This is a genomic window from Deltaproteobacteria bacterium (assembly GCA_016875395.1).
GTDB lineage: Bacteria > Myxococcota_A > UBA9160 > UBA9160 > UBA6930 > VGRF01.
In genome coordinates, this window is record VGRF01000008.1 from 1 (window position 1) to 114654 (window position 114654).

A 114654-nucleotide genomic window follows, 5' to 3' on the forward strand; every position below is an offset into this window, starting at 1 on the left:
TACTCGACGATCTCGGCCACGACGCCGGAGCCGACGGTGCGTCCACCCTCGCGGATGGCGAAGCGCTGCTCCTTGTCCATCGCCACGGGGGTGATCAGCTCCACCGTGATCTCCACGTTGTCGCCCGGCATCACCATCTCCGTGCCCGCCGGCAGGTTCGCCACGCCCGTCACGTCCGTGGTCCGGAAGTAGAACTGCGGCCGGTACCCGTTGAAGAACGGCGTGTGACGCCCGCCCTCCTCCTTGGTCAGCACGTAGGCCTGCGCCTTGAACTTCGTGTGCGGCTTGATCGAGCCCGGCTTGGCCAAGACCTGACCGCGCTCCACGTCGTCCTTGCCCGTGCCGCGCAGCAGACAACCCACGTTGTCCCCCGCCTGCCCCTGGTCCAGCAGCTTCCGGAACATCTCCACGCCCGTCACGATCGTCTTCTGCGTCGGACGGATCCCGACGATCTCCACCTCGTCGCCGACCTTCACGATCCCCTGGTCCACCCGCCCCGTCACCACCGTCCCGCGGCCCGTGATCGAAAACACGTCCTCGATCGGCATCAGGAACGGCTTGTCCAGCGCCCGCTTCGGCTCCGGGATGTACGAGTCGAGCGCCGCCATCAGCTCGTCGATGCACTTGTTGTCCGCGTCGTTCTTGCCGTCCTTGAGCGCGTTGACCGCGCTGCCCTTGATGATCGGCGTCGTGTCGCCCGGGAAGTTGTACTTGCTCAGCAGCTCGCGGACTTCCAGCTCCACCAGCTCCAGCAGCTCCGGATCGTCCACCATGTCGCACTTGTTCATGAACACCACGATGTGCGGCACGTTCACCTGGCGAGCGAGCAGCACGTGCTCGCGCGTCTGCGGCATCGGGCCATCCGCGGCGCTCACCACCAGGATCGCGCCGTCCATCTGCGCGGCGCCGGTGATCATGTTCTTCACGTAGTCCGCGTGGCCGGGGCAGTCCACGTGCGCGTAGTGCCGGTTCGCGGTCTGGTACTCCACGTGCGCCGTCGCGATCGTGATCCCGCGCTCCCGCTCCTCGGGCGCCTTGTCGATCTGGTCGTACGCCATGAACGCGGCCAAACCCTTGGTCGCCTGACGCTGCGTGATCGCCGCCGTCAGCGTCGTCTTGCCGTGGTCCACGTGACCGATCGTCCCCACGTTCACGTGAGGCTTGTTGCGCTCGAACTTCTCCTTGGCCATTGCTTGCTCCTGGTCCTAATAAGTCGGGACGATGCTCTTCGCGACCGCCTCGGGAACTTCGGCGTAGTGCGAGAACTGCATCGTGTAGCTGGCGCGGCCCTGCGTCATCGACCGCAGCTGATTCACGTATCCGAACATCTGCGCGAGCGGCACGTCGGCGTGCACGAGCTGCGCGCCCGCGCGCGCCTCGAGGCCGGTGATCGCGCCGCGGCGCATGTTGAGGTCGCCCTGCACGGGCCCCACGAACTCGTCGGGCGTGACGACCTCGACGCTCATCACGGGCTCGAGCAGCGCGGGCTTGCCTTCGCGCAGGCCGTCGCGCATCGCGAGTGACGCTGCGATCTTGAACGAACGCTCCGACGAGTCGACGTCGTGCGCTTGCCCGTCGAGCAGGCGCACCTTGATGTCGACGACCTGGTAGCCCGCGAGCTCGCCGCTCTGCGCCGCCTCTTCGCAGCCGTGCTTGATGGCGGGCACGTACTCGCGCGGAATCGCCTCGCCCTTCAGGGCGTTCTCGAACACGAAGCCGCTGCCGGGCGCGCCGGGCGAGACCTCGATCTTCACCACGCCGTAATCACCGGTGCCGCCGGTCTGCTTGATGTAGCGGCCGGTGACGACGGCGGTCTGACGGATCGTTTCCTTGTACGAGACTTGCGGGCGGCCCACGTTGGCGGCGACGCCGAATTCGCGCTGGAGGCGATCCACCTTGATCTCGAGGTGGAGCTCGCCCATGCCCGCGAGAATCGTCTGGCCGGTCTCGGAGTCGACGGAGACGCGGAAGGTCGGATCCTCGGCGGCGAGCTTGCCGAGCGCGGTGCTCAGCCTCTCCATGTCCGCCTGCGTCTTGGCCTCGACCGCGATCTTGATCACGGGCTCGGCGAAGTCGATCGGCTCGAGCACCACCGGCGCGTTGCCCGCGCACAGCGTGTGGCCCGTCGCGACGTTCTTCATGCCCACCATCGCGACGATGTCGCCCGCGTACGCCGCGTCGATCTCTTGGCGCTTGTTCGCGTGCATCTGGAGCAGGCGGCCCACGCGCTCCTTCTTGCCCGTGGCGCTGTTCAGCACCTGGTCGCCGCTCTTCACGACGCCCGAGTAGACGCGCACGTAGGTGAGCTGCCCGACGTGCTTGTCCGTCGCGATCTTGAACGCGAGACCCGCGAACGGCTCCTTGTCGTCGGCCTTGCGCCTGACGACTTCTCGATCCTTCTCCGGCTTGTGGCCCTCGATCGCCGGCACGTCGAGTGGCGACGGCAGATAGTTCACGATGCCGTCGAGCAGCGGCTGCACGCCTTTGTTCCGGAAGCTCGAGCCGCACAGCACGGGAACGATGCGCAGCTTCAGCGTCGCCTCGCGCAGCGCCTTGCGCAGCGCGTCGACCGCGATCTGCTGGCCCTCGAGGTATTGAGCCATCAGCGCTTCGTCGACGTCGGCGGCGGCTTCGATCGCCTTCTCGCGGTACTCGGCCACGGTCGCGGCGAGCTCGCTCGGCACCGGCTCGTCGTGGAATGCGGCGCCGAGCTCGGTTCCGTCCCACACGATGGCCTTGTTCTCGAGCACGTCGACGACGCCGCGGAAGCCGTCCTCGCGGCCGATCGGCACGTGCAGCGGAATCGGATTCGCCGCGAGGCGTTCGCGCATCATGCGCATCACGCGCGGGAAGTCGGCGCCGATGCGATCCATCTTGTTCACGAACGCGATGCGCGGCACGTGATACTTGTCCGCTTGCCGCCACACCGTCTCGGACTGCGGCTCGACGCCACCGACGCCACAGAACACGGCGACAGCGCCGTCGAGGACGCGGAGCGAACGCTCCACCTCGGCGGTGAAATCGACGTGGCCAGGTGTGTCGATGATGTTGATGCGGTGTTCCTTCCAGAAGCAGGTCGTGGCGGCCGAGGTGATCGTGATGCCGCGTTCCTGCTCCTGCTCCATCCAGTCCATGGTCGCGGTGCCCTCGTGCACCTCGCCCAGCTTGTACGTGACGCCCGTGTAGAAGAGGATTCGCTCGGTAGTCGTCGTCTTTCCGGCATCGATGTGAGCCATGATGCCGATGTTGCGAGTTCGCTCTAGCGGAGCCTGCCTGGGCATTTGGTTTCGACTCGCGCCTTGGCGCTTACGCCGTCTCCAGGGTTCGTCGGTTCTCGGTTACCAGCGGTAGTGCGAGAACGCCTTGTTCGCGTCCGCCATGCGGTGCGTGTCCTCGCGCTTCTTCACCGCCTCGCCGCGCTCGTTCGCCGCGTCGATCAGCTCGTTCGCGAGCTTCTCGCGCATGCTGCGGCCGTCGCGCGCGCGCGACGACTCGACGATCCAGCGCATGGCCAGCGAAGTCGCGCGCTCGGGCCGCACCTCGACGGGCACCTGATAATTCGCGCCGCCGACGCGCCGCGACTTCACCTCGATGCGCGGCCGCACGTTCTCGACGGCGCGCCGGAACATCGCGATCGGATCATTGCGAGTCTTGCTCTCGATCTCGTCGAAGGCGCCGTAGAGGATGTGCTCCGCGGTCGACTTATTGCCGTCGCGCATGATCACGTTCATGAAGCGCGTGACGAGGCGATCGTTGAACTTCGGATCGGCGATCGTCTCGCGCTTGGCTACGACTCGGCGTCGGGGCATCTCGTTCTCTCGAAGCGAAGCGGCGGCTCGAAGGAGCCGCCGCGCTTGTTAGGGATTACTTGGGCGTCTTGGCGCCGTACTTCGACCGGCTCTGCTTGCGATTCGCGACGCCCGTCGAGTCCAGCGTGCCGCGCACGATGTGGTACCGGACGCCGGGCAGGTCCTTGACGCGGCCGCCGCGCACCAGCACCACCGAGTGCTCCTGCAGCGTGTGGCCCTCGCCCGGGATGTAAGCGTTCACTTCGTTGCCGTTCGTGAGGCGCACGCGGGCGACCTTGCGCAGCGCCGAGTTCGGCTTCTTCGGCGTCTGCGTGAATACGCGAATGCACACGCCGCGGCGCTGCGGGGAAGCGCCCAAGTCGGGCGACTTCGACTTCTTGCGGTTCGCGGTGCGACCGGCGCGAAGGAGCTGTTGGACGGTAGGCATTCACTCTCCGGCGATGGCGCCTGCGCTTGTTAGGGCGCGAGCCCCGCATTCCAAGATCCGAAAACCAAAGTGCGAAAAGCCCCTCTCAGCAACGCCCGCGGTGGCGAGGAGGCCGGAACGGGACATCCCAGGGCCGGGTGGGCAGCAGGGATGATCGATTCGGGCTGGCTTCTCGACGTCCGGGGCAGCCGTGGGCCGCGACCCAAATTCCTCAGAAGGCGCGGCAAGATATCGAGGGTCGATTCCGTGTCAACGCGAGTTCCGGGGGACTCGAGAGAAAAAGCGGCGCCCTCCCAGAATGCCGAGGGCCACCCCGCCGCGAGGACGAGGTGGCCCCCTCGATTCTGGACGACGCGCTAGGCCGGAAGCTCGTCCGCGTCCTCCGCGTCGTCGTCGACCGGCCTCGGAACCTCGAGCGGAGGCAGCTCGGGCAGGCTCGAGCTGCTGCCCTCCTCCAGCGCGTACCCGCCGGCCGGCGCATCGATCTGGATGCCGAGGTTCGTGTACCGCGAGAGCCCGGTCCCGGCCGGGATCAGCCGGCCCATGATCACGTTCTCCTTCAGCCCGTGGAGCAGGTCCGTCTTGCCCCAGATCGAGCCCTCGGTGAGGACCTTCGTGGTCTCTTGGAACGACGCCGCCGAGATCCACGACTCGGTCGAGAGCGAGGCCTTCGTGATGCCGAGGAGGATGGGCTCGCCGGTCGCGATCTTCTTGCCCTCTTCCTTCATGCGCTTGTTGGTCTCGTCGAACTCGACCTTGTCCACGTGCTCGCCCACGAGAAGGTCGGTGTCACCGGCCTCCTTCACGCGCAGCTTGCGCAGCATCTGGCGGATGATGACCTCGATGTGCTTGTCGTTGATCTTCACGCCCTGCAGGCGATAGACCTCCTGCACTTCGTCCACCATCCACTTCGCGAGCTCCTGCTCGCCCTCGATGCGCAGGATGTCGTGCGGGTTCGCCGAGCCGTCCATGAGCGGCTCGCCCTTGCGCACGCGGTCGCCCTCGTGCACCGAGACGTGCTTGCCCTTCGGGATCAGGTACTCGCGCTGCTCGCCGTCCTCGGTCGTGACGATCACGCGCCGCTTGCCGCGTGAGTCGGGACCGAAGCCGACCGTCCCATCGACCTCGGTCACGATCGCGGTCTCCTTCGGCTTGCGCGCCTCGAAGAGCTCCGCCACGCGCGGCAGGCCGCCCGTGATGTCCTTGGTCTTGGTCATCTGGCGCGGAATCTTCGCGACCGCGTCGCCTGCAGCGACCTGCTGCCCTTCCGTCGCCGAGAGGTACGCGCCCACCGGCAGCAGCGCCTGGTACACGATCTCGCCGGCGTCGTTCAGCACCGACACGCGCGGCCGCATGTCGGGGTCCTTCGACTCGACGATCACGCGCGAGGAGAGGCCGGTGAACTCGTCCACCTGCTCCTGCATCGTCGAGCCTTCGACGATGTCCTCGAGCTTGATCGCGCCGGACTGCTCCGTGAGGATCGGGTTCGCGAACGGGTCCCACTCGCACAGCACGCCGCCCGCCTTGATCGCCTGGCCGTCGTCGACCTTGATGTGCGCGCCGTACGTGACCGGGTAGCGCTCGCGCTCGCGGCCGCTCGGGTCGAAGATCCCGATCTCGCCGTTGCGGTTCATCGCGATCGCGCGCCCGTCGCGGTCCTTCACGGTGCGCAGGTTCGAGTAGCGCACCGTGCCGTCGCTGGTCGTCTCGTGGTGCGAGGCTTCCACGCGCCGCGTCGCCGCGCCGCCGATGTGGAACGTGCGCATGGTGAGCTGCGTGCCGGGCTCGCCGATCGACTGCGCCGCGATCACGCCCACCGCTTCACCGCGGTTGACCATGGTGCCGCGCGCGAGATCGCGCCCGTAACACTTCACGCACACGCCGCGCAGCACCTGGCAGGTGAGCACGGAGCGGATCCACACCTCGTCGACGCCGGCTTCCTCGATGATCTTGACGCGCTCTTCCGTGATCTCGTCGCCGGCCTTGAGCAGGGGCTTGCGCGTCACGGGGTCGAGCACGTCGAGCAGCGCGGTGCGGCCGAGGATGCGCTCGCCGATGCCCTCGATGATGTCGCCGCCCTCGACGAGCGAGATCATCTTGATGCCGTACTTCTGCGGCGCCTTTTCGCGCGTCGACTGGCGCACGTCCTCGAGGCAGTCGTCGTGCCGGATGATCACGTCCTGCGCGACGTCGACGAGACGGCGCGTCAGGTAGCCTGAGTTCGCCGTCTTGAGCGCGGTGTCGGCGAGGCCCTTGCGCGCGCCGTGCGTCGAGATGAAGTACTGCTGCGCCGAGAGGCCTTCGCGGAAGTTCGACGTGATCGGCGTCTCGATGATCTCGCCCGACGGCTTCGCCATCAGGCCGCGCATGCCGGCCAGCTGACGAATCTGCTGCGCCGAACCGCGCGCGCCCGAGTCGGCCATCATGTAGATGGAGTTGAAGCTCGGGACCTTCTTGTCCTTCGCGCTGCGCGTCTTGTCGATGCCGAGGTTCTCGAGCAGCTGGGCCGCGATCACTTCGCCCGCGTTCGCCCAGATGTCGATGACCTTGTTGTATCGCTCGCCGTCGCTGATCAGACCGTCGAGATACTGGTTCTCGACCTCCGCGACTTGCTGCTGCGCTTCGCTGATGAAGCGCTCCTTGTCCGGCGGAACCATCATGTCGTCGAGGCAGATCGAAACGCCCGCCTTCGTCGCGTTCTGGTAGCCGAGCGTGCGCAGCCGGTCGGCGAGCAGCACCGTCGCCTTGTTGCCGAGGCGGCGATACGCCTGGTCGATCAGCTCGCCGAGCGCCTTCTTGTCCATCACCTGGTTGATGAACTTGAACGGAATCTCCTCGGGCACGATCTCCGAGAGCAGCACGCGGCCGGTCGTGGTCTCGGCCGTGGCGCCGTTCATGCGCACCTTGATGCCGGCATGAATGTCGAGCTCGCCCGAGTCGTACGCGACGCGCACTTCTTCGGGGCTCGCAAAGCGCCGCCCTTCGCCGAGCGCGCCCGGGCGCTCGCGCGTCATGTAGTAACAACCGAGCACGATGTCCTGGCTCGGGTCGATGATCGGGCGGCCGGTCGCCGGGCTCAGGATGTTGTTGGTCGACATCATGAGCACGCGCGCTTCGATCTGAGCTTCGATCGAGAGCGGCACGTGCACGGCCATCTGGTCGCCGTCGAAGTCGGCGTTGAAGGCCTTGCACACGAGCGGGTGCAGCTGAATCGCCTTGCCGTCGATCAGCACGGGCTCGAACGCCTGCATGCCGAGGCGGTGCAGCGTCGGCGCGCGGTTCAGGATGACCGGGTGCTCCTTGATCACCTCCGCGAGGATGTCCCACACCTCGGGGCGCTCGCGCTCGACCATCTTCTTCGCGGCCTTGATGGTCGTGACGTAGCCGCGCTGCTCGAGCTTCGAGTAGATGAACGGCTTGAACAGCTCGAGCGCCATGCGCGACGGCAGGCCGCACTGGTGGAGGCGCAGCTCCGGGCCGGCCACGATCACCGAGCGGCCCGAGTAGTCGACGCGCTTCCCCAACAAGTTCTGGCGGAAGCGGCCCGACTTGCCCTTGAGCATGTCGCTGAGCGACTTCAGCGGACGCTTGCTCGGGCCCGTGATCACGCGGCCGCGCCGGCCGTTGTCGAACAGCGCGTCCACCGCCTCTTGAAGCATGCGCTTCTCGTTGCGGATGATGACCTCGGGCGCGTTCAGCTCCTGCAGCCGCTTCAGGCGGTTGTTGCGGTTGATCACGCGGCGGTAGAGGTCGTTGAGATCGCTGGTGGCGAAGCGGCCGCCCTCGAGCGGAACGAGCGGGCGCAGATCCGGCGGAATCACCGGGATCACTTCCATGATCATGTGCTCGGCCTTGTTGCCGCTCTCGCGGAACGCCTCGAGCACCTTCAGGCGCTTCGCGCACTTCTTGCGCTTCGCCTCGCTGGTCGCCTCGCGCATCTCCTCGCGCAGGCGCATCGACTCTCCCTCGACGTCGAGGTTCGCGAGCATCCCGCGCACGGCCTCGGCGCCGATGCCGTACTCGAACGCATCGCGGCCGAACTTCTCGCGCGCCTGCGCGAGATCGTCCTCGGACAGGAGCTGGCCGACGCGAAGGTCGGTCTCACCCGGATCGACGACGGCGTACGCCTCGAAGTAGAGGACCTTCTCGAGATCGCGCAGCGTGATCTCGAGGATGTTCCCGATGCGCGACGGCAGCGACTTCAGGAACCAGATGTGCGCGACGGGCGTGGCGAGCGTGATCTGGCCCATGCGCTCGCGGCGCACCTTGGCCTGGATCACCTCGACGCCGCACTTCTCGCAGATCACGCCACGGTGCTTCATGCGCTTGTACTTGCCGCAGTTGCACTCGTAGTCCTTGACCGGCCCGAAGATCTTCGCGCAGAACAGGCCGTCTCGTTCCGGCTTGAACGTGCGGTAGTTGATCGTCTCGGGCTTCTTCACCTCGCCGAACGACCACTCGCGGATCTTGTCCGGCGAGGCGAGCGAGATCTTGATCGCCTTGAAGGCGAGCGGGTCGCGGGGCTTTTCGAAGAGGCTGTAGAGATCGCGCAAGGTGTTGCTCTCCTGAGCCTTGTGAGTTTGGGGGTCGCACCAGCCGTTACTGGTGCGACTTGTCCTCGATGAGCTCGACGTTGAGACCGAGCGCCTGCATTTCCTTCACGATCACGTTGAAGGCTTCCGGCAGGCCCGGCTCGAGCTGGCAGTCGCCCTTCACGATCGATTCGTACATGCGCGTGCGTCCGAGCACGTCGTCCGACTTGACCGTCAGGAACTCCTGCAGGCTGAACGCGGCGCCGTAGGCCTCCATCGCCCAGACTTCCATCTCGCCGAGGCGCTGGCCGCCGAACTGCGCCTTGCCGCCCAGCGGCTGCTGGGTGACGAGGCTGTACGGCCCGATCGAGCGCGCGTGGATTTTCTCGTCCGCGAGGTGGTGCAGCTTCAGCATGTAGAGCACGCCGACGGTGACGTCGTTCGCAAAGGCGTCGCCGCTGCGCCCGTCGAACAGAATCGTCTGTCCGCTGGTCGCCTGGCCGCCGCGCGTGAGCTCGCGCTTGATCTCGTCTTCCTTCGCGCCGTCGAACACGGCGGAGGCGACGTGAATCCCGCGCTTCACGTTCTCGGCGATCTTGCGCACCGTCTCGTCCGGCGCGCCGTCGATCATCTTCGCGAGCTTGGGATCGTCGTAGATCTCCTTCAGCTTCGTGCGCAGCGCGGCCGGCCCAGCGTGCTTGTCGATCAGCGCGTTGAGCTGGTTGCCGAGACCGCGCGCCGCCCAGCCGAGATGCGTCTCGAGGATCTGCCCGATGTTCATGCGCGAAGGCACGCCCAGCGGGTTGAGCACGATGTCGACCGGCGTGCCGTCGAGCATGTAGGGCATGTCCTCGTCGGGAAGAATCCGCGAGATCACGCCCTTGTTGCCGTGGCGCCCGGCCATCTTGTCGCCGACCGACAGCTTGCGTTTGATGGCGACGTAGACCTTCACCATCTTGAACACGCCCGGCGGCAGCTCGTCGCCCTTCTTCAGGCGCGCGACGCGCTCGTCGAACACGGCGCGGATCACGTTCGCCTGATCCTCGAAGCGCGTGAACACGCGGTCCACGCGCTCTTGGATCGCAGCGTCGGTGACCTGCACTTCGCGCCAGCGCCGAATCGGCACGCCGCTCAGGCGCTCCGCCGTGATCGTCTCGCCGGCATCGAGCCAGACCTCCGAGCGGCGATCGTCGGCGACGCGATTCGCCGCCTTCTTGCCGACCACGAGCTCCGAGATTTTCGCGTGCGCGTTGTCGCGCAGGATCTTGATCTCGTCCTCCTGGTCCTTGCGCAGCCGCTCGGTCTCCTGCTCCTCGATCGCGCGCGCGCGCTCGTCCTTCTCGACGCCGCGGCGCGAGAAGACCTGCGCTCCGATCACGATGCCGGCGACTCCCGGCGGCACGCGCAGCGAGGTGTCGCGCACGTCGCCGGCCTTCTCGCCGAAGATCGCGCGCAACAGGCGCTCCTCGGGCGAGAGCTGCGTCTCGCCCTTCGGCGTGATCTTGCCGACCAGGATGTCGTCGCTCTTCACCTCGGCGCCGATCCGCACGATGCCGGACTCGTCGAGATCCTTGAGCGCTTCCTCACCCACGTTCGGGATGTCGCGCGTGATCTCTTCGCGGCCCAGCTTCGTGTCGCGGGCGACGCACTCGAACTCCTCGATGTGCACCGAGGTGAACTGATCCTCGCGCACGACGCGCTCGCTGATCAGGATCGAGTCTTCGAAGTTGTATCCGCCCCACGGCATGAACGCGACGACGACGTTGCGGCCGAGCGCGAGCTCGCCGCGATCGGTCGCCGGGCCGTCGGCGATCACCTGCCCGCGCTTCACCTTGTCGCCGACTTGCACGATCGGCTTCTGGTTGATCGCGGTGCTCTGGTTCGAGCGCTGGTATTTGACCAGCGAGATGATGTCGACGTTCGGGCCTTCCGACTCTTCCTCCGTCGGCTTGATCACGATGCGGCTCGCGTCGACGCCGACCACCGTGCCGTCGCGCTTCGCGACCACGGTTACGCCCGAGTCGCGCGCCACGACCGCCTCCATGCCGGTGCCGACGAACGGCGCGTCCGTGCGCAGGAGCGGCACGGCTTGGCGCTGCATGTTCGCGCCCATGAGTGCGCGGTTCGCGTCGTCGTTCTCGAGGAACGGCACGAGCGAAGCGGCCACCGACACGAGCTGGTTCGGCGAGACGTCCATCATCTCGACGTCGTCGGTCCGCAGCATCTGGAACTCACCCATCTTGCGGGCGGTCACCGTCTCGTTGACGAACGTGCCCTCCTGGTCGAGCGGCGAGTTCGCCTGCGCGATCGCGAGGCGCTCCTCCTCGAGCGCACTCAAGTACTTCACTTCGCCCGAGACCTTCTTGTCGCTCACGCTGCGATACGGCGTCTCGATGAAGCCGAAGTCGTTCACGCGCGCGTAGGTCGAGAGCGACGCGATCAGGCCGATGTTCGGGCCTTCAGGCGTCTCGATCGGGCAGATGCGCCCGTAGTGCGTCGGGTGCACGTCGCGCACTTCGAAGCCCGCGCGCTCGCGCGTCAGGCCGCCTGGGCCGAGCGCGCTGAGGCGGCGCTTGTGCGTCACCGCCGACAGCGGGTTCGTCTGATCCATGAACTGCGAGAGCTGGCTCGAGCCGAAGAACTCCTTGATCACGGCCGAGACGGGCTTCGAGTTGATCAGGTCGTGGGGCATCAGCGTCTCGATCTCTTGGAGCGACATGCGCTCCTTGATCGCGCGCTCCATGCGCACGAGGCCGATGCGGTACTGGTTCTCGAGCAGCTCACCGACCACGCGCACGCGGCGATTGCCGAGGTGGTCGATGTCGTCGATGCGCTTGTCGGGATCCGAGCCGTTGCGCAGATCGACGAGGTACTTCACCGCGCCGATGATGTCGGCGGGGCGCAGCGTCTTCAGCTCGCCGAGCGCGCACTCCTCCTCGGGGCTGTTCGGGCCCTTCGTCGAGTACGTCACGCGCTGCTCCGCCGTGAAGCTCAGCTTGTGGTTGAGCTTGAGGCGGCCGACGCGCGAGAGGTCGTAGCGCTCGGGGTTGAAGAACAGGTTGTGGAAGAGGTTCGTCGCCGTGTCGAGCGTCGGCGGATCGCCGGGCCGCAGGCGGCGATAGATGTCGATGATCGCCTCTTCCTTGGTGACGGTCTTGTCCGCGAGCAGCGTGTCGCGGATCGCCGAGCCGCTGCCGACCGGATCGAGGTAGAGCAGCTTGAACTCGCGCAGGCCGCGGTTCTTGAAGTCCTCGAGGTGCGCGGCGGTTAGCTCTTCGTTGCACTCGAAGATCACTTCGCCGGTCGCCTCGTCGACCACGTCCACGGGCGAGACGCGCTTCACCGCGTCGTCGCGCAGCAGGTCGTTCAGCTCGACCTGCACCCACTGCATGCCGTCCTCGACCATGCGGCGCACGGCGGCCTGCGTGAACTTCTTGTCCTTGCGCGCGAGCACGCGCCCGTCCGAAGACTTCACCTCGCGAGTGCAGCGCTGTCCGATCAAGAGCTCCGGGTCGACCTTCTTGAGGATCTGCTTCCCGTCGATCTTGATCGTTTCGGGCTTGTAGAAGAAGCCGAGCAGGTCCTCTTCCGTGTAGCCGAGCGCCTTCAGCAGCACGGTCACGAGGATCTTGCGGCGGCGGTCGATGCGCGCGTAGACGAGATCCTTGTGGTCGAACTCGAGATCGAGCCACGAGCCGCGGTAGGGAATGATGCGGCACGAGTAGATCTTCTTGCCGACGGCGCTGACCGTCGCGCTCGTCGTGGTGTCGTAGAAAATGCCGGGCGAGCGGTGGAGCTGGCTGACGATCACGCGCTCGGTGCCGTTCACGATGAAGGTGCCGTTGTCGGTCATGATCGGGATTTCCCCGAAGTAGACCTCCTGCTCCTTCACGTCGCGGATCGTCTGCGAGCCCTCGGCGTCGTCCCACGCCACGAGCCGCACGGTCACCTTGAACGGCGCGGCGTACGTCATGCCGCGCTGCAGGCACTCCTGCACGTCGTACTTCGGCGCTTCGAGCGTGTAGCCCACGAACTCCAGCGACGCGGTGTCGTTGAAGTCGCGAATCGGGAACACGGACTGGAACACCGCCTGAAGGCCGGTGCGCTCACGCTTCTCAGGGTCGATGCGCGTCTGGAGGAAGCGCTCGAACGATTCCTTCTGGATCTCGATCAGGTTCGGGATGTCGAGGATCCGCGGGATCTTGGAAAAATCCTTGCGGAGGCGAGGCGCGATCTCGGAGAAGTGCATGTGGGCCACTGGACGTGATCCCTCCCGGAGTGGGTTTTCCGACTCGAAACGCAGGCACGCGCGAGCTCACGCCCGCGCTGCGTTTGCGCGCCAACCAGAAACGGCAATGCGCTGCGCGGCGCGCTTGTCAGGCAGCGACCGCGCCGAGCGCATTACTTGATGTCGACCTGGCCGCCCTGCTCTTCGATCTGCTTCTTGATCTTGGCGGCCTCGTCCTTGGAAACGCCTTCCTTGAGGGGCTTGGGCGCGCCTTCGACGAGATCCTTCGCTTCCTTCAGCCCGAGACCGGTGATCGCGCGGACTTCCTTGATCACCTGGATCTTCTTGTCGCCGCCGGAGAGGAGGACCACGTCGAACTCGGTCTTCTCCTCGGCCGGAGCCGCGGCGGCACCCGCGCCACCCGCGCCCGGGATCGCCGCGATGGCGACCGGAGCAGCGGCGGACACGCCCCACTTCTCTTCGAGGAGCTTCGCGAGCTGCGCCGCCTCCATGACGGTAAGGGTCGAGAGCTGATCAGCGATTGCGTTGATGTCGGCCATGGGAACTGGACTCCACTTTCTCTTGGCGGTGCTGGCGGACCTTTGGGGTCCTCCCGCCGGTTGCGAAACATCGCCGGCCGGCGCCGGCAAAACCTGATGACTCGCGAGCGGCTACGCGCCGCCCGCCTCTTCGAGCTTCTTGCTGCGCGCCGAGGCGAGGCGAGCGATCTGCCCGCCGGGCGCCTGCAGCACGCCGAGAATCTTCTGCGCCGGCGCCTGCAGCAGCCCGATCAGCTGCGCGCGCAGCGTGTCGAGGCTCGGCAGCGTCGCGAGGGTCGCGATCTCTTTCTGGTCGAGCGCCTTGCCCGAGACCATTCCGCCGCGGAGCGCAAACTTGTCGTTCTCCTTGGCGTAGTCGATCAGCGTCTTCGCGAGCTTCGCCGGGTCGGCGTACGAGATCGCCACCGCGGTCGGGCCCTTGAAGTGCGGCTTCAGCACCGCGACGTCGTTGCCCTCGGAAGCGAGCTTCAAGAGCGAGTTCTTGACGACGTGGTACTCGTACTTGCCTGCGCCGTCCGCGCGCAGCTTTGCGCGCAGCTTGTCGAGCGTCGCGACGTCGAGGCCGCGGTACTCGGCCACGATCACGCTGTTCGCGCGCGCGAACTTCTCTTTCAGCGCGGCGACGGATTCGGCCTTCTGTGCACGGGTCAGCATGTGTGTCTCCTCACGCCGCCGCCTGCACGACCGAACCCGGATCGATGCGGATACCGGGGCCCATCGTGGTGGAGAGCGAGATCTTCTTGAGGTAGGTGCCCTTCGCGGACGCCGGCTTCGCGCGGACGATCGCGTCGATCAACGCCGTGGCGTTGGCGAGCAGGTTCTCCGCGCTGAACGAGGCTTTGCCGATCGAGCAGTGCACGATTCCGTTCTTGTCGACGCGGTACTCGACCTTGCCGGCCTTGTTCTCGGACACGGCGCGACCGACGTCAGCGGTCACCGTGCCGAGCTTCGGGTTCGGCATCAGGCCGCGCGGACCGAGCACGCGGCCGAGGCGGCCCACGACGCCCATCATGTCGGGCGTCGCGATCACGCGCTCGAAATCGAGCCAGCCCTCGTCCGTGATCTTCTTCGCGAGATCCTCGGCGCCCACGAAGTCGGCACCGGCGGCGCGCGCCTCCTTCTCCTTCTCGCCCTTCGCGAACACCAGAATGCGCACCGACTTTCCCGTGCCGTGCGGCAGCACGATCGAGCCGCGCACCATCTGCTCCGCGTGTTTCGGGTCGACGCCGAGGTTCAGCGCGATGTCGACGCTCTCGTCGAACTTCGCGGTCTTCCAGCTCTTGAGGAGCGCCATGGCCTCGGGCAGCGCGTAGGACTTGTTACGGTCGACCGACGCGAGGCTGGCGACGTATCGCTTTCCGCTCGACATCTCAGCCCTCCACCACGTCGAGGCCCATCGAGCGGGCGGTTCCCGAAATCACCTTGATGGCGGCGTCGACGTCGTTCGCGGAGAGATCGTTCAGCTTCATCTCCGCGATCTCGCGCACCTGAGCCTTCGTCACCTTGCCCACCTTGGTGCGGTTCGGCTCGCCCGAACCCTTCTCCACCTTGGCGGCGCGCTTCAGCAGCACGGAGGCCGGCGGAGTCTTGAGCTCGAACGTGAACGTGCGGTCCGAGTAGATCGTGATCAGCGCCGGAATGATCAGGCCCTGTCGATCCTGGGTGCGCGCGTTGAACGCCTTGCAGAACTCCATGATGTTCACGCCGTGCTGGCCGAGCGCCGGCCCCACGGGCGGTGCCGGGTTCGCTTGCCCCCCCGGACACTGCAGCTTCACCACTGCGGTGACTTTCTTCGCCATTCATTTTCCTCTGTCGGGTGCTGACGGGCGGGTTACGCCCTCCCCGGGTTTGCGAGCGGCGCTCGCTGGCTTCGCGCCGGCTCGGGGCCGCCGCGTGCTTCCCTAATGACTCGCGCTCAGGCCTTCTCCACGCTCGTGTAATCGAGCACGACCGGCGTCGCGCGTCCGAACACCTGCACCATCACGCGGACCTTCTCCTTGTCCGCGATCACCTCGTCCACGTAGCCGTTGAAGTTCGCGAACGGGCCGTTCGTCACTCGCACGCTCTCGCCTGCCTCGAACACGATCCGCGGCCGCGGCTTCGCGGCGCCTTCCTTCATCTGCGCCGTCATGCCGGCGACTTCCTCGTCCGAGATCGGCGTCGGCTTCTCGCTGCCGCCCACGAAGCCGGTGATGCGCGGCGTCTCCTTCACGATGTGCCACGTCTCGTCCGTGAGATTCATGTGCACGAGGATGTAGCCGGGCAGGAACTTGCGGCGCGCCGTGCGCTTCTCGCCCTTCACGACTTCGACGACGTTCTCCTCGGGAATCAGGATCTCGTCGAAATCCGACTCGTGGCCGATCGTCTTCGCGCGCTCGAGGAGGGCCTTCTTGGCCTTCGCCTCGTGCCCCGAATACGTGTGCACGATGTACCACTTCTTGTCAGGCATCACGCTCTCCGACCCGGTGCTCACCGAATCAGCCCTGCAACCACTTGGGCAAACCGTCGATCAGCCACTCGAAGCCGAGCGAGAGCAGCGCGTCCACCGAACCGAGGATGATCGTCATCAGCACGACGATCACGAGCACGCCGACGGTCCCGCCCACGTACTCCTTCTGCGTCGGCCACGTGATCTTGTCGAATTCGGTGCGCACATCGAGCAGGTACTGCCGGAAGTCCTGCACCCAGCCGCTCACGCGATTCGAACTGGCTTCCAAGAGAACCTCGTTTCGGCTTGGCAGGTGCGGAGGGACTCGAACCCCCAACCTCCGGATTTGGAGTCCGGTGCACTACCAATTGTGCTACGCACCTAATAACTGAGCACGCCTCTCGCGCTGCGACTACTCGACGATCTCGGCCACGACGCCGGAGCCGACGGTGCGTCCACCCTCGCGGATGGCGAAGCGCTGCTCCTTGTCCATCGCCACGGGGGTGATCAGCTCCACCGTGATCTCCACGTTGTCGCCCGGCATCACCATCTCCGTGCCCGCCGGCAGGTTCGCCACGCCCGTCACGTCCGTGGTCCGGAAGTAGAACTGCGGCCGGTACCCGTTGAAGAACGGCGTGTGACGCCCGCCCTCCTCCTTGGTCAGCACGTAGGCCTGCGCCTTGAACTTCGTGTGCGGCTTGATCGAGCCCGGCTTGGCCAAGACCTGACCGCGCTCCACGTCGTCCTTGCCCGTGCCGCGCAGCAGACAACCCACGTTGTCCCCCGCCTGCCCCTGGTCCAGCAGCTTCCGGAACATCTCCACGCCCGTCACGATCGTCTTCTGCGTCGGACGGATCCCGACGATCTCCACCTCGTCGCCGACCTTCACGATCCCCTGGTCCACCCGCCCCGTCACCACCGTCCCGCGGCCCGTGATCGAAAACACGTCCTCGATCGGCATCAGGAACGGCTTGTCCAGCGCCCGCTTCGGCTCCGGGATGTACGAGTCGAGCGCCGCCATCAGCTCGTCGATGCACTTGTTGTCCGCGTCGTTCTTGCCGTCCTTGAGCGCGTTGACCGCGCTGCCCTTGATGATCGGCGTCGTGTCGCCCGGGAAGTTGTACTTGCTCAGCAGCTCGCGGACTTCCAGCTCCACCAGCTCCAGCAGCTCCGGATCGTCCACCATGTCGCACTTGTTCATGAACACCACGATGTGCGGCACGTTCACCTGGCGAGCGAGCAGCACGTGCTCGCGCGTCTGCGGCATCGGGCCATCCGCGGCGCTCACCACCAGGATCGCGCCGTCCATCTGCGCGGCGCCGGTGATCATGTTCTTCACGTAGTCCGCGTGGCCGGGGCAGTCCACGTGCGCGTAGTGCCGGTTCGCGGTCTGGTACTCCACGTGCGCCGTCGCGATCGTGATCCCGCGCTCCCGCTCCTCGGGCGCCTTGTCGATCTGGTCGTACGCCATGAACGCGGCCAAACCCTTGGTCGCCTGACGCTGCGTGATCGCCGCCGTCAGCGTCGTCTTGCCGTGGTCCACGTGACCGATCGTCCCCACGTTCACGTGAGGCTTGTTGCGCTCGAACTTCTCCTTGGCCATCTCGCGTCGTCCTTCTTTGCTTTGGAGTGAGTGGGTGTGTCGAGTTGTTAGGGCGGGGAACTGGAGCTCACGACCGGGATCGAACCGGTGACCTCGTCCTTACCAAGGACGTGCTCTACCGACTGAGCTACGTGAGCGTCTCATCCCTCGCGTGATTGGAGCGGGAAACGGGATTCGAACCCGCGACCCCAAGCTTGGAAGGCTTGTGCTCTAGCCAGCTGAGCTATTCCCGCGGTTCACCGTTTTCCGCTGGATTCCAGCGTCGGTGCGGCGTTCGTTCGGTTCGCTGCGCGAGTGGTGGAGAGGGGAGGATTCGAACCTCCGAAGGCGTGAGCCAGCAGATTTACAGTCTGCCCCGTTTGGCCGCTTCGGTACCTCTCCGCTCGGACTCGACGCACGCCGCCGGGCAGCGCGCCGCTCCTTCTCGATCTCCCTGTGGTTGACTTGTTAGGCCGGGAGACCCGAAGAGCAACAGAAAAGGAACGGCAGGAACCGCCGATTCGCACGAGTGACGAATCCGACCCCCGCCTCACGCCTTCACCGCTGCGCTTCGCGACCGCCTCGAGCCGAAAATCCTGTTTGTGTTCGGTTTGTTGCGCGCCGGCTTGCGATCTCTCGAAAGCCATTGCCGAAGGGGCGCCGACTGTAGCGGCCGATTTCCGGGGCGCGCCTCCCTGCGTCGACTTTTTGACGACTTCGTCGGCTTCCGTGGAGAGCCCAGGACGAAGTCGGCCCGGCTGGAGCTGGCGAGGGGACTTGAACCCCTAACCTGTCGATTACAAATCGACTGCTCTGCCAGTTGAGCTACGCCAGCCCGCGTTCGGCGCGCGCATACTAAGTAGGGCGCTCCGACCAGGCAACGAAAGGCGTGGGATTTCGCGGATTTCGGAGTCAGCTCGTCGCCGCCTGCTCGGCTCGACGCCGGACCCACTCGTAGAGAATCACGGCAGCGGCCGCGGACACGTTGAGCGACGCCACCGCCCCGGCCATCGGAATCGAGATGGGCGTGTCGATCTGGCGGGAGAGCCCCGCTCGGATCCCGCGGCCCTCGGCTCCGAGCAGCACCACGATGTCCCCCTCCCAGAACTTGTCGGCGAGCGTGAACAGGCTCTGGGGCGCCTCTGGCTCCGCCGCGAGCACCCAGAATCCTGCGGCTTTCAGCTGCTCGAGGGCGCGCGAGAGGTTCACGACCCGCGCGGCCGGCAGATGCTCGATGGCCCCCGCGCTCGCGCGCGAGACCGCCGGCGAGAGCGGCGCCGAGCGCCGATCCGTCAGTAGCAGGCCGCTGGCGCCGGCCGCGTGCGCCACCCGCGCGATCGCCCCCAGGTTCTGCGGGTCCTCCACGCCGTCGAGCGCCACGACGCAGCGCCGCCCCGGGTCGCCGAGGGCGCTCAGCTCCGCGAGCGCGAGCTCCGGCAGCTCGCCGGCCTCGAGCGCGTACCCCTGCGGCTTCACGCCCGGTGGGAGACCGAGGCCGATCTCGCTTGCGGAGCACTCGACCACGCGCACCCCGGCCGCCGCCGCGAGGGCGCGAAGCGGCTCGACCTCGCGCGGCGCGTCCGGGACGCGCACGCGCAGCGCGTGCAGCACCCGCCGGCGCGCGCGCAGCGCCTCGCGCACGGGGTGAAAGCGCGTGAGCAGATCCATCGCGACACCATCGCAGAGTGCGCGGGGGGCGCCGCTGAGTGCGGCCCGTTACTCGGCGATCACGCGGCGCAGCGGCTCGAGGTTCGCGAGAAAGGCCTGCGCGTCCGCGAGCTTCGGATGGTTGATCACCTCGAACTCGAGGTACGTCACCAGCTCCCCCAGTGCCGAGATCAGCGCGTCCTCGCCAGCGCCCGGAAGACGGGAGGCCCGCTCCGCCAACAGATCCGCGGCAATCGCGCCGGAATCCGCGTGGGCGAGATCGGCCAGCAGCGCGGGATAGCGCCCCGAGAGCTCCCGAAGCTGGCGCCCGATCCGCTCGTCGACCGCGCGGTCACCCTCGGCAGCGGCGATCGCGCTGCGCATCGTGTCGATCAGCTTCGCGAAGGCTTCGACTTTCGCGCGGATCGCGCCGTCGGCGTTTGCGACCGGCGTCTCGCTCAGCCGCATCAGCTTCAGTGCGCCGACGAGGCGCAGGAGCTGGACGCTGCGCGCGGCGCTTTCGGGGTCGAGTCGCAGCTCGGCCACGACGTCGCGGAACGATCGCCCCGTGCCCACCGCCGCGAAGATCACACGCTCGCTGCCGGCGAGGTTCGGCCGCGCGACTGCGCTGGTTTGCGCGAGCTGAACGCGCGCGTCGTCGAGCACTGCAAGAAAGCGGCGCAGCTCAGCGCAGCGCTGCTGGCCCTCGACGATGAGGCGCGAGGTCTCGAGCGAAAGGCGGACTACGTTGTCGGGGCGAATCTCGCCGTCCCAGAACCACATGCGGCCCTCGGGCAGCGAGAACAAGGAGCGCACGATCTCCTCGACTTGGCTGCGCACACCGTTCCACAGCTCGCGCGGCGTGAGGATTCCGCGCTCGACGAGCACGCGGCCGAAACGATCGCCGGGCTTGAACTCGCGCTCCGCTTCTTCGAGATCGGCCAGCTTGATCGCGCCGGTGCGCAGCAGGCACTCACCGAGTCGATCCACGGTCTGATTCGAGCTCGCGAAGACCACCTCGCCCGCTTCGAGGTAGACCTGCTTCTCCTGGTCGCGATAGCGAAACAGCGCGAGGCCCGAGCGCTTGCGCTCGTGGACCGCGGAGAGCAGGCCCGAAGCGGAGAGCACGGCGAGATCCGCCACCAGCGCGGGCGGCGTGGCGAGGGGAAGCGCTGCAGCGACGTCGAAGTGCGGTTGCGCGGCCATGCGAGTTCCCCCGCTGGCGCTCTTCGTCGCGCGTGCGGGGACGCTTGAGGGCGCGCGCGGTTCAAGCCGCGCTTGCGTGCTCCCGATCCCATGAGCGAGAGGGGGAGCGATGAGTGACACACAGCCCACGCGGCGCTTCGCGCGCGTCGATCTCGAGGCGCGCGTTCAGGTCACGAGCCTCGAGCCGCTGCGGGATCCGGCGACCGGTGTGCCCGTGTCTTGGGATACCGACGAGCTGTGCGCGACGCTCTCCGTCGGCGGCGCGTTCATCCCCACCGCCGATCCTCCGCCGCCGGGCAACCGCCTGCTGCTGCAGATCCATCTCCCGAGCGGCGAGTCGATCGAGACGGTCGGTCGCGTTGCGTGGACGCGGTACCCGCTCGGCGAAGCGCACCAGCCTGGCGTGGGCGTGGAGTTCGTGACGCCGACCGGCGAAGCCCGCGGCGCCCTCGAGCGCTTGCTCGTCGCCGCGCAGAAAAATCCACAGCCCGAGAGCTGACTCGCGCTCGACGTCGCGCGATATGCTGCGCGCCCGATGGCCTCGCGACCCGGCAGCTACCGCATCCTCTCGCGCTCGAAGCGCGCCGTGGAAGACCAGCTCGCGCCGGAGCTCGCCGCGGTGCGCCGCGTCGAGCGCATTCTCGCCTCGCTGCTCGAGGAGTTCCGCAGCCCGGCCACGGTCGTGCGAGCGCGCTGCAGCTTCCAGGAGCCGCGCGAAGTGTTCCGGCTCGAAATCTCGAACCCCGAGCTCGGCTACCAGCGCACGACCCTGCTCGACCGCGACGTGCTCGACGAGCTGCTCGAACACCCCGCCGTGCGCGAGCGGCTCACGCTCCAGTGACTGGCCCCAGCGCGGGTTGTTAGGTTCGACCCGCTCCTTCGAGCTTCGCTTCCTGCCCGAGTGGCGAAATGGCAGACGCGGGGGACTTAAAATCCCCTGGCCGCAAGGTCATGCAGGTTCGAGTCCTGCCTCGGGCACCACGCGCTTCGGCGGAGCCGCCGTTACTCAAGCCCCCAGCGCTTGCGCGAACTGCGCCAGCTCGTGCGCCAACTCCTCGTGCGTGAGGCCGTGCGGGGGCTGGGCGGCGGAGGCGGCCGCGTGGCCGAGGCTGGCGAGCAAGAACGTGCGCGGCTCGAGCTCCGCTGCTGCGACGCCCGCCGCGACCAGCGCCGAGCGCGCCTCGCGGCGGCGCCGCGCACGCAGATCTACGAGCTGGGGCCCCTGCGCACCGAGCTCGGCGGCGTCGACTTCGAGCGCGTGAAGGCGTTCATCGCCTCGGTGCTGCACCGCATCCCGCGCTACCGGCAGAAGCTCGCGTGGATCCCGATCGAGCAGCGGCCGGTGTGGGTCGACGACGCGGCGTTCGATCTCAACTACCACGTGCGTCACACGGCGCTGCCGAAGCCGGGCAGCGAGGAGCAGCTGAAGAGCCTCGCGGGCCGCGTGATGGCGCAGCACCTCGATCGCGAGCGCCCGCTCTGGGAGCTGTGGGTGATCGATGGCCTCGAAGGCGACCGCTTCGCGATCATCAGCAAGATCCACCACTGCATGATTGACGGCATGTCGGGCGTCGATCTGAGCCAGATCCTGCAGTCCCCTGACAAGTCCGCGACCGAGATCGGCGAAGCGCCGCGCTTCCATCCGCGCCCGGCGCCGACGAGCGGGGAGCTGCTCACCGACGCCGTGACGTGGCGGCTGCAGACGCCGCTGCGCGCGCTGAAGGGCCTGCGCGAGCTGCAGCGCGAGACGGACGATCTGCGCAGCGAAGTCGAGGCGCGCATTCAGGCGATTCGCGCGATGTACGGCGAGGGCATGGAGAAAGTCTCCGAAACGCCGATCAACGGCGAGAACAGCCCGCACCGCCGCTTCGACTTCTGGCGCCAGCCGCTCGCCGACGTGAAGACGCTGCGCAAAGCGCTCGGCGCGACGGTGAACGACACGGTGCTCACGATCGTCACCGGCGCGTTTCGCGACTACCTCGCGCGCCGCGGCTGCGATCCCAACGAGCTCGACTTCCGCATCCAAACTCCCGTCTCGATGCGCAGCGAGGAGGAGAAGGGCAAGCTCGGCAACCGCATCTCGGCGTGGACGGTGCCGCTCCCGCTCGACGAGAGCGATCCGCGCAAGCAACTCGAGCGCATCCGCGCGACGACGCAGGAGCTGAAGGACTCGCGCCAAGCGCTCGCGGTCGAGACGATGATGAGCGTGATGGACGCGATGCCGACGCAGCTGCTCTCGCTCGCGTCGCGCCAGGCGCAGGGCACGGTGAACTCGATCGTGACGAACGTGCCCGGCCCGCAGTTCCCGCTCTACTTGTTAGGAGCCGAGCTGCACGGCATGTACCCGCAGGTGCCGCTCATGCTCGGCGTCGGCATCGGCATCGCGCTGATCTCCTACAACGGCGGCCTGTGCTGGGGCTTCAACGCCGACGCCGTGAAGGTCCCGGACCTCGGCGACTTCGTGCGCGCGATCCAGGCCTCCGCGCAGCGGGTCGCGGATGCGTGCGAGGTGAAGCTGCAGGCGGAAGCGGCGGCGTGAGGGCCGCCACTAGTCCCTGATCCCGCGCTGCGTCATCTTGCCCATCACTTCGGAGGAATCGCCGTGACCACGATGTCCCCGCGCATCGTCCTCGATCCCACCAGCGAGCGCGCTCCCGCGCAGCGCCAGCGCCTGCCGCGCCTTGCGACACTGGACGGTGTCACGATCGGGCTGCTGGACATCTCGAAGCCACGCGGCGACCTGTTCCTGAACCGCCTCGAAGAGCGCCTCACGCACGCCGGCGCGCGCGTGAAGCGATACAAGAAGCCGACCTTCACGAAGCCCGCACCCGTGGATCTGCGCCACCAGATCGCGAGCGAGTGCGGCGCGGTGATCGAGGCACTGGCCGATTGAGGCAGCTGCACGTCGTGCAGTGTGCACGACATCAGCGATCTGGAGCTGCGTGGCCTCCCCGGCGTGTTCGTCGCCACGGTCGAGTTCGAGGACGGCGCGATCGCGCAGGCGAAGGCGCTCGGCGCCGACACCGCCGCGGTCTACACCGAGCACCCGATCCAGGACCGGACCGACGCGGAGATGCTCGCGATCGCCGATCGCGCGTACGAGGCGGTGGTGAAGCAGCTCACGCGCTAGCAAGCGGCGCTTCGCCGCGCGCAGCGAGGCGGAGCCGAGCGAAGATCGGAAAGTGGCCTCGGTGTCGCTGGACCCTCGAAGTGCGGTGATCGCGTACCTCGAGCCGCACTCCTGGGAGAAACGGGACCCCTCCCGTTTCGCTTGCTAACAAGCCGCAGCGCCCCTGCTTCGCCTTGGTCGGCTGCACCGCCGGGCGAGCGTGCCGGGCGCCGCGTCGTCCGGTCGAGGCGGTGCGTGTCGCTTTCGCAATGAGGTCGTGATGTCCCTTCGAGCCGTTCCTGCAAGGCCTGTCGTCGCCGTGGTTGGAGCCACGGGCGCGGTCGGCGCCGAATTCATGGATTGCCTGCTCTCGCGCAGGTTCCCGATGAGCGAGCTGCGCCTGCTCGCGTCGGCGCGCTCGGCGGGCAAGCGCATGCGCTTCGGAGATCGCGAGCTCACGGTCGCCGAGCTAAACGAGGCGAGCCTCACGGGCGTGGACATCGGCCTCTTCTCCGCGGGCAGCGGCATCTCGAAGAAGTTCGCGCCGATCGCGGTGCGCGCGGGCGCGGTGGTCGTCGACAACTCGTCGGCGTTCCGCATGGATCCCGGCGTTCCGCTCGTCATTCCCGAGATCAACGCCGCCGAGATCCCGAAGCACCGCGGCGTGATCGCGAACCCGAACTGCTCCGCGATCATCTCGATCACGCCGCTCTGGCCGATCCACCAGCGCAACCGCATCCAGCGCATCACGCTCGCGACTTATCAGGCCGCCTCGGGCGCCGGCGCCGCGGCGATGGAGGAGCTGCGCGAGGCGACGCGCGCGTACCTCGACGGCAAGCCCTTCGAGAACAAAGTGTTGCCGCACCCGTACGCGTTCAACCTGTTCAACCACAACACGAAGGTCGATCCCGTCACCGGCTACAACGACGAGGAGACCAAGGTCATCCAGGAGACGAAGAAGATCTTCGGCGACCCGAGCATCCGAATCTCGGCGACGTGCGTGCGCGTGCCGGTGCTGCGCGCGCACTCGGTGGCGATTCACTTCGAGTGCGAGCGGCCGATCACGCCGGACGAAGTGCGCGAGATCGTGGCGAAGGCGCCGGGCGTGAAGGTCGTGGACGACCGCGAGCGCAACTACTTCCCCATGCCCAAGGACGCGACCGGCCAGGGCGACGTGCTGATCGGGCGCATCCGTCAGGACGTGAGCGATCCGTCGGGCCGCTCGATCGCGTGCTTCACGGCCGGGGATCAGTTGCTGAAGGGCGCCGCGCTGAACGCCGTCCAGATCGCGGAGAAGCTGCTGCCCGCGTGATCGGCAAACAGCGCGCGCCATGCAGTGGCCCGAGGTCGCGCGGAACTGAGTCGACTCCTGGCCGAGGGCGCGCGCAGTCGCTTAGCGTCGCGCGCCTATGACGCGCCCCATCGCCTTCTCCGGCAACACGCTCGATCGCGACGAACAACACCGCAGAGACGCGACCTACCTCGCGACGTCGCTGCAAGAAGACAAGACGCGCATCCTCCCGGTGTGGAAGCTCGCGCCGCTCGTGCGCGAGGGCGAGGAGAAGCGGCTCGCCTGGGCGACGCCCGCGATCCTCGACGGGCATACCGGCCCCGAGCCCGTGTTCCTCGGCGTCGCGGATGGGCGCGCGCACTTCGCCGTCGACATCTCGGCGCACGGCGAGCCGCTCAAGGAGTTCGGCTGGGAAGGCGCGGCGTCGTTCCCCGATCTGCGCGCGACCGTGGGCCTGCTCCCGCCCGGCGACGGCGGCATCGCGGCGCAGGCGCGCCACATCGTCGATTGGCACTCGCGCCACGGCTTCTGCCCAGGCTGCGGCGAGAAGACGCGCCCCAAAGACGGCGGCTGGGCGCGCATCTGCACCGCCTGCAGCAGCGAGCATTTCCCGCGTACCGATCCGGTCGTGATCATGCTCGTGGTCGACGGCGACCGCTGCTTGTTAGGGCGCCAACCGGGCTGGCCGAAGCCGATGGTCTCCGCGCTGGCGGGCTTCGTCGAAGCGGGTGAGACGCTCGAAGAAGCCGTGCGCCGCGAAGTGCGCGAAGAGGCCGGCATCCAAGTCGGCGCGATCCGCTACGTCGCCTCGCAGCCGTGGCCGTTCCCGGCGTCGCTGATGATCGGCTGCCAGGCCGAAGCCGTCTCGCGCCGCATCCAGATCGATGCGAACGAGCTCGAGAGCGCGGACTGGTTCACGAAGGACGAGGTGAAGGCCGCGCTCACCGCGCCGACGCAGCGCCTCGGTGTGCCGCCGCCGATCGCGATCGCGCATCACTTGATCAAGGCGTGGGTGGCGGAGTAACAACAGCGCGCGCCTAACGAGCTTCCGCCTCCGCCACGAGCCGCTGCAGCGTGGCGATCGCCGCGGGTGCAGATGCGGCGATGCGCTGGGCAGCGTCCAGCATCGCCGCGTCGGGAGCTGCGGGCGGTAGCCCGAACAGGTTGAGCCGCGAACGCAGGAGCCACGCCGAAAGCCCGGCGTCTTGCGACCAGCGCGAGTCGTTGAGCGCGTTCGCGAGAGTCACGCGGAGGTAGTCCATGTCCGTGTTTGGGTGCGGCACCACGGTGCACAGCTCGTTCTTGAGCGCCTCGTCCGAGTAAGCCGCCTCGACGTGCGCGATGAAGGCTGCGCTGAACACCTGCTGGCATGCGCGCACGGTCTGCAGCGTGATGCGATCCCCCGCGAAGACCGGCGCGACCGGGCGCTTCTCGAGCGCGTCCGCGGAGCAGTCGACGTAGAGCGCGTCCGGCCTTGCAGGCGCCGTTCCGTTCGCGAGCACGATCTCGTTTGCGTCGATGCGCTTCACGCGCCCGAGCCGAATCACGCGGCGAATTCGGCGCAGCTGCTCCGCCTCCGCCGCGGTCACCGTCGCGCAGCGGTACATCGTGGGCTTCACGCGCTCGTCGAGGCGCAGCAGCACGCCGGTCGCGTTCGAGCGCGCGAACACGTCGTCGATCGAAGCGGCGCCCGCGATCGCCTCCATCTGCTTCGCGCCGAACTGCATGCTGCGGCCGAAGAACTCGGCGGGCTGGATGCTCGCGCGATCGAGAATCCAGGAGTCGCGCGGCACGATCCACGCGATCTCGTCCGCGTCGACGCCATTCGCGAGCAGCCACAGGCACGCGTCCATGCCCGTCTTGCCCGCGCCCACCACGACGTAGCCGCCCGCGGGCCGCTCGCAGCGCGGCAGCTCGTTCAGCGGGACGCGGCGCACGCCGGCCGCGACAGCGTACTCCGGCGCGCGCACCGACGGCACTTTGACGCGCATGTACGTCGCATCGACGACATTCTTCGCGCGCACGCGGTGCGTGCGGCCCGATGGAATCGAGCGGAAGCGCCCGTCGCCGAGCCACTCGCAGCGCGGGAAGTACTGCACGCGGCCCGAGGGCAAGAACTGGCGCTGCATCACGTGATCGAAGTAGGCGAGCACCTCGGCGCCAGAAGCCAGCTCGTAGAGACCAGCGTTCCAACCGACGCGATCCTTGACGTCGCCGCCAAGCGCCTTCGAGTTCACGCCGTAGAACGCGGACGGCTGGTGCAAGCGCACGTACGGGTAGGCGTCGTTCCAGTGGCCGCCCGGGCGATGATGCTTGTCGATCATCACGACGGTCGCGCCCGTCTCTGTCAGCAGCGTGTCGACGAACGCCATCCCCATCGCGCCGGCGCCGACTACCGCGTAGTCCGCGCTCACGGTCTCGCTGCTCATCGCCGCTCCCCCTAGAGCCCCTGCACGAGCGCCGCCTGCGCTCGGAGCTTCGCCGGCGTCCCTAACAGCTGGCGCGCCAGCGAGACGCGCTTGAACCAGAGCTGCAGGTCGTAGGCGTCGGTGAAGCCGATGCCGCCGTGCACCTGCGTCGCGGTGCGCACCACGTCCATCGCGATGTCGGCGAGATGCGCCTTCGCGTGCAGCGAGAGCAGCGGCGCTTCGGCGGGAATCTCGTGCGCGGCGTGCGCGGCGTACCACACGAGCGAGCGCGCGGGCTCGATTGCAGCGGCCATCTCGGCGCACAGGTGCTTCACGGCCTGGAACTGCGCGATCACGCGGTCGAATTGCTTGCGCTGCTTGGCGTAGTCGACCGACATCGCGAGCGCGCGGTCGCAAGCGCCGAGCATGTCCGCGGCGAGCGCGACGCGTGCGGCGATCAGCGCAGACGCGATCGCCGCGCGCGCCGCCTCTCCGCGCGCGAGCACCTCCGCGGGCGTGCCGTCGAAGCGCAGCTCCGCGAGCCGCCGCGTGCGGTCGACGGTCGGCATCGCTTCGACAGTCAGCCCCGGGGCGTTCTTTGCGACGAGCGCGAGCGCGTCGCCCGCAGCCACGATGTACGCGTCCGCGCCCACGCCGTCGATCGCGAACAGCGCGAGACCGCGCAGCTTCCCGTCCGCGAGCGAAGCGCCGGCGTCGTCGCGACGCTCGACTTGCTCCGCGATCGCGACGCCGATGCGCGCCTTGCCCGCTGCGAGCTTGGGGAGCCACTCGGTGCGCTGCGCTTCGCTGCCCGCAGCGATCAGGTGGGGCGCGAGGATCGCGCTGCCGAGGAACGGCACCGGCGTCGCGGCATGGCCGAGCGCGGTCGCGATCACCGCGGCGTCGAGCAGCGTCAGCCCTGCGCCGCCGTGCTCCTCGGCGATCAGACAGCCCGCGACGCCGAGCTCCGCGAGCTCGCTCCACAGCTTGGCGTCGTGCGCATCCGGGGTTTCGAGCAGCTCGCGCACGCGCGTCGTCGGCACGCGCTCGGCGAGAAAGCGGCGCAGCGATTCTTCGAGGAGCTTCTGTTCGTCGGACAGACCGAAGTCCATTGGAGCTACCCCTGCGCCTTCAGCTCGCGCGGCATGCCGAGGCCGCGCTCGGCGATGATGTTCTTCTGCACCTGCGCAGTGCCGCCGCCGATGATCAAGCCGAGCTGGAACATGTACGTGAACTGCCAGCGCCCGCCGTCGCGCACGCGCTTGCTGCCGCGGTAGAGCGCGCCGGCTTCACCGGCGGCGTCGATCGCGAGGCCCGCGAGGTCGTGGTTCAGCTGGCAACCGTTGAGCTTCGTCACGAGCCCAGCGATGCCCGGCGGCTCGCCCTTCACGCGCGAAGTGAGCAGGCGCATCGCGTGGCACTTCATCGCGATCGACTTCGCCTGCAGCGCCATCAGCTCGTCGCGCACGAGCGGATCCTCGATCGCGCGGCCTCCGTCGACGCGCTCTTCCTTCAGCGTGGCGACGAGCGCCTGATAGAGCGAATCGCTCGTGGCGGCGCTTCCGAGCATGTCGCGCTCGTGGCGCAGCGTCGTGTTCGCGATCTTCCAGCCTTCGCCGCGCTTGCCGATGATGTTCGCGACCGGAACGCGCACGTCCGTGAAGAACACCTCGTTGAACTCGGCCGCGCCGGTCATCGTCTTCAGCGGCCGCACGTCGATGCCGGGCGTCGACATCGGCACCACGACGTAGCTGATGCCCGCGTGCTTCGGCGCGTCGGGCTCGGTGCGCACCAGCGCGAACATCATGTCCGCGTGCTGTGCGGTGCTGGTCCAGATCTTCTGGCCGTTGATCGTGATCGTGTCGCCCTCGATGCGGCCCGCGGTTGTCAGGCTCGCGAGATCGCTGCCGGCGCCCGGCTCGCTGTAACCCTGGCACCAGACCCACTCGCCGCGAATCGTCGGCGGCGCGTACTTCTGCTTCTGCTCCTCCGTGCCGTGCTCGAGCAGCGTCGGCACGAACATGTCGGGGCCCTGCCCTCCCACGCCCGAGGACACGCGCGCCCGCCCGAACTCCTCGGCGAGGATCGTCGCGATCAGCGGGTCGGGAGCGAAGCCGCCGCCGCCGTACTGCTTCGGGATCGTGCGCGCCGCGTAGCCGTGCTCGATCAGCAGCTTCTGCCACGCGACGATCTTCGCGTCCTTCAGCGTCGTCACTTCGCCGCCGCGCATGGCCGGCGCCTTGTCGCGGTTCGCTTCGAGGAATGCCCGCAGGTCGCGCCGGAACTGCTCGTACTCGGGGCCGTAGCTGAGGTCCATCGCCGCCTCCCGGAAAGACGCGTTGGTAGCGCGGTTCGCCATTGCGAATCCGCGCGCCCCGGATGCAACCTCGCGGGCTCAGAACGGAGCACGCATGCAAGTCGGACTCGTGACGGGCAAGCGCCAGATCACGCTGCGCGAAATGCCGGAGCCGGAGCCGAGCCCCGGCAAGGCGGTCGTCGAGGTCGCGTTCTGCGGCATCTGCGGCACGGACCTGCACGCCTGGGCGAGCGGCGATCCGTACAACCCTGCGATCTGCGGGCACGAGTGGGCGGGGGTCGTGTCGAAGCGCGGCAGCGGCGTGCCCCACGTGAAGGAAGGCGACCGCGTGACGGTCGGCGTCGCGACGCCGTGCGGGCAATGCCCCGAGTGCCGCACGGGCCGCACCACGTACTGCTCCACGGTCTTCATGGGGATGATCGGCGTCGGCCCGATGGCGGCGCCGCACGGCGGCTTTGCGCGCGCGATCGCGATCGATGCCTCGCGGCTGATTCCGGTGCGTGCCGGCCTGACCGACGAGCAGGCCGCGATGATCGAGCCGCTGACGGTCGCGGTGCACGCGGTGCGCCGCACCACGCTGCGGCTCGGCGACGCGTGCGTCGTCATCGGCGCGGGGCCGATCGGGCTGCTCACGCAGCAGTGCGTGCGCGCCGCGGGCGCGGGCGCCGTCGTCGTGGTCGAGCCGCATCCGGTGCGGCGCGCGAAGGCAAAGGCGCTCGGCGCGACGGCGGTGATCGACCCCAAGAGCGAGAACGTGCTCGAGCGCGTGAAGGCGGTGCTCGGGCCGTTCGGCGCGGACGTGGTGTTCGAGTGCGCCGGGATTCCGCAGACGATCGATCAAGCCGCGACGCTCGCGCGGCGCGGCGGCCTCGTCTCGCTCGTCGGCCTCGCGAACGTGCCGGCGCAGATCACGCCCGGCACGTGGCTGATGAACGAGATCCGCATGTCGACGTCGATCGGCTACCTGGGCGAGGAGTTCGATCTCGCGATGGGGCTCGTGCAGGACGGGCGCATCCAGTTGGAGCCGCTGCACACTAAGACGGTCGGGCTCGAGAAGATGAACGACGCGTTCACGGTGCTGAACGACGATCCCGCCGAGATCAAGATCCTGGTGAACCCCAGATGAGCGAGCTGGCGTTCCGCTCCGCGACGGAGTTGTTTCGGGCGCTCGCGCGCCGCGAGCTTTCGAGCGTGGAGCTGCTCGAGCTCTACCTGGACCGCGTGGCGAAGCTGAACCCGCGGACCAATGCGGTGGTGTACCTGGCTGCCGCGAGCGCCCGCGAACGCGCGCGCGCGGCCGACGTAGCGCGTGCGCGGGGCGAGAGCTGGGGTGCGCTGCACGGCCTGCCCATCACGATCAAGGACTCGTTCGAAGTCGCGGGCATGCCGTGCACGTCGGGCGCGCCCGAGCTCGCGAAGCACGTGCCGGCGAAGCACGCCGACTCGGTGCAGCGCCTGGTCGATGCCGGCGCGATCGTGTTCGGGAAGACGAACCTGCCGCTCTACGCTGGCGACTTTCAGTCGTACAACGCGGTCTACGGCACGACGAACAACCCGTGGGACGTGACGCGCGGGCCGGGCGGCTCCTCGGGCGGCTCGGCCGCCGCGCTCGCCGCGGGCCTGACGAGCTTCGAGCTCGGCTCCGACATCGGCGGCTCGATCCGCAACCCCGCGCACTTCTGCGGCGTGTACGGGCTCAAGACCACGCACGGCATCGTGCCGATGCGCGGCCACATCCCGGGCCCACCGGGCGCGCTCGCCCACGGCGACCTCGGCGTGGGCGGACCGATGGGGCGCAGCGCGGCGGACCTCGCGCTCGGCCTCGACGTGCTCGCGGGCCCCGCGCCCGACGACGCGACCGCGTGGCGGCTGCAGCTGCCCCCGCCGCGCGCGAATCGGCTCGCAGATCTTCGCGTCGGCGTGTGGCTCGAAGATCCGCTCGGCCCCGTCGATGCGGAAGTCGGCGACGTACTCTCGAACGCGGTCGACGCGCTCGCCAAGACGGGCGCGCGCATCGACGCGAAGATGCGCCCGGTCGATGCGAGCGAGCAACACCGCACCTACGCGCAGTTGCTGAACGCCGTCATGGGCGCCGGCTCGCCGCCCGACGTGATCGCGCGCGCCGAAGCCGTCGCGCCGACGCTTCCGCCGAGCGAAGACAGCTTCGGCGTGAACGCGCTGCGCGGCCTCGCACTGCGCCATCGCGAGTGGCTCGGCGTGAACGAGCGTCGCACGCGGCTGCGCGCGCAGTGGGCGAGCTACTTCCGCGATGTCGACGTGATGCTGTGCCCGATCATGCCGACGGCGGCATTCGCGCACGATCACCGCGAGATGAACGAGCGCACCCTCACGATCAATGGCAAGGCAGAGCCCTACTTCCAGCTGTTCTGGGCGGGGCTCGCGGTGAACGCGTACCTGCCAGGCGCTGTCGCGCCCGCGGGCCGCACGCGCGGCGGCCTCCCCGTCGGCGTGCAGATCGTCGGACCCTACCTCGAAGACCGCACGCCGGTCGCAGTCGCCTCGCTGCTCGCCGACGTGCTCGGCGGCTTCACGCCCCCGCCAGGCTGGTGAGGCCCCGGTCATTTTGGCCCGGCCAAAACGACCGGTCACTTCGGCCGGGCCAAAATGACCGGCCACAACAGGAGAACCCTCGATGCCCCGCGCCTTCCGCTTCGCCGTGCAGTCCTTCAGCGCCACCTCCGGCAAGGAGTGGCGCGAGCGCGCGCGGCGCGCCGAGGCGCTCGGCTACTCCGCGCTGCACCTCGCCGACCATGTCGTCACGGGCGAGGCGATGGTGAAGAGCAATCACCCGCACCAGGAGCTCGCTGCGGTGCCGGCGATGATGAGCGCCGCGGAGGCGACCACCACGCTGAAGGTCGGCTGCCGCGTGTTCTGCATCGACTACCAGCACCCCGTCGTGCTCGCGAAGCAGGCCGCCACGATCGACTTGTTGTCGGACGGGCGCCTCGAGCTGGGACTTGGCGCGGGCTGGGTGACGGCCGAGTACGCGGCGATGGGCATCCGCATGGACTCGCCGGGCACCCGCATCGCGCGCCTCGAAGAGACGATCGGCGCGTTCCGGCAGATGTTCTCCGGCGCGCCGGTCTCGGTCGCGGGCAAGCACCTCCAGCTCTCGGGCTTCGCCGGCGCACCGAAGCGCGCGTTCCCGCCGCTAATGATCGGCGGCGGCGCGAAGCGCGTGCTCTCGCTCGCGGGCCGCGAGGCGAACATCGTCAGCTTCAACTTCAACAACCGCGCGGGCATGATCGGCCCCGACGGCGTCGGCAGCTCCACCGCGGACGCCACCGCCGAGAAGGTCGCGTGGGTGAAGCAGGCCGCGGGCGCGCGCTTCGACCAGATCGAGCTCGAGATCGGCGCCTACTTCACGTTCGTGCAGCCCGGCGCCGACGCGATCGCCGCGGGCATGGGCCAGGCGATGGGGCTCAGCAAGGACGAGATGATGCGCCACCCGCACGGCCTGTTCGGCAGCGTCGACTTCGTAGTGGACGAGCTGCAGCGCCGCCGTACGCAGTACGGCATCAGCTACGTGACGGTGGGCGACGCCGCGATGGAAGCGTTCGCGCCCGTCGTCGCGCGGCTCGCCGGCAAGTAATTCCGTAACAACTCAGGAGAAACCATGCCGAAGCAAATCATCATCGCGGGAACGATCGACCTCGCCGACCCCAGCAAGCGCGACGAGGCGATGACGATCGCCGCGCCGCTCCAGCAGAAGACGCGCACCGAGGAGCCCGGCTGCCTCGCCTACGTCTTCGCGCCCGACCCGTGCGTGGCCGGCCGGCTGTGCGTGTACGAGCTGTGGGAGGACGAGGCGAGCCTCGCCGCGCACTTCCAGCACGCGAACTACTTCAACATGCGCACGGCGCTCGGCCAGATCGGCCTCGCCGGCGCGGACAACAAGAAGTACCGCATCGATCTGAGCGAGCCGGTCTACGACCCCACCTTCACGCCGCGCGCGGACTTCTTCACGGAGAAGAAGCCGGCGAAGAAGAAGGTGGTGAAGGCGAAGGCCAAGGCGAAGAAGCCTGCGAAGAAAAAGGCGGCGAAGAAGAAGTAGACGCGCTCAGTCTTGGGGCGGGAGCACTTCGGGGCCGCAGCGCTCGGAGACGAGCTCGCCGTCGCGGCGAATCTCTTCGCATGGGAACGGTTTCTTTCTCGATCCGCCCCGAGACCAAATGCGCACGAGATCCTCTCCCCGGTCCGACGTCTCGGTGAGGCGCAGCTGTTCGCCAGCAAGCTCGTATACCCGTCTCTTTGCAAACTCCCCGCCTCGCGTGATGCAGTCGAGCAACAGCCTGCCTTCGTAAGCCCGCCGAGCGAGCGTGCTGTCGGAGTCACATGCGAGTCGCGGCAGAACGAAGCCAGGCGGCGTGTGCGGCGGGTCGAGCACGCGGCCATCCATCAGCTGAACGCGGCGCACGAGGGCGCGCCGCTTCTCGAAGGCGTCGTCGTCGATCAGCACCTCGAGCGCGAGGTAGCGCTGCGAGAAGTCGAGCGCGGCGAGCCCCCACGTCGCTCCGGCGAGCCGCTCCGCGATTGAAACGATCTCCCCCGCAGCGATCTCGCGAATCACGGCGCCTGCGGAGTTGCGGACCGTCACCGCGTCGAACGAGCGGCCCGCCGTCACAACGTACGCTCCATCGTTCGCGACGATGCCCGCGTGCTGGAAGGGCGCCGATTGCACGCGCCACAGAACCTCCCGTCGAGGACGAACGCGCTCCAGGCGATACGACGCCCGGTACTCCGCTTCCCCGCTGTTGCGCTCGACGGGCTCCACAACGAGCTCATACGAGCCGTTTGGGCTCGCCTGCGTCCACGACCAAACTAGGGCTGGGCAGGCGGTCGATGATGCTCGCCGAACTGGAGAGCGAGCCCGATCGAAACTGGGAGCGCGAGCGTTCGGTGCGCCATGACCCAAGCCTCCCTCGACTCGGATCATCCGCCTGCCGCGCCGCGCGCAGAAGCGCGCCTTCACGCTGGCTTCATCCCTACGCGAGCGCCGCGCCCCTAATACATCACGTACACGAACGGCGAGAGCTCCTCGCCCTGCTCCACCATGTCGGCGGCGCACTCGCGCGCGAGGCGCGCGAGCTCGGGCGCGAGTGCCGCGAGCTCCGCGTCGCCGCGTTCCTGCCAGAGCGCGCGCAGCTGCGCCTCGAGCGTGTCTCGGGTGAGCCCGCTCGCGCGCGTGAAGTCGAGGGGCGCCATGTGCGAGCGGCGCGCGGGCTCGTAGTAGGTGGCGGCGGCCGCGTCGGGGCCCGCGGGCAGGCGCTGTTCGCGACGCGCGCGCGTCCGCTCCGCGAGCGGCACCACGCGCTGGCGGAAGAAGGCGCGGAGCTTCGCGTCGAGCTTGTCTTCGCCGCGCTTGCGGTCAGTCATTGCCGTACTCCGCCTTCCAGTCGCCCTCGTCTTCGAACGCGGGCTGCTCGGCCTTCCACAACAAGCAGTCGCCGAGCGCGAGCAGATCCATCTCGGTGCGCATGAAGCACGTGTAGGCGTCCTTCGGCGTGCACACGATCGGCTCGCCGCGCACGTTGAACGAGGTGTTCACCACGACCGAGACGCCGGCGATCTCCTTCAGCGCGGCGAGCACGTCGTGGAACTCCGGCAGCGTCTCGGCGTCGACGGTCTGGATGCGCGCGCTGTAGTCGACGTGCGTGATCGCGGGCAAATCGGAGCGCGGCGCGTTCACGATCGCGAGCATGTCCTCGGCTTCGCTGAGCGCGGCGGGCATCGGGATGCACCGCTCGCTGCGCACCGGCGCGATGATCAGCATGTACGGGCTGTCGGCATCGAGGTCGAAGTACTTCGCCACGTCCTCGCGCAGCACCGCCGGCGCGAACGGCCGGAACGACTCGCGGTACTTGATCTTGAGGTTCACCTTGCTCTGCGCGTCGGGACTGCGCGCGTCGGCGAGGATCGAGCGCGCGCCGAGCGAGCGCGGTCCGAACTCCATGCGGCCCGCGAAGTGCCCCACGACCTTGCCGTCCGCGATCGCCTGCGCGACGCGGCGCGCGCGCTCGGCCGGATCGGTGACGCGCACGTACGGGTAGTCGTGGCGCTCGAGGAACGCGACGACCTGCTCCGGCGGAAACTCGGGGCCGAGGTAGCTGCCGCGCTGGCCGTCGCGCCCATCGGCGCGCGCAGCACGCTTCTCGCCGTAATGACCGTGCGCCACGAGCAGCGCGGCGCCGAGCGCGCCTCCGGCGTCCCCCGCCGCGGGCTGAATCCACACCTCGTCGAAGATGCGCTCGCGCAGCAGCGCGCCGTTCGCGACGCAGTTCAGCGCGACGCCGCCTGCGAGCACGACGTTGCGAGAGCCGCTCTCGCGCCGCGCGTAGCGCGCGATCTTGAGCACGATCTCGGTCGTCACCGCCTGGATCGACGCCGCGAGGTCCATCTCGCGCCGCGTGATGCGGCTCTCGGCCTCGCGCGCGGGGCCGCCGAACAGCTCCGCGAAGCGCTCGCCCACCATCACGGGGCGATCGAGGTACGCGAAGTACGACATGTCGAGCCGGTACGAGCCGTCGTCGCGAACGTCGATCAAGTGCTTGCGGATCAAGTCGGCGTACTTGGGCGTGCCGTACGGCGCGAGGCCCATCAGCTTGTACTCACCCGAGTTCACCTTGAAGCCGCAGTAATAAGTGAACGCGCTGTAGAGCAGGCCGAGCGAGTGCGGGTAGTTGATCTCGCGCGTGAGCTCGATGCGCGAGCCGGCGCCGTGCCCGACGGACGTGGTGGACCACTCGCCCACGCCGTCGAGCGTGAGAATCGCGGCGTCGTCCAACGGCGAGGGAAAGAACGCCGACGCCGCGTGCGCCATGTGGTGGTCCGTGAAGAGCAGCTTCCCCTCGCGGCCGAGCGTGCCGAGCGCGCGCTTCACGTGCTCCTCGACGAACAGCTTCGCGCCGAGCACCGAGCGCGCGGCCTTCACGAACAAGTCCTCGGCGCTCGCGCCCGCGACCATGCAGCTCTGCAGCACGCGGTCCCAGCTGAGCAGGGGATTGTCATAGAACACGACCGCGTCGATCTCGTCGGGATCGATGAACGCTTCCTCGAGGCAGTAATCGATCGCATTGCGCGGGAAGCGCGGGTCGTGGCGCTTGCGCGAGAAGCGCTCCTCCTGCGCCGCCGCCACGATCTCGCCGCCGCGCACGAGGGCGGCGGCGGAGTCGTGATAGAACGCGGAGATGCCGAGCACGGTCTTCATCGCCGCGCTCCCGGCTCGGTGAGCCGCTTCTCCACGAGCGGCGCGAGGATTTCGGCGAGCGCGCGATGGCCCGCGTTGGTCAGGTGGCCGTCGTTCGGGAAGTAGAGCGAGCGGTCTCCGCGGCAGCGCTCGCTCAGCTGCGGGAGCGGATCCCAGTAGTCCGCGCCGCCCGCAGCCGCCGCTTCGCTGAGCCGCGCGCTCACGGCGCTCGCACTGGAGATGCCGTAGGCGTACTGATGCAGCGGGATCGGCACGATCGCCGCGCGCGAAGCGCACTGCTTCGCCCACGCGACGAGCACCGCGCGCATCGTGCGCCACGCCGCGCCGTTCGCGTCGTCGTACTCCGCAAGCGGCTGATACCGCGTCACGCGCTGCAGCGATTCCTTGAGGCCACTCTCGACGACGACGCGCTCGAACAGCGGATGCGCGCGCGCAGCGCTGAACGCGCGCTTCAGCTTCGGGAAACGCGCAACCGCCGCGATCTGCGCGCGCTCCCCGGGAGCGAGCTGCGCTTCACTCAGCGGGCGCTTCGGAACGGGCACGCCGTGCAGCGCGGGCTGGCCGTTCGCATCGAGCTCGAACCACGGCTTCGCGTACAGCACGCGCCTCCCCGCGTCGTCCTGGAACCAGCGGTAGCGAGAGGCGACGCGGCGGATGTTCTCGACGAACACGCCGATCATCACGAAGTCGTGCTCGATGCCCGCGGCGAGCTCGCGCGCGATCAGCCAGTGCTGATCCGTGCCCGTCGCGGGCAGGCCGAAGTTGTAGACCTCGAGATCGGGCACGAGCCGCTCGAGCCAGTCGCTGGTGCGCTGCCCGTTCGAGACTCCCTCGCCGGCCGTGAACGAATCCCCGAACAAGAGCACGCGCCGCTTGCCCGGCGTGCGCTCGCGCTTGAACGCGGCGTCCGCGCGAAAGCCCTGCGCGTTCGTGCGCACGAGATACCCGCCGCCCTCGTGCGGCACGCGCGCCTTCAAGTTCGGCACGAAGCGGAACCCGATGACGGGGTCGTACTGGTAGAGCTGACGCAGCAACGGGGATGGGTCCTACCGAGGAAGACGTTGGAGGGTGCGTTTCAATCGACGCGCCGGCTCGAGCGCCTTCGCTCTTTTCAGCAGGAACGGGAGGTTCGTCTCCTGCTCGGCGCCTGCCGGTGTGTCTGCCCAGATTCGGTTCACCACGAACGGCGCGTCGGCCATCAGGTCGTTCGTGTCGTAGATCGTGTCGATGAACGGGTGGCGCGCGAGCAGGTCGCGAAGCGGCGCGCGCGGCAAGCGCAGCCCGTTGAACGTGATCGCGAACGGAACCTCGCGCTGTCCCGTGAGATCGCGCACGAACGCACAGGACTCGACGATCTCGCGCTCCACGGCGGCGCGATCGAGCAGGTCGAGCTCCGCGTGACGCGTCGTGTGCCCGCCGATCGTGAAGCCCTCGCCTGCGAGCTGCCGGATCTGCTCGCTCGTCATGTACGGGCGCTCGCGCAGCACCACGTCCTCGCGCACGCCGAGTGCTTCACACACCGCGTGCATGCGCGCCTCGTCGCGAATCGAGAGCGCGCGCAGCGCTGCGGCGAGCTCCTCGCGCGAGTCGAAGCGCGCACCGAGCGCGGAGCCCGCGCGCGCCGCGAGCGCCCCGAAGTCCGCCTCGCTCGCGCGCTCGAGCACGTCGAGGCACAGCGACACCGCGCTCTTGTGCATCAGCCGCGCGTTGTCGACGAGATCGCGCACGACGAAGAACGTGCACGGCACGCCGTGCTTCAGCAGCAGCGGCCGCGCCACGTCGAAGCACTCCGCGAGCCCGTCGTCGAACGAGACCTGCGCCGCGTTCGCGGGCAGCGCACGCTCGCCGCGCAGGTGCCGCGCCACGTCAGCGTGCGCGACGAGCGTGAAGCGCGACTTCAGCCACACGAGGTCGCGCTCGAACTGCGCCGCGCTCTTGTAGCCGTAAAGGTGCCGCGCGTGCGCGAGAGGGCGGTCGCTCACCGTGTGGTAGAAGAACGAGTGCAGCCCATTGGGAACGCGCGCGGGCGCCTCGGGCAGCGCGGCGAGGACGCGCTGCAGCAGAGAAGACGACGGCTGCGGCATGACGCGGGTGGGTGGCCTCGGAGACGCGTGGCGTGGCGGCAGAAACCCCGCAACGCGCACGCAACTCTCGAGTCAGCGCCCCTGGAACCTCGGCTCTCTCTTCTCCAGCAGCGCCTTCGTGCCTTCGCGGAAGTCCTCGGTCTCCATCGTGCGCGACTGCACGTGGCCCTCGTAGCGCGCGGCGGTCTTCGGGTCCCACGCGAGGCCCTGATAGATCGAGCGCTTGGTCCAGCGCACCGCTAGCGGCGCGGCGCTCGCGATCTCGCGGGCGAGCTCGCGCGATTTTGTGAGGACCTGTTCGGGCGCGACCGCGTAGTGCGCGAGGCCGCGGCGCGCGGCTTCGGCGCCATCGACGAGGCGGCCGGTCAGTAGCAACTCGATCGCGTTCGGGACGCCCATCAGGCGCGGCAGGATGTAGGTGTTCGCCATGCCGGGGTGCAGGCCGAGCCGCACGAAGTTCGCGCCGTACTTCGCGTCGGTGGCCGCCACGCGCAGGTCGCACACGATCGCGAGGCCGAGGCCGCCGCCGATCGCGTGTCCGTTCATCGCGGCGATCGTCGGCACTTCGAGGTCGAGCAGCGAAAGAAACGGGGCGTAGGTGTTGTACGAGCGCTCGTGCGGCGCGACGAAGGCGCTCGCGTCCTCGCCGCCGCCCGGTGCCGCGCCGCCGCGCGAGCGGAAGTCGGCGCCGGCGCAGAAGCTCTTGCCGCGCCCCGTCACGATCACGCAGCGCACCCCCGCGTCGGCCTTCGCGCGCGCGACCGCGTCGGCGAGGCCGGCGAGCACGTCGGGCGTCATCGAGTTGCGGTTCTCGGGGCGGTTCAGCGTGATCTCGGCGACCGCGTCGCTCACTTCGTACAGCACCGCCGGTTCGATCGTCGTCACGTCACGCGCCTCGCTCGTTGGGGAGATTCACGAGCTGCCGCGCCATCACGATGCGCTGGATCTGGCCCGTGCCCTCCACGATGTCCATCGCCTTCACGTCGCGGAACAGCTTCTCGATCAGGTGATCGCCGCGGCCGCCGACCGCCCCTAACAGCTCCATGCCGAGGCTCGCCGCCTCGTAGGCGACCGCCGGCGCGAGCGCCTTGCACATCGAGGCCTCGAGCTGATTCGGGCGCTCGTGATCCGCGAGCCACACCGCCTTGAGGCAGAGCAGGCGCGCCATGCGCAGCTTGCGCGTGATGCGCTCCAGGCGATCGCGCACGCGCACGTCGTGCAGGCGGTCGTGCTCGCGCGCGAACGCGAGCGCTTCGTCCAGCGCGGCGCGGCCGATGCCGATCGCATTGGCGGCAATCGAGGGTCGGATCGCGTTGAAGGTCTTCATCGCGCCCTTGAAGCCCGCGCGCGCGGCGTACTGCGCCTCGCCCCCCAACAAGTTCTCCGCGGGCACGCGGCAGTCCTGCATCGTGAATGAAGTCGACTCGTAGCCCTTGATGCCCATCTTCTTTTCGATCTTGAAGTTGCCGAGCCCCGGCGTGCCCTTCTCGAGCACGAACGCACGATGGCCCGCGCGGCCCTGCGAAGCGTCGACGGTGGCCCACACCAGGATCCAGTCCGCGCGGCTCGCGTTGCCGCTGAACGACTTCTCGCCGTTCAGTATCCAGTGCGCGCCGTCGCGCACGCAGGTCGACTGGATCGCGGCGACGTCCGAGCCCGCACCCGGCTCCGTCATCGCGAAGGCGCCCCAGCGCGGCTTCTCGGGCTCGACGAAGGGTCCGAGGAAGCGGCGCTTCTGATCCTCGGTGCCCATCGAGAGGATGGTGGGCTCGCTCATCCCCGGCCCCGGCGTCGCCGTCGCCACCCCGCGATCCCAGTACGCCTGCTCCTCCGCGACGTGAATCATCGCCCGCGCATTGCCGGGCCCGCTGCGCTTCTCCGCGGGCGCCTGCTTCGCGGCGACTTCGGGCGGCAGCCAGCGCGTTCGGCCGAGGCCCGCCTTCAGTAACAACTTGAAGTAGTCGTGGTCCGGCGGAACCGGGCGTCCGAGCCGGTCGGCTTCGATGCCGAGCGGCCGAATGTGCGTCGCGCCGAGCTGGCGCACGCGCGCGAGGCGTTCCGCTGCTTCCTTGTCGATCGTGAAGTCCATCAGCGCTCCCCCGAGCTCAGCTGCAGCGGCGGCTCGCTGGCACAGACGTGGTCGCCCGCTTCCTGCCGCGCGACATCGAACCCGCCCAACAAGAGTCCGAGCGCGCGCGCTTCGCGCATGTACTTCTCCTGCGGGTAGTCCTGCATGAAGCCGTGGCCTCCGAGGATCTGGATCCCGTTCGGGCCTACGAAGGTGGAGGCTTCGATCGCCTCGGCGAACGCCGCCGCCGCGAGCGACTCGGCAGGCATCCCCTGATCGAGGTGCCATGCGGCTTCCAGTAACAACTCGCGCGCGCCATCGACGGCCGTGCGCATGTCGGCGATCAGGAACGCGAGCGCCTGGTGGTGCGCGATGGGGCGCCCGAAGGCGACGCGCTGCATCGCGTACTCGCGCGAGGCCTCGGCCGCCTGCCGCAGCACGCCCACGAGCAGCGAGGCGGCGTAGATGCGCGCGTGCGCGAGCGCCTCGCCCACCGCCTCGCCATCGAGCCAGCGCGCGACGATGGGCGCGTCGACGTGCAGCTCACTCGCCCCGGCCGCACGCAACCCGGCGCCGCGCAGCGGCTTCGCGGTGATTCCTTCGCGCGCGACGACGATCTCGTCCTCGCTCATGTAGACGAGCAAATCCGCTCGCTCGGCGGGCACCCACGGCGCGAAGCCGCGCAGACGATCCCCGCGCGCTTCGAGCCGTGCGTCGTGGGCCGTAACGAGCAGGGAGCGGGCGCCGGGGCGCGCGAGCAGCGGAAGGGCGTGCTCGCGCAGCGCGTCCTCGCCGCCAGCTTCGAGCAGGGGATAGAGCGCGGCGCCGAGGGGATCGAGCGCGAGCGCGGCGCCGGGGTCCGCGGCGCCGAGCTCCTCGTTCACGAGCGCGCGTGCGACGGCGCCGAGCTCCGCGCCATCGAGCGCGACGGGCAACTCCAGCGTCGCGAGCCCGAGCTCCGCGTAACGCGCGGCCACCTCCGCCGATATGCGACGCGCGCCTTCGGCCTCGCGCACGTGCGGCGCCAGCTGCGCGCGCGCGAAATCGCGCGTGGTCGCGACGATCAGCTCCAGCTCTTCGGGAATGCTCCAGTCGAACATGCGGTGCTCCGTGGTCGGCACGGTACATCGAGCGGAGGCTCGATCGGGCGCGATGCTCGGCGGATGCAGCGGGCGGCTATCGCCGCCGCTGATCCGCTTCTCGTCGCGAGGAGTTGGGTGCGCTCGTTCGGTCGCGGGTGCGCCATGCTGTCTCGCGCCCGGAGGTGCCGCGGCGATGCAGCCGGACGTGTTCACGCCCGAGTTCCACGAGGATCCGTATCCCACCTACGCGTGGCTGCGCGAGCACGCGCCGGCCTACCGCGAGCCCCGTTACGGGAACGTCGTGGTGACGCGCTTCGCGGACGCGCTGGACGTGCTGCGCGATCACGCGACGTTCAGCAACGCGCGCAGCCAGAACGTCGCGGGGCCGATGCCGCCCTCGCCGACCGTCGCGACGACCGACCCACCGCTTCACGATCAGCTGCGCGCGCTGGTGAGCCGCGCGTTCACGCCGCGGCGCGTGGCGGAGCTCGAGCCGCGCATTCGCGCGCTCGTGCGCGAGCTGCTGGACGCATTGCCGGGCCGCGCGTTCGACGCGGTGCCGCGCATCGCGGTGCCGGTGCCGGTGACGGTGATCGCCGAGATGTTAGGGGTGGAGCCCGAGCGCGGCGCCGACTTCCGGCGCTGGTCGGACGCGCTCGTCGGCCTGATGGAGAAGCCGCCGTCGCCGACGCTGATCGCCGCCGCGCTCGAGATGATCTCGTACTTCCGCGACGAGGTGATCCCGCGCCGCCGCGCCGAGCCGCGCGACGACCTGATCAGCGCGCTGCTCGCGGCCGAGATCGAGGGGCGAAAGCTCACGCAGCAGGAGATCGAGTCGTTCTGCTTGTTGTTACTGGTCGCGGGCAACGAGACGACGACGAACCTGATCGGCAACCAGCTGCGCGTGCTCTCGCAGCGGCCCGCGCTCTGGAAGCAGCTGCGCGACGACCCGAGCCTCGTGCCGCGAGCGCTCGAGGAGACGCTGCGCTGGGACAGCCCCGTGCAGAACCTCGCGCGCGACTGCACCCGCGAGATCGAGCTTCACGGCGTGCGCCTCGCACCGGGCGACCGCGTGATCGTCTCGTTCGCCGCAGCGAACCGCGACGAGCGCGAGTTCGAGGCCGCCGACGAGTACCGCCTCGGCCGCGACAATGCGCGCCACCTCGCGTTCGGTTTCGGCCTGCACTTCTGCCTCGGCGCGGGCCTCGCGCGCCTCGAAGCGCGCTGCGTGCTGGAGGGAATGCTCGCGCGCTTCCGCGAGCTCGGACCGGGCGATGCGCCCGCACGCCGCACGCACAGCACCGTGATCCGCGGCTTCGAGTCGCTGCCGCTGGTGGGCGCGTAGCGGCACAGTTGATTTGAGCACTTCGAGGGGTCAGAGCTCGCACTCGGGGGCGCTCAGTCGCACGTCCCTTCGCCCGCGGCCCAAGCCAGCGCGCCTTCGAGCAGCGCGGTGTGCTCCTTCGTCGCGTAGGCGGCGGCGGTGTGCCCGAGCGCGGAGTAGAAGCTGCGCCCGCGGCCGATGCAATGTGACCACACGACGGGGTGGTCGCCCATCGCGATGCTGCTGAACAGCTCGCGCGGCGAGTAGCTGCTCTCGTCGAGCGTGGCGAGCACGCGCACTCGCCCGCGCGGGCTCGCGGCGAAGCTGTACCACTCGTCGTGCGCGGTGAAGCGCGCCGGCAACGTGCTCATCGCGGGATGCGCAGCGTCTTCCACGACGACGGTGGCGTCTTGCAGCTGCGGGAACACGGGGTGCCCGATGAAGCGCGCCCCGATCAGCGTGTCCTTGTACCAGTCCCAGTACTCGTACCGCGTACCCGCCGCCCCGTGTACGCCGACGAAGCCGCCGCCGCGCTCGACGAACTGCACGAACGCGGTCTTCTGCGCTAGGTCCCAGTTGTCGCCCGTGGTGTTGTTGCCGAGGACGACGTCGAAGTGCGCGAGCAACTCGTCCGAGAACACCGCGCCGTTCTCGGTCGCGAACACGCGCCAGCCGCGACGCGCGGCGATCTCGCGCACGGAACGCTCGCAAGCGGGAATCGCCTCTGCATGGCGGAAGCCGCTCGTCTTCGAGAAGAGCAGGATGCGCACGTCGCCGGGCGAGCGCGGCCCAAACAGCTCGGGGGCAAGCTGCGGCGCGACGGTGTCGTACACAGGCGGCACGCCACCGCGTGCAGCGCGGATGCTCGGCCAGATGCGCCACGCCGCGAAGGCAAGGAAGGCGAGCACGAGGAGCACCGCGAGTCCGAGTGCGCGCTTCACTTCGCCTCCAAAGCAGAACCGGCGGCGGAGTCGCCTCCGCCGCCGGCTGTCAGGGAGTCAACGCTGACTAGATGTCGAGCGTGATGTCGATGCCCCACGTGGCGCCTTCGCCGAACGCGGCGCCGGCAAAGCCGAGCGCGCCGAAGTCGATGCCCGAGAGCATGTAGTCCTCGTCCAAGATGTTCTTGCCGAACACCGAGGCGCGGATCTTCGCCCTGTCGTTGAGCGGGATCTCCGACACCGTGAAACGCACGTCGGTCAGCCAGTAGCTGCCATCGCGCAGCAGGTCGCGGAACGCGGTGACCACGGGCCGGTTGTTCGACCGCTCGTCGTCGAGCGGGCTCCAGATGCGCGAACCGGTGTAGTGCGCGTCGACGCGCGCAGTCAGCACGAATCCGACCGAGCCGATCGGGGCCGTTTCGTACATAGCGCCGAGCGAGGTGGTGATCTTCGGCTGGTAACCGAAGCCCGCCTCGTGCGCGAGGTCGACGGTCGCCCGCGTCACCGAGTCGATCACGGGGTACGAGTTGTACCGCGGACTGATCCAGCCGACGTTGCCCGAGAACGTGAGCCCGTCGATCGGGACGAGCTGGAACTCGGCCTCGACGCCCGGGATCTCCGCCTCGCCAGCGTTGATCGTGATCGACGTGGCTCCCCCCGGACCCGCCGCGAACACGTCGGTCTGCCGGTCTCGCGAGACGCTCCAGAAGCCCGTCAGGTTGAGCAGCGCGCGCCGATCGAACCACTCGGACTTGACGCCGAGCTCGACCGACTTCACGCGCTCCTCGTCGAACGGGGCGATCACCGGCAGAGCCGTGCGGAGGTTGTAACCGCCCGCTCGATAGCCCGACGCCGCTCGTAAGTAGACGGTGATGTCGTCGGTGGCCTCGAAGTTGAGCGAGGCCTCCCAGTCGATGCTGTCCCAGTCTTGCGCGCCGCTCGAGACGATCGGCGCCGAGCGGGCGAACGACTTCTCGTCCGCCGAGTAACGAATGCCTGCGGAGGCCGAGAGCCGGTCCTCGAGGAACGGGAGCGTGTAGTTCAAGTTCGCGAAGAGCGCCCAGGAGCGCGCGTCTCCGCGGTAGCGGAATGGGTTCGTGAGCGAGAGCGCCGGCAGGAAGGGGCTGAACGGGTAGAGGTAGCGCTGGAAGTTGTTCTCGTTGAAGTCTTCGGTGAAGTAGTAGAAACCCGCCACGTATTGCAGATCTTCGGTGATCAGGTCGCCGTCGAAGCGCGTCTCGACCGACCATTGATCTTGGTGGCGCTCGTTGGTCGCGTCGAAGAGGTTCGCTTTCGCGACCGGCCCGAGGCAGCCTTGGAACCGGCCACCCGGGCAGTACGCGCCAAAGTAAGGCGCCGGCGGCACGGGCGCGAGGACTGCACTGTTCACGAAAGCGGTCACGGTGCCGAGGGCGTTGCCGTCCAGCTCCGTGCCAACTTCGGTGTTCTCCCACTCGCGATGGCTGACGATGCCCGTGAAGTTCGTGAAGCCGAGATCCCAGCCTACGTTCAGGTTGTGGCCGCGGATCGTGTGCTCAGAAACCCCGTCGAAATCGCCGGACAGGTCGCTGAACGCCTTCGTTCCGGTGCGCCAGGGTCGCCGCCCCATCTTGAGTTTCCCGGTGTTCACGCCGCCGGCGCGGAGTGCGCCCTCGAGCGTGGGCGAGATCGCCACGAGCTGGAAGCCCGGGCCGTGGCCCTCCAGGTTCGAGTAGTCGAACGAGTAGTCGAGCGTGAGCGTCTCGGTCGGCTGGTATCGCAGCGCCACTCGGAACGCGTCGGTGTTCTTCGCGCCGTAGTCGTTGTTCCGCTCGGCGAGCGTGTTGTTGCGGTAGCCGTCCTTCTGCGAGTGGAAGTAGGCGAGCGTCGCCGCGAAGCCCTCGAACATCTCGCCCGTGTTAACGACCGTGCGCGACTCGACCTTGCTCCACGAGCCCGTGCCGAAGCGCTGCGAGAAGCTGAACTCCTCGGTCGGCTTGCGCGAGATGAAGCGCACCGCGCCGCCGGTCGAGTTGCGGCCGTAGAGGGTGCCTTGCGGGCCGCGCAGGACCTCCACGCGCTCGACATCGACGAGGTCCATGATCGCGCCCGTGACGCGCGCGATGTAGACGTCGTCCATGTAGATCGAAACCCCCTGCTCGCGCGTCAGCAGCGGCTCAGCGCCCGCCACGCCGCGGATCGAGAGGGCGAGATTCGCGACGGAGCCGGGCGTCTGCGTGAGGTAGAGGTTCGGCGCCATCGACGAGATGTCCTGCGTGTCGCCGATGCCGAGGCCCTCGAGCGATTCCGCGCTGAACGCCGACACCGCGATGGGCGCGTCCTGCAGGTTCTCGCTCAACTTGCGGGCGGTGATCTCGATTACCTCGATCCCACCGCGCGAATCGCCAGCAGCCTCCGCCGCGGGGGCCGCCTCCTGCGCGAACGCCGGAAGCGCCATCGCGCTCGCCAGCAATGCACATGTAAACGTCTTTCGCTGGAACATGGCGTCGAGTCTCCCAAAGTACCTGCGGCCGGTTGCGCAGACGCCCCAGCGCCTGCGTTCGATGCAGGTTCAACGGATTGGCCGCGGAGCCGCTGGCCCGATACATTTGCGCCCGATTGTTACCCGCGCGTTCCGGGGTTTCAAGACTGCTGTCTCGAAATGTTCCGGCCCGGCTAGGCCTTGGGTCGAGGCGGAATCAGGGCATCGCTCGCCGCGAGCAGCTCCACCCGCTTGCGCAGCACGTCCTTCATCTCAGGGTGGGTGAGGATCCAGAAGCGGTTCTCGCGGATCGCGCGCAGCACGAGGTCCGCCACCTCCGCGGGGTCCATGCCGGCCGCCAGCATCGGCCCCGCTGAGGCATAGAAGCGCCTCTCCGCCGCCGTTTCGGTGTGGACCTGCTTGTCCGCCGGGCGGTTGCGCTCGGATTGCGGGATGCGCGTGTTGATCGGGCCCGGACACAGCACCGAGACGCCGACCTTCGTGTTCACCAGCTCGCGCGCGAGGGTCTCCATGAGCGCGACGACCCCGAACTTCGAGACGTTGTACGGCGCGATCGCCAAGCCGGCGACGAGCCCGGCCGTCGAGGCCGTGCTGAGGATGTGCGCCTCGTCCTGCTTCAGCAGGATGGGGAGGAACGCGCGCACCCCGTAGATCGGCCCCCACAGGTTCACGCCCATCACCCAGTCCCAGTCTTGCTGCGAGAGTTCGTGCGTCGGCCCCGCGGTGACGACCCCGGCGTTGTTGCACACGACGTGCACGGCGCCGAAGCGCTCGACGGCCGCATCGGCGAGGGCGCAGACGCTCGCTTCCCGCGCGACGTCGCACACCCGCGCCAAGACCTGCGTTCCGCTCACAGCGAGCGCCTTCTCGACATCGGCGAGCGGCCCCGCCTCGACGTCCGCGATCACGACGCTCATGCCCTCCGCCGCGAACCGCCGCGCCATCGCGCGCCCGATTCCGCTCGCCGCGCCAGTCACGACCGCCACCCGTTCCCGAAAGCGTTCCATGGCGCCCTCCAGTCCTTCGGCCGCCAATCTATCCCGCGCGACCGGGGTTTTGACGCTCGCCCGGCCCGCTCGCGGCCGCAGCGCCGCAGGGTGCGAGGGCTTGTTGGGCGGTGCCCGAGCTGCGCTCCTCCTAACAGCCCTTCGGGTCGAGCGGCAGGCCGCGCGCTTCGCAGCGCATCGCGGCGGCGGCGAGCTCAGCCGCCCGCACGCGCAGCTCGCGCCACGCGGCGTCGCTTTCGTGGAACGGCGCGCGCTCGAAGCCCCACGTGTCGTGAATGCGCGCGATCGCATGCCAGCGCGCGAGGAACGCATTCGCTTCGCCGCTGCCGAACGCTTCGGCGAGCGCGGCGCGATGCTCTGCCGCGACTCGCGCGGGCGGCGGCTCCCAGCGCGGCGCACCGCGACGAGCCGGTCGTGCGTCTCGCCGCGCGGCGTCGTCCAGCCCTTGCGCGTCGTCTCCGCAAACACGAGGTCGCGCACTTCGCGCTTCTTGCCGCGCAGCACGAGCGCGAGCGAGACGCCCTGCTGGTTCTCCGCGAGCTCCGGCGCCGCAATCCCTAACAGCTCGAACAGCGTCGGCATCACGTCGACCTGCGAAGCGAGCGCCCGATAGCGCCCCGCGTGCGCAGCGCCGGGAACGCGCACGATCAGCGGGATGCGCAGCAGCGCGTCCTCGAGCTTCGCGTCGTAGCCGGTCGACGCGTGGCCGACCCAGCCGTGCTCGAGCAGCTCCTCGCCGTGGTCCGCCGAGATCACGACGAGCGCGCGCTCGAGCACGCCTCGCTCGCGCAGCTGCGCCAGCCACGCCCCGACTCGCGCGTCGGCGCTCGCGACGCACTCGTCGTAGAGCGCGCGCAGCGGCTCGCGGTCGGCGTCGCTCGCCGCGACTGGCCCGCGTGGCGGTATGGGATCTGTGCGCTCGCGTCGCGCAACACGATCGAGAACTGGCTCACCGCGCGCAGGAGCGGCGACTCGAGCGCCATCCCGCGCGTGAACTTCCCTGACAGCTCGGGCGCGGGCTTGTACGGCAGGTGCGTCTCGCGCGTGTGCAGCCACGCGAAGAACGGCTTGTCGCCGCGTGCGAACTCGTCGAGGAGCTGCTCCGTCGGCTTGCCGTCCTGGCCGCGCGTGAAGCCGAGGTCTGAGTACGTCGCGCCGCGCACGGCGTAACCCACGACGTCGTAGCCGCGCGCGGCGAGCACGCGCAGCGGCGACGGAATCCGCGCGTCGTAGAAGCTGAACTGCGTGGTCTGCGCGTGCACCGGCGGCGCCTGGCCGGTGAGCAACGAGACGACTCCGGGGCTCGTGTGCGCCGAGACCGCGTAGAACTGCTCGAACACCGCGGCCTCGCGCGCGAAGGCGTCGAGCTGCGGCGTGGTCTCGCGCGCGTGCCCGTAGAGGCTCATGCGATCCGCGCGCAGCGCGTCGACCGTAATGAGCAGCACGTTCCAGGGAACGCGCGGCTCGTCGGCGCGAGCCGAGAGCGCGAAGGCGAACACGATCAAGAAAAGCGTCGCCCGCATGCACCCCCCACTCGGCCACGTGAAGCGGAACCGCTGCGGCGCCCCGCCGCCAGCGGCATTCGCTCTGCCGGAGGCTTGTAACGTGCTCCGCCGAGGACACCAACGATGCGTTTGAGAGTCATCCAGTGAGCGACCGGCGGCGTCGGCAAGGCGGCGATCGAGGGCATCCTCGCGCACCCGGAGCTCGAGCTCGTCGGTTGCTGGGTGCACAGCGCCGACAAAGACGGCCGCGACGTCGGCGAGATCGTCGGGCGCGCGCCACTCGGCGTACGCGCGACGCGCGATGCGGACACATTGCTCGCGCTGCAGGCCAACTGCGTGCTGTACGCGCCCGTCGCCGCGAACCCCGCCGAGGTGCGGCGCATCCTCGAGTCCGGCAAGAACGTCGTCACGCCGCTCGGCTGGTTCTATCCGTTTGACTCGAAGAGCGTGGCCGAGATGGAAGCGGCGTGTCGCAAAGGCGGCGTCACGCTGCACGGCACCGGCATCCACCACGGCGGTATCACCGAGCGCTTTCCGCTCGCGATCTCCTCGCTCTCGCGCGCGATCACCCACGTGCGCGCGGAGGAATGGAGCGACATCCGCACCTACGGCGCGCCGGCGGTGATCGGCGAGGTGCTGCGGTTCGGGAAGACACCCTAGGAAGCGGGGCGCAGCCCGATGCTGAAGCTGCTCTCGGGCGGCTTTCTGCAATCGATCGACATGCTCGTCGCCGCGCTCGGCTTCGCCGCCGACACGGAGCGGCGGTCGTTTCACGAGATGGCCGTCGCCACCGCTCCGATCGACTCGCCGATCGGCCCGATCGCGCCCGGCCGCGTCGCCGCGCAGCGCTTCACGTAGCAGGCGACGGTGCGCGGCGAAGCAGTTGTTACGGCGCGCGTGAACTGGCTGATGGGCGAGGTGAACCTCGAGCCCACCTGGGGTTTCGGCTCGGAAGGCGAGCGCTTCGAAGTGGAAATCACCGGCGACCCCAGCGTGAAGACCGTGTTCCACGGCCTTCACCCCGAGTCGATCGCGAGCGGTCTCGCGCGCAACCCCGGCATTGTCGCGGCCGCGATGCAGTGCGTGAACGCGATCCCGATCGTGTGCCGCGCGGAGCCGGGCATTCGCACTTACCTCGACCTGCCGAGCTATCACGGCAAGGCAGCGAAGCAGCTCGGGGCGGCGCGACGATCCTCGATCGCTTCCGGCTCACCGACCGCGTCGCAATTGTTACGGGCGCGTGCAAAGGCATCGGCCGCGGCATCGCGCTCGCGTTCGCGGAGGCCGGCGCGCACGTCGTGTGCGCAACGCGCACCCAGGCCGACATCGACGCAACCGCGGAGCAAGTCCGCGCACGCGGGCGCCGCGAGCTCACCGTGAGCTGCGACGTGACGAAGAGCGAGTCGCTCGAGGCGCTGGTCGCGGCGGCGCTCGCAGAGTTCTCGCGCATCGACGTGCTCGTGAACAACGCCGGCGGCACCGGCCCGCGGCCGGCGCTGGGCACGAGCGAGCGCTTCTTCGAAGCCGCGCTGCGCTTCAACGTGACGAGCGCGTTCCTGCTCTCCCGCCTGTGCATCCCGAAGATGATCGAGAGCGCGGGCGGGGGCGCGATCGTGAACATCTCCTCGCGGTCGAGCGACATGGTGCAGACCGGCTTCGTTGCCTACGGCGCCGCAAAAGCCGCGCTCAACATGCTGACGCGCAACCTCGCCGCGGAAGTGGCGCCCAAGGTGCGCGTCAACGCGATCAGCGTCGGCGGCGTCGACACGCAGGCGCTCGCGATGGTGATGGGGAGCGACGCGCTGCGGAAACAGTTCGAGGCGAACACGCCGATGGCGCGGCCCGGCACACCCGAAGACATCGCCGCCGCCGCGCTCTTCCTCGCCTCCGACGCCGCGAGCTGGGTGACGGGCAAGATCTTCCAGATCGACGGCGGCACCGAGTCGCCCGCGATTCGGGTACCGACGCCGCGCCTCTGACCGGCCAATTGGGGCCTGACCCCAAATGGCCTAACAAAGTTTGCGGCCCCCGAGGCTCTCACCTCGGGGGCCGCGTGCCTTGCCGACGGCCGCGCTCAGCGCGCGACCGCGCCTCCTCCGGACTCGGGCGCGATGTCGCGCTCGTGCGCGTAGCGGCGCATGCGCACGCCGGCGCCGCTCGCGCGAATCTTCGAGAGCGCCCGCGCCTCGAGCTGGCGCGCGCGTTCGCGAGAGAGCCCGAGCTTCTCGCCGATCTCCTGCAGCGTGTGCTCCGTCCCGCCGTCGAGCCCGAAGCGCCACACGAGGATGCGGCGCTCGCGCTCGTCGAGAACGTCGAGGCTTTCGCGCGTGAGGCCGAACAGCCGGCCCTCGTCCATCCCCTCGCCCGCCTGCACGGCGTCCGCATCCTCCACCAGATCCTGGAGCGAGCGGCGGCGGCGAGAAGACTCGTCGCCCATCTCGGCGTCGAGGCTCAGCGGCTGGATCTCGAGCGACTGCAGCTCCTGGATCTTCTCGAGCGGCATCTCCATCGCCTCGGCCACTTCCTCCGGCGTCCCTTCGCGCCCGAGCTCCTGGTAGAGCTTGGTGCGTGTCTCGTTCAGCCAGCGCAGTGCGTCGTGGTGATGGCTCGGGATGCGGATCGTGCGCGAATGGTTCTGGATCGAGCGGATCAGCGCCTGCCGGATCCACCACACCGCGTACGTCGAGAACCTGAAGCCGCGCCGCCAGTCGAACTTCTCGACTGCGCGAATCAGGCCCGTGTTCCCTTCCTGGATCAGATCCTGGAAGGCGAGACCCATGCCGCGGAACTCCTTGGCCACCGCGATCACGAGCTTCAGGTTGTGGAACACGAAGCGGTTCTTCGGCGCGATCATCGCCTCGTAGCCCGCGGCCACACGGTCCATGCGCACGTGGAACTCGCGCGCATCGAGCCCGACTGCGGCCTCGACCTCGGCGATCGTCTTGTTGAGCTCGCTCATCGACACGCGCTGGCAGTTCGACGGCGGCGCGCTGCGATGCGCGCGCAAACGCTTACGCGCCTGCTCCGCGCGGCGCAGCCGCGTCTCGAGCTCGACCAGATCGCTGTGGAAGATGCGCAGATTCGAGAACGCGAAGTCCGCCTCGCGCAGCAGCTCGGTCGCCTTCGCGTCGAGCCGCGCGCGCTCCTTCGCCGTCGCGGAGGGCAGCAGCGCCGCGCGTTTCTTCTCCACGCGCTCGAGCGCCGTCATCGCCTCGTCGAGCCGCACGCCGACCTTCGGGTCGCCGGTGCCGAAGCCCTCGGACAGCCGGCGCGTGGCGCGCCCCGTGTCCTTGCGCGCACGCCACTCGGAGATCGCGCGCCGAGCGGTCCACGGGAGCCAGTACATGGTCTCGTGGAAGGCGCGGGTCGCCTCTTGGAACTCGCGCGAGAGCTTCAGCTGCTCCGGGTGCGCGAGGGTCGGAATCGCGGCGATGTCGCCGAAGTACGCCGCCAGCGACTCACGCGCGCCAACGCTGCGGGTCGGAGCCGGCGTGATCGTCGCCGTAGGCGCCGCCGGGGTCGCCTCGGTGTCGGTCGTCGTGTGCTTGTCGTTTTCCAGCATGTGCAACTCGGTAGCCGGTCGGGCGGATCGGGCTCGGTTCGGACCAGTCTTCATTCTCTGTCGTTTCGGGCTTCTTGCGGCGGCGGATGGTGAAAAGTGCCCCCCCGTGAGTGCCCCTAACACCTGAGTGCACCTTGCGGTGCATCTCGTGGCGTTTCCGCCAAATCGAGTCTTTGACGCTGAACCCGCGGGTTCAGTTTCCGTCTCTCGAGGCCGCGTCGGGAATTGATCCAAAGCTGGCGAAGGATCGAGCGCAGCCCCCTACCTAACTGCGCCCGCGCGGAAGGCAACCGGCAACTGCCGGTATCCGCAAAGAAATTCTCCGTACATGCGCTCCGCCTGCTCCCAGCGGACCTCGTACTCGCCCGCGACGGCGAGCAGCTCCTCGAGCAGCACCTGGCCCTCGAGGTTGGCGAGGTTCTCACCCAGGCACTTGTGGATGCCGTGCCCGAACGAGAGCGAACGAGGCGGGCGGCGCACCGGGTCGAACGCGTCGGCCCGGGGGAACTCGGCCTCGTCCCGCGTCGCCGAGGCCCAAAGCAGCAGCACCCCCTGCCCCTCCCGGAGCCGCTGCCCGCCCAGCAGGCGGTCTCGGATCACGCGCCGGCCGAGCAGATTCGTGGGCTGGTCGACGCGCAGGGACTCGGCCCACGCGGCGGGGATCCGGCTGGGGTCCGCGAGCACCCGGCGCCGCGTGTCCGGGTGCCGCGCCAGCAGCGCCGCGGTGTTCGCGACCGCCGCCGGCACCGTCTCGGTCGCCACCACGAGCATCGAGTAGAGGTTCGCGACGATCTCCTCGTCCGTGAGGGCGCGGCCGTCAACGCGCGCCGCGATCCAGGCGCTGAGGTGGTCGTGTCCTGCACTCCGGCGCGCGCGCCGAGCGGCCACGATCTCGCCGAGGCGCTGCGAGACGCGGCCCGCGAACGCGAAATTCTCCGCCCTCGGGCCCGCCTGACCGCGCTCGCGCTGGAAGAAGCCGTCGATCCACACGCGCAGCTGCTCCGCGTCGTGGCGCGCGAGCCCCAACAAGTCCGCGCCGATCCAGATCGCGGCGCGGTTCGCCCACGCGTAGACGTCGAGCTCGCCGCGCTCCGCGTGCGGCGCGAGCAGCTCGCGCGCGACCGCGCGCACGCTCGGCTCGAGCTTCGCGACGGCGCCGCGCCCGTAGCGCGCCGAGATCAGCCCGCGGTGCATGCGGTGCTGGGGCAGGTCCATCGTCATGAACGTGTGCGGCGCCGGATCGCGGCGCAGCACTTGCCCCGGCGCGGTGCCGCCGCGCGCGCTGAAGCACTCCGCATCGAGCGTCGCGGCGTAGACGTCTGCGAAGCGCGCGAGCGCCCAGGTGTCGTACTTCTCGAGATAGTGGACCGGACTCTCGGCGCGCAGCCGTGCGTAGGTTGGATGCGGGTCGCGCATCACCTCATCGCTGTAAGGGTCGTAGGAGACGACCACGAGATCGCCGTGTCAGGCGCCGAGCAGCTCGACCGTATTGCCATCCGGGTCCGCGACCATCGCCATCCGGACGCCCGGCCGCAGTGCGCGCGTCGGTGAGACGATCTTCGCGCCGAAGGCGCGGCACGCCTCGACCGTCTCGTCGAGATTGGTGACGGCGAACGTCACGTACCGAAAGCCCGTCGCGCCGAGGAGTCCGCCGGCGGGCGCGCTTGCGGCGGGCGCCTTCTCGGGCGCCATCAGCTTGAAGAACGCCTCGCCCACTTTGAGGCGATGCAGCACGCCGACTCCCGGAAACGGAATCTCTTCGATTTTCGCGAACCCGAGCGCGCCGGAATAGAAGGCGAGCATCTGCGCGACGTTCGTCGTCACCGTCCCCACGTCGAATGCGGCCTTCGCGAGCTTCGCGGTCATGGCGGCTCCTCCCTCGCGCCTGCGTAGCGCAGCGCGTTGCCGGGCAGCTACGCGCCGCGCGAAGCTGGCGCGCTCGGAGGTGCGCATGCAGAAGATCGGACTCGCGCTCGTCGGCTGCGGAGCGATCGCGGAGTGGCATCGCCTCGCGCTCGCGAGCGTGCCGCAGCTCGAAGTGCGCGCGGTCGTCGACACCGTGCGCGAGCGCGCGGAGGCGATGGCGAAGAAGACCGGCGCCGCCGCGTTCACATCGCTCGAGGCCGCGTTCGCGGCAGGAGGCGTCGAGGCCGCGGACGTGATGGTTCCGCATCACCTCCACGAACGCGTGGCGCTCGAGGTGTTAGGCGCGGGCAAGCACCTCCTACTCGAGAAGCCGATGGCGACGAGCCTCGACGCGTGCGAGCGCATCCTCGCGGCCGCGCGCGCGAGTGGGCGCGTCTTCATGGTGGGCGAGAACGCGCAGTACTGGCCCGACGTGCTCGTGGCGAAGCGGCTGATCGACGAGGGCGCGATCGGCGAGGTTGTTACGGCCCACGTGCATCTCTTCTCGCCCGCGATGCCCGAGTTCCACGGCGACGGCAGCTGGCGGCTCTCGCGCGAGCAGATGGGCGGCGGCGTCGCGCTCGACACGGGCTCGCACTTCATGCGCCCGCTGCGCATGTGGGTCGGCGAGATCGAGGAGGTGGTCGCCGCGATGGAGCGACCTCTCGCGCGCATGGAGGGCGAGTCGCTGTGCCGCGCCCTTTTCCGCTTCCGCAGCGGCGTGGTCGCGAACTTCTGCCTGTTGATCGCGAGCGGCGCGCTCGCGCCGCAGGACACCTTCCGCATCACGGGCACGAAGGGCGAGATCGCGATCGCCGCCGGCGTGCGCCTGTTCGACGGCAGCGACCCGCGCGGCAAGTCCGTGAAGGCCGACCTGCCCGAGGCGATGGCGAACGTGCCCGCGGGCTACATGGCCTCTTACGCCGGCGAGCTGCTCGACTTCGCGCGGGCGATCCGCGAGGGCAAGGCGCTCGACGCCGGCCCCGAGGTGGCAGTGGGCGAGCTGCGCGTCGCCCTCGCGATGGAGCGCTCGGCGCAGACCAAGCGTTGGGAGAGAGTCTGGGATTGAGCGCGAGTCGTTACGGCTGCGCCTCGCGCTTCTCGAGCTCCGGGATCGTCGCGAGCACCGGCGTCGCCACCGCGCCGGCGCCCGGCTGCACGCTGAGCGCATCCTCCGCGACGGGCTCTGCCGGCGCCGGCGTCTCCGGCGCGTGACGCAGGAACGGCACCGCCGCGAAGCGCGCGAGCGCGGAGACGGCCATCACGAGCGTGTAGTTGCCGGCGCTGCCCGCGAAACCGCCGAAAGCCGCAGCGCCCAGCAGCGTGCCGAGCGTCATCGCGGCGGCGTTCGCCGCGTTGTAGAGCGAGAGCACGCTCGCGCGCGAGCGCGCGTCGATGCGCTCGAAGAAGGTGAGCAGCGTGGCGTACTCGTAGGCGCCCCAGGCCGCGCCCGAGAGCACCTGCGCGAGCAGCAGCCACCAGATCTCGTGGGAGACGAGCCACAGCGCAGGCAGCGGTGCGATCGCAACCGAGCTCCAGGCGAGAATGCGCGAGACGCCGATGCGCGATGCGTAGCGCCCTAACAGCTGCAGCACCGCGATGCGCGCCACGAACACGGTGGCAGTGACGATCGTGAACTCGGTGTAGTCGAGGCCGATCGGCCCGAGCATGTAGGGAGTGAAGAAAGGCGCCGCGAGGTAGGTGCCGAGCGTGAGGCCGAGCATCGCGAGCAGGAGGCGCGCTTCGGGGCGGCCGCGCAGGAGGCGCAGCGTGGCGAGCGGCGAGAGGGGCGTGTGCCCCTGCGAGAGGCCCGGCCGCTCGCTCTGCCGCGCGAGCGCGCTCGCGGAGAGAAAGCGCGCGGCCGCGGCGACTGCGAACAGCGCCGCGAAGAGCGGCAGCGCACGCGGCGTTCCGATCGCGCCGTAGAGCACGAGGCTCGCGACGAGCAGCGAGGCGAACAGCGCGACGTTCGCCCAGCGCGTGCGCGCCGCGAAGAAACGCGCGCGGATCTCGAGCGGCACGAGCGTCTCGACCCACGCGTTCCACGCGGGCCCCGTGGCCAGTGAAAATCCCCAATAAGCCGACATCACCGCGAACAGGCCGACTACGCCGAGCGGCGCGCCGAGCGCGGAGGCGACGAGCGGAAGGAAGCACGCGGCCTGCAGCCGCGCGCACGTCACCACCCAGCGGCGATAGCTCTGCGCGTGCACGACGCCGAACGGCGCAGCGAGCTGCGGCAGCGACCCGAGGAACATCGGCAGCGTGGTGACCAGCGCCGCCACCACCGGCCCGAAGCCGAGCGCGAGAGCGAACGCGGGCACGTACGTCTCTCCGACGCCGACCATGATGGAGTAGTACGCACCGTCGGCGGTGATTGCGCGGAGATCGCGCTCTTGGCGTGCGTCGGGCCTCGAAGGTTCAACCATTGGGGCGCGCACAGTACCGGGCGGTCAGGTGGCTCCGCGCGTTCTTCCGTGTTTACTTCGCATCGGCCTCGAAGACTCGGCCGCTGCTGCGCGCTTCGCTTGCGGCCTCGGCCGACCCGCTCGCGAGGAGCGTTCGACTTCGAGGTCGTGCCGACGTTCGTTGCGGCGCGTCAGCGGCGGTGCTCGAGCGCGCGTCGTCTCGCTTCGTGGCTTCAGGCCCGCATTTGGCGTGCATCGCGCTCGTTTGCTGCGCAGAATGCGGCGCATGGATTTTTCTTGGACGGAACAGGCGCGTTTTGCGGTGGCGCTGATTGCGATCGTGGATCCGTTGGCGGCGATTCCGCTATTCTTGGGGCTCACTTCGGGATTCAGCGTGGCGGAGCGGAAGAAGACGGCGCGGGTGACGGCGCTGGCGGTGTTCGGGGTGCTCGCGGGCGCGGCGCTCGCGGGGGAAGCGATTCTCGGCGCGTTCGGGACGAGCCTGCCGGCGTTTCGCGTGGGCGGCGGCGTGGTGTTGTTACTGATGGCGGTGTCGATGCTGAACGCCGAGCCGGATCGCACGCGGCATACGCCCGAGGAAGACCTCGCGTCGACGACCAAGGAGAGCGTCGCGGTGGTGCCGCTCGGCGTGCCGCTGCTCGCGGGGCCCGGCGCGATCAGCGCGGTGATCCTGCAGATGAACAGCGGCGACGGCCCCGCGCACGTCGCGCTCGTGCTCGGCGTGATCGCGCTGCTCGCGCTCGCGTGCTGGCTGGCGCTGCGCAACGCCGAGCGCATCGGGCGCCTCGTCGGCCCGATCGGCATGAACGTCGTGATCCGCCTGTTCGGTCTCGTGCTGGCTGCGATCGGCGTCGAGTTCATCGCCGCCGGGATCAAAGAGCTGTTCCCCGGGCTCGCGTGAGGTCGAAGTGCACGAATCCCTGATGCCTGAGCTCGACTTCGCGCACGCGGATCTGCCGAACCTCCACGCAGTGCTCGACGAGCTCCGCCCGCGCGGTCCTGTGGTGCCGGTGACTTATCACGGTGCGCTGACGTGGTTGATCCTCGGCTACGAGGAGCTCGCCGCCGCGTTTGCGGACGACGAGACGTTCCCGTCGAAGACGATCTACGAGCGCATCGCGATGCCGGTGATGGGCAAGACCATCCAGTGCATGGCTGGCGACGAGCACCGCCGGAATCGCGCGCTCGTCTCACATGCGTTCCGGCCCGCCGTGATTCGGCGCGCAGAGAGCGCGGTGCTGGAGCCGCTCGCGCACGAGCTGATCGATCGCTTCGCCGCGCGCGGGGCGTGCGACCTGATCGCGGATTACACGCGCAAGTACCCGTTCCTCGTGATCACGCGCTTCCTCGGCATTCCGCTCGCCGACGAGGATCGCCTGCTGCACTGGGCGCAGAAGCTGATCGAGTTTCCGTGGGATCCCGATGGCGCGCTCGCCGGCTCGCGCGAGTTCACCGCATATCTGCGCGAGATCGTCGCCGAGCGCCGCGCGGCGCCGCGCGAGGACCTGCTCTCGGAGCTCGCGCACGCGGAGCTGGGCGGCGAGCGGCTCAGCGACGAGGAGATCTTCTCGTTCGTGCGCTTGTTATTCCCGGCGGGCTCCGACACCACGTACAAGAACATGGGCTCGCTATTCGCCCTGGTCCTCGCGCGCCCGGAGATCGCGCGGCTCGCGCGGGAGGACGCCAGCGCGATTCCCGCGATCGTCGACGAGGGCTTGCGCTTCGAGCCGCCCGTCGCGCTGCTGCCGCGCGCCTGCGGCAAGGACGTGCACTGGGCGGGCGCGCACCTGACAGCCGGCGCGCCACTGCTCTACGGGATCGCCGCGGCGAACCGCGACCCCGCGGTGTTCGCCGACCCGCACCGCTTCGATCCATCGCGCAAGGCGAACCGCCACCTCACCTTCGGCCACGGCCTCCACTTCTGCCTCGGCTCGCACCTCGCGCGCCGCGAGCTCGAGGCGTCGCTCGCCGCGCTCGTGCAGCGCCTGCCCGGCCTCGCGCTCGCGGACGCGACGCCGCCGCCGATCGTGGGCGGCGTGATCCGCGGGCCCGGGGCCGTGCGCGTGCGCTGGGATGCGGCACGCAGCTGAACCCCGCCCAGCCGCGGATCGAGCGCCGCGCGCGAGCTGCTCCATCTCCGCCGCGCCGATTGGATCCCCCTCGGGTGCGACAATTCGGCCCGGCCGGAATGTACGCCCTCGCCGTCTTGTCGTTAATTGAACGCGTGTTTAAATTTGCTCCGTGACGTCCCCCTCCCCCACGCCACGCCGCCGCACGCGTCCGCGTCGCGTCGGCCGCCCGCGCGCGAGCGCGCGCAGCGCCGACGTGCGCACAGACCTTCTCGCCGCGGCGCGCGCGACGTTCGCGACGCGCGGCTACGCCGGCGTCTCGCTGCGCGAAGTCGCGAAGACCGCGGGCACGACTGCCGCGATGGTCTCCTACTACTTCGGCGACAAGGACGGCCTCTACGCCGCGCTGCTGCAGGATGCGCTCGCTGACGTGCTCGCGCGCGTGCGCGCCGGGCTCGCGGCGCGCGCCGCTGCGGGCGCGCCGCCCGGCTCACTGCACGTCCTGTTCGAAGTCGCCGCGGAGGCGCTGGGCAGCGTGCCGTGGATTCCGCAGCTCGTCGTGCGCGAAGTGCTGAGCGAGGACGCGCCCTTCCGCGACAGCTTCATCGACGAGTACGCGCGCCCGATGTCGCAGCTGCTGCGCGGCGCGCTGCGCGCCGAGATCGCCGCGGGACGGTTGCGCGCCGACCTCGACGTCGATCTCGCCTTCGCTTCGCTGCTCGGCCTCGCGGCGTTCCCGTTCGTGGCGCGCCCGGTACTCGAGCGCGTGCTCGGTTTCGCCTACGACGACGCCTTCGTCGCGCGCCTTTCGGCCCACACCCAGCGCCTGTTCGTGGAAGGAGCTCGCTCGTGACGCGTGTGTTCACGCTGTTGCTGATCGGGTTGCTCGGAGCCTCGTGCACCGAGGATTCGGAGATCGCCGTGGGCCAGCTCGAGCGCGATCGCATCGAGCTCGTGGCCGAGGCGAACGAGCCGATCGTCGAGATCGCCGTGCGCGAGGGCGATGCGGTCGCGGCGGGAGCGCTCGTCGTGCGCCTCGCGCCGGAGCGCCTCGCCGCGCTGCGCGAGGCCGCGGACGAGCGCGTCGCCAGCGCGGAGGCGCGCGCTGCCGAAGCCGAGCGCGGCCCGCGCGCGGAGCAGATCGCGCAGGCGCGCGCACGGTACGCAGGGGCGCGGGACGCGCTCGCCACCGCCGAGCGCGAGGCGAAGCGCGCACGCGAGCTGCACGCGGGCGGGGTTGCATCGGACGAGCTCGTCGACCAACGCGAGCGTGTCCACGCGCTCGCGCGCGCCGAACGCGATGCGGCAGCCGCCGCGCTCGCGGAGCTGCTCGCCGGCACGCGCAGCGAGCAGGTCGCGCAGGCGCACGCGCGGCGCGACGAGGCGCGCGCTTCCGCGCGCGAGGCCGCGCTGCGCGAGCAGCGCCTCGAAGTCCGCGCGCCGCGTGCGGGCGTCGTGGACGCGCTGCCGTACAAGGTGGGCGAGCGTCCTCCCGCCGGCGCCGTGGTCGCGGTGCTGCTCGCGGACGGCGCGCCCTACGCGCGCGTGCACGTGCCCGCCGCCCTGCGCGCGCGCGTGAAGCCGGGCACGAGCGCGCGGGCTCGCGTCGACGGCTTCGAGACTCCGTTCGAAGCGCGCGTGCGCAGCGTCGCTCAGGACGCCTCGTTCACGCCGTTCTACGCGCTCACGCAGCACGATCGCGGCCGGCTCAGCTATGTCGCCGAGATCGACCTGACCGATGACGCGGCCCGCGATCTCCCGAGCGGCCTCCCGGTCGAGGTGGAGTTCGCACCGTGAGCGGCGAGGTCGTCCTCGAAGCGCGCGCCCTCACGCGGCGCTTCGGCGCGCACACCGCGGTCGACGCGCTCTCGCTCGCGATTCCGCGCGCGCAGATCTACGGCTTTCTCGGCCCCAACGGCTCGGGCAAGACGACCACGATTCGCATGCTGTGCGGCCTGCTCGCGCCGAGCGCCGGCGACGCCACGGTGCTCGGCCTCGCGATCCCGCGCGAAGCGCCGAAGCTGCGTGAGCGCATCGGCTACATGACGCAGAAGTTCTCGCTCTACGAAGATCTGAGCGTCGCCGAGAACCTCGAGTTCCTCGCCGAGATCTACGCGCTCGAGCGCGGCGCAGCGCGCAGGCGCATCGACGAGCTGTGCGCCGAGTACCGCCTCGAAAAGCTGCGCGATCAGCTCGCGGGCACGCTCTCCGGCGGCCAGAGGCAGCGCCTCGCGCTCGCCGGCGCCCTGATCCACCGACCCGACTTGTTATTCCTCGACGAGCCCACCAGCGCCGTGGACCCCGAGAGCCGCCGCGACTTCTGGGAGTCGCTGTTCCGCCTCGTCGACGCCGGCACCACGATCCTCGTCTCGACGCACTACATGGACGAGGCCGAGCGCTGCCACGCGCTCGCGATCCTCGATCGCGGCGTGCTCGTGGCGAACGGCGCGCCGCGCGAGCTGATGGGCGCGCTCGCGGGCTCGGTGGTCGAGATCGAGGGCGAGGCACTGCGCGCCGCGCGCACCGCTCTCGAAGGACTCGCGTTCGTCGTCAGCGTCGCGCAGCTCGGCACGCGGCTGCGCGTGCTCACGGACTGCGCCGAGCCGGCGCGCGAAGTGCAGCGCGCGCTCGCCGCGGCGCACGTCGACGCGACCGCGCGCGCGGCGCTGCCGAGCCTCGAGGACGTGTTCGTCGCCGCGACGCGCGGCCGCGGCGTCGCAGCATGAACTTCTGGCGCCGCACCGCCGCCGTGGCGCGCAAGGAAGTGCGCCAGCTGCGCCGCGATTACTTCACGGCGGGGATGATCGTGGGCCTACCCGCGATCCAGCTGTTGCTGTTCGGTTACGCGATCAACACCGACGTGCGCCACCTGCGCGCGGGCGTCGCCGACGCCGCGAACACGCAGCTCTCGCGCCGTCTCGTCGCCGACGCGGAGGCGAGCCAAGTCGTCGACGTGGTCGCGCAGGTCGAGACGCCGGAGCAGCTCGAGGAGTTGTTACGGGAAGGCGAGATCGCGGTCGGCATCGCGATCCCGCGCGACTTCGAGCGCCGCGCGCGAAGAGAGGGTCGCGCCCCCGCGCAGCTGCTCGTCGACGGCGCGGATCCCGCCTTGCTGATCGCCGCTCGCGGCCTCGCCTCGCTGCCGATCGCCGCGCGCCCCACGCCGCGCGCGGAGCCGACGCCCACCTTCGAGGTGCGCCCGTTCTACAACCCCGAGCGCCGCTCGGCGGTCCAGATCGTGCCCGGCCTGATCGGCGTGATCCTCACGATGACGATGGTGCTGTTCACGTCGGTCGCGATCGTGCGCGAGCGCGAGCGCGGCAATCTCGAGCTGATCATCAACACGCCCGTGCGCACCACCGAGCTGATGCTCGGCAAGATCTCCCCCTACGTCGCGATCGGAATGATCCAGACCACGCTGATCCTGTTGCTGGGGCGCGCTGTCTTCGACGTGCCGATCGCGGGCAGCCTCTTCGACCTCTACGCCGGCTCGCTGATCTTCGTCACCTCGGTCACCGCGCTCGGCCTGCTCTTCTCGACGCTCGTCTCGACGCAGATGCAGGCCTTCCAGCTCACCTTCATGTCCTTCCTGCCGCAGATCCTGATGAGCGGCTTCATGTTCCCCTTCGACGGCATGCCGAAGCCCGCTCGGCTCGTCGCCGAAATCTTTCCGCTCACCCACTTCGTGCGCCTCGTGCGCGGCATCATCCTGCGCGGCGCGAGCCTCGGCGAGGTGCGCGGCGAGCTGTGGCCGCTCGCGCTGTTCTTCGTGGTCACCGTGTCGATCGCGATCGCGCGCTTCCGAAAGCGGCTCGACTAATCGCGACGCGGGTCCGCGAGCCACGGCGCGATGCGGCGCGTCACGGCGCTCAGATCGAAGAACGTCACGAACACGACGGGCATGAACAGGAACTGCACGTTCAGCAGCACCCAGGTCATCGCGTGGAACGTCGCGACGAATGCGACGAAAGCGATGCGTTGCCAGAGCGCCCGGAGCCAGAAGATCACGGGGAAGCCGAGCTCCATCGCGGCGACGCCGAGGCCCGGCAGGATCAGCGTCCACGGATGTGCGGCGAGCCAAAGGCCGAGTTGTGCGCCCGCGCCGACGTCGGACTCGCCGAACCGAAGCGCGCGTTCGAGCGTGAGCTGCCGCAACACTTCCGGCCCGAACCAGGCGAGCCCCGTGCCCCGCAGCTTCGCGAAGCCGCTCCACCAATAGAACGCCGCGATGTAGAGCTGCGAGGCGCGAATCGGCCAGCTCGCCTCCCACTCCGCGAGCGCGCCGCGCGCGCGCCCGGCCAGCGCATCGAGGGAGAACGTCTCGCCCGAACGCGAGAGCGCGAAGAAGAGCAGCACGTGGAACGGGATCAGCTCGCGGTGGTGGACGTCGCCCGCGACGCTGTCGCGAAAGCCTTTCAGCACGACGATCAACGCGAGGGACGCGAGCGCGGCAGCGCGCGTTCTCCAGCCCAAGGCGAACGCGGCGAGGGCGGCCAGGAGCACGACCACGCCGGCCTGTGCGAGCAGCGGCTCGAAGCGGGTGATGCCGAGCGCGTCGAAGTACCAGATCGAATCGATCAGCCGGAAGCGCGCGCCGAACGGGTCGATCTCGAAGAAGCTCGAGAACTGCATCGCGAAGAACGGGATCAGTCCGAGCCCGAGCAGGAACCGCGTCGCTCCGAGCCGCTGCGGCGTGCCGCCGCTGAACACGAAGCGATCGAGCGCGGCGAGGGCCGTCTTCATCGCGCGCTCCCGGCGTTCCACTCGGTCCGCCAGCGCAGCCGCGCCGTCTCGCGCGTGTCGGGCAGGCGCTCCAGCGTCTCGGACGAGAAGTGCATGCGCACGCGCTCGGCGTGAAGCTCGACGATGAAGTCCGGAGCGCCCGGCGCGCGCCCCAGCGTCTCGTTCACGCTCACCAGCAGCGCGCGCTCCCAGTTCTCCACGAAGATGGGCTCGCCCGGCGCAATGCCCAACCACCAGCGGTCGAGCGTCGCGCCGCCGGAGTTCTTGTGCTTGAAGCGCGGCGGAGGGTGGCCCCAGCTGCGTTCGTAGTAGAGCCGCCACATGTTGCGCGGCGCGACGTTCAGGTCCGCGCGCCGCACCCACTCCTCGCCCCCATCCGCGCGCACGGCCCGCCAGCCCTCGCGCTCGAGGCGCTCGCGATCTTTGAGCACGACGCTGCGCCGCTCCGGCGCCTCGGCGGGCTGGATCGCGTACATCGGCGCCCAGGTGAGCCGGAACTCGTCGATGCGAAACGGCACCGCGAGCCACACCACGAGCGCGTGGACGGCGAGCAGCCACGCGACGCTGCGCTTGTTCATTCAGTCCCTCGTGCGGAGCGCCTGCCGAGCACCGGCGCAATGCGGTCGAGCAGGGGCGAAAGATCGAAGAAAACCGCGAACACCACGGGCAGGAATACGAACTTCACCTTCATGAGGACATAGTTCGCGACGTGAAAGAGCGTGACGCCGCCGAGGAACAGCGCGCGCAGCCCGGCGGCGCGCATCCACAGGACGAGGTGGAACCCGAGCTCCATCACGAAGGTCGCGAGCGCGAGCAGGATCAACAACTCGGTCTGGTGCGAGAACCAGAGCGCGAGCGGGTTGCCCTCCGGCTCGCCGTCGGGGCCGATGCCGAAGCGAAACGAACGGTTGAGCAGAAGTACCTGCAGCCGCTCGCCGTCGCGGATCCAGTCCCATCCGGTCATGCGCCACTTCGCGAGGCCGCTCCAGAAGTAGAACGACGCGATGTGCAGCTGCGCGGCCTTGATCGGCCAGCTCGACTCCCACTCCTCGAGCTCGCGGGTTTCCGGGCGACGGCGCGCATCGAGCGAGTCGACATCGCCGCAGCGCGAGAACGCGAACAGGAACAGCACCGCGAACGGCACGAGCTCGCGGTGGTGCACGTCGCCCGCGACGCTGTCGCGCATTCCCTTCAGCAGTGCGATCGCGACGAGGCAGACGACCGCGGAGAGGCGCGTGCGGTAGCCCAGCGCGAACGTGGTGGTCGCAATCAGGAGCGTCGCGAGCGCGAGCGCCGCGAGTGCCGGGTCCAAGCGTTGGATGCCGAGCCACTCGAAGTACCAGATCGGGTGCACGAACCAGAACTTCGGGCCCGTCCAATCGAGCCCTAACAACGTGTAGTACTGCAGCACGTGAAACGGCAGCATCCCGAAGCCGAGCACGATTCGAGTCGCCGCCAATCTCCGCGGCGAGCAACCCGTAAAGAAGAAACGCGCGAGCGCTCTCGCGATCACTCGAAGTCGCCCCGCCACGCGTCGTCCCACCTGAGCACGACCTCGCGCTGTTTGCGTCCGACCAGCTCGAGCGTCTCGCGATCGAAGCGCAGCGTCTCGCGTGATGCAGCCAACGAGACGATGAACTCGGGGTCCTGCGGCGATCGTCCGAGCGTGTGATTGACGCTGCCGATCAGGCGGCGGTCCCAGTTCACCACCCACGTCTTCTCGCCGGGCTCGAGGCCCCACAGCCAGCGGTCGAACGCCCCTGCGTCGGCATTGGCGTGCTTGAAATTCATCGACCCGCTGCCGAATGAGCGCTCGTAGTAGATCCGCCAGAACGAGCGCATCGGAATGTTCAGCCGCGAGATCGGCATCCACTCCTCGGCGCCATCACGCCGCCGCGCCAACCAGCCGCGCTCGCGCAGGAACACCTTGTCCTTGCGGACCATCGCGAGCGTTTCGGTGCCGCGATATCGGTAGACCGAGTACATCGGCGCCCACGTAAGTGGAAACTGGTCGACGCGTGCGATCGCCGCGGCCCAGTTCGCCGCGAAGAATGCGGCCAGCAGAACGCAAACGGCACGGCGCGACACTCGCCTCCCTCCGGCGCGCGCGAAGTTATCGCGCGGAGGTGCGCGGTCGATTCTCGCGCGCCCCGCTGCTAATCGAGGCGCGTCCCCCGAACTCGCGTGGACCTCGATGCCGCATCCGCTCGTTCACATCGGCTTCCACAAGACGGCGACGAAATGGTTCCAGGAAGCCGTCTACCCGCTCGTGAAGAGCCACGTCTACATCCCGCGCGCTCGCGTGCAGGCCGCGCTGCTGGGGCCGAGCGCGTTCCACTTCGACGCGGACGAAGCTCGCGCTTGCCTCGAAATCCCGCCGGGCACCGCGCCGATTCTGTGCGAAGAGAACCTCAGCGGGTACCTGCACAATGGCGGGTTGTTGGGCCTCCTCACCAAGGAAGTCGCGCAGCGCGTTCGCGCCACGCTCCCCGATGCGCACGTCGTAGTCGTCGTGCGCGCGCAGCCCGAAATGGTCGCAGCGTGTTACCAGCAGTACGTGCGCGGTGGCGGCACCTACAGCGCGCAGCGTTACCTCTGGCCGGCGGATTTCGTGCGAGGCGCCTCGGCGCTGGCTTTCAAGGCGCCGCGCTTCAGCTTCGACCACTTCGAGTACGACCGCGTGATCGCTCACTACCAGCAGCTCTTCGGCCCCGAGCGAGTTCACGCCTACGCCTACGAGCAGATCGAACGTGATGCTCGGGAGTTCTTGCGCCTCTACGCCCGCGAGCACGCGCTCGACCTCGACGTGGCGAACGTGCCGCTCGCCAAGCGAAACGCTTCCTACAGCCGGACGGTCAATCAGCTCTCGCGCATCCTCAATCGCTTCACGGCGCGCTCCGTCACGGACAAGCACACCTGGCTGCACGTGCCCTATCTGTATCGCCAACGACGCCGCCTGATCGAAGCCGCCAACGCGACGGGCGTGTTCGGCTCCCGCGCGTCTCCGGACGACTTGTTAGGTGCGCAGACCGTCGCATGGATTCGGCAGCGCTACTGGGAGTAGAACCGCCGGCTCGCGAAGCTCGTGAACTGCGACCTCGCCGACCTCGGCTACCCGCTCGATCCACCGCCGGCGCCCGTGGCGCGACCCGAGCGCGCCGCTTGGCTGCGGTGGACGACGAAGTAGCGCCCTGCGCGGCACCCTCCTCTTGGTGCACGCTCCGCAGCCAGGAGGCCCGCCATGTACACCGACATCCGCACCGAGAAGCGCGGCGCGTGCCATTGGATCGTGCTGAATCGCCCCGACGCGATGAACGCGGTGCGCCCCAAAACCTACGTCGAGCTCACGCACGCCTTCGAGGACGCCGACGCCGATCGCGACACGCGCTTCATCGTGCTCTCCGGCGAAGGTCGAGGCTTCTGCGCCGGCGACGACTTCAACGAGATCTTCCTCAGCGAGGACCAGCACCCCTCGAAGCGCAGCGACGCCACGCTCGCGCGCTACCGCTCGCGCCACGGCGCCGCGACCCCCGTGGTCGGCGCGATTCTCGCGTGCACGAAGCCGACCATCGCCGCGATCAACGGCCCCGCGGTCGGCATGGGCATGGACCTCGCGCTGCTCTGCGACATCCGCATCGCGAGCGAGCGCGCGAAGCTCGGCAGCTACTTCGTGCGCCGCGGCGTGATCGGCAGCATCGGCGGCACGTACCTCCTGCCGCGCATCGTCGGCCTCTCGCGCGCGATGGAGCTGCTGCTCTCGGGCGAGCTCGTCGACGCACACGAAGCGGAGCGGCTCGGCCTGGTCTCGCGCGTCGTGCCCGACAGCGAGCTCGCCGCCGCGGTCGACGCCCTCGCCGAGAAGCTCTCGTGGGGAGCGCCGCTCGCGCAGCGCGCGATCAAGCGCGTGGTGCGCCGCGGCCTCACCGTCGACCCCGATGCGCTCGAGGAGTACGGACGCCTGCTGTCGGACGAGCTGTGGAAGACGGAGGACCACCGCGAGGGCGTGCGGAGCCACGTCGAACGGAGGAAGCCCGCGTTCAGGGAGCGCTGAGGGACTGCGTTCTGCGGAGGGATCGGCGCGGCACGGAGCAGCCTCGTTTCTTTGCACTTCGCTCGCCTCCGCGGACTCCGGCTCGCGGCTTGCGGTTCATATCGAGCCCGCGTTTCGTCGTCAGGGAGTGGTTGCTGGCTACGTGGCGTCGGCCGGCACTTCGGTACCGTGCGCGAACTCCTGGAGGCTTCATGGCGCACGATCTCGTGATTCGGGGCGGGGACATCATCGACGGCACGGGCAAGCCTGCCTTTCGCGGCGACGTCGCCATCGATGGCGACACGATCACCGCGGTCGGCGCGGTCTCCGCACCCGGCAAGCGCGAGATCGACGCGCGCGGGCACGCGGTCACGCCGGGCTTCGTCGACATCCACACGCACCTCGACGCGCAGATCGCGTGGGACCCGCTGCTGACGCCGCTTTCGTGGCACGGCGTGACGAGCGCGTTGTTAGGGAACTGCGGCGTCACCTTCGCGCCGGTGCGGCCGGGCGATGCGGCGACGCTCGCGGGCATGATGGAGACGGTCGAGGACATCCCGCGCCGCGCGATCCTCGAGGGCCTGCCCTGGAACTGGGAAGGCTACGGCGGCTACCTCGACGCGCTGCGCACGACGGCGCCCGCGATCAACGTCGCGGGGCTCGTCGGCCACTGCGCGGTGCGCTTCTACGTGATGGGCGAGCGCGCCGTCGACGAGCAGCCGACCGACGCCGAGATGGATCGCATCGCGGAAGTGGTCGGCGAGTCCGTGCGCCAGGGCGCGGTCGGATTCTCGACCTCGCGCCTGATCGGCCACGTGCTGCCCGACGGCCGCGACGTGCCCGGCACGCACGCGAGCGCCGAAGAGCTCGTGCGCATCGCGCGCGCCGTGAAGCGCGCGGGCGGCGGGCTCATGCAAAACGTGCTCGACCTCTCGGGCAAGTTCGACCACGAGATGGCGCTGATCCGCAAAGAGGCCGAGGCGACTGGCGACCGCGTGCTGTTCAGCGTGACCGCGGGCAACTCCGACGCCTCGGGCAAGCGCCTCAACGCGATCGTCGACGGCATGCGCGCCGACGGCCTCGACGTGAGCTGCGTCGCGATCCCGCGCGGGTCGGGATTTGTTACGGGCCTCGTGAACGAGCTGCCCTGGCGCAGCGGCGCCTGGAAGGAGCTCGCCGCGCGGAGCTTCGCGGAGCGGCTCGCGGCGCTCGACGACGCCGACTTCTGCGCGCGCCTCGTCGCCGATGCGAACGCGGACACGAGCTTCATGGCGAAGGTGCCGACCTTCCATCTCGGCAGTGGCGACACGCCCGACTACGTGTTCCGCATGGAGACCTCGCTCGCGCATCTCGCGAAGCTCGCGGGCGAGACGGAGGCCGAGACGTTCCTGCGCATGCAGCGCGAGACGCGCGGCAAGGCGCTCTTCACGAAGCTCTTCTTCAACCCGAACCTGCGCGCCGTCGAGGACCTGATCTCGGGCGGCCACATCCTGCCGGGCCTCGGCGACGCCGGCGCGCACGTCGGCCAGGTGATGGACTCGGGCTGGTGCTCGTTCGTGCTCGCCCACTGGGTGCGCGAGCGCGGCCTCTTCACGACGGAAGAAGCGGTGCGCCGCATGAGCGCGATGCCAGCGCGCATCATGGGCCTGAAAGATCGCGGCAGGCTCGAAGCGGGCCTCAAGGCCGACGTGAACGTGATCGACCTCGCCCGCGTGAGCGAACGCATGCCCGAATACGTGCGCGACTTCCCGAACGGCGCCGGCCGCTTCGTGCAGCGCGGCCGCGGCTACCGCGCCACGCTGTGCAACGGCGTGCCGATCCTCGAGAATGACGAGCACACGGGGCTACGCGGCGGCGCCGTGATCGGGCGCTGAGGCGTCCGTCACTGCGCCGACCCGGACGACTGCGGTGGCTGCCGCAGTTGCGAGCACGTGCGTGATCGCTGCGTGAGCGGCGCGGACCCGCTGGCCACTCAGCGGCGCCCGTATGACGGCACTCTTCTTGCGACCTCTCCGGCTCGGGAGGGGTCGCCATGCCGCGCTATGCGTACGAGTGGCTTTCGGGACAGGACCTGACGTTCCTGCTCGCCGAGAACGAGAACGCCCCGATGAACGTCGCCGCCGTCGGCGTCTTCGAGGCAGGGCCAATGCGGCGCGACGATGGCGGCCTCCACATGGAGCGCTTTCTCGAGTCGATGCAGGCAATCCTGCACCGCATTCCACGCTACCGGCAGCGCCTCGTGTTCAGCCCGCTCGAAAACCGGCCCGTGTGGGTCGACGACCGCCACTTCGAGCTGCGCTTTCACGCGCGCCACGCGGCGCTACCGAAGCCCGGCTCGCTCGCGCAGCTGAAGGATTTCGCCGCGTGGGTGCTGTCCCGGCAGCTCGATCGCGCGCGGCCGCTGTGGGAGGCGTGGCTCGTCGAGGGTGTCGAGGGCGGCGCTCAGTTCGCGCTGATCACGAAGGTGCATCACTGCATGATCGACGGCGCGGCTGGCTCGGATCTCATCCAAATCATGCTGTCGCCGTCGCCCCGTCCCGACGTCGATGCGCCGGCGCCGTACACACCGCGCCCCACACCCGGCCCGTTCGAGCTCGCGGTCGAAGAGGTGATGCGCGGCGGCGCGCGCATCGCGACCGCCGCGCGAGTACTCGTCGGCACCGCGCGCGATCCCAAAGGAGCGCGCGAACGAACGCAGGTGCGTGCGGCGTCGCTCGCGAAGCTCGCGAGCTACGCGCTGCGGCCGGCGTCGGCGACGCCGCTCAACGGCCCGGTCGGACCCCATCGCCAGCTCGACTGGCTGACGATGCCGCTCGATGACTTGCTCGAGCTGCGCAAGGTGCTCGGGTGCAGCCTCAACGACGTCGTGCTCGCGACGGTGGCGGGCGCGGTGCGGCGATATCTCATGCATCGCCGCGCGGATCCCGCGCTGCTCGACTTCCGCGTGAGCGCGCCGGTGAACATGCGCAAGCCGAGCGAGCGCGGTCGGCTCGGCAATCGCGTCTCGTCGTGGATCGTGCCGCTCCCGATCGCGGAGAAGGATCCCCTGAAGCGCCTCGGCCAGATTCGCGACGAGACCTCGCGCCTCAAGCGCTCCGACGCAGCGGCCGGACTCGACAGCTTGTTCTCTCTGGCCGACTGGCTGCCGCCGCGCGTTCTCGCAAGTGCGGTGGGGCTCGCAGAAGGCCCGGCGAACCTGATCGTGACGAACGTGCCGGGGCCAAACTTCCCGCTGTATCTGTGCGGCGCGAAGCTGCTCGGGATGTATCCCCTCGTTCCCTTGCTACCGCGTACGGGCCTCGGCATCGCGCTCTTCAGCTACGACGGCCGGCTCTGCTGGGGCTTCGCCGTCGACCGCGACCTGGTGCCCGACGTCGCCGCGTTCGTTCGTTCGGTGCGCGATGCCTTCGAGGAGCTGCGAACGGCCGCGGTGTCGCACGTGTTCCGTAAGCCCGTCGTGGGCGCGGCGCCTCGCGCCGAAGCGCCGGCGCCGCACGCGGGCGATGCGGTCGTGCCGCTTCGCGCTTCGCGTTCCCGGACGAGCGACGAGGACATCGCGCAACGCTGAGCGCGTCAGGCGGCGTCCTGGCTCGGCGGAGTCGCGCGACGCGCTCCGCGAGCGAAGTCGAACACGGGGCGAGGGGCAGGCGCGCAGCGCGCTGCAGTCAGGGCCTCGCTCGCGGAGATCGCGTCTCGCGCGGCGTCGCTGAGGGGTTCGCTCGTACTGAACGAGAGCTGACAGAGGCCGAAGTCCACGACGAAGTCACGCAGCCCTGCCTCTGTATCGATTTCCCGGCAGCCGGCGCGTGATCGACCTGCTTTGCGAGGAGCGAAAGGGTCGTGGGCTCGTCGGCATCGAGTTGAAGCACGGCCCCGCAGATCGGGGCTTGCCGGCGCAGATGATCGACTACATGACCGAGCTGGAACGGCTCGCGAAACGGGAACGCCGACCAACGTTTCGAGGCATCGTCATCACCGGACAACCCGACATTCGCCTGAAGCGCCTACTCGAGACCGCTGCCGCTCCTCGCGGCTGGAGAGTCGATTGGCACGTCTACCAGGCGTCGATCGCGTTGCGCGGTTTGGGCGAAGACGCCGTCGCGGTGCTCCGCTGACCTCGACCCTGCATGACGTCGGCACGTAACCCGTTGAATCCACTGGAGGCGCCGCCCGGATTCGAACCGGGGATCGGGGTTTTGCAGACCCATGCCTTACCACTTGGCTACGGCGCCGTTCCGTGAGCGGCGCTTGCGCGGCCGACCAGCGGGCGGCGGAAGATGGCGGAGGGGCGCGCGCGCGTCGACGCGAATCTCGCTGCGTGAGGGCGGCCCGCGCGTACACGAAACCCGCGGCGGGCGCGTCGACTGCTCGCGCGCTCCACCGCGGGCCCTCGCGCTCCATGACTCGACCCGGTTTCGCGCGCTGGCGCTTCGCGGCGCGAAGCGGAAGCAGCGCCTTTGGGAGTCAGAGCGAGAGGCGAATTCTTAGTCGTTTACTTCGTGGTCGTGAATCTGGTTGTGGTGCGGGTGCACGTAGCGGCTCCCGATCCACAGCGTGGCGAGGCCCCCGAGCGCAACGAGCACGATCGGCCCGAGCACGAAGACCATGGCGATCACGGCGACGGCTGCAGCGTCCATGGGCGGACTCCCGAGAGGCCGCCGGCGCAGTCGGTGCAACGCGCACCGGTGCGAGCCGGCGGCACGCCGCGCACGCTCGAGGCGGCGCGGCGGGTTCGGGCGCGGTCTACGCGCCCGGCTAGTGGCCCGGCGGAGTCTCCTCCATCACGTCTCCTCCCGATTGAGGCCGGTCGGTCGCGATTGCGGGGCGGGCAGCAGCGCGATTCCAGCATCGAAGCGAGCGGTCGATCGGCGGCTGAATCCACCTTACTCATCGATCGCGGAACGGGAAGTGTTTTTTGGGGGCGGCCCGACGATTCGTGCCAGGCGCCGATCGTCGGTCGCGCAAGCCTCGGCGCCCTCCTAGCGTGCCGACGATGCAGTGGGCGCTCGTGTTCGGCTTCGGCGGCCTCGGGGCGGTGATGCGCGTCGCAATCGGCGCGGCGATCGGTGCTCGCGCGTTTCCGTGGGCAACTCTGCTCGTGAACTTCGCGGGCTGCCTAGCGATCGGCGTGCTGCACGAGTGGCTCGCGGCGCGCGCCGCCGCGCCTCCGCTGTGGCGGCCCGCACTGATCGGTGGCCTGCTCGGCGGCTTCACCACGTTCTCCGCGTTCGGTCTCGAGACGTGGCAGCTGCTTCAGTCCGGCCGGCCCGCCGCCGCTGTCTTGTACGTGCTCGCGAGCAGCGTGCTCGGCGTCGCGGCAGTCGCAGCGGGCATCGCGATCACCCGCCACGCGACGTAAGCGCGCTCACTTCTCAGGAGATGCCCGTGACGATCTCGTTCGACCCGCTGCGCGACATCGCGAGCGCCGACGCTGATTCGCGCGCGCATCAACCCGTTCCTGTTCCGCAAGAACCCGAGCCTGATCGCGACCGACGGGCCGAAGCACGATGCGCTGCGCGCGATCGTGAACCGCGGCTTCTCGCCGCGCCGCATCACGCTGTGGGAGGCGCGTGCGAAAGAGGTCGTGGCGGAGTGCGTCGCGAAGCTCGATCGCGGCGAGCGCTTCGACCTCGTGGAGGATCTCTCGGTGCCGCTGCCGGTCACCGTGATCGCCGAGATGTTGGGGGTCGAGCCCGAGCGCCAGCGCGACTTCAAGCGCTGGTCGGACGCGATCATCTCGGGCGCAACCGGCGCACATCGCGCCAACCCCTTCAGGCCCGAGCTGATGCAGGCCTTCTACGACCTGCTCACGTACCTCTCGGACATCGCGCGCGCGCGGCAACGTGCGCCGCAGAACGACCTGATCAGCGCGATCGTCTCGCGCGGCGAAGGCGACGCGCTGAGTCCGCAGGACGCGATGATGTTCGTGGTACTGCTGCTCGTCGCGGGCAACGAGACGACGACGAACCTGATCGGCAACGCGGTGAGCGCGCTGCTCGATCACCCGGATCAGCTCGCGCAGCTCGCCGCGAATCCGGCGCTGATTCCCGACGCGATCGAAGAAGCGGTGCGCTTCGACACGCCCGTGCAGGCGGTGTTTCGCACCGCGACGGCCGACACCGAGATCGCGGGCACGCGCATCGCGAGAGGCGAGGTCGTCGCCGTGCTGCTCGGCTCCGCGAATCGCGACGAGCGGCGCTTCCCCGGCGGCGAGCGCTTCGACATCGCGCGCAGACCGCAGGGCCACCTCGCGTTCGGCTTCGGCAAGCACTTCTGCCTCGGCGCCTCGCTCGCGCGGCTCGAAGCGCGCATCGCGCTCGAAGCGCTCGTGCCGCGCCTCGTCGCGCTGCGCAAGCGCGAGGCGCGGCCGCCGATCATCGAGTCGTTCATCGTGCGCGGGCCGCAGCGGCTCGAGCTCGAGAGGGCGCCGCGCGCCGCGTGAAGCGCGACCTCGTCTCGGAGTAGCCTGCGCGCTCGCAAGGAGTCGCGCATGCCTGCACCGCTTTCCGGAATCCGCGTCGTCGAGCTCGCGAGCTTCGTGGCCGCACCGGCGGCCGGGGCGCTGATGGCCGACCTCGGCGCCGAAGTCGTCAAGGTCGAAGTGCCGTGGGGCGAGATCTACCGCCACAGCATTCCGAAGCACGCGGGCTTCGACAGCGACTTCCCCCTCGCGCCGCACTTCCAGATGGACAACCGCGGCAAGCGCTCCGTCGCGCTCGACCTCGCGCTACCGGAGGCGGTCGCCGCGCTGCAGAAGCTCGTCGCGCGCACCGACGTGTTCCTCACGAACATGCTGCCCGAGCGACTCGCGCGGCTCGGCCTCGACCCCGAGTTGTTACGGAAGCAGCGCCCGGAGCTGATCGTCGCGCGCCTCTCCGGCTACGGACCGAAAGGCCCCGAAGCGAACTCGCCCGCCTTCGACTACTCGACTTATTGGGCGCGCACCGGCTTCATGGACATGCTGCACGAGCCCGATGCGCCGCCCGCCTTCCAGCGCCCCGGCATGGGCGATCACTCCGCCTCTCTCGCCCTCGTCGTCGGCGTGCTCTCCGCGCTGCGCCAGCGCGAAGCCGGCGCGCCGGGCCAGATCATCGACGTCGCGCTCCAGCACATCGGCTTCTACATCGTCGGCAACGACGCCGCGATGACGCTCGCCACCGGCCAAACGCCGCCGCGCCACGATCGACGCGCGGCGCGCAATCCGCTCTGGAACCACTACGAGACGCAGGACGAGCGCTGGCTGTTCCTCGTGATGGTCGAGTCCGACCGCTACTGGCCCGCCTTCGCGCGCGCGCTGGAGATCGACGAGAACGATCCGCGCTTCAGCAACGCCGTCGCGCGCTTCCGTAACAACACCGCGCTGATCCAGCTGCTCGACGCGCGCTTCGCGGCGAGGCCGCTCGAAGCCTGGAAGGCGCACCTCGCGAAGCACCGCCTGATCTGGGCGCCCGTGCTCACGCTCGCCGAAGCCGTCAACGAAGAGCAAGCCATCGCCGCCGGCAGCTTCCCCACCGTGAAGCACCCGGTCGCCGGCGACTTCCGCACGATCGCCCCGCCCCTCCAGATGAGCGGCCACGCGCTCCACGGCACGACGCCCGCGCCCGCCCTCTCCGCCGACACCGAAGCCGTGCTGCGCGAGTCCGGAGTCAGCGCGGAAGAAATCGCCCTGCTCGTCGCCGCCGCCGAATCCGCGACGAGCTGAGCCTCAGCCGAGCTCGGGCACCGAAACGCGCCGCCCCCCAGTAACAACCGAATGGCCCGCGCCGTCGGGCTCGATCGCCGCAAGCAGCTCCGCCTGCGCCCCCGGCATGAAGCGCGCGAGCAGCCCCTCCGGCACGAGGGCGCGCTTCACGCGACACAGCAGCGCCCCATCCCGCGGCGACACGTGCAAGCTCGCAACCTCGAGCACGTCGCGCGTGCCATCCGACAGCGCGACCTCGCCACGCGCGAGATCGACCTCCCGCACGAAGAACCCCGCCTCCTCCACGACGATCTCGCCCCGGAAGTGCCTGAGCGTCACCACGAACTTCCGCTCGCTCGCCAGAAACACGACGCTGCGATCGAAGTGCTCCCGAATCCCCCGATGCAAAATCGCCTGCCCCTCATGCGACCACCGCCCATCGTGATGCAACACCAACCCAAACGGCGCGAGCGGCGTCGGTCCAGCTCTCAGAGGCGCGTCATTCATCTCAGCAGCGTGCCAGAAAACGCGCGTCGCTGACTCCGTGACAACTCCAGCCGCCGCAAACCCCAACGCACCGTCGAAGCGCGAAGCGCGCGGGAGGCGCGGCTCAAAGCCGCGCCGATCCGCGCACGCGTCCAAGAAAACCTGACGCAGAGCCGTACTCAGCACGAGCAGCCGGCGCGGGCCGCAGCGGGGGTCGCGGAGCGCGAGCGCAGCTCACGAAGCCGGACCGAGCCCGGCGTGCGGATTCGGCCGGCTGGCAAGGCGCGCGAGCGAAGCCGTAGCAGGGCTACGGCGAGCGAAGCGCAACGCCGCCAGCCGGACGAAGACGCGCGCTGGGCGACGGGAGGGTTCGTGAGCTGCGCTCCGGCCCAGGCGCGAGGCGCGCTCACGCCCCGGTGCATCGCGAGACGGCACGATCAGCGCAGGGCTTCGCCTGACGCGCCCGCGCGGCCGAGCGGAGGCGAGCCCCCGCGGAGGCCCGCGCCGGCTGCGCAGCCACGAACGAGCGGGCCACGCAAAGCAAGAGCGGCGAGTCTTCGACGCCGCGAAGCCCGAAGAACCTCAGTGCCCCGCCTTGTCCGGCAACGCCTCCGGCGTCGCACTTCCATCCCGCGCAATCCGCCACACCCCGAGCAGGTCGTACCGATGCCACAGCACGACCCGATCAAACCCCTTCCGCTCCGGATCCCGATACAACCACTTCTCGTTCCACTTCACGCCGAGCTCCTCGGTCGTGCGCGGATCATTCACACTGCCGAACTGGTCCGTCGGCGCACCGAGCCGCTTCGAAACCTCACCGCGACCGACGATCATCGATCGCACTCCCCGCCGATCATGTTGATGAAGTCGAACGTCGGGATCAGGTCCGCGAGCATCGCCCCGCGCACCATGAGCGGCAGCGGCGCGAGATTGATGAAGCTCGGCGGCCGGCAGCGCACCTTCACCGGCTGCGCGCTGCCGTCGCTCACGAGATAGAACCCGAGCTCGCCGTTCGCGCTCTCGATCGCGAAGTACGCCTCGCCCTTCGGCACGCGCGGCCCCTCGGTCACGCTCTTGAACTGCTGGATCAGCTCTTCCATCGCGTTGAACACGCGGCCCTTCGCGGGCCAGCGCACGCGCGGATCGTCCACGTTCACCGGGCCGGGCCCTAATTGCTCGAGCTTCACGAGGCACTGGTCGACGATGCGGAGGCTCTGGTGCATCTCCTCGACGCACACGAGGTAGCGGTCGTAGTTGTCGCCGACCTCGCCCACCGGCACGTCGAAGTCGATCTGGTCGTACACCAGGTACGGCTCGTCCTTGCGCACGTCGAGCGGCACGCCGACCGAGCGCAGGATCGGGCCGGTGACCGCGTACTTGATGCAGTCCTCCTTCGAGATGACGCCGGTGCCCTTCATGCGGTCGACGAAGATGCGGTTCTGCGTGACGACGTCGTCGAAGTCCTTCAGCAGCTCGCGGATCTTCGCGATCTTCTCGCGCGCGGCGGCCGGGTAGCTCGGCGCCATGTCGTGCTTCACGCCGCCGATGCGGATGTAGTTCGACGTGACGCGCGCGCCGCACAGCATCTCCTGCAGATCCCACGTCAGCTCGCGCGCTTCGATGCCGTAGAGGAACGGCGTCATCGCCTGCAGCTCGAGGCAAGCGGCGCCGGTGCGCGTCAGGTGATCGCCGAGCCGCGACAGCTCGCTCGCGAGCACGCGCAGCCACTGGCAGCGCTCGGGCGTCTCGATCTGCAGCAGCTTCTCCACCGCCATGCAGAAGCCGAGATTGCACAGGATCGCCGAGTTGTAGTTGAGGCGATCGGTGTACGGGATCGCCTGATACCAGGAGCCGCTCTCGCATTCCTTCTCGAACCCGCGGTGCAGGTATCCCACCTGCACGTCGAGGTCGACGACCGTCTCGCCGTCGAGCTCGATCACGAACTTCACGGTGCCATGCGTCGCCGGATGCGACGGCCCCATGTTCAGGATCTGATGCTCGCTGTGCAGATCGCCCCGTTGGTCTTGATCCGCCGGGAGCTCCGCGCGCAGATGAAGGTCCGTCGACATCGCGATTAATTCCTCGGCCCGACGAGCGGCTGGCGCTTCTCTTTGGCGTAGTCCTTGCGCAGCGGGTGGCCCTCGAACTCTTCGTAGAGCAGGATGCGGCGCAGATCGGGGTGGCCCGCAAAGCGAATCCCGTAGAGGTCCCACACCTCGCGCTCCATCCAGTTCGCCGACGGCCACAGCTCGCACAGCGTCGCGATCTCCGGCGACTTCTCGCCGACGCGCGCCTTCACGCGCAGGCGCTTGTTCCGCGGCACGGAATAGAGGTGGTAGACCATCTCGAAACGCGGCTCTTCGCCGAGATAGTCGACCGCCGTGACGTCCGTGAGCATGTCGAACTGGCATTCGCCGTCGTCGCGCAGGAAGCGCATCACGTCGACGAGGCGAGCGGGATCCACGATCGCGGTCGCGTCACCGAGGTTCGCGTGCGTGTTCTTCAGCGCGCTGCCGTGCATCTCGATCAACCGCTTGAGCGCCGCAGAGCCGAAGTCTTCCATCTTTACGACTCTCCGTTCGCCTTCGGCTCACTGCGCGCCGGCTGCACCGCTTCGCGGTGCTGGCCGGCTTGCGCTTCTCGAGCTGCGGTCGGTCGTGACTCGGCGGCGGCTCTCGAGCACGTGCATTCAGCTTTGTCGCTTTTCGGCCGCCGCGTGCTGGCGGTCGTACTCGCTGCGGATGAACTCGAGGCGGCGCTTCAGCATCGGCTCGGGCACGAGCAGCTGCTCTTTCTTGTAGAGCATGTCGGGCCGCGTGAAGGCGCCGAGCTCGACCTCGCGGCTCATCACGATCGCTTCTTCCGGGCACGCCTCTTCGCACAGGCCGCAGAACATGCAGCGCGACATGTCGATGTCGAACTCGAGCGGGTAACGCTCGATGCCCGAGTCGACGAGCTCGCCCGGCACGATCGTGATGCAGTCGGTGGGGCACGCGAACTCGCACAGGCCACACGCGACGCACTTGGGCTTGCCGCTGTCGAGCTGCACCAACACGGGCTGGCCACGGAACGCGTCCGAGAAGTCGAGGCGCTCCTCGGGCCACTGCACGACGAAGGCGGTGCGCTTGCCCGACAGGAAGCCGAACAAGTTCCGGAAGAAGTGCGCGCTCGTGACCCAAAGGCCATTCACGATCATCGGGAAGTAGAGGCGCTCGATGAACGTGAGCTTTTCGGCGCGGCGAACTTTGACGACGCGAGCGGTCATGCGGCGAGGCACGCTAGCGGAGCGATTTTGGCCTCGCTGCCGCTTTTCGCGTGAAAACCGGCGCTTAGGAAGGCTCGCTGCGAGCCGCACGCGCGCGCTCGAGCTCGCGGCGGAGCGAATCGTCGCCCGGCGCGAGCGCCGCGGCGCGTTCGAGGTGCGGAAGCGCGCGCGCAGGCTCACCCGCCTCGCGCCACGCGCGCGCGGTGCGGCGCAGCAGCGGCACGCGCTCCGGTGCGAACGCGAGCGCCGCCTCGTAGGCGAGCGCAGCTTCGCGCGCGTCGCCGAGCGCTGCGTGCGCGAGGCCGAGCGTGAGCTGCGACTGCAAGCCGGCCCCGCCGCTCTCGATCGCGCGGCGCGATTCCGCACGCGCGCCTTCGAACGCGCGCAGCCGAAGCAGCGCCTGCGCGATCGCGAGGTGGTAGCTGCCGCGATCGAGGCCGAACCAGCGCAGCTGCTCCAGCGACGCGCGGGCCGTCGCGAAGTCGCCCGCTCTCATCGCGCGACTCCAGCGGTCGTGCAGCAGCACGCCCGCGAGGTTCGCGATCAGCAGCGCCGCGCACAGCGCCCACGCGGCGCGCCCGAGCCAGCTCGCGCGCGCGGAGCCGAGCGACGCCTCGGGCTGGCTGAAGATCAGCACCTCCGCGATGCGCCCGCGCAGCTTCCAGATCGCGCCGTCGAGCACGAAGTGGTGGAGGTTCGCGAACGCGGCGACGAGCAGGAGCACGCCGGCGTCAGGCGACAGCAGCTCGAAGCCGGGCTGCCACAGCACGAGCAGCGGCAGCGTCCACGGCAGCGCGCCCGCGGCGGCGGACTTCGCCCAAAAGCTCGCGAGGCTGCGCTGTGCGCCCGACTGCTTCGCGTAGTACGCGGTCACCCACAGGTACTGCGCGGCGTGCGAGAGCGCGATCCACATGAAGTAGTGGTTGTTGTTGGCCCAAGCGAGCGCGTCGACGTGCTCGAACCAGCCGTAGTGCAGCGTCAAGTACGGCAGCGTGAACCAGAGCACCTGCGCGGCCCACAGCGCGAGCGCGGGCGCGATCGCGCGCAGCGAAGCGCGGCGCAGCAGCGAGGCGGCGCACAGCGCGAGCGCGATGCACTGGCCCGCGAGCGCGAGCGGCACCGCCCACGCGACCAGGCTCGCGGGAATGCCGAGCGGCGCGAACGCGATGCCCTGTGCTCCGCCGTAGAGGTCCGCGTTGCGCACGCCGACGCCCGCGCCGTGCGCGACGACCGCCACGAGCACGAACGACAGCACGAACGACGTGTACAGCCAGCGCTTCTCGGCGCCCGCGGTCTCGACGCCGCGTCGCCGCAAGAACATCACCGCGAGCCCGTAGTTCTGGCCGGTGTAGTGCCACGGGCTCCACGTGAAGTAGAGCGTGACGAGGAAAGTTCCGAGCGCGGGCGAGAACACCGCGGCGGCGAACAGCGCCACGAGCGCGAGCGTCGCCCAGATCGAGAACAGCGCGTAGGCGCGCCGGTCGCGCGCGTTCTCGTACACGCGCAGCAGCGTCGCGCCGTAGTGCGGAATGCTGACCGCGAGAAAGGCGAGGCTGAACAGCAGCGGCGGCTGCGCGAGGCGCAGCTCGCGGCCGACGAACAGGAGCGCGACGAACAGCGCGGCGTAGGCGAGGCCGCAGCCGAGCAGGAGATCGCTCCAGCGCCCGAACAGCCAGCCGTCGTTCGCGGGTTTCGTCGCGGCCGCCATCAGAGCGTTCTCCGCAGCGCGGCGCGCGCCTGCGCAAGCTCGCGCGCGATTGCGCCGTCGCGCGGGCGCAGCCGACGCGCGGCCTCGAGGTGGGCGACCGCCGCCTGCGCATCGCCCGCCGCCAGCAGACTCGCCGCGGCATTGCGGCGCACCTTCGCGTGGTTCGGCGCGAGCGCGACCGCGTGCTCCCACTGCGTCGCGGCGCTGCGCGCATCGCCCGCTCGCGCGAGCGCCCGCGCGAGCAGCGCGTGTCCGGCGAGCGAAGGCTCGAGCGCGAGGCTCCGCTCGAGCTGCGCCCGCGCGGCGGCGACGTCTCCCTCGGCGAGACGCTCGCGGCCGAGGATGCGCCGCGCCTGCGCGCGGTCGTGCCCGATCCACGCCAGCCGCGCCTCTGCGCGCTCTGCCGCCGCGAGATCGCCGCGCACGAGCGCACGCCGCGAGAGCTCCTCCTGCGCCACCTGCCAGAGCCCCGCGCCGAGCGCGAGCGCGCAGGTCGCCCACACGGCGTTGCGCACGAGCGGCCGCCGCGGCGCGGCGTCTGCCTCGTCGTCCGCGTTCCGGATCAGCACGGCCGCCACGCGCCCGCGCAGCTTCCAGATCGCGCCGTCGAGAATGAAGTGGTGCACGTTCACCGCCGCGGCGACGAGCAGCGCGAGCCCCGCGTCGAGCGAGCGCCAGCCGAGCGCGGCGGGGCCGAGCGCGATCGCGGGGAGCATCCACACCCCCGCGCTCGATGCGAGAGCCTTGCCGTAGAAGGCAAAGAATCCCTGATGACCCGGCGTGTGGCGCGCGGTGAATGCCGTCACCCACAGATATTGGATTGCGTGGCCGGCGGCGATCCAGACGAAGTAGTGCTCGTGGTGCGCCCAGTCGAGCACCTCGAACGGCGTCGCGAGGTCGAACTGACGGACCACTGAAGGCACGACGAACCAGAGCGCCTGCGTCAGCGCGAGGCAGGCTGGCGCCAGCAGCTGCGACGGCGCCGCGCGACCGAGCAAGCCGGTCGCGCTGCGTCCGAGCGCAGCCAGGTAGGCGACGAGCACGAATGGCTGGAGCCACGCATTGAGCGACTCGGGAATCCCGAGCGGGCGCACCGGCAAGCCATACCGCCCGTCCGGCAGCGACGCGCTCGCGCCGCCGGGCACTTCTTGATGGAGCATCAAGAACACGAACACGAAGGAGAGCGCGTAGGAGGCGTAGAGTCAGCGCTTCTCCTCGCCCTCGATCGCGACGCCGGCGCGGCGCAGGAACATCACCGCGAGGCCGTAGTTCTGGCCGGTGTAGTGCCACGGGCTCCACGTGAGGTAGAGCGTCACGAGCCACGCGCCCGCTGCGGCGTTCAGCGTGCCTGCGAGGAACCACGCGGCGACCGCGAGCGTCGCCCAGAGCGAGAACAGCGCGTAGCTGCGGCGGTCGCGCGAGCGCTCGTAGACGCGCAGCAGCGTGGCGCCGTAGTGAGGCATCGACGCGAACGTGAGGAGCAGCGGGAAGAGCAGCGCGGGCTGAGCCGCACGCACTTCGGGACCCGCCGCGAGAAGCAGCGCGAACGCGAGCGTGTAGAGCGCGCCGCAGCCGAACAGCAGATCGCGCCAGCGGCCGAACAGCCACGGCGTAGGCGCGCTCGTCGCCGCGCTGCTCATGGAGCCCCCGCGCCGGGGCCGATCAGGCGTGCGAGCCGATCGCGCTCGCTGCGCACCTCGGCGTCGTCCGGCGCGAGCGCGAGCGCGCGGTCGAAGTGCGGCAGCGCGCGCGGCGCGCGGCCCGCGGCGAGCCACGCGCGCGCCGCCTCGGCGTGCAAGTTCGCGCTCTCGGGTGCGGACTCGATCGCAACCTCGATCGCCTCGGCGGCGCGCGCGAAGTCGCCCTCGGCGAAGGCGAGCTTCGCCAGTAACAACTGCGACGCGAGCGTCGGCGCGAGCGCGTGCGAGCGCTCGGTGTTCGCGCGTGCGGCGGCGAGGTCGCGCGCCGAGAGCTGCGCCTCCGCGAGCGCGAGCCGCGTCGCCGCGTCGTCGCGCCCGAGCTGCGCGAGGCGCGCTTGGCTCGCCTCGGCGCCGGCGATGTCGCCGGCTGCGAGCGCGCCGCGCGAGCGCTCTTCCTCGAGTACGAGCCAGAGCGCAGCCGCGAACAGCGCCGCGCAGGTCGTCCACACGAGCGGCCGCAGCACGAGGCTCGGCCGCTCGCCGTCGGCGCCCTCGCGCGCGGCGCGGATCAGGATCTCGCCGATGCGCCCGCGCAGCTTCCAGATCGCGCCGTCGAGGATGAAGTGGTGGACGTTCACTGCCGACGCGATCAACAGCGCGAGACCCGCGTCCATCGAGCTGACGCCGAGCGCCGCGGGGCCGAACGCGAGCGACGGCAGCGTCCAGATCGCGGCGCCGGAGGCGAGCACCTTCGCTGCATACGGCGCGAAGCCGCTCCACGACTCGCTCTGGCGAGCGTAATAAGTCGTCACCCACAGGTACTGCGCCGAGTGGAACAGCGCGATCCAAGTGACGTAATGGGCGCGCTGGCGCCAGTCGAAGGCTTCGAATCCGAACGACGTGTTCAACATCAGCGCCGCGGCGGGGAGCGCGAACCAGAGCGCCTGCGATGCGGCGAGCAGCGCTGCGGGACCGAGCGCGGCGAGGCTCGGAGCGCTGCGCGCGAGTCCGACCCCGGCACGCACGAGGCACGCCAGCGCGGCGGCGCCGAGCGCGAGCGTGAGCGGCTGCGCGAGCGCGAGAGGAATCCCGAGGCGACCGACGTGCAGCGCGTAGCTCGCGTACTGCACGGGCGCCTCGACCTCGCCGGGCGTCTGCGCGTGCATCGAGACGAACGTGAGCGCGTACGAGAGCGCGAATGCGGCCCACAGCCAGCGCTTGTCCTTGGCGTCCACTGCGACGCCGCGCCGGCCGAGGAACATCACCGCCAGGCCGTAGTTCTGGCCGGTGTAGTGCCACGGGCTCCACGTCAGATAGAGCGTCGCGAGCCAGGTTCCCGCGACCGGCTCGATCAGCGCGAGCGCTAACCACGCTGCGACGGCCGCGGTCGCGCCGTAGGAAAACACGGCGTAGCTGCGGCGGTCGCGCGCGCGCTCGTACACGCGCAGCAGCGTGCCGCCGTAGTGCGGCATGCCGAGCAGCAGCACGCCGAGCGGGAACACGAGCGCCGGCTGCGCGATGCGCAGCCGCTCGCCGCCGAGCATGAACGCGCCGAACGCGAGCAGCGAGAGCGCGCCGCAGCCGAGCAGGAGATCCGGCGCGGGCCCGAACAGCCAGCCGGAGCGCGCGGCAGGCGGAGTCGTGGCGGCGGCGATGGCACCCATCGCGGAGAAAGTGGCCCGAAACCGGCTCGATGTGGCAGGCAGAGTGCCGCGAAACTGCGCGTCAGCGCTGCGCGAGCTGCTCCGCGTGGTACGAGCTGCGCACCAGCGGTCCCGCGGCCACATCCCGGAACCCGAGGGCGCGCGCGAAGTCTGCGAACGCGTCGAACTCGGCGGGGCTCACGTAGCGGTCGACCGGCAAGTGATCGGCAGAAGGCCGCAGGTACTGCCCCATCGTGAGCAGCGAGACGCCGGCGGCGCGCAGGTCCGCGAGCGCCTGGCGAATCTCGTCGTCGCGCTCGCCCATGCCGAGGATCAGGCCCGACTTGGTGGGGATGTCGGGGCGCAGCTCACCGGCACGGCGCAGCACGAACAGCGAGCGCTCGTAGCTCGCCGCCGGGCGCACGCGGCGCTGGAGGCGCGCCACCGTCTCGAGGTTGTGGTTGAGCACGTCGGGGCCCGCATCGAGCACGGCCGCTAGCGCCGCTTCGTCGCCCTGATAATCCGCGATCAGCACCTCGACTCCGGTGCCGGGGCAGCGCCGCCGGATCGCGCGCACCGTCGCGGCCATCTGCGCGGCGCCGCCGTCGGCGAGGTCGTCGCGCGCGACGCAGGTCACGACGGCGAACTTGAGCCCGAGCTGCTCGACCGCTCTGGCGACGCGCGCGGGCTCGAAGGGATCGAGCGCCTCGGGCCGCCCCGTCGCGACGTCGCAAAAGCCGCAGCGCCGCGTGCAGTCGTTGCCGCCGATCATGAACGTGGCGGTGCCGCGCGACCAGCACTCCGAGAGATTCGGGCAGCTCGCCGAGGAACAGACCGTGTGGAGCTTCTCGTCGCGCACGATCTGGTGCACGCGCTCGAGCTCGGGCGTGGTGCGCACGCGCACCTTCAGCCACGGCGGCTTCGCGCCGCGGTCCGTCGGCACGGCGCGATTTTCCTGCGGCCGTGCCACGCGCTGGTCCGGCGGGCGCGTCACGCGAGCGCCCGCTCGAATGCCGCGCCGACGCGCTCGCGCGCGCTCGCGAAGAGCGAGCGCTCCGCCGCGCTGCCGAACTCGCTTGTCAGGGCGAGCTCGCGCGCGACCGAGGTCATCGTGACGCCAGAGAGTCCGCACGGCACGATGTCGCCGAAGCCGGCGAGATCGGGCGTCACGTTGAGCGCGAAGCCGTGGTAGGTGATCCAGCCCTTCAGGCCCACGCCGATCGACGCGATCTTGCGCTGGCCGCGTTCCCTTCGCTCGGCTGCGCCTCGCTGCGCGCGCGACTCCGTCGCGCTTGCGGCCGCCTGCGCGGACCTTGGCGGGATCGAGTCATCCACGAACACGCCGGTCATTCCTTCGACGCGCTTCGCCGGCACGCCCAGCTCCGCGAGCGCCTCGATCAAGCACGCCTCGATGCCGCGCAGCCAGAGCGACACGTCCTGCGCGCCGCGCGCCGCGAGGTCCGCGATGACGTAGCCGACGAGCTGCCCGGGGCCGTGCCACGTGACGTCGCCGCCGCGCGCGATCTCGTGCACGGCGACGCCGCGCGCGGCGAGCTCGGCGCGCGGCGTGAGCAAGTTCTCGGGCTTCGCGCTGCGGCCGAGCGTGACGACGGGCGGATGCTCGAGCAGCAGCAGACGATCGGGCCCGCCCGCCCGCCGCGCTTCGACGGCCGCGAGCTGGCGCGCGAGCGCGTCGTCGTACGCGACGGTGCCGAGCCAGCGGGTCTCGAGCGCGAGGGCCATTTCTTGCGAGCTCCGCTCGGCCTCGCCTTGCCGCGCGCGACCTGCACCGGCGGCGCCGTCGCGGGTCGCTTGCGGCTCCTCGAGCCGGATTCGGTCGGGGCTTCTCGGTCGGAAGGTTCTAGAACCCATCTCAGAACTCCTCCCGTCGCCGGGCACGCGTCTTCGTCCGTCTGGCTTCGTTGCGCTTCGCTCGAAGTATCGACGGATACGCCTTCGCTCGCGCGCCTCGCCAGCCGGCCAAATCCGCGCGCCGGGCTCGGTCCGGAATTCTGAGATGGGTTCTAGCGCTTACAGGTCGAACTCCGCCGCCTCGAGCAGCTCGCGCACGCGGTAGAGGAAGCCGTTCGCGGGGGCGCCGTCGACGGCGCGGTGATCGTACGAGAGCGCGAGGTGCATCATCGGGCGGATCACGATCGCGTCCTGGCCCGCGACGCTGCGCACCACCGGGCGCTTCACCATCTCGCCCATGCGCAGGATGCCGACCTGCGGCTGGTTGATGATCGCGAAGCCGTAGAGATTCCCCTTCCGCCCCGGATTCGAGATCGTGAAGGTGCCGCCCTTCAGCTCGTCCGCCGTGAGCTTCTTGCTGCGCGCGCGGCTCGACAGATCCTCGATCGCCGCCGCGAGGCCCGCGAGCGAGAGGCGATCGGCGTTCCGTACCACCGGCACGACGAGGCCTTTGTCGGTCTCGGTGGCGATGCCGATGTGGATGTCGCGCTTCTCGACGATCGCGTCTTCGAGCACCGAAGCGTTCAGCGCGGGGTACTCGCGCAGCGCGCGCACCGCGGCGTGCACGATGAACGGGAGGAACGTGAGGCCGAAGCCGTGCGCCGCCTCGAACGCCTTCTTCTGCGCGTCGCGCACCGCGGCGACGCCGCCCATGTCGATCTCGGCGACGGTGCCGACGTGAGGGCTCGTGCGCTTCGAGTAGACCATGTGGTCCGCGACGAGCTTGCGCAGCGGCGACATCGGGACGACGCGGTCGCCCTCTTGGATCGCGTAGCTGCCGAAGCGCGCCTTCGTGTCCGCGTCTTGCTGCGCGCGCGCAGCTGCGGACTTCTTCGCGGGCGCGGGCGCCTTTGCGGGAGCAGCCGCGGCGGCCACGAGCTCGGGCGGCGGAGGCGCGGCGGCGATGCGATCGATCACGTCGGCCTTCATCACGCGGCCCGAAACGCCGCTGCCGGAAACTCCCGCGAGATCGACGCCCGCGTCCGCGGCCACGCGCTTCGCCATCGGCGTCGCGCGCGGCGCGTCGTCGGCGGGCGCGCTCGGTGCGGGCTTCGCAGCCGGGGCGCTCGCACCCGCGCTCGCGCCTTCCTCGATGCGCGCGATCTCGGCGCCCACGTTCACCACCTCGCCCTCCGAGGCGAGCAGCGCCGTAACAACTCCGGCCGCCGGCGCGGGAATCTCGGCGTCCACCTTGTCGGTGGTGATCTCCACGAGCGGCTGATCGCGCTCGACGCGATCCCCTTCCTTCACGAACCAACGCGCGATGGTGCCGTTGGCGACGCTTTCACCTAGCTCGGGGACGCGGACCGCGATCGCCATGACAGGGCCTCGTTAGAAGTTGATCGCGCGGCCTTCGGCGGCCAGCGCGGATTCGAGAATCGCCTCCGACAGCGTCGGATGCGCGTGGCAGGTCGACGCGACCTCGGCCGTGGTCGACTCGAGCGTCATCGCGAGGCCGATCTCGGCGATCAGGTCCGTCGCGCCGTGGCCGACGATGTGCGCGCCCACGATCTCGCCGTGCTTCGGCTCGGCGAGGATCTTCGCGAAGCCCGCGGTGTGCGCGGCGGCGATCGCTTTGCCCGAAGCCGTGAACGGGAACTTGCCCACGCGCACCTCGCCGTACTTCGCGCGCGCCTGCTCCTCGGTGAGCCCGATCCACGCGACCTGCGGCTGCGCGTAGATGCAGAACGGGATGTGGAAGGCGTGAGCGTGCTTGCGCGCGCCCGCGATCAGCTCGACGGTCTGGATGCCCTGCTCGCTCGCCTTGTGCGCGAGCAGCGCGCCGCCAATCACGTCGCCGATCGCGGAGACGCTCGGCGCGGCGGTGCGGAAGTGCTCGTCGACCTGCACGAAGCCGCGCGCGTCGAGCGTGACGCCCGCGCTCTCGAGCCCGAGATCGCTCGACAGCGCGCGCCGCCCGATCGCGACGAGCACCTGATCGAACGTGAGCTCCTCGCTCGCGCCGTTCTTCGAGACGGTCACGCGAACGCCCGAGCCCTCGATCTTCAGCTGCTCGAACTTCGTGCTCGTGCGCACCGCGATCTTTTTCTTCGCGAACTCGCGCGCCACGGTCGCGGCCACTTCCTTGTCCGCGCCCGGCAGCATCTGGTCCGCCATCTCCACCATCGTGACCTGCGCACCGTACATCGCGTAGACGTACGCGAACTCCATGCCCACCGCGCCCGCTCCGATCACGAGCAGCGTGCCCGGCACGCGCCGCGACTCGAGCGCCTCGCGCGAGGTGAGCACGCGCACGCCGTCGATCGGAATGCTCGGCTGCGCCCACTCGCTAGAGCCCGTCGCGAGCAGCACGTGCTTCGCGTCGATGGCGCGCTCGCCCGCGCCCGTGACGACCACGCGGTTCGCGCCGTCGAGCCGACCGCGCCCGTGTAGCCACTCGATCTTGTTCTTCTTGAACAGCGACGTGACGCCCTTGTTGAGCCGATCTGCCGTCGCGCGCGAGTGATCGATCAGCTTCCCGTAGTCGAGCGTGATGCCGCTCGCGCTCACGCCGAACGTCGCGCCGTGCTGCGTGAGGTTCTCCACCAGCTCCGCGCCGGTGAGGAGCGCCTTCGACGGGATGCAGCCCCAGTTGAGGCACACGCCGCCAAGCCGATCCGCCTCGACGACGGCGACGCGCATGCCGAGCTGCGCGGCGCGGATCGCGGCGACGTAGCCGCCGGGGCCGGCGCCGATCACGGCGAGGTCGAAGCTCGAGCTGCTCACGCGATTTCCTCTCGAAGCGAGACGGATCGGCGTGGCCGTCGCCGCGCTTGATGGCGCGGGCTGCGTTAGGCGACCGGCTTTTCTACCTGGCGCGGCGGCAGCTCGTCGATTTCCTTGTGGCGGCCCTGTGCGTCGACGCGCTCGGCCTGGATTCGCGCCTGCAGCTTGATCACGCCGTCGAGCACCGCTTCGGGCCGCGGCGGGCAGCCGGGCACGTAGATGTCCACGGGGATGATCGTGTCGATGCCCTGCACCACGGCGTAGTTGTTATAAGGGCCACCCGAGCAGGTGCAGGCGCCGAACGCCATCACCCACTTCGGCTCCGCCATCTGGTCGTAGACCTTCTTCAGGATCGGCGCGTTTCGATGTGAAATGGTGCCGACCACCATGAGCAGGTCGGCCTGGCGCGGCGAGAAGCGCGGCAGCGCGGCGCCGAAGCGGTCGATGTCGTAGCGCGGGCCGGCGGCGCTCATGAACTCCATGCCGCAGCACGCCGTCACGAACGGGTAGAGGAACATCGAGTACTTGCGCGCCCAGTTGAGGACGGCGTCGGCGCGCGTGGTGATGAACGAGTCGTTGCCTTGGCGGAGGATCTCGACGAGGTCGTCGGCGCGCTTCAGCGGCGAAACGCGGTCGCCTTGGTCGGTGATCGTCTGCAGCGCCATGGAGTCCTCCCCGAAGGGGCGGCACTATAGCCCCACGTTTTGGGGCGCATAGAGATGGGAACTGCGGATCTGGCGCACTCGACACCCGCGCAGCGGCTTCTCGCGTGGTGCGTGCACGCGCTCACGGCGAGCGGCGCGGCGATGGGCCTGTTCGCGCTGCTCGAAGCGGCGCGCGGCGATCTGCGCGCGAGCGCGCTCTGGATGCTCGCGGCATTCGCGGTCGACTCGGTGGACGGCACGCTCGCGCGCGCCGCGCACGTGCACGAGCGCACGCCCGGCATCGACGGCCGCCGCCTCGACGACGTGGTCGACTACCTCAACTACGTGATCGTGCCGTGCTTCTTCCTCGCGCAGGGCGGCTTCGTCGCATGGGGGTGGACCGCGCTGCCCGCGCTCGCCAGCGCCTACCAGTTCGCGCAGGCCGACGCGAAGACCGACGACCACTTCTTCCTCGGCTTCCCCTCGTACTGGAACTTCGTCGCCATCTACGCCTGGCTGCTCGAGGCCTCGTCGTTCACGACCGCGGCGTGGTTGTTAGGGCTCTCCGCGCTCGTGTTCGTGCCGATCAAGTACCTCTACCCGACGCGCATGACGCGCTTCGCGCGCGCGATGATCTTCGGCGCCGCCGCGTTCACGGCGCTGCTCACACTCGCGTGCGCGACGGGCGATGCCGCGCTGCGCACGAGCGCCGCGTGGATCTCGCTGCTCTACCCCGCCGCGTACGGCGCGCTCTCGCTGTGGCTCGGCGGGCTGCAGCGTGCGAGCCGCGCGTGACCACGGGCGTCCTGCTCGCACAGCTCGGCACGCCCGCGTCGCCCGCGGTGCGCGACGTGCGCCGCTATCTGCGCGAGTTCCTCTCCGACCCGCGCGTGATCGACCTGCCCGCGCCCGCGCGCTGGCTGCTCGTGAACGCCGTCATCGCGCCGTTTCGCGCGCCGAAGTCCGCGCACGCGTATCAGGCGGTGTGGACGCCCGCGGGTTCGCCGCTGCTCGTGCACTCGCGGGGGTTCGCCGAGGCGCTGCAGCGCGAGCTCGGCGACGGCTTCCGCGTCGCGCTCGGCATGCGCTACGGCGCACCGCGCCTCGCAGACGCGCTCGCGGAGCTGTGCGACGCGGGCGTGTCGCGCATCGTCGCGTTTCCGCTCTACCCGCAGGTGGCCGAGTCATCGAGCGGCACCGCGATCGCCGCAATTCGCGACGCCGCGGCGAAGCGCACAAGCGCGCCGCCGCTCGCGTTCGTCCCCGCGTTCTTCGCGCAAGCGGGCTTCATCGCCGCGGTCGCGGAGCAAACCCGCGCCGTGATTGAGCGCGCGCGCTGCGATCACCTCTTGCTCAGTTACCACGGCCTGCCCGAGCGCCACGTGCGCGCCGCGGACCCCACGCGATCGCATTGCCTCGCGAGTGGAACGTGCTGCGACGCACCGCCCGCAAGCGTGCTCGCGAGCTGCTACCGCGCGCAGTGCTTCGCCACCACGCGCGCGATCCGCGCCGCGCTCGCGCTGCCGAGCGAGCGCGTCACCACCTCGTTCCAGTCGCGCCTCGGCCGCGACCCCTGGATCAAGCCCTGGAGCGACGAGGAGCTACCGCGGCTCGCCGCGCGCGGCGTGAAGCGCCTCGCGGTCGCGTGCCCGTCGTTCGTCGCGGACTGCCTCGAGACGCTCGAGGAAGTCGGCATTCGCGCGCGCGAGCAATGGCTCGCGCTCGGCGGCGAGGAGCTCGCGCTGGTGCCGTGCGTGAATGCGGACTCGAGCTGGGTGCGCGCGGCGGCGGAGCTGGTGCGCACGTCCCGATGAACGCGTGCTGCGCGAACGCACGGCTCAGTTCCCTGAGAACTCCGGCTTCCGCTTCGCGAAGAACGCCGTCACCGCTTCGCGGAAGTCGTCGCTCTGCGACGCGAGCAACCACTGGTCCGCGTCCATGTGCATCACCGCGCGATCGAGCGCGCCCGCGACGTGGTTCACGCTGCGCTTGATCATCTGCACGGCCAGCGGCGGCAGCGCCGCGTACTCCTCGGCCCAGCGCTGCGCGGCCGCGTCGAGCTCCGCGCGCGGCACGACCTCGTCGAGGTAACCCCAGCGCTCGAGCGTCGCGGCGTCGAACAGCTTGCCGCTCGCGATCATGCGCTTCGCGCGCGCGGCGCCGACGAGTCGCACGCACAGCGGCACCGCGTTCCACATCAGGTTGATGCCGAGCTTCACCTCGCCGTAGCCGATGCGCGCGTCGTCGGCGCCGACGCGGAAGTCGCACGCGCTCGTGATGCACGCGCCCGCGCCGGTCGCGATGCCTTGCACCGCGCAGATCGTCGGCTGGTGGATCTCCTCGATCGCGTGCATCAGCGCCGCGCCGAGCTCTGCGCCGCGGCGGCGCATCACGAGACTCGGCGGCTTTGCGTTCTTCGCGGGGCGCTGCTGCTGAAGGTCCGCGCCCACCGAGAAGTCGCGCCCCTCCGCGCGAAAGATCACGGCGCGCGTCTCCTCGTCGGCCGCGAACCCGCGCGCGGCATCGATCAGCGCCTGCATCATCGCGGGCGTCACCGCGTTGCGGCGCTCGGCGCGCCGGAGCGTGACGGTCGCGATGCGACCCGCGCGCGCGACCTCGATGACAGGCTCCGTCACGTCTCCCCCGCTGGTCGAACCGAGGTCCCTGCTTCGTTGCGCAACTCCGGTGGGCGTTGGCTCAGCCCAAGAAGCCGAACGCTGCGCCCATCAACGTGAAGCGCACGACGTGGTAGCCCCCGTTGATCAGGAAGAGCGTGAGCGTGCTGCGCTCGAACAGGTAGTTCGTGGCGATCGAAGCGGCGACCCAGAAGAGACCCGCGGAAAAGCCGAAGCCGACCGCGAAGAGCCCGCTGTGCTCGCCTAACAAGCCGAGGAAGATTCCGAACACCACCGCGCTGAGCGCCGCCAGAACTGCGGTGAGGCCGTAGGTCTTCGCGGGGTTGAAGTCCTTGGTGAGCTGCTCCTCGCTGAAGCCGTGCTCGGCCATCCATGCCTTCCCGAACAGCGGGCCGTACCAAAGGCCGCCCAGTGCGAACGCGAGCACGGTCGCGACGAGCGTGGCGAGCCAAGAAATCTCGGGCATCGAGTCGTCCTCCGCGTGAGGCCGCATGATGCGCGCGCCCCCGTGCGGGAATCAATCCGCGCGTGCGCCCGCCGCGAGGCCACTCGCGAATGCGTCGCCCAGCGCGACGCCATCGAGCCAGCCGCCCGCGAGCTGGAAGCTCGGGCTCGCTGCGACGCGGGCGCGCAGCGCTGCGGCCAGCGCCGCGTGATTCGCGCCCGGCTGCGCGACGGCGTGCACCCAGCGCGAAGCCGCGAGCACGCGCGGGGTGGCGTGCAAACCGAGCGCGCGATCGAGGCCCGCGAACACGCGCCGCGCGATCTCGTCGTCGCTCGCGTCCAGCACGCTCGGCCAGCGCGCGCCTCCGATCAGCGCGGTGACGAGCTCGCGACCCGCTGGCGCGCGTCCTGCGAAGAGCTGCGACATGAAGAGCGCGCCGAGCAGATCGAGCTGCATGTCGCGCGGCACGAGAAAGCCGAAGCCCGCGAGCTGCGTGCGCAGCGCGCTCGGGTCGACATCGAGCGAGACGCTCGCGATCGGCACGTACGCGACGCTCGCCGCGGCGCGCGACGCTTCCGGATCGAGCGCTGCGAGCAGCTGCGCTGCGGCGGGCGCCTCCGCTGCGAGCACGAGCGTGCGCGCGCGAATCACCTCGCGTTCGAGCGCGATGCGCCAGGCGGTGCCGTCGCGCGCGATCTCTCGCACCGGCGCGCTGCAGCGCACGGCGCCGTCGCCGAGCGCGCCCGCAATCGCCGCGGCGAGCGCCCCGAGGCCGCCGCGCGCAGAGAGGCTGCCTGCGAGGCCCCGCGGCGCGCGGGCGAACAGCGATGCGAGTGCGCCGCCTACGATCGAGCCGCGCTCGCGCTCGAAGCGCACGAGCGAGGGGAACACGGCGTTCGCGCCGAGCTGCGTCTCGTCGCCCGCGTAGACCCCGGTGAGGAAGGGCGCGACGAGCTTCTCCAGCGCCTCGGGCCCGAGCCGGCGGGCGACGAACTGAGCCACGGTCTCGCGCGCGCCGTCACCGCGCGGGGTGAACGGCTCGGCGAGCAGGCGCAGCTTGCCGCGCGCAGACACGAGCCTCGTCGTGGCGAATGCCAGGGGCGAGAGCGGCACGGCGACGAGGCCCTCGGGCCGGAGCAGGTAGCGCGCGCGGCTCGCAGGTCCCGCCTTCTCCACGAGCGCCTCGGCGCGCGTCTCCCGTAACAACTCGAGCAGCGGCGCCCCGATGCGCAGCGAGTTCGGTCCGCGCTCGAAGGTGAAGCCGTCTTGCGTAACGGTGCGCATCGCGCCGCCTGGCGCCTCGCGTGCCTCGAGCACGAGCACGTCGCGCCCGCGGCGCTTCAGCGCGTGCGCTGCGCCAAGGCCCGCCGCGCCGGCGCCGATCACGACCGCGTCGCGATCGCTCTCGCTCACGGCTCAGGCGCTCGCGGGCGCGAGCGCGCGCACCGCGTCGGTGAACGCGCGCACGCCTTCCACGGGCGTCTCCGGCAAACAGCCGTGGCCGAGGTTCATCACGTGCCCGCGCGCCGCGCGCCCCGCCGCCGCGATCTCGCGCACGCGCGCGAAAATCTCCTCGCGCGGGCGCGCGAGCTCGTGCGGATCGAGATTGCCCTGCACGCTCGCGAGCCGTCCCGCTTTGCGCGCCGCGCTCGCGAAGTCGACCGCGCCGCCCACCGAGATCACGTCGGCGCCGCCGTCGAGCATCGCGTCCACGAGATGCGGCGCGTCGTTCATGTAGAGGATCAGCGGCGCCTTCTCGCGGCGGATGCCCTGCGCGATCGCGCGCGTGTGCGGCAACACCAGCGCGCGGTACTCGGGCTCGCTGAGCGCGCCCGCCCAGGTGTCGAAGAGCTGCACCACTTGCGCGCCCGCGTCGATCTGCGCGTTGAGATACGTGACGGTCATCTCGGCGAGCTTCTCGAGCAGCGCCGCGAGCGTGGCCGGCTCGCGCGCGGCGAGCTCGCGCAGCGAGGTGTACTTGCGCGTCGGGTCGCCGCGGCCCTCGACCAGGTACGTCGCGAGCGTGAACGGCGCGCCGGCGAAGCCGATCAGCGGCGTCTGCGTCGCAGCCAGCTCCTTGCGCAGGCGGCGCAGAATCTCGAACACGTACGCGACGGACTCCGGCTCGAAGCGCGTGAGCGCGTCGACCTGCGCGCGCGTGCGAATCGGCGGAGTGATGACGGGGCCGGGCGCGAAGTCGACGTCGACGCCGAGCCCGAGCACGGGCACGAAGATGTCGCAGAAGAACACCACCGCCTCGGTGCCGACGAGGCGCAGCGGCTGCAGCGAGATCTCGACCGCGCGCTCGACGTCGCGGCACGAATCGAGGAACGCCTGCCCCGCGCGCGCCGCGCGGTACTCGGGCAGGTAGCGGCCCGCTTGGCGCATGAGCCACACCGGCGGGCGATCCACCGGCTCGCCGCGGCAGGCGCGCAGCATGCGGGTCGTGCGATCTACCGAATTCACTCCGCCCGCCTCCGGCTCGCTGCGCGGACCGCTTCGCGGCGCTTGCCGCGTCGGTTCTCAAGTTCGGCGTCGAGGCCCATGGTGCCTAATAGCCGCCGAGGCTCGCCCAGCGTGCGCGGTGGAAGGCGGCGTCGCCGAAGGTGAGCTCGCAGGCGCGCGCGCGCTTCATGTAGAGGCCGATGTCGTACTCGTCGGTCATGCCGACGCCGCCGAACATCTGCACGCCCTCGTTCGCCGCGAGCACGTACGCGTCCGAGCACTTCGCCTTCGCGAGCGAGGCGAGCCGCGCGAGCTCCTCGCTGTTCTCGTCGACCGCGCGCGCCGCCGCCATCACCACCGACTTCGCGAGCTCGAGCTCGATGAACACGTCCGCCGCGCGGTGCTTCAGCGCCTGGAACGAGCCGATCGGCACGTCGAACTGCTTGCGCGTCTTCAGGTGCTCGACCGTGAGCGCAAACGCCTGCTCCATCCCGCCGAGCATCTCGGCGCACAGGCCGATCGTGGCGCGATCGATCACACGCGCGAGCAGCGCCCCGCCCTGCCCCTCGGCGCCGAGCAACTCGCCACTGGCGCCTTCGAGCTTCGCGATCGCGGCGCCGCGCGAATCGAGGCGCGTCTGCCGCGTCACGCTGAGCCCGGCGGCGCCCTTCGTCACGAGGAACAGGGAGATGCCCGCGGCGTCGCTCGCGGCGCCCGACACTCGCGCCGGCACGATCAGCGCGTCGGCGACGTGGCCGTCGAGCACCTGCACCTTCTCGCCCGTGAGCTTCCAGCCCGCGCCAGCCTTCTCGGCGCGCGTCTCGACGTGGTGCACGTCGTAGCGGCTGCGCGCCTCTTGATGCGCGAGCGTCACGATCGCGTCGCCGCTGCACAGCTTCGGCAGCCACGCCTGCTTCTGCGCGTCGCTCCCGCCTAACAAGAGCGCCTGCCCGCCCATCAGCACGGTGGAGAGAAACGGCTCCGGCGCCAGCGTCTTGCCCAGCTCCTCGAGCACCACCGCGAGCTCCGCAAACCCGAGCCCTGCACCGCCGTGCTCCTCCGGAAACGCGAGCCCCACCCAGCCCAGCTCCGCCATCTCCTTCCACAACGCGCGCGAGAACCCCGTCACATCTCGCGAATCGCGAAGCGCGCGGAAACGCGAGACCGGCGACTTCTCCTTCACGAAGTCTGCCGCCGTCTTTGCGATGAGTTCTTGGTCTTCGGTGAGCGCGAGATCCATATGCGTGCCTCTCTCTTTCTGCGGGTCTCTCGGGGCCTCTCGGGAAGAGTTCCTTGTGCTTCGCTCGCCTCCGCGGACTACGGCTCGCTGCGCGCCGCGTTACGCATCCAGCTCGTCCCTGCTTGGGCGCTCGCGGCTTGCTGCACACATCGCGCCCGCGTTTCGTCGTCAGGCAGAGGTTGCTTGGCTGGGATTTCGCAGCGAACCGCCATCAATCCGGCAGCCCGAGCACGCGCTTTGCGATCACGTTCCGCTGCACTTCCGAAGTCCCACCTTCGATCGAGTTGCCGCGGGACCGGAGCCAATCACGCGTCGTGGTGAGCTCCTCGTCCGAGAACCCAGGCCCTTCCCACCCTAATGACTGCGGGCCGGCGAGGCGTACGAGCGTCTCTTGGCGGCGCATGTTCAGCTCGGTGCCGTAGGCCTTGAACATCGAGCTCTCGGCGCCGGGCTGGTGGCCGGCCTTCGCGGCGTCGCGCGAGCGCTGCGTGGTGAACGCGAACGCGCGCGTGTCCATCTCGATGCGCGCGATCGCGTCGCGCGCGGCGGCGTCCGTGATGCGCCCGCTCGCGTCGCTCGCCACGTACTGCCGCGCGCGCTCGGCGAGCGTGCGGCGCGAGCCGCCGCCCGCGCCGAAGGCCTCGGCCACCATCGTGCGCTCGTGACCGAGCAGCGCTTTCGCCACGGTCCAGCCCGCGTTGATCTTGTGCACCACGTTCTTCTTCCACGCCTTCACGTCCGTGAAGTGCGTCTCGCAAAACGGCGAGCTGCCGCTGATCAACAGGATTGGCGAGACGGAGACGCCGGGCGTCTCCATGTCGATCAAGATGAACGTGATGCCTTCTTGCTTCTTCGCCTTCGGGTCGGTGCGCACGAGCGCGAAGATCCAGTCCGCCTTGTCCGCGTACGAGGTCCAGATCTTCGTGCCGTTCACGATGTAGTGATCGCCCTTGTCCTCGGCGCGCGTCTGCAAGCCGGCGAGGTCGGAGCCGGCGCCGGGCTCGGAGTAGCCCTGGCACCAGCGGATCTCGCCGCGGCAGATCTTCGGGAGGTGCTCCTTCTTCTGCTCCTCGTTCCCGAACTGGAGCAGCGTGGGCCCGATCATCGTGAGCCCGAAGCCGACGAGCGGCGGCGGCATGCGCAAGCGGCGCAGCTCTTCGGCGAGCACCTTCGCTTCGTCCTTGCCGAGCCCGCCGCCGCCGTACTCCTTCGGCCAGGTCGGCGCGGTGAAGCCGCGCGAAGCGCAGGCGTCGAGCCACTTCTTCTGATCGGGGTCGGCGCTCTTCAGCCACTTCTTCCCGCCCCAGATGCCCTCGAGCTGATCCGCCGGCATGCCGCGCAGCCGCTGCGGCGCATTCGCCTCCAACCAACCGCGCGTATCCGCGCGAAACGTCTCGAGATCGGCCATCGCGATTCCTCCACGGGTGGAAACGACGGGGGCTCGCCCCCTTGTTTCCGCGAAGCGCGGCACGGTAGCCCGGCAGATCGCAGCGTCATTCCGTAGCTTGGGCTCGATGCGCATCCTGCTCGCCAGTCCCCGCGGCTTTTGCGCCGGCGTCGACCGCGCGATCGAGATCGTCGAGCAGGCGCTCGCGCACTTCGGGCCGCCCGTCTACGTGCGCCACGAGATCGTCCACAACCGCCACGTCGTCGACGCGCTGAAGGCGAAGGGCGCCGTGTTCGTGGACGAGCCGCGCGAAGCACCGCCCGGCGCGCTGCTCATCTACAGCGCTCACGGCGTCTCGCCGGCCGTGCGCAGCGAGGCGGAGGCGCAGGGGCTGCGCACGATCGACGCGACCTGCCCGCTCGTGACGAAGGTGCACCTCGAGGCGCAGCGCTTTGCGCGCGACGGCTACGAGATCGTGCTGGTGGGCCACGCGGGCCACGTCGAGGTCGAGGGCACGATGGGCCACGCGCCCGAGCGCATGCGCCTCGTGGAAGATGCGGGCGACGTCGCCGCGCTCGACGTCGCGCAGCCGGAGAAGCTCGCGGTGCTCACGCAGACGACGCTCTCGGTAGACGACACCCGCGAAGTCACCGACGCGCTGCGCGCGCGCTTCCCCGAGATTCGGCTGCCGCGCAAGGACGACATCTGTTACGCGACGCAGAATCGCCAGAACGCGGTGAAGCAGCTCGTCGCCGAGTCGCAGCTCGTGCTCGTGGTCGGCGCCCCGGAGAGCTCGAACTCGAATCGGCTCGTCGAGATCGCGCAGAAGGCCGGCGTCGCGGCGCACCTCGTGCAGAGTGAGAGCGACGTGCGCGCGGAGTGGCTCGCGGGCGTGACCACCATCGGCGTCACGGCGGGCGCGTCGGCGCCGGAGTCCGTCGTGCAAGACGTGGTGGCGAAGCTGCGCGAGCTCGGCGGCGTGCACGCGCGCGTCGAGAGTCAGCCGATCGTCGACGAGGGCGTCGTGTTCCAGCTGCCGAGGCTCGACGCCGCCGAAGCGCGCAAGTAGCTCTCGATGACCGACGCAAACGCGCCGAGCGGCGCGCGAACCGGCGCGAGCGAAGTCGAGGAAGATCTCGAGGCGCTGCCCGACCCGGAAGGCGGCCCTGCGAATCCCGCCGGTGCGCTCGCGGTCGGCGCCGGCGCGCCGCATCGCTCGCTCGGGACGCGCCGCGAGATCTGGCGGCTCGCGCTCCCGGTGATGGCCTCGATGACCCTCGCCAGCGCCGTGGGCATGGTCGACGTGTGGATGATGAAGGGCCTCGGCGCCACCGCGCAGGCCGCGGTCGGCTTCGGCTCGCAGGCCTTCATGCTCGCCCAGGCCGTGCTGTTCGCGCTCTCGTTCGCGTGCGTGTCGCTGATGGCGCGCGCGATCGGCGCGAAGCAAGTCGGCGATGCGCGGCGCGCGCTCGCGGCGTCGCTCACCGTCTCGCTCGGCGTGGGCGTGCTGCTGTTCTTGCTGATGGGCGCGGCGCCGCACGTCGTGCTCTCGTACATGAACCCCGAGCCGGCGGTGCTCGAGCTCGCAGCGCCGTATCTCCAGCTCGTGATGCTGGCGACGATCTTGATGTCGCTCTCGCTCACCTTCGAGAGCGCGCTGCGTGCGAATCGCGACACGGTCACGCCGATGCTCGTGACCGCGCTCGTCGCCGTGGCGAAGATCGGACTCAACGCGCTGCTGATCTTCGGCTACGGCGACGCAGTCCCTGCGCTCGGCGTCGCGGGCGCGGGCTGGGCGACGCTGGGCGCGCAGGGCGTCGCGCTGCTCGGCTTCGCGCTCGTGCGCGCGCGCGCGGGCGCCGACTCGCCCCTCGCGGTGACGGGCCGCGACTTCGCATCGATCGGGACGATCGTGCCCGGCTTGTTACGGATCGCCGCGCCCGGCGTGGTCGAACGCGCGATTCTGCAGGGCGCGATGTTCACCTACGTCAGCGCGGTCGGGACGTACGGCACGTACGCGGCCGCCGCGTACACGATCGGTGTGCGCCTGCTCTCGTTCTCGTGGATTCCGGGCAATGGCTTCTCGCAAGCGGCAGCGACGATCGTCGGGCAATCGCTGGGCGCGGGCGATCTCAAGGGCGCCGAACGCGCGACGCGGCGCGCGGCGAGCCTCTCGGTGACGGTCGCGATCGGGATGGGTGTGATCGCCGCGTTCGCCGACCGGCCCCTTGCAGAAACGTTCGCCGCCGACCCGCACACGGTCGACGCGCTGATCCCGTTCATGATGTGCCTCGCGGTCGCGCAGCCGTTCATGCAGCTCCACTTCACGCTCGCGGGCGCGTTCCGCGGCGCCGGCGACACGGTCACCTCGCTCATCGCCGCCGTGATCGGCAACTGGGTCTTCCGCGTGCCGTTCGCCTGGCTCGTGACGAACGTGCTGCACGCCGACCTGATCTGGGTCTGGGCCGTGCTGATGCTCGATCACGTGGCGCGCGCGATCTGGCTGGTGTGGGCGTTCCGCCGCCGCGACTGGGCGAAGCGGCTCGGCGGGATCTCGGCGAGCGCTTAGCCGCGCTCAGTCTCCGAAGTGAACCATGCCCCCGTTCGGCGTGAAGATCGCGCCCGTGCTGCCGCCATCGATTCCGCTCGAAAGGCGCGAGCTCCAAGTCGTGTCGCGACCGCCGCCGCCCCCGGTTCCGCCGGCGGCCATTGCCATCGCCACGAGGTTCCATTGCGGTGGGCCGCCTTCGAAGCCCGCGAATCCCTCGGCGGTCAGGAAGTAGCGCGCGGGCAGAATCGGTCCGCCGAGCAGCTGCGACAGGGCCAGCACGTCCCAGGCGTGCAGCTCGCGCCCGTTCACGAAGACGCCCGTGCCCCCGCCCGAGGCCTCTGAGCGCAGCTCGCCTCCGAGCTGGAGTCCCGGCCGAAGGAAGCCCGCCGTCGGTCCGCCTTCGCCGCCCCACGCGCCCGAGATGGGGTCGTACCAGAAGCGCGCATCCGGAATGCGCAGCCGGTAGTCGCGCTCGATCCGCGCGAGGTCGGACGCACTGAGCCGCGTCGCGTTGACCACGACCTGGCGGGCGCTCGCAGGTGGAGACGCGGCGACGGGGTCGCGGGCCGGCGCGACGGCGCCCGCTCGCTGCAGCAGGACCGACTCCGCCTCGTCTCCTGCGCCGAGCGTCAGCACGAGCTGCGCGCCCTCGAAGCGCGCGCTGCAGGGCAACGCTTCCCCCGCGAGGTTTGCCGTGCCGGCGAATCCGCTAGCGCCGCGCCGCGCGTCGATCGTCGCCGACGAGCCGTCGCTCTCGAGCGTTCCGCGGACGGAGCCCCCCGTGGCCTCGGTGAGTGTGAGCTGGAGCGAAGGATCGGCCTCACTGCGCCAGACGCCGGACAGCGGCTGCGCGAGTGCGCTGCCCGCGATCCCGAGGCCCGCCGCGATCCAAAGTGCCGTGCGCGTCATCTCGACCTCCTCCCCGCAAGGCTACGCGCACCGGGCGCGCAGCGGAGTCCGCGCGTGGCGAGCGCGCGTCCTGCAAATCCACGACGACGAGCGTCGCTCCCTGGAAGACGACGCGGCGCGTGCGCGCGAGCGCGAGCGCATTGCGCGAGAAGTCGAGGCTGTACGGCGCCCACTTCTTCCAGAGCCATTGCCCGTTTTGGAGGTTCACGCGCGCGAACTCGTCGGACTAGAGGCACAGGCTCCTGCGCGGCCGCGTGAAGGCGAGGTGCGTGTAGCCGAGGCTCGTGAGGTACTCCGCGAGCGCTTCGGGCCCGCGGAAGAACGGCATGCCGGGCGACGGGCTCGTCGGGCCGAGGAAGTCGAGCGAGTGAATCGTCTGCGCGTCGTAGCGCCACTCCCAAGGCTGCTCGGCGGTAGAGACGACGCGCGCATTCACGGGAAGCGCAGCCTGCGCGGCGCGAATGTTCGCGGCGCCCTTCACGGACTCGAGCGTGAAGCCGTCGCGCACGAGCTTGTGCAGCGCGAACGCCCATTCGCGCGCGTCGTCTGCCGCGAACTCGAGGAGCGAGAAACGATTCGCGTCGTAGACGCGGTGCGTGGTCGCCGGCGCGAGCCACCACACGAGCGCGCTCGCCGCGAGCGCGCTTCGTCGCCAGCGCGCGCCTTCGCGCGCGAAGGCCGCCATCGCCGCGAGCACGAGCAGCGCCGGCACGCTCAGCGGCGCGACTTAGCGCAGCACCGTCCACGAATCGAAGGCGCTCGTCACGAGCGTCGTCGCCGCCCCTAACAAGAGCGTCGCCGCCGCGAGCTCCAGCGCGAGCGCGCGCCGCGCGACTGGCGCGCACGCGAGCGCCGCTACGGCGAGCAGCACAGGCACGCGCGCCGCGAGCGCACACTCGAGCGCGAACGCCGCGAGGCGTGCGGGCGCCATGGGCTCAGCGAACAAGTCGTCGAAGCGATAGTTCCCGGCGAAGAGCGGAAACAGCGGCGTGCCCGAGGAGCGCCACAGCGAGAGCGACCACGGCGCGAGCGCGAGCGCCGTCGTGAGCGCAGCGATCGCAGCGAGACGCAGGCGCCCGCGATCGCGCTGCAGCGCCGCGCGCGAGAGCGCGAACGCCCACAGCGCAGCCGGCAGCACCGCGTTGCTCACGCGCAGGCCGATCGCGAACGCGGCGATCACGCCGAACGCGACCGCGTCGCGCGTGCGCGTCGCGTCCGCCTCGCGCTCGGCCATGCGCGCGTGCAGCGCGAAGAGCGCGAGCGCGCTCGCGTACGGCAGCAGCAGCGGCAGCGTGTTGATGTAGGGCACGCTGAGCGTGCCAAGCAGCGCGAGCAAGACGAACGCGCGCTTTGCGTGCACGCTCGCGCCTCCGCGGGATGCGGCATCGCAAGCGAGCAGCGCCGCTCCGAGCAGCGCGGGTAAACCGAAGAACGCGTCGGCCGCCGCGTTCGCCGAGACGCCGAAGCCCGGCGCGAAGAAGCTCTGCAGCCACTGCCCCGAGCCGAGCACGCCGAGCCGGCGCGTACTGAACGGCTCCTCGAACGCGCCCGTCTCCAACAGCAAGCGCGGGAAGTGCAGGTACTGCACGAAGTCGTCGCACGGGTTGTAGTGCGGGAAGCGCAGCGCCCCGAGCCCGCGCGCCAGCACGAACGCCGCGATCGGCAGCAGCCAAAGCGCGCTCGCCCACGTCGCGCTCTCGCGCGCGCCCGGCCGCGACTCTCTCGGCGCACGCGGCAGCACGAAGCCGAGCGCTGCCAGCGCACACAGCGCGTACGCCGCCGCGCGCGAGTACGCGCCGAGCGCCACGAACCAGCCCGCAACGGCGCAGAGCAGCGCAAGCCCCGTGAGCCATTGCGCCCCGAACGGCAGCGAGCCCGCGCGCAAACCGCACGCGCGCGACAGGAGCCGCGTCGCACCGAGCGCCCCCACCGAGAGCGCAAGCGGCGGCGCGAACAGCTCGAGACTCACGCCGCGCGCTCACTCGCGCGAGCAACGCTGCCGCGACGAATCCCCTCGGAAACGCGCAACGAGCGCGGTGCTCGCAACGACGCCGACGCCGCTCGAAGCGGCGGAGGCGCCGCCCGCCCAACCCCCGGGACGATCGCGTTCCGACACCGAGGAGCGCAGTGCGGGGGGCCGGGCGCTGCGGAGCCGAAATCAAGCGCAGAGAGGCCCCGCGAGAATGGTCGCGCGCAGATCAACGCAACGTGGCCAGCCGGCAACGCGGCCGAACGAGAGGCGGGCCGAACGAGCCATTCGGCGCAGCAGCGCCCGGCCCCCCGCGCTGCGCGGCGCCGGCGAAAGACACCCACGCCTCGCACCTCGGGCCGCAATCTCACACGAGCGCCGGCGCGCGCTCCTCGACGCGCAGCACGAGCTCGTCCTCGCCCGCGTCGACGGTGACGCGCCCGCCGCGCGCGAGCTTCCCGAACAGCATCTCCTCGGAGAGCTTGTCCTTGAGCTCGGTCTGGATCACTCGCGCCATCGGCCGCGCGCCGAAGTCCGGGTCGTACCCCTTCTCGGCGAGCCACGTCCGCGCCGCGTCCGTCAGCGCGATCGTCACCTTCTTGTCCTTGAGCTGCGCCTCCACCTCGCGCACGAGCTTGTCGACGACGCGCCCCATCACGTCGGGCGTGAGCGAACCGAACGACACGATCTCGTCGAGGCGGTTGCGGAACTCAGGGCTGAACATGCGCTCGATCTCGGACTTGTTCGTCTTGCGTCCGCCCGAGAACCCGATCGCCGCCTTCGCGAGATCGCGCGCGCCGACGTTCGAGGTCATCACCAGGATCACGTGGCGGAAGTCGGCCTCGCGGCCGTGATTGTCGGTGAGCGTCGCGTGATCCATCACCTGCAGCAGGATGTCGAACAGGTCGCGGTGCGCCTTCTCGATCTCGTCCAACAACAACACGGCGTGGGGCTGCTTGCGGATCTTTTCCACCAGCATGCCGCCCTCGTCGTAGCCGACGTAGCCGGGCGGCGCGCCGATCAGCCGCGCCACGGCGTGCTTCTCCATGTACTCGCTCATGTCGAAGCGCAGGAATGGCACGCCGAGCGTCTTCGCGAGCTGTTTGGCGAGCTCCGTCTTGCCCACGCCCGTGGGACCGGTGAACAGGAAGCAGCCCATCGGCTTCTCCGCGCCCCCGAGCCCCGCGCGTGCGCGCTTCACCGCGCGCACCACGGTGTCGATCGCGCTGTCCTGCCCGAACACGACGCCGCGCAGATCGCTCGGCAGCGACTCGAGGTGCGCCTTCTCGGAAACGGTGGCGCGCGCGAGCGGCGTCCCGGTCATGCGCGCGATCAACTGCTCGATGTCGCGCACCGTCACCGTCTTCCCGGCTTTGGTCTGCGGCTGGAGCTTCACCGCGGCTCCGACTTCATCCATCACGTCGATCGCCTTGTCCGGCAGGAAGCGATCGTTGAGGTGCTTGGCCGACAGCTCGACGCACGCCGAGAGCGCGGCCTTCGAGTACTTCACGCCGTGATGGGCCTCGTAGTGCGGCGCGAGGCCTTCGAGGATCTTCTGCGCCTCCGCCTCGCTCGGCTCGGGCACGTCGACGCGTTGGAAGCGCCGCGCGAGCGCGCGGTCCTTCTCGAAGTGGCGGTACTCCTGATAAGTCGTGGAGCCGATGCAGCGCATCTCGCCGCCCTGCAAGATCGGCTTCAGCAGGTTGGAGGCGTCGACGGTCGCGCCGCTCGCCGCGCCCGCGCCGAGAATCGTGTGGATCTCGTCGATGAAGAGCACGGGGTTGTCGCGCTCCTTCAGCGCCGCGATCAGCGCCTTGAAGCGCTGCTCGAAGTCGCCGCGGTACTTCGTGCCCGCGAGCAGCGCGCCGAGGTCGAGCGAGTGGATCTCGGCGTTCTGAAGATTCGCGGGCACGCGGCCCTGATGAATGCGCTGCGCGAGGCCCTCGGCGATCGCCGTCTTCCCCACGCCCGTCTCGCCCACGAAGATCGGATTGTTCTTCCGCCGCCGCGCGAGGATGTGCACCGTGCGATCGAGCTCGCTCTCGCGGCCCACGAGCGGATCGAGCTTCCCCTGCGCCGCGAGCTCCGTGAGGTTCTGCGCGAACGCCGCGAGCGGGTCCGCGGGCATCTCCTCCTCGTCGCCGCCGCGCGCGCTCTCCTTCGCGCGCTTCGCGTCGCCCTTCTTCGCGGCGGGCGGCTTCAGCTTCGACTCGCCGTGCGAGATCCAGCGCAGCACGTCGAGCCGCGAGACGTCTTGCTTCCGTAACAAGTCGACCGCGAACGAGTCCGGCTCGTTGAGGATCGCCGCGAGCAGGTCGCCCGCCTCTACTTCTTCCTTCTCGGCGCTCTCGGCGTGCTGGAGCGCGCTCTGCAGCACACGATGGAAGGCCATGGTCTGCGCGGTGTCTTCCTTGCCGCCTTCCGGGATTTTCTCGAGCTCCTCCTCGAAGTACGCGTCGAGCGCGCGCTTCAGCTGCGCGACGTCGACGCCGACGTGCTTCAGCACGTTCTCGCCCGCATCGTCGTGCGCGAGCGCGTAGAGCAGGTGCTCCACGGTGAGGTAGGCGTGACGGCGCGCGACGGCTTCGCGCAGCGACGCCTGAATCGTCATGTGGAGCTCGCGATTGATTTGACTCACTCGGCCTCGACCCCCGCGCGCAGCGGATAGCCGCGCTCTTCGGCCAGCTTGTGGACTTGCGAAACCTTCGTCTCGGCGACCTCGTGCGTGTAGACGCCGGCGATGCCCTTCCCGCCGCGATGGATTTGCAGCATCAGCGCGTTCGCCTCCACCGGGCTCTTGCGAAACACCGACTCCAGCAGGTTCACCACGAACTGCATCGGGGTGTAGTCGTCGTTGTAGAGCACGACCTTGTACTTCGGCGGGCGCGCCTGTTTTTCGCGCGTGCGTTCGAGCACGCTGCCTTGGCGATCCCGCTCGTCCCGTGTTCCTGCCACGGCGGCCCAACATAGCCGCGACCCGATCGACTCCGGGCTGCGCAGGGATCGCGCGGCCAGATTTCACCGCGCATGGCTCCGCCTCGCTGCGCGCTTCGCTCCCGCGCTTGGCTTCGCTCGCCTCGGCCTCGCTGCGCGCTCCGCTCCCGCGCTTGGCTTCGCTCGGCTCCGCCTCGCTGCGCGCTTCGCTTGCGGACCCCTTCCGGTCGCGATCTTTCCCGCCCACACTCGTCCGCCATGCCCGACTTCGCGCTGCTCGATTCCGTGAGCGAGATCCCGCGCGAGGAGTGGAACGCGCTGGTCGGCGACGAATCGCCATTCGTCGAATGGGAGTGGCTCGCGTCGCTCGAGGAAGCGGGATGCGTCGGCGAGCGCACGGGCTGGACGCCGCGGCCGCTCGTGGTGCGCGAGGGCGGGCGGCTCATCGCGGCGTGCCCGCTCTACGTGAAGGCGAACAGCGAGGGCGAGTTCGTGTTCGATTGGGGTTGGGCCGACGCCGCGCAGCGCTCGGGCATCACCTACTACCCCAAGCTGCTCGTGGGCGCGCCGTTCTCGCCCGTGACCGGCGCGCGCTTCCTCACGGCAAAGGGCGAGGACCGCGCCGCTTGGCTGCCGCGCTTCGCGCGCGCGCTCGCCGAGCTGTGCGAGGGCAACGAGCTCTCGAGCGTGCACGTGAACTTCCTGCGCGACGACGAGCGCGACGCGCTCGAGCGCGCGGGTTTCCTCGTGCGCGCGGGCTTCCAGTACCACTGGCGCAATCGCGGCTTCGCGAGCTTCGACGACTACCTCGCGAGCCTCACCAGCAAGCGCCGCAACCAGGCGAAGCGCGAGCGGCGCGAGCTCGCCGAGCAAGGCGTCGCGATCGAGGCGCTCAGCGGCGACGCGCTCACGCCCGAGCTCGCGCGCGAGATGTTCCGGATCTACCTCGCGACGATCAGTAACAACCCGTGGGGCCGTCAGTACCTGAACCAGAGGCTATTCACGCTGTTGCGGGAGCGCTGGGCGCACCGGCTCTGCTTCATGCGCGCGCGCGTGGGCGACGATCTGGTCGCCGGCACGATCAACGTGCAGAAGGGCGCCGCGCTCTACGGCCGCTACTGGGGCGCGCTGCGGCCGATGCGCCACCTGCACTTCAACACGTGTTACTACGCGGGCATCGAGCACTGCATTCGCCGCGGTCTCGCATGCTTCGAGCCCGGCGCCGGCGGCGAGTACAAGCAGCTGCGCGGCTTCGACGCGACCGCCACCTACAGCGCGCACTTCATCGCCGACGCGCGCCTGCGCGACGCGATCGCGCGCTTCCTCGAAGCCGAGCGCCGCAAGGTCGCCGGCGCGATCGACTGGTACGCCGAGCACTCGGCGAATCGCGACGGACCCGTGATTCCGGACTGAGCGTGCCGCTTGGCTTTCGCTTCCCGGGGCGCGCGTCAAGAAGCCCTCGCTGCGCACCGATGAATGGCGCGGATGGGCGCGACACGCGTAGGCAAGACGCTCGGCAACTTCCGCATTCTCGAGTGCCTCGGGAGCGGCGGCGCCGGCATGATCTGGAAGGCTGAGGACCTGACCCTCGGCCGCGTCGTCGCGCTCAAGGCTCTGCGCCCCGAGCTCGAGCATGACGGCGAGATGGCCGAGCGCTTCCGCGCCGAGGCGCGCGCGCTCGCGAAGCTCTCGCACCCGAACGTCGCCTCGCTCTACAGCCTGATCGAAGACGACGACGGACTCTTTCTCGTGATGGAGTACGTCGAGGGCAACACGCTCGCGGCGCTGCTCGCGACGAGCGGGCCCCTGCCCTTCGACAGCGCGTTCGCGCTCTTCCACCAGATCCTCGACGGCGTGGGCCACGCGCACGACGCAGGCGTCGTCCATCGCGACCTCAAGCCGGCGAACCTGATGGTGGACGCGCGCGGGCGCGTGAAGGTGATGGACTTCGGCATCGCGCGAATGGCTGGCGCCGCGCGCACGACGCATCACGGCAAGCTCGTGGGTACGCCGGAGTACATGTCGCCCGAGCAGGTGCGCGGCGAGGATGCGACGCTGCGCAGCGACATCTACTCGCTCGGGATCTTGCTGTACGAGATGCTCACGGGTCAGCCGCCCTTCCGCGCCGCAGCCTCGTTCGAGCTGATGCGCGCGCAGCTCGAGAGCGAGCCGCACGATCCGCGGCTGCACCGGCGCGACCTCGATGCGCGCGTCGCCGAGGCCGTGCTGCGCGCGCTCGCGAAGCGCCCCGCGGATCGCTTCGAGTCGACGCGCGAGCTGCAAGACGTGCTGCTCAGCGTCGGCGCCTCGCGTCGCGGGCGAGCGGTGCTGCCCGTGTGGCGCGACGTGCCGACGCCCGCCACGAGCAGCGAGGCACGGACGCTGTCCGCGAGCGCAATCACGATCTCGCAGCGGCGCGGCGAGCCGCCGCTCGCGAGCGCGACCGAGCCCTACGCCGTGGTCCACGCGCAGGCGTCGAGCGCGCTCGACAGTGCGCTCGACGACGTGTTCGCGCGCGCGAGCGTGGACGCGACCGCGCGCGCCGATGCGCCGGCGACGCGCGTGATCGACGCGTCCCTCGATACCGAGCAGATCGAGCCCGCGAGCCCGACGCGCATGCTCGAGGACGCGCCTTTCGACGCGCACGTGCGCGCGCTCGCACGAGAGGGCGAGCCCCGCGCTCCAGTCGCGCCGCGCGCGCAGTTGTTATGGGCCGCGGGCGCGGCGCTCGCCGTACTGCTCGCGCTGGGAGTCGTGAAGCTCGCATCGCGCGAGGAGCCCGCTGAACCCGCAGTCGTGCCGGCAGCCGAGGCGCTGCCCGCTGCTGCGGCGAGCGGACGACCCGACGAGGCGGCGAAGGCGGAGAGTCGAGTCGATCCGGCACCCGCCCAAGATTCGGAAGCGAAGCCCGTACAGCGCGTGCGCGACCCTGCGCCCGCACCGCGCGCGGCGCCCGCGGCACCGAGCGAGGAGGACTCCGGATGGACCATTCGGCGCTGACCCGCGCCCTGTGCGCGCTGCTGCTGGCCGCTGCGAGCGCGTGCGCGACGACCGCACCGGTTGCGCGGTCGGGCTACGCCCCTGCCAAGAGCGCGCAGCTGCCCGGCCCGAAGCTGCTCGGTACCGAGGCCGAGGTCGCGGCGCAGTACGCGTGCGCGAATCAGAAGGCTTCGCTCGTGCTCGAAGAGAGCTCGCTCGCGCCGTCGCCCCTCGGCGCGGGTCAAGAGTTCGGCCACCGCGTCGTGTACGCGCTCTGCCCCGCGCGCGAGAAGCAAGGCATCGCGGGCACGCTGCGCACGCGCATTCGCTTCGGCACGCAGATCGTGGTGGAGGACAGCGCCCCGTACCGCATCGAGCCCGGCCGCTGGGCCGTCGACACGTTCATCGCGCTGCCCCCGCACGCAAAGCCGGGCGCGTACGAGGTCGAAGTCGAGTTCGCGAGCGCGGCGAGTCCGGTACGGTTCGCGACGAAAGTTCCCTTCAGCGTGTGGGTGAAAACGAGATGAAGCTGGGCGCGGCGCTCGCACGCGCCGCGTTCTTCGCGGTGCTGATGGTGATCGCCGGCGGGCTCGTTCTCACGGGCACGCGCGACGGCGACGCCCCCGACGACTCCGACCTGCGCGCGCTGCCCGTTGCACCTCCCGACTTCGCGAACGCTCAGCTCACGCTCACCTCTGCAGCAGCGCTGCTCGTGCGCGACACGCAGGACTCGCGCTGGCCCGCTCTCGCGAGCGGCGAGGCGTGGGACGACGCGCTCGTTCCACACGCCCTCACCGCGAACGAGGCAGCGCTGCGTGCGTTCGAACGCGCGGCTCGGCAGCCCACCTTCCAGTCGAGCGGCGCGGAGACCGCGGAGGAGCTCGTCGCCTGGATCGATCTCGCACGGCTGCAGGGGGTGCGCGCGATCTCGCTCGCGCGCGCGGGTGAGCCGCCCGCGGCAGTCGCTGCAGCGGTCGCGGACCTCCGCGTGGCGCGCCTCGTCGCCGGCGACGCGCGCGGAACTCAGCTCGTGCGCGAGGTCGCGGAAGCCATGGCGGACGCGAGCTGGCGCGCGACGCACGAGGTGCTGCGACACGTCGCGCTCGGGGTAAGCGACGCGCATGGGTTCGCAGGCGAGCTGGCCGCCGCGCGCGCCGACGCAACCGGCGTGCGCAGTCAGCTCGTCGCGGCGTATCGCGACTTCGCCGGTGCCGACGCGCCTGCCGCGGATCTTCCGCCCGCAGCGCTCAGCCCCGCGCTGCGCTGGCTGAGCACTGCGCTCCCCGCGCGCCATCGCATTCAGCCCAACAACACGCTCGCGCTCTACGCAGAGCGGGCGCGCGCGCGCATCGCGGCGGCGGACGAGTCGTGCGCTGCGGACGACACGACGCCGCTGTTCACGCCGAGCCTTCGCTCGGTCGTCGCCGCGAACTCCGAGGGCCGCTCGCGAATCGACTCCTCGAGCGCGCTCGACGACGTGCGCCGGAGCGCGTGCCGCTGGAACACGCGCATCGAAGCGCTGCGGGCCGCGCTTGCAGTGCAGCAGTTCGAGCGCGAGAGGAGCGCGCTGCCGCCTTCGCTCGAGTCGCTCGTTCCCGATCATCTGCCCGAGCCGCCGCGCGACTGGTTCGGCGATGGCGCGCTCCGCCTCGACCGCGGCGCGCGAGAGATCGTTTCGTTCGGAGCATGGGACGTGCACACGGACGCGGGACCGCGCGAAGAGCGCTTTCCGCTGCTGCCCGCACCCGCCGCGCCCTGAGCACGGCTCGCGGTCTTGCCGCGTCGCAGCGCGCTTTGCTTGCCCGCGCGATACCGTCGCTCCTTCACCCAAGGAGCCGCACATGGCGCGCATCATCGGCAACCTCGCCCCCGAAGACGATCTGATGCATCCGCTCGGGCCCGAGAAGAACTTCAACGAGAGCGCCTACTACAACTTCTTCGACACGAAGAAGTCGCTCGGCGGCTGGTTCCGCATCGGCAACCGCGCGAACGAAGGCAGTGCCGAGCGCACCGTGTGCCTCTACCTCCCCGACGGCCGCGTGCTGTTCAGCTTCGGCCGCCCCTCGATCCCTAACAACGACGCCTTCGACGCCGCGGGGCTCAAGTTCGAAGTGCTCGAGATGACCGACCGCCACCGCACCACCTTCGACGGCAACGTGGTGGAGCTGCGCGAGCCGCGGCAGATGGCGGACCCGAAGGCCGCGTTCCAGAACAACCCGAAGAAGCGCGTCACGTTCGACCTCGAGCACGTCGCGGTCGGCCCGCTCTACGGCCACAAGGCCGAGGAGAAGCCGGGCGAGGACGCGAGCCAGGGCTTCGCGCGCGCGCACTTCGAGCAGCACATGAAGGTGACGGGCTCCCTGACGATCGACGGCGAAGTGCAGCGCATCGAGGGCTTCGGCCTGCGCGACCACTCGTGGGGCCCGCGCTTCTGGCAGGCGATCCACAGCTACGAGTGGCTCACGCTCAACTTCGGCGAGGGTCTCGGCGCGATGGTCTCGTGCGTGCAGCGCGACGCCGCGGGCAAGGAGACCTCGAAGGGCGGCGTGATCGTGCGCGGCATGGAGATGGAGCGCATCGTCGACGCGCAGATCACGGCCGAGTACGAAGACAACGGCCTCTACCACAAGAGCCTCACCGCAAAGATCAAGACCGAGAAAGGCGCGGAGCACACCATCACCGGCACCGTGAAGGGCTTCATCCCGCTGCGGAACCGCCGCGAGAACCTGGAGACCTTCATCGGCGAAGGCATGACGGAGTGGCGGATGGGAGATCAGGTCGGGTACGGGCTGAGCGAGTTTCTCAGGCAAAAGAAGTAGGAGCTCGCGGCTGCGCATGGGCTGGGACGCGATCAGCGCGCTCGCGGAGCTGGCCGGAGCGATCGCGGTCGTCGCGACGCTGCTCTACCTCGCCGCGCAGATCCGCCAGAACACGACTGCGGTGCGCGGCGCGACGTTCCAGAGCATCACGGACGCGGCGACGAGCTTTAGCGACGCCATGGGCCGCGACCCGGAGGGCGCCCGCGTGTTCAGCCGCGGCCGGAATCTGGACTCGCTCTCCGAGGAGGAATCGCGTCGATTCCAGTCGCTGATGCTGAGCCTCGTGCGACGCAGTGAGAATCTCGAGTACCAGACGCGCAAGGGTCTGCTCGACGAGTCGGACTGGGCGGGCCTGCGCGCATCGATCGTGGAAGCGCTCGCTACTCCCGGCGCGCGCCGCTGGTGCGCGGAGAACGTGGAGTTCATCAACCCGCACTTCCGCGCCTTTCTCGCGAAGCACTGCGGCCCCGCGGAGAACCCGCACACGCCCGCCGAAAGCGCTCGCAGCGTGACCGGTTGATCCGCCCTCCCCGCGCCTTCCTGCTCGACTTCGGCGACACGCTCGTCGAGGAGCTGCGCGAGGACCGCGCCGCCGGCGTGCGCTGGCTGTTTGCGCAGGCGTCGCACGTGCCGCGCGGCGTCACGCTGGATCTCGTGCTCGCGCGCGCGCAGCGAGCCCGGCGTGGCGTGGATGCGAAGCGCATTCCCGGCGAGATCGAGGTGTCGTGGGCGCAGCTGATGCGCCTCACGTTCGAGCCTCTCGGCGTGCGCTTCAGCGCGCCGCTCGCTGACTTCGAGCTCGAGGCGTGGCAGCGCGTCGTCACGACGCGGCCGCTGCCCGGAGTGCACGATGCGCTTGCGGAGCTGCGCGGCGCGGGCTGCGCGATCGGCGTCGTGAGCAACGCCTCGTTCAGCGGCGCAACAATTCACTGGGAGCTCGCGCGCCACGGGCTCGATTCGCACCTCGCCTTCGTGCTCGCGTCGTCCGACTACGGAGTGCGCAAGCCGAGCGCGCTGCTGTTCGAGGCGGCGGCTGCGCGCCTCGGCGTCGAAGCGCGCGAGATCTGGTTCGTCGGCGATCGCCTCGACAAGGACGTGGCGGGCGCGAGGACCGCCGGCATGACCGCTGTGTGGTTCCGTGCGGTCGTCCGGCACGGAGCGCCGATCGATGGCGCGACGCCCGACCTCGTCGCGCACGGCTGGAGCGAGGTCGTCGCGCTCGCGCGCGAGCACGGCCTCGGTCGCGCCTGAGCCGCGAACTCAGGTAAACCTCGCGCCTTCGCCCGAACAGGAGAGAGCGCATGTCAGAAGAACGCGTCCGCGTCACCCGCAAAGACGGCATCGCCGACGTGAAGATGGTTCGCGTCGACAAGATGAACGCGGTCGACCCGCTGATGTTCGAGGCGCTGGTCGAGACCGCGAAGGATCTCGCCGACGATCGCAGCGTGCGCGTCGTCGTGATCTCCGGAGAAGGGCGCGGCTTCTGCTCCGGCCTCGACATGGCGAGCATGCAGGCCCTCGCCGGCTCGCGGGATGCGAACGCGGAGCGCCCCGCGCGGCCGCTGTTCGAGCGCAGCGCGGGGAGCCCCGCCAATCACGCGCAGCAGGCGGCGTGGCTGTGGCACGCGATGCCCGCGCCGGTGATCGCGGCGGTGCACGGCGTGGCCTACGGCGCGGGCTTCCAGATCGCGCTCGGGGCGGACATCCGCTTCGTCGCGCCCGACGCGAAGCTGTCGATCCGCGAGAGTTATTGGGGACTGATCCCCGACATGGCGGGCAGCCAGCTGCTGCGCGGAATCGTGCGGCCGGATGTCGCGAAGGAGCTGACGTACACCGCGCGCATCATCTCGGGCGAGGAGGCGCATCGGCTCGGCATCGCGACGCACGTGACGAACACGCCGTACGAGGCGGCGCTCGAGCTCGCGCGCGAGATCGCGCTCGTGTCGCCCGACGCGGTGCGCGCGGCGAAGAAGCTGCTGAACGAGGCGCCGCTCGTGTCGACCGCAGAAGGCCTGCAGCGCGAGGAGGAGCTGCAGCGCCGGCTCGCGGGCAGCAAGAATCAGATGGAAGCGGTGCGCGCGAACTTCGAGAAGCGCGCGCCGCGTTTCGAGAATCCCGCCTAATCGCTCGGTCGCACGGGGCCGCCGTGACGCGCCCACCCTTCGACGCGCCTCCCGCGAGCGTGTGCCTGCTGCGCCTGTCCGCGCTCGGGGACGTGTGCCACGCGATCGCGGTGCTGCGCGCCCTCCAGCGCGCCTGGCCCGAGACGCGCTTCACCTGGATCGTGGGCAAGCCCGAGGCGAAGCTGCTCGCGCTCGTGGATGGCGTCGAGGTGATTCCGTTCGACAAGCGCGGCGGGCTCGGCGCCGTACGCGAGCTCGGCTCGCGGCTCGGAACGCGGCGCTTCGACTTGTTGCTGATGCTGCAGGCCGCTCTGCGCGCGAGCCTGCTCTCCGCGCTGATCCCCGCGCGCGTGAAGCTCGGCTTCGACCGCGCGCGCGCCTACGAGGGCCAGTGGCTCTTCAGCAACGCGAAGATCGCGGCGCGCGCGCGCGAGCACCAGCTCGACGCGCTG

The 114654-nt window shown here is 69.9% G+C and carries 104 protein-coding genes and 7 tRNA genes (1 of these 111 only partly in view); 42 read left to right on the top strand and 69 right to left on the bottom strand.

Annotated features, from left to right (window positions below):
* The 20 genes from tuf (FJ091_08265) to FJ091_08360 all read right to left on the bottom strand — a co-directional run.
* Positions 1-1190, bottom strand: a 1190-nt coding sequence (gene tuf, locus FJ091_08265; GenBank protein ID MBM4383354.1) for an elongation factor Tu, incomplete at its 3' end; no start/stop codon positions are given.
* 15 nt (positions 1191-1205) lie between these two features.
* Positions 1206-3281 (bottom strand): elongation factor G, encoded by a 2076-nt coding sequence (gene fusA, locus FJ091_08270; GenBank protein ID MBM4383355.1) that lies wholly within the window; start codon positions 3279-3281, stop codon positions 1206-1208.
* 57 nt (positions 3282-3338) lie between these two features.
* Entirely contained in the window at positions 3339-3809 is a 471-nt protein-coding gene (gene rpsG, locus FJ091_08275; protein ID MBM4383356.1) for a 30S ribosomal protein S7, read from the bottom strand.
* Positions 3810-3864: 55 nt separating this feature from the next.
* Positions 3865-4236, bottom strand: a complete 372-nt coding sequence (locus FJ091_08280) for a 30S ribosomal protein S12 (GenBank protein ID MBM4383357.1) — start codon at positions 4234-4236, stop codon at positions 3865-3867.
* Between the two features lie 356 nt (positions 4237-4592).
* Positions 4593-8789 (bottom strand): DNA-directed RNA polymerase subunit beta', encoded by a 4197-nt coding sequence (rpoC, locus tag FJ091_08285; GenBank protein ID MBM4383358.1) that lies wholly within the window; start codon positions 8787-8789, stop codon positions 4593-4595.
* 46 nt (positions 8790-8835) lie between these two features.
* On the bottom strand, positions 8836-13017 hold the full coding sequence (gene rpoB / locus FJ091_08290) for a DNA-directed RNA polymerase subunit beta (protein MBM4383359.1): 4182 nt from the start codon (positions 13015-13017) through the stop codon (positions 8836-8838).
* Between the two features lie 152 nt (positions 13018-13169).
* Entirely contained in the window at positions 13170-13556 is a 387-nt protein-coding gene (rplL, locus tag FJ091_08295; GenBank protein MBM4383360.1) for a 50S ribosomal protein L7/L12, read from the bottom strand.
* Between the two features lie 111 nt (positions 13557-13667).
* Positions 13668-14207 carry a 50S ribosomal protein L10 gene (rplJ, locus tag FJ091_08300; GenBank protein ID MBM4383361.1) on the bottom strand — a complete coding sequence of 180 codons (540 nt, stop codon included), beginning with the start codon at positions 14205-14207 and terminating at the stop codon, positions 13668-13670.
* A 13-nt stretch (positions 14208-14220) separates the two neighbouring features.
* The gene (locus FJ091_08305; protein MBM4383362.1) at positions 14221-14925 is read right to left on the bottom strand and encodes a 50S ribosomal protein L1; all 705 of its coding nucleotides are present in this window, start codon (positions 14923-14925) and stop codon (positions 14221-14223) included.
* A gap of 1 nt (position 14926) precedes the next feature.
* Positions 14927-15355, bottom strand: a complete 429-nt coding sequence (rplK, locus tag FJ091_08310; GenBank protein ID MBM4383363.1) for a 50S ribosomal protein L11 — start codon at positions 15353-15355, stop codon at positions 14927-14929.
* A gap of 116 nt (positions 15356-15471) precedes the next feature.
* Positions 15472-16005, bottom strand: a complete 534-nt coding sequence (nusG, locus tag FJ091_08315; protein MBM4383364.1) for a transcription termination/antitermination protein NusG — start codon at positions 16003-16005, stop codon at positions 15472-15474.
* A gap of 28 nt (positions 16006-16033) precedes the next feature.
* Positions 16034-16273: a preprotein translocase subunit SecE gene (gene secE / locus FJ091_08320; protein ID MBM4383365.1), complete on the bottom strand. Its 240-nt coding sequence runs from the start codon at positions 16271-16273 to the stop codon at positions 16034-16036.
* Between the two features lie 18 nt (positions 16274-16291).
* A tRNA-Trp gene (locus FJ091_08325) sits at positions 16292-16367 on the bottom strand.
* 29 nt (positions 16368-16396) lie between these two features.
* Complete coding sequence (gene tuf, locus FJ091_08330; protein ID MBM4383366.1) at positions 16397-17587, bottom strand: elongation factor Tu; 1191 nt, start codon at positions 17585-17587, stop codon at positions 16397-16399.
* A 61-nt stretch (positions 17588-17648) separates the two neighbouring features.
* A tRNA-Thr gene (locus tag FJ091_08335) sits at positions 17649-17724 on the bottom strand.
* 19 nt (positions 17725-17743) lie between these two features.
* A tRNA-Gly gene (locus FJ091_08340) sits at positions 17744-17820 on the bottom strand.
* 62 nt (positions 17821-17882) lie between these two features.
* Positions 17883-17968: transfer RNA gene (locus FJ091_08345), tRNA-Tyr, on the bottom strand.
* A 357-nt stretch (positions 17969-18325) separates the two neighbouring features.
* Positions 18326-18401: transfer RNA gene (locus FJ091_08350), tRNA-Thr, on the bottom strand.
* A gap of 77 nt (positions 18402-18478) precedes the next feature.
* On the bottom strand, positions 18479-19234 hold the full coding sequence (locus tag FJ091_08355; GenBank protein ID MBM4383367.1) for an RNA methyltransferase: 756 nt from the start codon (positions 19232-19234) through the stop codon (positions 18479-18481).
* Between the two features lie 48 nt (positions 19235-19282).
* Entirely contained in the window at positions 19283-20419 is a 1137-nt protein-coding gene (locus FJ091_08360) for a DUF4388 domain-containing protein (protein ID MBM4383368.1), read from the bottom strand.
* Between the two features lie 109 nt (positions 20420-20528).
* Between FJ091_08360 and FJ091_08365 the strand changes: the two genes are divergently transcribed.
* The 8 genes from FJ091_08365 (at position 20529) to nudC (ending at position 25843) form a co-directional block, all read left to right on the top strand.
* Positions 20529-20918 carry a PilZ domain-containing protein gene (locus FJ091_08365; protein MBM4383369.1) on the top strand — a complete coding sequence of 130 codons (390 nt, stop codon included), beginning with the start codon at positions 20529-20531 and terminating at the stop codon, positions 20916-20918.
* A gap of 36 nt (positions 20919-20954) precedes the next feature.
* Positions 20955-21260, top strand: a complete 306-nt coding sequence (locus tag FJ091_08370; GenBank protein MBM4383370.1) for a hypothetical protein — start codon at positions 20955-20957, stop codon at positions 21258-21260.
* 54 nt (positions 21261-21314) lie between these two features.
* Positions 21315-21400: transfer RNA gene (locus FJ091_08375), tRNA-Leu, on the top strand.
* Between the two features lie 118 nt (positions 21401-21518).
* A complete protein-coding gene (locus tag FJ091_08380) occupies positions 21519-22958 on the top strand; it encodes a wax ester/triacylglycerol synthase family O-acyltransferase (protein MBM4383371.1) in 1440 nt (479 codons plus the stop codon).
* Between the two features lie 72 nt (positions 22959-23030).
* Positions 23031-23312 (top strand): hypothetical protein, encoded by a 282-nt coding sequence (locus FJ091_08385; protein MBM4383372.1) that lies wholly within the window; start codon positions 23031-23033, stop codon positions 23310-23312.
* Between the two features lie 21 nt (positions 23313-23333).
* Positions 23334-23549 (top strand): hypothetical protein, encoded by a 216-nt coding sequence (locus FJ091_08390; GenBank protein ID MBM4383373.1) that lies wholly within the window; start codon positions 23334-23336, stop codon positions 23547-23549.
* 259 nt (positions 23550-23808) lie between these two features.
* Positions 23809-24840 (top strand): aspartate-semialdehyde dehydrogenase, encoded by a 1032-nt coding sequence (locus FJ091_08395; protein ID MBM4383374.1) that lies wholly within the window; start codon positions 23809-23811, stop codon positions 24838-24840.
* A 97-nt stretch (positions 24841-24937) separates the two neighbouring features.
* Positions 24938-25843 (top strand): NAD(+) diphosphatase, encoded by a 906-nt coding sequence (nudC, locus tag FJ091_08400; GenBank protein ID MBM4383375.1) that lies wholly within the window; start codon positions 24938-24940, stop codon positions 25841-25843.
* A gap of 13 nt (positions 25844-25856) precedes the next feature.
* Here nudC and FJ091_08405 read toward each other — a convergent pair whose 3' ends face one another.
* The 3 genes from FJ091_08405 to FJ091_08415 are packed head-to-tail and all read right to left on the bottom strand — an operon-like array spanning position 25857 to position 29544.
* The gene (locus FJ091_08405; protein ID MBM4383376.1) at positions 25857-27248 is read right to left on the bottom strand and encodes an NAD(P)-binding protein; all 1392 of its coding nucleotides are present in this window, start codon (positions 27246-27248) and stop codon (positions 25857-25859) included.
* Positions 27249-27259: 11 nt separating this feature from the next.
* Positions 27260-28339: an acyl-CoA/acyl-ACP dehydrogenase gene (locus FJ091_08410; protein MBM4383377.1), complete on the bottom strand. Its 1080-nt coding sequence runs from the start codon at positions 28337-28339 to the stop codon at positions 27260-27262.
* 5 nt (positions 28340-28344) lie between these two features.
* Complete coding sequence (locus FJ091_08415; protein ID MBM4383378.1) at positions 28345-29544, bottom strand: acyl-CoA dehydrogenase family protein; 1200 nt, start codon at positions 29542-29544, stop codon at positions 28345-28347.
* A 94-nt stretch (positions 29545-29638) separates the two neighbouring features.
* On the opposite strand from FJ091_08415, the gene FJ091_08420 reads away from it, so the two are divergent.
* From FJ091_08420 to FJ091_08435, 4 genes are all read left to right on the top strand, one after another.
* Positions 29639-30670, top strand: a complete 1032-nt coding sequence (locus FJ091_08420; protein ID MBM4383379.1) for a zinc-binding dehydrogenase — start codon at positions 29639-29641, stop codon at positions 30668-30670.
* Entirely contained in the window at positions 30667-32115 is a 1449-nt protein-coding gene (locus tag FJ091_08425; protein MBM4383380.1) for an amidase, read from the top strand. The genes FJ091_08420 and FJ091_08425 overlap by 4 nt, the downstream gene beginning before the upstream one ends.
* Before the next feature lie 82 nt (positions 32116-32197).
* Positions 32198-33157: a TIGR03621 family F420-dependent LLM class oxidoreductase gene (locus FJ091_08430; protein MBM4383381.1), complete on the top strand. Its 960-nt coding sequence runs from the start codon at positions 32198-32200 to the stop codon at positions 33155-33157.
* 24 nt (positions 33158-33181) lie between these two features.
* Positions 33182-33619: an antibiotic biosynthesis monooxygenase gene (locus FJ091_08435; GenBank protein MBM4383382.1), complete on the top strand. Its 438-nt coding sequence runs from the start codon at positions 33182-33184 to the stop codon at positions 33617-33619.
* A 6-nt stretch (positions 33620-33625) separates the two neighbouring features.
* Here FJ091_08435 and FJ091_08440 read toward each other — a convergent pair whose 3' ends face one another.
* The 8 genes from FJ091_08440 to FJ091_08475 all read right to left on the bottom strand — a co-directional run bounded on the left by FJ091_08440 (position 33626) and on the right by FJ091_08475 (position 42024).
* A complete protein-coding gene (locus FJ091_08440; protein MBM4383383.1) occupies positions 33626-34246 on the bottom strand; it encodes a hypothetical protein in 621 nt (206 codons plus the stop codon).
* Between the two features lie 323 nt (positions 34247-34569).
* Positions 34570-34941 (bottom strand): hypothetical protein, encoded by a 372-nt coding sequence (locus FJ091_08445; GenBank protein ID MBM4383384.1) that lies wholly within the window; start codon positions 34939-34941, stop codon positions 34570-34572.
* Complete coding sequence (locus FJ091_08450; GenBank protein ID MBM4383385.1) at positions 34934-36772, bottom strand: carbamoyltransferase; 1839 nt, start codon at positions 36770-36772, stop codon at positions 34934-34936. The genes FJ091_08445 and FJ091_08450 overlap by 8 nt, the downstream gene beginning before the upstream one ends.
* On the bottom strand, positions 36769-37806 hold the full coding sequence (locus FJ091_08455) for an SGNH/GDSL hydrolase family protein (GenBank protein ID MBM4383386.1): 1038 nt from the start codon (positions 37804-37806) through the stop codon (positions 36769-36771). The genes FJ091_08450 and FJ091_08455 overlap by 4 nt, the downstream gene beginning before the upstream one ends.
* A gap of 12 nt (positions 37807-37818) precedes the next feature.
* Entirely contained in the window at positions 37819-38856 is a 1038-nt protein-coding gene (locus FJ091_08460; GenBank protein MBM4383387.1) for a polysaccharide deacetylase family protein, read from the bottom strand.
* A gap of 72 nt (positions 38857-38928) precedes the next feature.
* Positions 38929-39741, bottom strand: coding sequence for an enoyl-CoA hydratase/isomerase family protein (locus tag FJ091_08465; GenBank protein ID MBM4383388.1), 813 nt, complete (start codon positions 39739-39741; stop codon positions 38929-38931).
* Position 39742: 1 nt separating this feature from the next.
* Positions 39743-40945, bottom strand: a complete 1203-nt coding sequence (locus tag FJ091_08470) for an acyl-CoA dehydrogenase family protein (protein ID MBM4383389.1) — start codon at positions 40943-40945, stop codon at positions 39743-39745.
* Positions 40945-42024 (bottom strand): acyl-CoA dehydrogenase family protein, encoded by a 1080-nt coding sequence (locus FJ091_08475; GenBank protein ID MBM4383390.1) that lies wholly within the window; start codon positions 42022-42024, stop codon positions 40945-40947. Before FJ091_08475 ends, FJ091_08470 begins: the two co-directional genes overlap by 1 nt.
* 175 nt (positions 42025-42199) lie before the next feature.
* On the opposite strand from FJ091_08475, the gene FJ091_08480 reads away from it, so the two are divergent.
* A complete protein-coding gene (locus FJ091_08480) occupies positions 42200-43351 on the top strand; it encodes a cytochrome P450 (GenBank protein ID MBM4383391.1) in 1152 nt (383 codons plus the stop codon).
* 53 nt (positions 43352-43404) lie between these two features.
* Here the strand turns inward: FJ091_08480 and FJ091_08485 are convergent, their stop codons facing one another.
* The 3 genes from FJ091_08485 to FJ091_08495 all read right to left on the bottom strand — a co-directional run bounded on the left by FJ091_08485 (position 43405) and on the right by FJ091_08495 (position 48816).
* The gene (locus FJ091_08485; GenBank protein MBM4383392.1) at positions 43405-44271 is read right to left on the bottom strand and encodes a ThuA domain-containing protein; all 867 of its coding nucleotides are present in this window, start codon (positions 44269-44271) and stop codon (positions 43405-43407) included.
* Between the two features lie 67 nt (positions 44272-44338).
* Entirely contained in the window at positions 44339-46753 is a 2415-nt protein-coding gene (locus FJ091_08490) for a TonB-dependent receptor plug domain-containing protein (GenBank protein MBM4383393.1), read from the bottom strand.
* Positions 46754-46926: 173 nt separating this feature from the next.
* On the bottom strand, positions 46927-48816 hold the full coding sequence (locus tag FJ091_08495) for an SDR family NAD(P)-dependent oxidoreductase (protein ID MBM4383394.1): 1890 nt from the start codon (positions 48814-48816) through the stop codon (positions 46927-46929).
* 671 nt (positions 48817-49487) lie between these two features.
* On the opposite strand from FJ091_08495, the gene FJ091_08500 reads away from it, so the two are divergent.
* A complete protein-coding gene (locus tag FJ091_08500; GenBank protein ID MBM4383395.1) occupies positions 49488-49925 on the top strand; it encodes a hypothetical protein in 438 nt (145 codons plus the stop codon).
* Positions 49853-51244: a glucose 1-dehydrogenase gene (locus tag FJ091_08505; GenBank protein ID MBM4383396.1), complete on the top strand. Its 1392-nt coding sequence runs from the start codon at positions 49853-49855 to the stop codon at positions 51242-51244. The genes FJ091_08500 and FJ091_08505 overlap by 73 nt, the downstream gene beginning before the upstream one ends.
* Positions 51245-51339: 95 nt before the next feature.
* Here the strand turns inward: FJ091_08505 and FJ091_08510 are convergent, their stop codons facing one another.
* The 3 genes from FJ091_08510 to FJ091_08520 all read right to left on the bottom strand — a co-directional run bounded on the left by FJ091_08510 (position 51340) and on the right by FJ091_08520 (position 54693).
* On the bottom strand, positions 51340-52827 hold the full coding sequence (locus tag FJ091_08510) for a sigma-70 family RNA polymerase sigma factor (GenBank protein ID MBM4383397.1): 1488 nt from the start codon (positions 52825-52827) through the stop codon (positions 51340-51342).
* Positions 52828-53088: 261 nt separating this feature from the next.
* Positions 53089-54279, bottom strand: coding sequence for a cytochrome P450 (locus tag FJ091_08515; GenBank protein MBM4383398.1), 1191 nt, complete (start codon positions 54277-54279; stop codon positions 53089-53091).
* Positions 54280-54291: 12 nt separating this feature from the next.
* On the bottom strand, positions 54292-54693 hold the full coding sequence (locus FJ091_08520) for a VOC family protein (GenBank protein MBM4383399.1): 402 nt from the start codon (positions 54691-54693) through the stop codon (positions 54292-54294).
* Positions 54694-54778: 85 nt separating this feature from the next.
* Between FJ091_08520 and FJ091_08525 the strand changes: the two genes are divergently transcribed.
* Positions 54779-55801 (top strand): Gfo/Idh/MocA family oxidoreductase, encoded by a 1023-nt coding sequence (locus FJ091_08525; protein ID MBM4383400.1) that lies wholly within the window; start codon positions 54779-54781, stop codon positions 55799-55801.
* 10 nt (positions 55802-55811) lie between these two features.
* On the opposite strand, the gene FJ091_08530 is transcribed toward FJ091_08525, so the two are convergent.
* The gene (locus tag FJ091_08530; protein ID MBM4383401.1) at positions 55812-57077 is read right to left on the bottom strand and encodes an MFS transporter; all 1266 of its coding nucleotides are present in this window, start codon (positions 57075-57077) and stop codon (positions 55812-55814) included.
* A gap of 346 nt (positions 57078-57423) precedes the next feature.
* Between FJ091_08530 and FJ091_08535 the strand changes: the two genes are divergently transcribed.
* The 6 genes from FJ091_08535 (at position 57424) to FJ091_08560 (ending at position 63047) form a co-directional block, all read left to right on the top strand.
* On the top strand, positions 57424-58059 hold the full coding sequence (locus FJ091_08535) for an NAAT family transporter (GenBank protein MBM4383402.1): 636 nt from the start codon (positions 57424-57426) through the stop codon (positions 58057-58059).
* 22 nt (positions 58060-58081) lie between these two features.
* Positions 58082-59248 (top strand): cytochrome P450, encoded by a 1167-nt coding sequence (locus tag FJ091_08540; GenBank protein ID MBM4383403.1) that lies wholly within the window; start codon positions 58082-58084, stop codon positions 59246-59248.
* A 151-nt stretch (positions 59249-59399) separates the two neighbouring features.
* The gene (locus FJ091_08545) at positions 59400-60080 is read left to right on the top strand and encodes a TetR/AcrR family transcriptional regulator (GenBank protein MBM4383404.1); all 681 of its coding nucleotides are present in this window, start codon (positions 59400-59402) and stop codon (positions 60078-60080) included.
* Positions 60077-61024, top strand: a complete 948-nt coding sequence (locus tag FJ091_08550) for an HlyD family efflux transporter periplasmic adaptor subunit (protein ID MBM4383405.1) — start codon at positions 60077-60079, stop codon at positions 61022-61024. Before FJ091_08545 ends, FJ091_08550 begins: the two co-directional genes overlap by 4 nt.
* Positions 61021-61953, top strand: coding sequence for an ABC transporter ATP-binding protein (locus FJ091_08555; protein ID MBM4383406.1), 933 nt, complete (start codon positions 61021-61023; stop codon positions 61951-61953). Before FJ091_08550 ends, FJ091_08555 begins: the two co-directional genes overlap by 4 nt.
* Positions 61950-63047 carry an ABC transporter permease gene (locus FJ091_08560; protein ID MBM4383407.1) on the top strand — a complete coding sequence of 366 codons (1098 nt, stop codon included), beginning with the start codon at positions 61950-61952 and terminating at the stop codon, positions 63045-63047. Before FJ091_08555 ends, FJ091_08560 begins: the two co-directional genes overlap by 4 nt.
* Here the strand turns inward: FJ091_08560 and FJ091_08565 are convergent.
* The 4 genes from FJ091_08565 to FJ091_08580 are packed head-to-tail and all read right to left on the bottom strand — an operon-like array spanning position 63044 to position 66058.
* The gene (locus FJ091_08565) at positions 63044-63970 is read right to left on the bottom strand and encodes a hypothetical protein (GenBank protein ID MBM4383408.1); all 927 of its coding nucleotides are present in this window, start codon (positions 63968-63970) and stop codon (positions 63044-63046) included. The genes FJ091_08560 and FJ091_08565 overlap by 4 nt on opposite strands.
* Positions 63967-64548: a hypothetical protein gene (locus FJ091_08570; GenBank protein MBM4383409.1), complete on the bottom strand. Its 582-nt coding sequence runs from the start codon at positions 64546-64548 to the stop codon at positions 63967-63969. Before FJ091_08570 ends, FJ091_08565 begins: the two co-directional genes overlap by 4 nt.
* Positions 64545-65429, bottom strand: a complete 885-nt coding sequence (locus FJ091_08575) for an HTTM domain-containing protein (GenBank protein ID MBM4383410.1) — start codon at positions 65427-65429, stop codon at positions 64545-64547. Before FJ091_08575 ends, FJ091_08570 begins: the two co-directional genes overlap by 4 nt.
* 50 nt (positions 65430-65479) lie before the next feature.
* On the bottom strand, positions 65480-66058 hold the full coding sequence (locus tag FJ091_08580) for a hypothetical protein (protein ID MBM4383411.1): 579 nt from the start codon (positions 66056-66058) through the stop codon (positions 65480-65482).
* Between the two features lie 106 nt (positions 66059-66164).
* Here FJ091_08580 and FJ091_08585 point away from each other — a divergent pair, with 106 nt between their 5' ends.
* The 5 genes from FJ091_08585 to FJ091_08605 all read left to right on the top strand — a co-directional run bounded on the left by FJ091_08585 (position 66165) and on the right by FJ091_08605 (position 72115).
* Entirely contained in the window at positions 66165-67034 is an 870-nt protein-coding gene (locus FJ091_08585) for a hypothetical protein (GenBank protein MBM4383412.1), read from the top strand.
* 177 nt (positions 67035-67211) lie between these two features.
* Positions 67212-68021 carry an enoyl-CoA hydratase/isomerase family protein gene (locus FJ091_08590; protein MBM4383413.1) on the top strand — a complete coding sequence of 270 codons (810 nt, stop codon included), beginning with the start codon at positions 67212-67214 and terminating at the stop codon, positions 68019-68021.
* Positions 68022-68212: 191 nt separating this feature from the next.
* Positions 68213-69874 carry an amidohydrolase family protein gene (locus tag FJ091_08595; protein ID MBM4383414.1) on the top strand — a complete coding sequence of 554 codons (1662 nt, stop codon included), beginning with the start codon at positions 68213-68215 and terminating at the stop codon, positions 69872-69874.
* Positions 69875-70032: 158 nt separating this feature from the next.
* Complete coding sequence (locus FJ091_08600; protein ID MBM4383415.1) at positions 70033-71568, top strand: wax ester/triacylglycerol synthase family O-acyltransferase; 1536 nt, start codon at positions 70033-70035, stop codon at positions 71566-71568.
* Positions 71569-71806: 238 nt separating this feature from the next.
* Positions 71807-72115, top strand: coding sequence for a hypothetical protein (locus FJ091_08605; protein MBM4383416.1), 309 nt, complete (start codon positions 71807-71809; stop codon positions 72113-72115).
* A 43-nt stretch (positions 72116-72158) separates the two neighbouring features.
* On the opposite strand, the gene FJ091_08610 is transcribed toward FJ091_08605, so the two are convergent.
* A tRNA-Cys gene (locus FJ091_08610) sits at positions 72159-72232 on the bottom strand.
* A gap of 252 nt (positions 72233-72484) precedes the next feature.
* Positions 72485-72637 (bottom strand): hypothetical protein, encoded by a 153-nt coding sequence (locus FJ091_08615; GenBank protein MBM4383417.1) that lies wholly within the window; start codon positions 72635-72637, stop codon positions 72485-72487.
* Positions 72638-72993: 356 nt separating this feature from the next.
* Here FJ091_08615 and crcB point away from each other — a divergent pair, with 356 nt between their 5' ends.
* From crcB to FJ091_08630, 3 genes are all read left to right on the top strand, one after another.
* A complete protein-coding gene (gene crcB / locus FJ091_08620) occupies positions 72994-73359 on the top strand; it encodes a fluoride efflux transporter CrcB (GenBank protein ID MBM4383418.1) in 366 nt (121 codons plus the stop codon).
* A 165-nt stretch (positions 73360-73524) separates the two neighbouring features.
* On the top strand, positions 73525-74442 hold the full coding sequence (locus FJ091_08625) for a cytochrome P450 (GenBank protein ID MBM4383419.1): 918 nt from the start codon (positions 73525-73527) through the stop codon (positions 74440-74442).
* Positions 74443-74490: 48 nt separating this feature from the next.
* Positions 74491-75702 carry a CoA transferase gene (locus FJ091_08630; GenBank protein MBM4383420.1) on the top strand — a complete coding sequence of 404 codons (1212 nt, stop codon included), beginning with the start codon at positions 74491-74493 and terminating at the stop codon, positions 75700-75702.
* 3 nt (positions 75703-75705) lie between these two features.
* Here FJ091_08630 and FJ091_08635 read toward each other — a convergent pair whose 3' ends face one another.
* The 14 genes from FJ091_08635 to nuoB all read right to left on the bottom strand — a co-directional run bounded on the left by FJ091_08635 (position 75706) and on the right by nuoB (position 89786).
* Positions 75706-76050 carry a hypothetical protein gene (locus FJ091_08635; protein ID MBM4383421.1) on the bottom strand — a complete coding sequence of 115 codons (345 nt, stop codon included), beginning with the start codon at positions 76048-76050 and terminating at the stop codon, positions 75706-75708.
* A gap of 699 nt (positions 76051-76749) precedes the next feature.
* Positions 76750-77001: a hypothetical protein gene (locus tag FJ091_08640; protein ID MBM4383422.1), complete on the bottom strand. Its 252-nt coding sequence runs from the start codon at positions 76999-77001 to the stop codon at positions 76750-76752.
* On the bottom strand, positions 76998-78236 hold the full coding sequence (locus tag FJ091_08645; protein MBM4383423.1) for an NADH-quinone oxidoreductase subunit D: 1239 nt from the start codon (positions 78234-78236) through the stop codon (positions 76998-77000). The genes FJ091_08640 and FJ091_08645 overlap by 4 nt, the downstream gene beginning before the upstream one ends.
* A 5-nt stretch (positions 78237-78241) precedes the next feature.
* Positions 78242-78688, bottom strand: coding sequence for an NADH-quinone oxidoreductase subunit C (locus tag FJ091_08650; GenBank protein ID MBM4383424.1), 447 nt, complete (start codon positions 78686-78688; stop codon positions 78242-78244).
* A 168-nt stretch (positions 78689-78856) separates the two neighbouring features.
* Positions 78857-79432: an NADH-quinone oxidoreductase subunit I gene (locus FJ091_08655; GenBank protein MBM4383425.1), complete on the bottom strand. Its 576-nt coding sequence runs from the start codon at positions 79430-79432 to the stop codon at positions 78857-78859.
* Positions 79433-79496: 64 nt separating this feature from the next.
* Positions 79497-81140: a hypothetical protein gene (locus FJ091_08660; protein MBM4383426.1), complete on the bottom strand. Its 1644-nt coding sequence runs from the start codon at positions 81138-81140 to the stop codon at positions 79497-79499.
* A complete protein-coding gene (locus tag FJ091_08665) occupies positions 81140-82309 on the bottom strand; it encodes a hypothetical protein (protein ID MBM4383427.1) in 1170 nt (389 codons plus the stop codon). Before FJ091_08665 ends, FJ091_08660 begins: the two co-directional genes overlap by 1 nt.
* A gap of 33 nt (positions 82310-82342) precedes the next feature.
* Entirely contained in the window at positions 82343-82780 is a 438-nt protein-coding gene (locus FJ091_08670; GenBank protein ID MBM4383428.1) for a hypothetical protein, read from the bottom strand.
* Positions 82777-84444 carry a tetratricopeptide repeat protein gene (locus tag FJ091_08675; GenBank protein ID MBM4383429.1) on the bottom strand — a complete coding sequence of 556 codons (1668 nt, stop codon included), beginning with the start codon at positions 84442-84444 and terminating at the stop codon, positions 82777-82779. Before FJ091_08675 ends, FJ091_08670 begins: the two co-directional genes overlap by 4 nt.
* A 61-nt stretch (positions 84445-84505) precedes the next feature.
* Positions 84506-85393, bottom strand: coding sequence for a lipoyl synthase (gene lipA / locus FJ091_08680; protein MBM4383430.1), 888 nt, complete (start codon positions 85391-85393; stop codon positions 84506-84508).
* 20 nt (positions 85394-85413) lie between these two features.
* The gene (locus tag FJ091_08685; GenBank protein MBM4383431.1) at positions 85414-86166 is read right to left on the bottom strand and encodes a lipoyl(octanoyl) transferase; all 753 of its coding nucleotides are present in this window, start codon (positions 86164-86166) and stop codon (positions 85414-85416) included.
* Positions 86167-86454: 288 nt separating this feature from the next.
* The gene (locus FJ091_08690; protein MBM4383432.1) at positions 86455-87714 is read right to left on the bottom strand and encodes a 2-oxo acid dehydrogenase subunit E2; all 1260 of its coding nucleotides are present in this window, start codon (positions 87712-87714) and stop codon (positions 86455-86457) included.
* 12 nt (positions 87715-87726) lie between these two features.
* Positions 87727-89121, bottom strand: coding sequence for a dihydrolipoyl dehydrogenase (gene lpdA / locus FJ091_08695; protein MBM4383433.1), 1395 nt, complete (start codon positions 89119-89121; stop codon positions 87727-87729).
* 65 nt (positions 89122-89186) lie between these two features.
* A complete protein-coding gene (nuoB, locus tag FJ091_08700) occupies positions 89187-89786 on the bottom strand; it encodes an NADH-quinone oxidoreductase subunit NuoB (GenBank protein ID MBM4383434.1) in 600 nt (199 codons plus the stop codon).
* A 368-nt stretch (positions 89787-90154) separates the two neighbouring features.
* Between nuoB and hemH the strand changes: the two genes are divergently transcribed.
* Positions 90155-91579 carry a ferrochelatase gene (gene hemH / locus FJ091_08705; protein ID MBM4383435.1) on the top strand — a complete coding sequence of 475 codons (1425 nt, stop codon included), beginning with the start codon at positions 90155-90157 and terminating at the stop codon, positions 91577-91579.
* A 24-nt stretch (positions 91580-91603) separates the two neighbouring features.
* Here hemH and FJ091_08710 read toward each other — a convergent pair whose 3' ends face one another.
* From FJ091_08710 to FJ091_08735, 6 genes are all read right to left on the bottom strand, one after another.
* A complete protein-coding gene (locus FJ091_08710; protein ID MBM4383436.1) occupies positions 91604-92401 on the bottom strand; it encodes an enoyl-CoA hydratase/isomerase family protein in 798 nt (265 codons plus the stop codon).
* A 61-nt stretch (positions 92402-92462) separates the two neighbouring features.
* Positions 92463-92867, bottom strand: coding sequence for a DUF1761 domain-containing protein (locus tag FJ091_08715; protein ID MBM4383437.1), 405 nt, complete (start codon positions 92865-92867; stop codon positions 92463-92465).
* A 51-nt stretch (positions 92868-92918) separates the two neighbouring features.
* Positions 92919-94259 carry a protoporphyrinogen oxidase gene (gene hemG, locus FJ091_08720; protein MBM4383438.1) on the bottom strand — a complete coding sequence of 447 codons (1341 nt, stop codon included), beginning with the start codon at positions 94257-94259 and terminating at the stop codon, positions 92919-92921.
* Positions 94260-94262: 3 nt separating this feature from the next.
* Positions 94263-95285 carry a uroporphyrinogen decarboxylase gene (gene hemE, locus FJ091_08725; protein MBM4383439.1) on the bottom strand — a complete coding sequence of 341 codons (1023 nt, stop codon included), beginning with the start codon at positions 95283-95285 and terminating at the stop codon, positions 94263-94265.
* A gap of 112 nt (positions 95286-95397) precedes the next feature.
* Positions 95398-96531: an acyl-CoA dehydrogenase family protein gene (locus tag FJ091_08730; GenBank protein MBM4383440.1), complete on the bottom strand. Its 1134-nt coding sequence runs from the start codon at positions 96529-96531 to the stop codon at positions 95398-95400.
* 211 nt (positions 96532-96742) lie between these two features.
* Positions 96743-97939, bottom strand: coding sequence for an acyl-CoA dehydrogenase family protein (locus FJ091_08735; protein ID MBM4383441.1), 1197 nt, complete (start codon positions 97937-97939; stop codon positions 96743-96745).
* A 106-nt stretch (positions 97940-98045) separates the two neighbouring features.
* Between FJ091_08735 and ispH the strand changes: the two genes are divergently transcribed.
* Complete coding sequence (ispH, locus tag FJ091_08740; GenBank protein MBM4383442.1) at positions 98046-98987, top strand: 4-hydroxy-3-methylbut-2-enyl diphosphate reductase; 942 nt, start codon at positions 98046-98048, stop codon at positions 98985-98987.
* Positions 98988-98993: 6 nt separating this feature from the next.
* Entirely contained in the window at positions 98994-100487 is a 1494-nt protein-coding gene (locus FJ091_08745) for an MATE family efflux transporter (protein MBM4383443.1), read from the top strand.
* Between the two features lie 6 nt (positions 100488-100493).
* On the opposite strand, the gene FJ091_08750 is transcribed toward FJ091_08745, so the two are convergent.
* The 5 genes from FJ091_08750 to FJ091_08770 all read right to left on the bottom strand — a co-directional run bounded on the left by FJ091_08750 (position 100494) and on the right by FJ091_08770 (position 106263).
* Complete coding sequence (locus tag FJ091_08750; GenBank protein MBM4383444.1) at positions 100494-101378, bottom strand: hypothetical protein; 885 nt, start codon at positions 101376-101378, stop codon at positions 100494-100496.
* A 226-nt stretch (positions 101379-101604) separates the two neighbouring features.
* Positions 101605-102090: a hypothetical protein gene (locus FJ091_08755; protein ID MBM4383445.1), complete on the bottom strand. Its 486-nt coding sequence runs from the start codon at positions 102088-102090 to the stop codon at positions 101605-101607.
* Between the two features lie 15 nt (positions 102091-102105).
* Positions 102106-103347 (bottom strand): hypothetical protein, encoded by a 1242-nt coding sequence (locus FJ091_08760; protein MBM4383446.1) that lies wholly within the window; start codon positions 103345-103347, stop codon positions 102106-102108.
* 367 nt (positions 103348-103714) lie between these two features.
* Entirely contained in the window at positions 103715-105985 is a 2271-nt protein-coding gene (gene clpA / locus FJ091_08765; GenBank protein ID MBM4383447.1) for an ATP-dependent Clp protease ATP-binding subunit ClpA, read from the bottom strand.
* On the bottom strand, positions 105982-106263 hold the full coding sequence (locus tag FJ091_08770; protein ID MBM4383448.1) for an ATP-dependent Clp protease adaptor ClpS: 282 nt from the start codon (positions 106261-106263) through the stop codon (positions 105982-105984). Before FJ091_08770 ends, clpA begins: the two co-directional genes overlap by 4 nt.
* Before the next feature lie 276 nt (positions 106264-106539).
* On the opposite strand from FJ091_08770, the gene FJ091_08775 reads away from it, so the two are divergent.
* The 9 genes from FJ091_08775 to FJ091_08815 all read left to right on the top strand — a co-directional run.
* Entirely contained in the window at positions 106540-107694 is a 1155-nt protein-coding gene (locus FJ091_08775) for an N-acetyltransferase (GenBank protein MBM4383449.1), read from the top strand.
* A gap of 72 nt (positions 107695-107766) precedes the next feature.
* Positions 107767-109281, top strand: a complete 1515-nt coding sequence (locus FJ091_08780; protein MBM4383450.1) for a serine/threonine protein kinase — start codon at positions 107767-107769, stop codon at positions 109279-109281.
* Positions 109263-109787: a hypothetical protein gene (locus tag FJ091_08785; protein MBM4383451.1), complete on the top strand. Its 525-nt coding sequence runs from the start codon at positions 109263-109265 to the stop codon at positions 109785-109787. Before FJ091_08780 ends, FJ091_08785 begins: the two co-directional genes overlap by 19 nt.
* Positions 109784-111019 carry a hypothetical protein gene (locus FJ091_08790; protein ID MBM4383452.1) on the top strand — a complete coding sequence of 412 codons (1236 nt, stop codon included), beginning with the start codon at positions 109784-109786 and terminating at the stop codon, positions 111017-111019. Before FJ091_08785 ends, FJ091_08790 begins: the two co-directional genes overlap by 4 nt.
* An 82-nt stretch (positions 111020-111101) precedes the next feature.
* Positions 111102-112079 carry a hypothetical protein gene (locus FJ091_08795; GenBank protein ID MBM4383453.1) on the top strand — a complete coding sequence of 326 codons (978 nt, stop codon included), beginning with the start codon at positions 111102-111104 and terminating at the stop codon, positions 112077-112079.
* Between the two features lie 16 nt (positions 112080-112095).
* Complete coding sequence (locus FJ091_08800) at positions 112096-112599, top strand: hypothetical protein (protein ID MBM4383454.1); 504 nt, start codon at positions 112096-112098, stop codon at positions 112597-112599.
* Positions 112596-113330 (top strand): HAD family hydrolase, encoded by a 735-nt coding sequence (locus FJ091_08805; protein MBM4383455.1) that lies wholly within the window; start codon positions 112596-112598, stop codon positions 113328-113330. Before FJ091_08800 ends, FJ091_08805 begins: the two co-directional genes overlap by 4 nt.
* Positions 113331-113380: 50 nt before the next feature.
* Entirely contained in the window at positions 113381-114202 is an 822-nt protein-coding gene (locus FJ091_08810) for a crotonase/enoyl-CoA hydratase family protein (protein ID MBM4383456.1), read from the top strand.
* A gap of 23 nt (positions 114203-114225) precedes the next feature.
* Positions 114226-114654, top strand: the beginning of a protein-coding gene (locus tag FJ091_08815; GenBank protein ID MBM4383457.1) for a glycosyltransferase family 9 protein. Its footprint extends 633 nt past the window's final position; the window shows 429 of its 1062 coding nt (coding positions 1-429); its start codon is at positions 114226-114228; its stop codon lies off the right edge, out of view.

Coding starts and splice junctions, on each gene's coding strand:
- fusA (MBM4383355.1), bottom strand. CDS start 3,281: ATGCCCAGGCAGGCTCCGCTAGAGCGAACTCGCAACATCGGCATCATG.
- rpsG (MBM4383356.1), bottom strand. CDS start 3,809: ATGCCCCGACGCCGAGTCGTAGCCAAGCGCGAGACGATCGCCGATCCG.
- FJ091_08280 (MBM4383357.1), bottom strand. CDS start 4,236: ATGCCTACCGTCCAACAGCTCCTTCGCGCCGGTCGCACCGCGAACCGC.
- rpoB (MBM4383359.1), bottom strand. CDS start 13,017: ATGCACTTCTCCGAGATCGCGCCTCGCCTCCGCAAGGATTTTTCCAAG.
- rplL (MBM4383360.1), bottom strand. CDS start 13,556: ATGGCCGACATCAACGCAATCGCTGATCAGCTCTCGACCCTTACCGTC.
- FJ091_08305 (MBM4383362.1), bottom strand. CDS start 14,925: ATGTCGAGCGGAAAGCGATACGTCGCCAGCCTCGCGTCGGTCGACCGT.
- rplK (MBM4383363.1), bottom strand. CDS start 15,355: ATGGCGAAGAAAGTCACCGCAGTGGTGAAGCTGCAGTGTCCGGGGGGG.
- nusG (MBM4383364.1), bottom strand. CDS start 16,005: ATGCCTGACAAGAAGTGGTACATCGTGCACACGTATTCGGGGCACGAG.
- tuf (MBM4383366.1), bottom strand. CDS start 17,587: ATGGCCAAGGAGAAGTTCGAGCGCAACAAGCCTCACGTGAACGTGGGG.
- FJ091_08355 (MBM4383367.1), bottom strand. CDS start 19,234: ATGGATCTGCTCACGCGCTTTCACCCCGTGCGCGAGGCGCTGCGCGCG.
- FJ091_08360 (MBM4383368.1), bottom strand. CDS start 20,419: ATGGCCGCGCAACCGCACTTCGACGTCGCTGCAGCGCTTCCCCTCGCC.
- FJ091_08365 (MBM4383369.1), top strand. CDS start 20,529: ATGAGTGACACACAGCCCACGCGGCGCTTCGCGCGCGTCGATCTCGAG.
- FJ091_08370 (MBM4383370.1), top strand. CDS start 20,955: ATGGCCTCGCGACCCGGCAGCTACCGCATCCTCTCGCGCTCGAAGCGC.
- FJ091_08385 (MBM4383372.1), top strand. CDS start 23,031: ATGTCCCCGCGCATCGTCCTCGATCCCACCAGCGAGCGCGCTCCCGCG.
- FJ091_08395 (MBM4383374.1), top strand. CDS start 23,809: ATGTCCCTTCGAGCCGTTCCTGCAAGGCCTGTCGTCGCCGTGGTTGGA.
- nudC (MBM4383375.1), top strand. CDS start 24,938: ATGACGCGCCCCATCGCCTTCTCCGGCAACACGCTCGATCGCGACGAA.
- FJ091_08405 (MBM4383376.1), bottom strand. CDS start 27,248: ATGAGCAGCGAGACCGTGAGCGCGGACTACGCGGTAGTCGGCGCCGGC.
- FJ091_08410 (MBM4383377.1), bottom strand. CDS start 28,339: ATGGACTTCGGTCTGTCCGACGAACAGAAGCTCCTCGAAGAATCGCTG.
- FJ091_08415 (MBM4383378.1), bottom strand. CDS start 29,544: ATGGACCTCAGCTACGGCCCCGAGTACGAGCAGTTCCGGCGCGACCTG.
- FJ091_08420 (MBM4383379.1), top strand. CDS start 29,639: ATGCAAGTCGGACTCGTGACGGGCAAGCGCCAGATCACGCTGCGCGAA.
- FJ091_08425 (MBM4383380.1), top strand. CDS start 30,667: ATGAGCGAGCTGGCGTTCCGCTCCGCGACGGAGTTGTTTCGGGCGCTC.
- FJ091_08430 (MBM4383381.1), top strand. CDS start 32,198: ATGCCCCGCGCCTTCCGCTTCGCCGTGCAGTCCTTCAGCGCCACCTCC.
- FJ091_08435 (MBM4383382.1), top strand. CDS start 33,182: ATGCCGAAGCAAATCATCATCGCGGGAACGATCGACCTCGCCGACCCC.
- FJ091_08445 (MBM4383384.1), bottom strand. CDS start 34,941: ATGACTGACCGCAAGCGCGGCGAAGACAAGCTCGACGCGAAGCTCCGC.
- FJ091_08450 (MBM4383385.1), bottom strand. CDS start 36,772: ATGAAGACCGTGCTCGGCATCTCCGCGTTCTATCACGACTCCGCCGCC.
- FJ091_08460 (MBM4383387.1), bottom strand. CDS start 38,856: ATGCCGCAGCCGTCGTCTTCTCTGCTGCAGCGCGTCCTCGCCGCGCTG.
- FJ091_08470 (MBM4383389.1), bottom strand. CDS start 40,945: ATGGACTTCACGATCGACAAGGAAGCAGCGGAACGCCTCGCGCGCGTG.
- FJ091_08475 (MBM4383390.1), bottom strand. CDS start 42,024: ATGTTCGACTGGAGCATTCCCGAAGAGCTGGAGCTGATCGTCGCGACC.
- FJ091_08480 (MBM4383391.1), top strand. CDS start 42,200: ATGCAGCCGGACGTGTTCACGCCCGAGTTCCACGAGGATCCGTATCCC.
- FJ091_08490 (MBM4383393.1), bottom strand. CDS start 46,753: ATGTTCCAGCGAAAGACGTTTACATGTGCATTGCTGGCGAGCGCGATG.
- FJ091_08505 (MBM4383396.1), top strand. CDS start 49,853: ATGGAGCGACATCCGCACCTACGGCGCGCCGGCGGTGATCGGCGAGGT.
- FJ091_08510 (MBM4383397.1), bottom strand. CDS start 52,827: ATGCTGGAAAACGACAAGCACACGACGACCGACACCGAGGCGACCCCG.
- FJ091_08520 (MBM4383399.1), bottom strand. CDS start 54,693: ATGACCGCGAAGCTCGCGAAGGCCGCATTCGACGTGGGGACGGTGACG.
- FJ091_08525 (MBM4383400.1), top strand. CDS start 54,779: ATGCAGAAGATCGGACTCGCGCTCGTCGGCTGCGGAGCGATCGCGGAG.
- FJ091_08530 (MBM4383401.1), bottom strand. CDS start 57,077: ATGGTCGGCGTCGGAGAGACGTACGTGCCCGCGTTCGCTCTCGCGCTC.
- FJ091_08535 (MBM4383402.1), top strand. CDS start 57,424: ATGGATTTTTCTTGGACGGAACAGGCGCGTTTTGCGGTGGCGCTGATT.
- FJ091_08540 (MBM4383403.1), top strand. CDS start 58,082: ATGCCTGAGCTCGACTTCGCGCACGCGGATCTGCCGAACCTCCACGCA.
- FJ091_08560 (MBM4383407.1), top strand. CDS start 61,950: ATGAACTTCTGGCGCCGCACCGCCGCCGTGGCGCGCAAGGAAGTGCGC.
- FJ091_08565 (MBM4383408.1), bottom strand. CDS start 63,970: ATGAAGACGGCCCTCGCCGCGCTCGATCGCTTCGTGTTCAGCGGCGGC.
- FJ091_08570 (MBM4383409.1), bottom strand. CDS start 64,548: ATGAACAAGCGCAGCGTCGCGTGGCTGCTCGCCGTCCACGCGCTCGTG.
- FJ091_08585 (MBM4383412.1), top strand. CDS start 66,165: ATGCCGCATCCGCTCGTTCACATCGGCTTCCACAAGACGGCGACGAAA.
- FJ091_08590 (MBM4383413.1), top strand. CDS start 67,212: ATGTACACCGACATCCGCACCGAGAAGCGCGGCGCGTGCCATTGGATC.
- FJ091_08595 (MBM4383414.1), top strand. CDS start 68,213: ATGGCGCACGATCTCGTGATTCGGGGCGGGGACATCATCGACGGCACG.
- FJ091_08600 (MBM4383415.1), top strand. CDS start 70,033: ATGCCGCGCTATGCGTACGAGTGGCTTTCGGGACAGGACCTGACGTTC.
- FJ091_08615 (MBM4383417.1), bottom strand. CDS start 72,637: ATGGACGCTGCAGCCGTCGCCGTGATCGCCATGGTCTTCGTGCTCGGG.
- crcB (MBM4383418.1), top strand. CDS start 72,994: ATGCAGTGGGCGCTCGTGTTCGGCTTCGGCGGCCTCGGGGCGGTGATG.
- FJ091_08630 (MBM4383420.1), top strand. CDS start 74,491: ATGCCTGCACCGCTTTCCGGAATCCGCGTCGTCGAGCTCGCGAGCTTC.
- FJ091_08640 (MBM4383422.1), bottom strand. CDS start 77,001: ATGATCGTCGGTCGCGGTGAGGTTTCGAAGCGGCTCGGTGCGCCGACG.
- FJ091_08645 (MBM4383423.1), bottom strand. CDS start 78,236: ATGTCGACGGACCTTCATCTGCGCGCGGAGCTCCCGGCGGATCAAGAC.
- FJ091_08650 (MBM4383424.1), bottom strand. CDS start 78,688: ATGCACGGCAGCGCGCTGAAGAACACGCACGCGAACCTCGGTGACGCG.
- FJ091_08655 (MBM4383425.1), bottom strand. CDS start 79,432: ATGACCGCTCGCGTCGTCAAAGTTCGCCGCGCCGAAAAGCTCACGTTC.
- FJ091_08660 (MBM4383426.1), bottom strand. CDS start 81,140: ATGGCGGCCGCGACGAAACCCGCGAACGACGGCTGGCTGTTCGGGCGC.
- FJ091_08670 (MBM4383428.1), bottom strand. CDS start 82,780: ATGAGCAGCGCGGCGACGAGCGCGCCTACGCCGTGGCTGTTCGGCCGC.
- FJ091_08675 (MBM4383429.1), bottom strand. CDS start 84,444: ATGGGTGCCATCGCCGCCGCCACGACTCCGCCTGCCGCGCGCTCCGGC.
- FJ091_08685 (MBM4383431.1), bottom strand. CDS start 86,166: ATGGCCCTCGCGCTCGAGACCCGCTGGCTCGGCACCGTCGCGTACGAC.
- FJ091_08690 (MBM4383432.1), bottom strand. CDS start 87,714: ATGGCGATCGCGGTCCGCGTCCCCGAGCTAGGTGAAAGCGTCGCCAAC.
- nuoB (MBM4383434.1), bottom strand. CDS start 89,786: ATGGCGCTGCAGACGATCACCGACCAAGGCGACCGCGTTTCGCCGCTG.
- hemH (MBM4383435.1), top strand. CDS start 90,155: ATGGGGGTGGACCGCGCTGCCCGCGCTCGCCAGCGCCTACCAGTTCGC.
- FJ091_08715 (MBM4383437.1), bottom strand. CDS start 92,867: ATGCCCGAGATTTCTTGGCTCGCCACGCTCGTCGCGACCGTGCTCGCG.
- hemE (MBM4383439.1), bottom strand. CDS start 95,285: ATGCTGCGCGCCTGCCGCGGCGAGCCGGTGGATCGCCCGCCGGTGTGG.
- FJ091_08730 (MBM4383440.1), bottom strand. CDS start 96,531: ATGGATCTCGCGCTCACCGAAGACCAAGAACTCATCGCAAAGACGGCG.
- FJ091_08735 (MBM4383441.1), bottom strand. CDS start 97,939: ATGGCCGATCTCGAGACGTTTCGCGCGGATACGCGCGGTTGGTTGGAG.
- ispH (MBM4383442.1), top strand. CDS start 98,046: ATGCGCATCCTGCTCGCCAGTCCCCGCGGCTTTTGCGCCGGCGTCGAC.
- FJ091_08745 (MBM4383443.1), top strand. CDS start 98,994: ATGACCGACGCAAACGCGCCGAGCGGCGCGCGAACCGGCGCGAGCGAA.
- FJ091_08750 (MBM4383444.1), bottom strand. CDS start 101,378: ATGACGCGCACGGCACTTTGGATCGCGGCGGGCCTCGGGATCGCGGGC.
- FJ091_08775 (MBM4383449.1), top strand. CDS start 106,540: ATGCCCGACTTCGCGCTGCTCGATTCCGTGAGCGAGATCCCGCGCGAG.
- FJ091_08780 (MBM4383450.1), top strand. CDS start 107,767: ATGGGCGCGACACGCGTAGGCAAGACGCTCGGCAACTTCCGCATTCTC.
- FJ091_08785 (MBM4383451.1), top strand. CDS start 109,263: ATGGACCATTCGGCGCTGACCCGCGCCCTGTGCGCGCTGCTGCTGGCC.
- FJ091_08790 (MBM4383452.1), top strand. CDS start 109,784: ATGAAGCTGGGCGCGGCGCTCGCACGCGCCGCGTTCTTCGCGGTGCTG.
- FJ091_08795 (MBM4383453.1), top strand. CDS start 111,102: ATGGCGCGCATCATCGGCAACCTCGCCCCCGAAGACGATCTGATGCAT.
- FJ091_08800 (MBM4383454.1), top strand. CDS start 112,096: ATGGGCTGGGACGCGATCAGCGCGCTCGCGGAGCTGGCCGGAGCGATC.
- FJ091_08810 (MBM4383456.1), top strand. CDS start 113,381: ATGTCAGAAGAACGCGTCCGCGTCACCCGCAAAGACGGCATCGCCGAC.